This window comes from Kribbella solani, from assembly GCF_014205295.1.
Classification (GTDB): Bacteria; Actinomycetota; Actinomycetes; order Propionibacteriales; family Kribbellaceae; genus Kribbella; species Kribbella solani.
In genome coordinates, this window is sequence record NZ_JACHNF010000001.1 from 3,212,599 (window position 1) to 3,325,717 (window position 113,119).

Annotated in this window: 112 protein-coding genes, 1 tRNA gene and 3 pseudogenes (2 of these 116 running past the window's edge); 47 read left to right on the forward strand and 69 right to left on the reverse strand. The window is 67.9% G+C overall.

Going from position 1 to position 113,119, the window contains the following annotated elements:
- On the reverse strand, positions 1-29 hold the 5' end (the start) of the coding sequence (locus HDA44_RS14350) for a TetR/AcrR family transcriptional regulator (protein ID WP_202887360.1). 553 nt of this gene lie to the left of the window's left edge; only the first 29 of its 582 coding nucleotides appear in the window; its start codon is at positions 27-29; the stop codon falls past the left edge of the window.
- A gap of 119 nt (positions 30-148) precedes the next feature.
- Between HDA44_RS14350 and HDA44_RS14355 the strand changes: the two genes are divergently transcribed.
- Complete coding sequence (locus HDA44_RS14355) at positions 149-1,075, forward strand: SDR family NAD(P)-dependent oxidoreductase (RefSeq protein ID WP_184834600.1); 927 nt, start codon at positions 149-151, stop codon at positions 1,073-1,075.
- Positions 1,076-1,130: 55 nt separating this feature from the next.
- On the opposite strand, the gene HDA44_RS14360 is transcribed toward HDA44_RS14355, so the two are convergent.
- From HDA44_RS14360 to lepA, 3 genes are all read right to left on the reverse strand, one after another.
- Positions 1,131-1,679 (reverse strand): WHG domain-containing protein, encoded by a 549-nt coding sequence (locus HDA44_RS14360; RefSeq protein WP_184834602.1) that lies wholly within the window; start codon positions 1,677-1,679, stop codon positions 1,131-1,133.
- 142 nt (positions 1,680-1,821) lie between these two features.
- A complete protein-coding gene (locus tag HDA44_RS14365; RefSeq protein ID WP_184834604.1) occupies positions 1,822-2,748 on the reverse strand; it encodes an aminoglycoside phosphotransferase family protein in 927 nt (308 codons plus the stop codon).
- A complete protein-coding gene (gene lepA, locus HDA44_RS14370) occupies positions 2,748-4,637 on the reverse strand; it encodes a translation elongation factor 4 (RefSeq protein WP_184834606.1) in 1,890 nt (629 codons plus the stop codon). Before lepA ends, HDA44_RS14365 begins: the two co-directional genes overlap by 1 nt.
- Positions 4,638-4,738: 101 nt before the next feature.
- Here lepA and HDA44_RS14375 point away from each other — a divergent pair, with 101 nt between their 5' ends.
- The 3 genes from HDA44_RS14375 to HDA44_RS14385 are packed head-to-tail and all read left to right on the forward strand — an operon-like array spanning position 4,739 to position 7,385.
- Entirely contained in the window at positions 4,739-5,638 is a 900-nt protein-coding gene (locus HDA44_RS14375) for an aminoglycoside phosphotransferase family protein (protein ID WP_184834608.1), read from the forward strand.
- 41 nt (positions 5,639-5,679) lie between these two features.
- Positions 5,680-6,219 (forward strand): SigE family RNA polymerase sigma factor, encoded by a 540-nt coding sequence (locus HDA44_RS14380; protein WP_337905992.1) that lies wholly within the window; start codon positions 5,680-5,682, stop codon positions 6,217-6,219.
- Positions 6,216-7,385: a TolB-like translocation protein gene (locus tag HDA44_RS14385; RefSeq protein ID WP_184834610.1), complete on the forward strand. Its 1,170-nt coding sequence runs from the start codon at positions 6,216-6,218 to the stop codon at positions 7,383-7,385. Before HDA44_RS14380 ends, HDA44_RS14385 begins: the two co-directional genes overlap by 4 nt.
- A 71-nt stretch (positions 7,386-7,456) precedes the next feature.
- Here HDA44_RS14385 and HDA44_RS14390 read toward each other — a convergent pair whose 3' ends face one another.
- A complete protein-coding gene (locus HDA44_RS14390) occupies positions 7,457-10,453 on the reverse strand; it encodes a S8 family serine peptidase (protein ID WP_337905993.1) in 2,997 nt (998 codons plus the stop codon).
- A gap of 546 nt (positions 10,454-10,999) precedes the next feature.
- Between HDA44_RS14390 and HDA44_RS14395 the strand changes: the two genes are divergently transcribed.
- Complete coding sequence (locus HDA44_RS14395; RefSeq protein ID WP_184834612.1) at positions 11,000-11,323, forward strand: SRPBCC family protein; 324 nt, start codon at positions 11,000-11,002, stop codon at positions 11,321-11,323.
- Between the two features lie 389 nt (positions 11,324-11,712).
- Positions 11,713-11,973, forward strand: coding sequence for a 30S ribosomal protein S20 (rpsT, locus tag HDA44_RS14400; protein WP_184834614.1), 261 nt, complete (start codon positions 11,713-11,715; stop codon positions 11,971-11,973).
- A 423-nt stretch (positions 11,974-12,396) separates the two neighbouring features.
- Here the strand turns inward: rpsT and holA are convergent, their stop codons facing one another.
- Positions 12,397-13,380 (reverse strand): DNA polymerase III subunit delta, encoded by a 984-nt coding sequence (gene holA, locus HDA44_RS14405; protein WP_184834616.1) that lies wholly within the window; start codon positions 13,378-13,380, stop codon positions 12,397-12,399.
- A gap of 299 nt (positions 13,381-13,679) precedes the next feature.
- Here holA and HDA44_RS14410 point away from each other — a divergent pair, with 299 nt between their 5' ends.
- On the forward strand, positions 13,680-14,276 hold the full coding sequence (locus HDA44_RS14410; protein WP_184834618.1) for an isochorismatase family protein: 597 nt from the start codon (positions 13,680-13,682) through the stop codon (positions 14,274-14,276).
- Here HDA44_RS14410 and HDA44_RS14415 read toward each other — a convergent pair.
- The 11 genes from HDA44_RS14415 to HDA44_RS14465 form a co-directional block, all read right to left on the reverse strand.
- A complete protein-coding gene (locus HDA44_RS14415; protein WP_337905995.1) occupies positions 14,263-16,665 on the reverse strand; it encodes a ComEC/Rec2 family competence protein in 2,403 nt (800 codons plus the stop codon). The two genes, HDA44_RS14410 and HDA44_RS14415, sit on opposite strands and share 14 nt — an antisense overlap.
- Before the next feature lie 70 nt (positions 16,666-16,735).
- Positions 16,736-17,965: a ComEA family DNA-binding protein gene (locus HDA44_RS38525; RefSeq protein WP_337905997.1), complete on the reverse strand. Its 1,230-nt coding sequence runs from the start codon at positions 17,963-17,965 to the stop codon at positions 16,736-16,738.
- Positions 17,966-18,114: 149 nt separating this feature from the next.
- Positions 18,115-18,957, reverse strand: a complete 843-nt coding sequence (locus HDA44_RS14425; RefSeq protein ID WP_184834622.1) for a DegV family protein — start codon at positions 18,955-18,957, stop codon at positions 18,115-18,117.
- 858 nt (positions 18,958-19,815) lie between these two features.
- The gene (locus tag HDA44_RS14430; protein WP_184834624.1) at positions 19,816-22,401 is read right to left on the reverse strand and encodes a helix-turn-helix domain-containing protein; all 2,586 of its coding nucleotides are present in this window, start codon (positions 22,399-22,401) and stop codon (positions 19,816-19,818) included.
- A gap of 126 nt (positions 22,402-22,527) precedes the next feature.
- Positions 22,528-22,722, reverse strand: coding sequence for a hypothetical protein (locus HDA44_RS14435; RefSeq protein ID WP_184834626.1), 195 nt, complete (start codon positions 22,720-22,722; stop codon positions 22,528-22,530).
- A 100-nt stretch (positions 22,723-22,822) separates the two neighbouring features.
- Entirely contained in the window at positions 22,823-23,242 is a 420-nt protein-coding gene (locus HDA44_RS14440; RefSeq protein WP_184834628.1) for a YjbQ family protein, read from the reverse strand.
- 21 nt (positions 23,243-23,263) lie between these two features.
- Entirely contained in the window at positions 23,264-25,744 is a 2,481-nt protein-coding gene (gene leuS / locus HDA44_RS14445) for a leucine--tRNA ligase (RefSeq protein WP_337906000.1), read from the reverse strand.
- Between the two features lie 161 nt (positions 25,745-25,905).
- Positions 25,906-26,847, reverse strand: a complete 942-nt coding sequence (locus HDA44_RS14450) for a helix-turn-helix domain-containing protein (RefSeq protein ID WP_184834630.1) — start codon at positions 26,845-26,847, stop codon at positions 25,906-25,908.
- Positions 26,844-27,611 carry a phytanoyl-CoA dioxygenase family protein gene (locus HDA44_RS14455; RefSeq protein WP_184834632.1) on the reverse strand — a complete coding sequence of 256 codons (768 nt, stop codon included), beginning with the start codon at positions 27,609-27,611 and terminating at the stop codon, positions 26,844-26,846. The genes HDA44_RS14450 and HDA44_RS14455 overlap by 4 nt, the downstream gene beginning before the upstream one ends.
- A gap of 114 nt (positions 27,612-27,725) precedes the next feature.
- The gene (locus HDA44_RS14460; RefSeq protein ID WP_184834634.1) at positions 27,726-27,974 is read right to left on the reverse strand and encodes a hypothetical protein; all 249 of its coding nucleotides are present in this window, start codon (positions 27,972-27,974) and stop codon (positions 27,726-27,728) included.
- A 14-nt stretch (positions 27,975-27,988) separates the two neighbouring features.
- Positions 27,989-29,668, reverse strand: coding sequence for a sodium:solute symporter family protein (locus HDA44_RS14465; protein WP_184834636.1), 1,680 nt, complete (start codon positions 29,666-29,668; stop codon positions 27,989-27,991).
- A 155-nt stretch (positions 29,669-29,823) separates the two neighbouring features.
- Here HDA44_RS14465 and HDA44_RS14470 point away from each other — a divergent pair, with 155 nt between their 5' ends.
- Genes HDA44_RS14470 through HDA44_RS14480 form a run of 3 tightly spaced genes read left to right on the forward strand, consistent with a single transcriptional unit; the run spans position 29,824 to position 32,073 of the window.
- Positions 29,824-30,309, forward strand: a complete 486-nt coding sequence (locus HDA44_RS14470) for a hypothetical protein (RefSeq protein ID WP_184834638.1) — start codon at positions 29,824-29,826, stop codon at positions 30,307-30,309.
- A complete protein-coding gene (locus HDA44_RS14475; RefSeq protein WP_202887362.1) occupies positions 30,306-31,430 on the forward strand; it encodes a histidine kinase in 1,125 nt (374 codons plus the stop codon). Before HDA44_RS14470 ends, HDA44_RS14475 begins: the two co-directional genes overlap by 4 nt.
- On the forward strand, positions 31,423-32,073 hold the full coding sequence (locus tag HDA44_RS14480) for a response regulator (RefSeq protein WP_184834640.1): 651 nt from the start codon (positions 31,423-31,425) through the stop codon (positions 32,071-32,073). The genes HDA44_RS14475 and HDA44_RS14480 overlap by 8 nt, the downstream gene beginning before the upstream one ends.
- On the opposite strand, the gene HDA44_RS14485 is transcribed toward HDA44_RS14480, so the two are convergent.
- Positions 32,070-33,071 (reverse strand): endonuclease/exonuclease/phosphatase family protein, encoded by a 1,002-nt coding sequence (locus HDA44_RS14485; protein WP_184834642.1) that lies wholly within the window; start codon positions 33,069-33,071, stop codon positions 32,070-32,072. The genes HDA44_RS14480 and HDA44_RS14485 overlap by 4 nt on opposite strands.
- 152 nt (positions 33,072-33,223) lie before the next feature.
- Here HDA44_RS14485 and HDA44_RS14490 point away from each other — a divergent pair, with 152 nt between their 5' ends.
- Positions 33,224-33,823, forward strand: a complete 600-nt coding sequence (locus HDA44_RS14490) for a hypothetical protein (RefSeq protein WP_184834644.1) — start codon at positions 33,224-33,226, stop codon at positions 33,821-33,823.
- 75 nt (positions 33,824-33,898) lie between these two features.
- Complete coding sequence (locus HDA44_RS14495; protein ID WP_184834646.1) at positions 33,899-34,762, forward strand: phosphotransferase family protein; 864 nt, start codon at positions 33,899-33,901, stop codon at positions 34,760-34,762.
- Here HDA44_RS14495 and HDA44_RS14500 read toward each other — a convergent pair whose 3' ends face one another.
- Both HDA44_RS14500 and HDA44_RS14505 read right to left on the reverse strand, forming a co-directional pair.
- Positions 34,763-35,776, reverse strand: a complete 1,014-nt coding sequence (locus HDA44_RS14500; protein WP_184834648.1) for an ABC transporter substrate-binding protein — start codon at positions 35,774-35,776, stop codon at positions 34,763-34,765. It abuts the gene before it with no gap.
- A 48-nt stretch (positions 35,777-35,824) separates the two neighbouring features.
- On the reverse strand, positions 35,825-36,709 hold the full coding sequence (locus HDA44_RS14505; RefSeq protein WP_184834650.1) for a phosphotransferase enzyme family protein: 885 nt from the start codon (positions 36,707-36,709) through the stop codon (positions 35,825-35,827).
- A gap of 282 nt (positions 36,710-36,991) precedes the next feature.
- Here HDA44_RS14505 and HDA44_RS14510 point away from each other — a divergent pair, with 282 nt between their 5' ends.
- Positions 36,992-38,236 (forward strand): MFS transporter, encoded by a 1,245-nt coding sequence (locus tag HDA44_RS14510; protein WP_184834652.1) that lies wholly within the window; start codon positions 36,992-36,994, stop codon positions 38,234-38,236.
- Positions 38,237-38,342: 106 nt separating this feature from the next.
- Here HDA44_RS14510 and HDA44_RS14515 read toward each other — a convergent pair whose 3' ends face one another.
- From HDA44_RS14515 to HDA44_RS14530, 4 genes are all read right to left on the reverse strand, one after another.
- Positions 38,343-39,329, reverse strand: coding sequence for a TerC/Alx family metal homeostasis membrane protein (locus HDA44_RS14515; RefSeq protein WP_184834661.1), 987 nt, complete (start codon positions 39,327-39,329; stop codon positions 38,343-38,345).
- Between the two features lie 352 nt (positions 39,330-39,681).
- Positions 39,682-40,122, reverse strand: a complete 441-nt coding sequence (locus tag HDA44_RS14520) for an arsenate reductase ArsC (protein WP_184834663.1) — start codon at positions 40,120-40,122, stop codon at positions 39,682-39,684.
- The gene (gene arsB / locus HDA44_RS14525; RefSeq protein WP_184834665.1) at positions 40,103-41,194 is read right to left on the reverse strand and encodes an ACR3 family arsenite efflux transporter; all 1,092 of its coding nucleotides are present in this window, start codon (positions 41,192-41,194) and stop codon (positions 40,103-40,105) included. The genes HDA44_RS14520 and arsB overlap by 20 nt, the downstream gene beginning before the upstream one ends.
- Positions 41,191-41,550, reverse strand: coding sequence for an ArsR/SmtB family transcription factor (locus tag HDA44_RS14530; RefSeq protein WP_184834667.1), 360 nt, complete (start codon positions 41,548-41,550; stop codon positions 41,191-41,193). The genes arsB and HDA44_RS14530 overlap by 4 nt, the downstream gene beginning before the upstream one ends.
- A gap of 54 nt (positions 41,551-41,604) precedes the next feature.
- Between HDA44_RS14530 and HDA44_RS14535 the strand changes: the two genes are divergently transcribed.
- The 7 genes from HDA44_RS14535 to HDA44_RS14565 all read left to right on the forward strand — a co-directional run bounded on the left by HDA44_RS14535 (position 41,605) and on the right by HDA44_RS14565 (position 49,866).
- Complete coding sequence (locus HDA44_RS14535) at positions 41,605-43,155, forward strand: NAD(P)-binding domain-containing protein (RefSeq protein WP_238352446.1); 1,551 nt, start codon at positions 41,605-41,607, stop codon at positions 43,153-43,155.
- A 212-nt stretch (positions 43,156-43,367) separates the two neighbouring features.
- Entirely contained in the window at positions 43,368-43,916 is a 549-nt protein-coding gene (locus HDA44_RS14540) for a TetR/AcrR family transcriptional regulator (RefSeq protein WP_184834670.1), read from the forward strand.
- Positions 43,913-45,532 (forward strand): MFS transporter, encoded by a 1,620-nt coding sequence (locus HDA44_RS14545; RefSeq protein WP_184834672.1) that lies wholly within the window; start codon positions 43,913-43,915, stop codon positions 45,530-45,532. Before HDA44_RS14540 ends, HDA44_RS14545 begins: the two co-directional genes overlap by 4 nt.
- 403 nt (positions 45,533-45,935) lie before the next feature.
- Positions 45,936-46,169, forward strand: a complete 234-nt coding sequence (locus HDA44_RS37220; RefSeq protein WP_238352447.1) for a septal ring lytic transglycosylase RlpA family protein — start codon at positions 45,936-45,938, stop codon at positions 46,167-46,169.
- A gap of 13 nt (positions 46,170-46,182) precedes the next feature.
- Positions 46,183-46,785: a cell wall protein gene (locus HDA44_RS14555; RefSeq protein ID WP_184834676.1), complete on the forward strand. Its 603-nt coding sequence runs from the start codon at positions 46,183-46,185 to the stop codon at positions 46,783-46,785.
- 1 nt (position 46,786) lies between these two features.
- Positions 46,787-47,608 carry a MauE/DoxX family redox-associated membrane protein gene (locus HDA44_RS14560; protein WP_184834678.1) on the forward strand — a complete coding sequence of 274 codons (822 nt, stop codon included), beginning with the start codon at positions 46,787-46,789 and terminating at the stop codon, positions 47,606-47,608.
- Between the two features lie 179 nt (positions 47,609-47,787).
- A complete protein-coding gene (locus tag HDA44_RS14565) occupies positions 47,788-49,866 on the forward strand; it encodes a PQQ-dependent sugar dehydrogenase (protein ID WP_184834680.1) in 2,079 nt (692 codons plus the stop codon).
- Between the two features lie 52 nt (positions 49,867-49,918).
- Here HDA44_RS14565 and HDA44_RS14570 read toward each other — a convergent pair whose 3' ends face one another.
- Genes HDA44_RS14570 through HDA44_RS14585 form a run of 4 tightly spaced genes read right to left on the reverse strand, consistent with a single transcriptional unit; the run spans position 49,919 to position 52,798 of the window.
- Complete coding sequence (locus HDA44_RS14570) at positions 49,919-50,866, reverse strand: zinc-binding dehydrogenase (protein WP_202887365.1); 948 nt, start codon at positions 50,864-50,866, stop codon at positions 49,919-49,921.
- Between the two features lie 57 nt (positions 50,867-50,923).
- Positions 50,924-51,424, reverse strand: a complete 501-nt coding sequence (locus HDA44_RS14575) for a hypothetical protein (RefSeq protein ID WP_184834682.1) — start codon at positions 51,422-51,424, stop codon at positions 50,924-50,926.
- 18 nt (positions 51,425-51,442) lie between these two features.
- The gene (locus HDA44_RS36705) at positions 51,443-52,213 is read right to left on the reverse strand and encodes an NUDIX domain-containing protein (RefSeq protein WP_202887366.1); all 771 of its coding nucleotides are present in this window, start codon (positions 52,211-52,213) and stop codon (positions 51,443-51,445) included.
- A gap of 57 nt (positions 52,214-52,270) precedes the next feature.
- Positions 52,271-52,798, reverse strand: a complete 528-nt coding sequence (locus HDA44_RS14585; protein WP_184834684.1) for a GNAT family N-acetyltransferase — start codon at positions 52,796-52,798, stop codon at positions 52,271-52,273.
- Between the two features lie 109 nt (positions 52,799-52,907).
- On the opposite strand from HDA44_RS14585, the gene HDA44_RS14590 reads away from it, so the two are divergent.
- Entirely contained in the window at positions 52,908-53,327 is a 420-nt protein-coding gene (locus tag HDA44_RS14590; protein ID WP_184834685.1) for an iron chaperone, read from the forward strand.
- Here HDA44_RS14590 and HDA44_RS14595 read toward each other — a convergent pair.
- Positions 53,308-54,015: a helix-turn-helix domain-containing protein gene (locus HDA44_RS14595; protein ID WP_238352448.1), complete on the reverse strand. Its 708-nt coding sequence runs from the start codon at positions 54,013-54,015 to the stop codon at positions 53,308-53,310. The two genes, HDA44_RS14590 and HDA44_RS14595, sit on opposite strands and share 20 nt — an antisense overlap.
- A gap of 258 nt (positions 54,016-54,273) precedes the next feature.
- Between HDA44_RS14595 and HDA44_RS14600 the strand changes: the two genes are divergently transcribed.
- Both HDA44_RS14600 and HDA44_RS14605 read left to right on the forward strand, forming a co-directional pair.
- Positions 54,274-55,413, forward strand: a complete 1,140-nt coding sequence (locus HDA44_RS14600) for an MFS transporter (protein ID WP_337906819.1) — start codon at positions 54,274-54,276, stop codon at positions 55,411-55,413.
- 173 nt (positions 55,414-55,586) lie between these two features.
- Complete coding sequence (locus tag HDA44_RS14605; protein WP_184834688.1) at positions 55,587-58,709, forward strand: BTAD domain-containing putative transcriptional regulator; 3,123 nt, start codon at positions 55,587-55,589, stop codon at positions 58,707-58,709.
- Here HDA44_RS14605 and HDA44_RS14610 read toward each other — a convergent pair.
- From HDA44_RS14610 to HDA44_RS14620, 3 genes are all read right to left on the reverse strand, one after another.
- Positions 58,693-59,436 carry an ABC transporter permease gene (locus HDA44_RS14610; RefSeq protein WP_184834690.1) on the reverse strand — a complete coding sequence of 248 codons (744 nt, stop codon included), beginning with the start codon at positions 59,434-59,436 and terminating at the stop codon, positions 58,693-58,695. The genes HDA44_RS14605 and HDA44_RS14610 overlap by 17 nt on opposite strands.
- Complete coding sequence (locus HDA44_RS14615) at positions 59,433-60,389, reverse strand: ATP-binding cassette domain-containing protein (protein WP_184834692.1); 957 nt, start codon at positions 60,387-60,389, stop codon at positions 59,433-59,435. Before HDA44_RS14615 ends, HDA44_RS14610 begins: the two co-directional genes overlap by 4 nt.
- 101 nt (positions 60,390-60,490) lie before the next feature.
- Positions 60,491-60,667, reverse strand: coding sequence for a hypothetical protein (locus tag HDA44_RS14620; RefSeq protein ID WP_184834694.1), 177 nt, complete (start codon positions 60,665-60,667; stop codon positions 60,491-60,493).
- 4 nt (positions 60,668-60,671) lie between these two features.
- Here HDA44_RS14620 and HDA44_RS14625 point away from each other — a divergent pair, with 4 nt between their 5' ends.
- Positions 60,672-61,346, forward strand: coding sequence for a DUF4097 family beta strand repeat-containing protein (locus HDA44_RS14625; protein WP_184834697.1), 675 nt, complete (start codon positions 60,672-60,674; stop codon positions 61,344-61,346).
- Between the two features lie 170 nt (positions 61,347-61,516).
- On the opposite strand, the gene HDA44_RS14630 is transcribed toward HDA44_RS14625, so the two are convergent.
- The gene (locus HDA44_RS14630; RefSeq protein ID WP_184834699.1) at positions 61,517-62,389 is read right to left on the reverse strand and encodes a helix-turn-helix transcriptional regulator; all 873 of its coding nucleotides are present in this window, start codon (positions 62,387-62,389) and stop codon (positions 61,517-61,519) included.
- 101 nt (positions 62,390-62,490) lie between these two features.
- On the opposite strand from HDA44_RS14630, the gene HDA44_RS14635 reads away from it, so the two are divergent.
- Positions 62,491-63,678, forward strand: a complete 1,188-nt coding sequence (locus tag HDA44_RS14635) for a multidrug effflux MFS transporter (protein ID WP_337906005.1) — start codon at positions 62,491-62,493, stop codon at positions 63,676-63,678.
- Here HDA44_RS14635 and HDA44_RS14640 read toward each other — a convergent pair.
- Entirely contained in the window at positions 63,664-64,227 is a 564-nt protein-coding gene (locus tag HDA44_RS14640; RefSeq protein WP_184834701.1) for a TetR/AcrR family transcriptional regulator, read from the reverse strand. The genes HDA44_RS14635 and HDA44_RS14640 overlap by 15 nt on opposite strands.
- A gap of 79 nt (positions 64,228-64,306) precedes the next feature.
- On the opposite strand from HDA44_RS14640, the gene pdhA reads away from it, so the two are divergent.
- The 4 genes and pseudogenes from pdhA (at position 64,307) to HDA44_RS14660 (ending at position 68,696) form a co-directional block, all read left to right on the forward strand.
- Positions 64,307-65,401 (forward strand): pyruvate dehydrogenase (acetyl-transferring) E1 component subunit alpha, encoded by a 1,095-nt coding sequence (pdhA, locus tag HDA44_RS14645; protein WP_184834703.1) that lies wholly within the window; start codon positions 64,307-64,309, stop codon positions 65,399-65,401.
- Positions 65,398-66,395 (forward strand): annotated as a pseudogene (locus HDA44_RS14650) (alpha-ketoacid dehydrogenase subunit beta). The gene pdhA and the pseudogene HDA44_RS14650 overlap by 4 nt, the downstream one beginning before the upstream one ends.
- Before the next feature lie 97 nt (positions 66,396-66,492).
- Entirely contained in the window at positions 66,493-67,893 is a 1,401-nt protein-coding gene (locus HDA44_RS14655; protein ID WP_184834705.1) for a dihydrolipoamide acetyltransferase family protein, read from the forward strand.
- A gap of 68 nt (positions 67,894-67,961) precedes the next feature.
- Complete coding sequence (locus tag HDA44_RS14660) at positions 67,962-68,696, forward strand: Type 1 glutamine amidotransferase-like domain-containing protein (protein WP_184834707.1); 735 nt, start codon at positions 67,962-67,964, stop codon at positions 68,694-68,696.
- A gap of 10 nt (positions 68,697-68,706) precedes the next feature.
- Here HDA44_RS14660 and HDA44_RS14665 read toward each other — a convergent pair whose 3' ends face one another.
- The 3 genes from HDA44_RS14665 to HDA44_RS14675 all read right to left on the reverse strand — a co-directional run bounded on the left by HDA44_RS14665 (position 68,707) and on the right by HDA44_RS14675 (position 70,961).
- Entirely contained in the window at positions 68,707-69,558 is an 852-nt protein-coding gene (locus HDA44_RS14665; protein ID WP_184834709.1) for a hypothetical protein, read from the reverse strand.
- Between the two features lie 35 nt (positions 69,559-69,593).
- Positions 69,594-70,118 (reverse strand): hypothetical protein, encoded by a 525-nt coding sequence (locus tag HDA44_RS14670; RefSeq protein WP_184834711.1) that lies wholly within the window; start codon positions 70,116-70,118, stop codon positions 69,594-69,596.
- 96 nt (positions 70,119-70,214) lie between these two features.
- Positions 70,215-70,961: an aminoglycoside phosphotransferase family protein gene (locus tag HDA44_RS14675; protein WP_184834713.1), complete on the reverse strand. Its 747-nt coding sequence runs from the start codon at positions 70,959-70,961 to the stop codon at positions 70,215-70,217.
- Positions 70,962-71,104: 143 nt separating this feature from the next.
- Here HDA44_RS14675 and HDA44_RS14680 point away from each other — a divergent pair, with 143 nt between their 5' ends.
- The 3 genes from HDA44_RS14680 to HDA44_RS14690 all read left to right on the forward strand — a co-directional run bounded on the left by HDA44_RS14680 (position 71,105) and on the right by HDA44_RS14690 (position 73,847).
- Entirely contained in the window at positions 71,105-71,548 is a 444-nt protein-coding gene (locus HDA44_RS14680) for an Rrf2 family transcriptional regulator (protein WP_184834715.1), read from the forward strand.
- A 149-nt stretch (positions 71,549-71,697) separates the two neighbouring features.
- Positions 71,698-73,047 carry an MFS transporter gene (locus HDA44_RS14685; protein ID WP_202887370.1) on the forward strand — a complete coding sequence of 450 codons (1,350 nt, stop codon included), beginning with the start codon at positions 71,698-71,700 and terminating at the stop codon, positions 73,045-73,047.
- Positions 73,044-73,847 carry an SDR family NAD(P)-dependent oxidoreductase gene (locus HDA44_RS14690; RefSeq protein WP_184834719.1) on the forward strand — a complete coding sequence of 268 codons (804 nt, stop codon included), beginning with the start codon at positions 73,044-73,046 and terminating at the stop codon, positions 73,845-73,847. Before HDA44_RS14685 ends, HDA44_RS14690 begins: the two co-directional genes overlap by 4 nt.
- 99 nt (positions 73,848-73,946) lie before the next feature.
- Here HDA44_RS14690 and HDA44_RS14695 read toward each other — a convergent pair whose 3' ends face one another.
- Positions 73,947-74,375, reverse strand: a complete 429-nt coding sequence (locus HDA44_RS14695; RefSeq protein ID WP_202887371.1) for an NlpC/P60 family protein — start codon at positions 74,373-74,375, stop codon at positions 73,947-73,949.
- 2 nt (positions 74,376-74,377) lie between these two features.
- Positions 74,378-74,806: an NUDIX domain-containing protein gene (locus HDA44_RS14700; RefSeq protein WP_184834721.1), complete on the reverse strand. Its 429-nt coding sequence runs from the start codon at positions 74,804-74,806 to the stop codon at positions 74,378-74,380.
- Between HDA44_RS14700 and HDA44_RS14705 the strand changes: the two genes are divergently transcribed.
- Complete coding sequence (locus HDA44_RS14705; RefSeq protein WP_184844905.1) at positions 74,687-75,235, forward strand: hypothetical protein; 549 nt, start codon at positions 74,687-74,689, stop codon at positions 75,233-75,235. The genes HDA44_RS14700 and HDA44_RS14705 overlap by 120 nt on opposite strands.
- Positions 75,236-75,512: 277 nt before the next feature.
- A complete protein-coding gene (locus HDA44_RS14710; RefSeq protein WP_184834723.1) occupies positions 75,513-76,451 on the forward strand; it encodes a GNAT family N-acetyltransferase in 939 nt (312 codons plus the stop codon).
- A 501-nt stretch (positions 76,452-76,952) separates the two neighbouring features.
- Here HDA44_RS14710 and HDA44_RS14715 read toward each other — a convergent pair.
- From HDA44_RS14715 to HDA44_RS38050, 7 genes and pseudogenes are all read right to left on the reverse strand, one after another.
- The gene (locus tag HDA44_RS14715) at positions 76,953-77,330 is read right to left on the reverse strand and encodes a nuclear transport factor 2 family protein (protein WP_202887372.1); all 378 of its coding nucleotides are present in this window, start codon (positions 77,328-77,330) and stop codon (positions 76,953-76,955) included.
- 389 nt (positions 77,331-77,719) lie between these two features.
- Positions 77,720-77,792: transfer RNA gene (locus tag HDA44_RS14720), tRNA-Ala, on the reverse strand.
- 460 nt (positions 77,793-78,252) lie between these two features.
- Positions 78,253-78,897 carry a histidine phosphatase family protein gene (locus HDA44_RS14725; protein ID WP_184834725.1) on the reverse strand — a complete coding sequence of 215 codons (645 nt, stop codon included), beginning with the start codon at positions 78,895-78,897 and terminating at the stop codon, positions 78,253-78,255.
- Positions 78,898-79,154: 257 nt separating this feature from the next.
- A pseudogene (rsfS, locus tag HDA44_RS39085) lies at positions 79,155-79,514 on the reverse strand (ribosome silencing factor); the annotation flags it as partial.
- An 8-nt stretch (positions 79,515-79,522) separates the two neighbouring features.
- Positions 79,523-80,125, reverse strand: coding sequence for a nicotinate-nucleotide adenylyltransferase (gene nadD, locus HDA44_RS14735; protein ID WP_408954233.1), 603 nt, complete (start codon positions 80,123-80,125; stop codon positions 79,523-79,525).
- Between the two features lie 29 nt (positions 80,126-80,154).
- The gene (locus HDA44_RS14740) at positions 80,155-80,310 is read right to left on the reverse strand and encodes a hypothetical protein (protein WP_184834729.1); all 156 of its coding nucleotides are present in this window, start codon (positions 80,308-80,310) and stop codon (positions 80,155-80,157) included.
- A gap of 89 nt (positions 80,311-80,399) precedes the next feature.
- The gene (locus tag HDA44_RS38050) at positions 80,400-80,528 is read right to left on the reverse strand and encodes a hypothetical protein (protein ID WP_272956418.1); all 129 of its coding nucleotides are present in this window, start codon (positions 80,526-80,528) and stop codon (positions 80,400-80,402) included.
- 144 nt (positions 80,529-80,672) lie between these two features.
- On the opposite strand from HDA44_RS38050, the gene HDA44_RS14745 reads away from it, so the two are divergent.
- Positions 80,673-81,122 (forward strand): Lrp/AsnC family transcriptional regulator, encoded by a 450-nt coding sequence (locus HDA44_RS14745; RefSeq protein ID WP_184834731.1) that lies wholly within the window; start codon positions 80,673-80,675, stop codon positions 81,120-81,122.
- Here HDA44_RS14745 and HDA44_RS14750 read toward each other — a convergent pair.
- Positions 81,055-82,251 carry an MFS transporter gene (locus HDA44_RS14750; protein ID WP_184834733.1) on the reverse strand — a complete coding sequence of 399 codons (1,197 nt, stop codon included), beginning with the start codon at positions 82,249-82,251 and terminating at the stop codon, positions 81,055-81,057. The genes HDA44_RS14745 and HDA44_RS14750 overlap by 68 nt on opposite strands.
- Positions 82,252-82,340: 89 nt before the next feature.
- Between HDA44_RS14750 and HDA44_RS38535 the strand changes: the two genes are divergently transcribed.
- Positions 82,341-83,201, forward strand: coding sequence for a winged helix-turn-helix transcriptional regulator (locus tag HDA44_RS38535; RefSeq protein WP_184834735.1), 861 nt, complete (start codon positions 82,341-82,343; stop codon positions 83,199-83,201).
- A 122-nt stretch (positions 83,202-83,323) separates the two neighbouring features.
- On the opposite strand, the gene HDA44_RS14760 is transcribed toward HDA44_RS38535, so the two are convergent.
- Positions 83,324-84,250: an alpha/beta fold hydrolase gene (locus HDA44_RS14760; protein WP_184834737.1), complete on the reverse strand. Its 927-nt coding sequence runs from the start codon at positions 84,248-84,250 to the stop codon at positions 83,324-83,326.
- 66 nt (positions 84,251-84,316) lie between these two features.
- Here HDA44_RS14760 and HDA44_RS14765 point away from each other — a divergent pair, with 66 nt between their 5' ends.
- Positions 84,317-84,895 carry a PadR family transcriptional regulator gene (locus HDA44_RS14765; protein ID WP_184834739.1) on the forward strand — a complete coding sequence of 193 codons (579 nt, stop codon included), beginning with the start codon at positions 84,317-84,319 and terminating at the stop codon, positions 84,893-84,895.
- A 319-nt stretch (positions 84,896-85,214) separates the two neighbouring features.
- Complete coding sequence (locus HDA44_RS38540; protein ID WP_184834741.1) at positions 85,215-85,589, forward strand: 4'-phosphopantetheinyl transferase superfamily protein; 375 nt, start codon at positions 85,215-85,217, stop codon at positions 85,587-85,589.
- Between the two features lie 26 nt (positions 85,590-85,615).
- Here HDA44_RS38540 and HDA44_RS14775 read toward each other — a convergent pair whose 3' ends face one another.
- The 10 genes and pseudogenes from HDA44_RS14775 to HDA44_RS14820 form a co-directional block, all read right to left on the reverse strand.
- Complete coding sequence (locus tag HDA44_RS14775; RefSeq protein ID WP_184834743.1) at positions 85,616-86,866, reverse strand: glutamate-5-semialdehyde dehydrogenase; 1,251 nt, start codon at positions 86,864-86,866, stop codon at positions 85,616-85,618.
- Entirely contained in the window at positions 86,863-87,366 is a 504-nt protein-coding gene (locus HDA44_RS14780) for an HXXEE domain-containing protein (protein WP_202887373.1), read from the reverse strand. Before HDA44_RS14780 ends, HDA44_RS14775 begins: the two co-directional genes overlap by 4 nt.
- A 163-nt stretch (positions 87,367-87,529) precedes the next feature.
- The gene (proB, locus tag HDA44_RS14785) at positions 87,530-88,642 is read right to left on the reverse strand and encodes a glutamate 5-kinase (RefSeq protein ID WP_184834745.1); all 1,113 of its coding nucleotides are present in this window, start codon (positions 88,640-88,642) and stop codon (positions 87,530-87,532) included.
- A 4-nt stretch (positions 88,643-88,646) separates the two neighbouring features.
- The gene (gene obgE, locus HDA44_RS14790; RefSeq protein ID WP_184834747.1) at positions 88,647-90,224 is read right to left on the reverse strand and encodes a GTPase ObgE; all 1,578 of its coding nucleotides are present in this window, start codon (positions 90,222-90,224) and stop codon (positions 88,647-88,649) included.
- 257 nt (positions 90,225-90,481) lie between these two features.
- On the reverse strand, positions 90,482-90,742 hold the full coding sequence (gene rpmA, locus HDA44_RS14795) for a 50S ribosomal protein L27 (RefSeq protein ID WP_130381076.1): 261 nt from the start codon (positions 90,740-90,742) through the stop codon (positions 90,482-90,484).
- Between the two features lie 7 nt (positions 90,743-90,749).
- Positions 90,750-91,091 (reverse strand): 50S ribosomal protein L21, encoded by a 342-nt coding sequence (rplU, locus tag HDA44_RS14800; RefSeq protein WP_184834749.1) that lies wholly within the window; start codon positions 91,089-91,091, stop codon positions 90,750-90,752.
- Between the two features lie 171 nt (positions 91,092-91,262).
- Positions 91,263-93,554 (reverse strand): annotated as a pseudogene (locus HDA44_RS38885) (Rne/Rng family ribonuclease); the annotation flags it as partial.
- 1,675 nt (positions 93,555-95,229) lie between these two features.
- Positions 95,230-96,057: a TIGR03936 family radical SAM-associated protein gene (locus tag HDA44_RS14810; RefSeq protein WP_184834753.1), complete on the reverse strand. Its 828-nt coding sequence runs from the start codon at positions 96,055-96,057 to the stop codon at positions 95,230-95,232.
- A 71-nt stretch (positions 96,058-96,128) separates the two neighbouring features.
- Entirely contained in the window at positions 96,129-97,055 is a 927-nt protein-coding gene (locus tag HDA44_RS14815; RefSeq protein WP_184834755.1) for a hypothetical protein, read from the reverse strand.
- Positions 97,056-97,198: 143 nt separating this feature from the next.
- Positions 97,199-97,699, reverse strand: coding sequence for an anthrone oxygenase family protein (locus tag HDA44_RS14820; protein WP_184834757.1), 501 nt, complete (start codon positions 97,697-97,699; stop codon positions 97,199-97,201).
- Positions 97,700-98,052: 353 nt separating this feature from the next.
- Between HDA44_RS14820 and HDA44_RS37230 the strand changes: the two genes are divergently transcribed.
- Positions 98,053-98,199, forward strand: coding sequence for a hypothetical protein (locus tag HDA44_RS37230; RefSeq protein WP_238352451.1), 147 nt, complete (start codon positions 98,053-98,055; stop codon positions 98,197-98,199).
- Between the two features lie 176 nt (positions 98,200-98,375).
- Here HDA44_RS37230 and HDA44_RS14825 read toward each other — a convergent pair whose 3' ends face one another.
- Positions 98,376-100,244, reverse strand: coding sequence for a M64 family metallopeptidase (locus tag HDA44_RS14825; RefSeq protein ID WP_238352452.1), 1,869 nt, complete (start codon positions 100,242-100,244; stop codon positions 98,376-98,378).
- Between the two features lie 150 nt (positions 100,245-100,394).
- On the opposite strand from HDA44_RS14825, the gene HDA44_RS14830 reads away from it, so the two are divergent.
- The 3 genes from HDA44_RS14830 to HDA44_RS14840 all read left to right on the forward strand — a co-directional run bounded on the left by HDA44_RS14830 (position 100,395) and on the right by HDA44_RS14840 (position 103,202).
- A complete protein-coding gene (locus HDA44_RS14830; protein ID WP_184834759.1) occupies positions 100,395-101,192 on the forward strand; it encodes a lysophospholipid acyltransferase family protein in 798 nt (265 codons plus the stop codon).
- A gap of 39 nt (positions 101,193-101,231) precedes the next feature.
- Positions 101,232-102,110: a prephenate dehydratase gene (locus HDA44_RS14835; protein ID WP_184834761.1), complete on the forward strand. Its 879-nt coding sequence runs from the start codon at positions 101,232-101,234 to the stop codon at positions 102,108-102,110.
- 99 nt (positions 102,111-102,209) lie between these two features.
- A complete protein-coding gene (locus tag HDA44_RS14840; protein WP_184834762.1) occupies positions 102,210-103,202 on the forward strand; it encodes a GNAT family N-acetyltransferase in 993 nt (330 codons plus the stop codon).
- A 98-nt stretch (positions 103,203-103,300) separates the two neighbouring features.
- On the opposite strand, the gene HDA44_RS14845 is transcribed toward HDA44_RS14840, so the two are convergent.
- From HDA44_RS14845 to HDA44_RS14855, 3 genes are read right to left on the reverse strand one after another with little or no spacing between them, the layout of a single operon-like run.
- Positions 103,301-103,621, reverse strand: a complete 321-nt coding sequence (locus HDA44_RS14845) for a hypothetical protein (RefSeq protein WP_184834764.1) — start codon at positions 103,619-103,621, stop codon at positions 103,301-103,303.
- Entirely contained in the window at positions 103,618-104,235 is a 618-nt protein-coding gene (locus HDA44_RS14850) for a DedA family protein (RefSeq protein WP_184834766.1), read from the reverse strand. The genes HDA44_RS14845 and HDA44_RS14850 overlap by 4 nt, the downstream gene beginning before the upstream one ends.
- Positions 104,232-104,825 (reverse strand): phosphatase PAP2 family protein, encoded by a 594-nt coding sequence (locus HDA44_RS14855; protein WP_202887375.1) that lies wholly within the window; start codon positions 104,823-104,825, stop codon positions 104,232-104,234. Before HDA44_RS14855 ends, HDA44_RS14850 begins: the two co-directional genes overlap by 4 nt.
- 78 nt (positions 104,826-104,903) lie before the next feature.
- On the opposite strand from HDA44_RS14855, the gene HDA44_RS14860 reads away from it, so the two are divergent.
- The 3 genes from HDA44_RS14860 to HDA44_RS14870 all read left to right on the forward strand — a co-directional run bounded on the left by HDA44_RS14860 (position 104,904) and on the right by HDA44_RS14870 (position 106,690).
- Entirely contained in the window at positions 104,904-105,281 is a 378-nt protein-coding gene (locus HDA44_RS14860; RefSeq protein ID WP_184834770.1) for a BlaI/MecI/CopY family transcriptional regulator, read from the forward strand.
- The gene (locus tag HDA44_RS14865) at positions 105,278-106,216 is read left to right on the forward strand and encodes a M56 family metallopeptidase (protein ID WP_184834772.1); all 939 of its coding nucleotides are present in this window, start codon (positions 105,278-105,280) and stop codon (positions 106,214-106,216) included. Before HDA44_RS14860 ends, HDA44_RS14865 begins: the two co-directional genes overlap by 4 nt.
- Positions 106,217-106,312: 96 nt before the next feature.
- A complete protein-coding gene (locus HDA44_RS14870) occupies positions 106,313-106,690 on the forward strand; it encodes a hypothetical protein (protein WP_184834774.1) in 378 nt (125 codons plus the stop codon).
- Here the strand turns inward: HDA44_RS14870 and HDA44_RS14875 are convergent.
- The 3 genes from HDA44_RS14875 to HDA44_RS14885 form a co-directional block, all read right to left on the reverse strand.
- A complete protein-coding gene (locus HDA44_RS14875) occupies positions 106,687-108,618 on the reverse strand; it encodes a TIGR03960 family B12-binding radical SAM protein (protein WP_184834776.1) in 1,932 nt (643 codons plus the stop codon). The two genes, HDA44_RS14870 and HDA44_RS14875, sit on opposite strands and share 4 nt — an antisense overlap.
- A 72-nt stretch (positions 108,619-108,690) precedes the next feature.
- Entirely contained in the window at positions 108,691-109,434 is a 744-nt protein-coding gene (pcaD, locus tag HDA44_RS14880; protein ID WP_184834778.1) for a 3-oxoadipate enol-lactonase, read from the reverse strand.
- 10 nt (positions 109,435-109,444) lie between these two features.
- A complete protein-coding gene (locus HDA44_RS14885; RefSeq protein ID WP_184834780.1) occupies positions 109,445-109,900 on the reverse strand; it encodes an Lrp/AsnC family transcriptional regulator in 456 nt (151 codons plus the stop codon).
- A 79-nt stretch (positions 109,901-109,979) separates the two neighbouring features.
- On the opposite strand from HDA44_RS14885, the gene HDA44_RS14890 reads away from it, so the two are divergent.
- Positions 109,980-110,390, forward strand: a complete 411-nt coding sequence (locus HDA44_RS14890; RefSeq protein WP_184834782.1) for a DUF2000 family protein — start codon at positions 109,980-109,982, stop codon at positions 110,388-110,390.
- Here HDA44_RS14890 and HDA44_RS14895 read toward each other — a convergent pair.
- The 3 genes from HDA44_RS14895 to HDA44_RS14905 all read right to left on the reverse strand — a co-directional run bounded on the left by HDA44_RS14895 (position 110,373) and on the right by HDA44_RS14905 (position 112,208).
- On the reverse strand, positions 110,373-111,248 hold the full coding sequence (locus tag HDA44_RS14895) for a sigma-70 family RNA polymerase sigma factor (RefSeq protein ID WP_202887376.1): 876 nt from the start codon (positions 111,246-111,248) through the stop codon (positions 110,373-110,375). The two genes, HDA44_RS14890 and HDA44_RS14895, sit on opposite strands and share 18 nt — an antisense overlap.
- On the reverse strand, positions 111,197-111,628 hold the full coding sequence (locus HDA44_RS14900; RefSeq protein ID WP_184834784.1) for a carboxymuconolactone decarboxylase family protein: 432 nt from the start codon (positions 111,626-111,628) through the stop codon (positions 111,197-111,199). The genes HDA44_RS14895 and HDA44_RS14900 overlap by 52 nt, the downstream gene beginning before the upstream one ends.
- A 67-nt stretch (positions 111,629-111,695) precedes the next feature.
- Positions 111,696-112,208 carry a DUF6790 family protein gene (locus HDA44_RS14905; protein WP_184834786.1) on the reverse strand — a complete coding sequence of 171 codons (513 nt, stop codon included), beginning with the start codon at positions 112,206-112,208 and terminating at the stop codon, positions 111,696-111,698.
- Positions 112,209-112,265: 57 nt separating this feature from the next.
- On the opposite strand from HDA44_RS14905, the gene HDA44_RS14910 reads away from it, so the two are divergent.
- Positions 112,266-112,685: a MarR family winged helix-turn-helix transcriptional regulator gene (locus HDA44_RS14910; protein WP_184834788.1), complete on the forward strand. Its 420-nt coding sequence runs from the start codon at positions 112,266-112,268 to the stop codon at positions 112,683-112,685.
- 64 nt (positions 112,686-112,749) lie between these two features.
- Here the strand turns inward: HDA44_RS14910 and HDA44_RS14915 are convergent, their stop codons facing one another.
- Positions 112,750-113,119: the 3' portion of a hypothetical protein gene (locus HDA44_RS14915; protein WP_184834790.1), read on the reverse strand. The gene runs 353 nt beyond the window's last position; only the last 370 of its 723 coding nucleotides appear in the window; its start codon lies off the right edge, out of view; its stop codon occupies positions 112,750-112,752.

Here is a 113,119-nt window from a genome sequence, read left to right on the forward strand (position 1 = left end):
TCCTGCCGAGTCATCCGCACCGATGCCATACATACAAGTTAGTAGTTACTACTCACTAACTACAAACAACTTCTCGGACATCACATTGCCGCTTCTGTGTTTACGTATGTATATTTACAGTCGTAAACACAGATCAGGAGGGGCGAGAATGACCGAGAGTTACAGTCGGCGCCGGATGCTCACTACCAGTGCTGCCGTTGGTGTCGCGGCCGCGGCGGCCGGGGCTGCTGCCGGGGCGGCGTTCGCGCAGGGCGGTGACGCGCCGCCGCCGTTCGAGGCGTCGGCGCGACGGCGGTTCGAGAACAAGGTCGTGCTGATCACCGGCGCGACGAGCGGGATCGGCCGGGCCGCCGCGCTGCTGTTCGCGGCCGAAGGCGGGAAGGTCGGGTTCTGCGGCCGGCGTGAAGAGCTCGGCCGGAAGGTCGAGGCCGAGATCCGGGCAGCCGGCGGCGAGGCGACGTACCTGCGGGCCGATGTCCGCGTCGAGGACGACGTGCGTAAGTTCGTCGACGGCGTCGCGGCGAAGTACGGCGGACTCGATGTCTGCTTCAACAACGCCGGGATCAGCGTGCAGCGACCACTGCACGAGTACACGACGGCGGAGTGGGACGACGTCACCAATACCAACCTGCGCGGGAACTTCCTCGCGCTGAAGTACGAGGTGCCGCAGCTGCTGAAGCGTGGCGGCGGGACGGTCGTCGTCACCTCGTCGTCCAACGCGATCGCGACCACTGAGAAGAAGGCCGCGTACACGGCGACCAAACGTGGTCTGGTCGGGATGGTCCAGTCGGCGGCGCATGACTACGCGGCGCAGGGGATCCGGATCAACACGCTGATCCCCGGGACCACGAACACTGATTTCGTACGCCGGTTGGCCGGCATGATGAACGTTCCGGACGCGGTTTGGAATGCGATGGCTGCCAACTTCGGGAAGACGCACGTACCCGGTCTGCAGCGGATGGCGACCCCGAACGAGATCGCGACGTTCGCACTGGCGCTGGCGTCCGACGACTTCCCGTACCTCACCGCCTCCCAACTGGTCATCGACGGCGGCAAGACCGCTTACGCGGGTTGAACCAGCCGTAGCAGGGCGAGGCGTTGGTGGTGCGGGTTGGATCGGCTGGTGCTGGTCAGGTGGGTTGGGGCAGGAGTTGCCGGACGAGGCGGGTTACATAGCGGGGCTCGTTCGGTAGGTCGAACCAAGGCATGGCGATGGTCAGCTGTGCTCGGCCGTGCAGGGCGAGCCACAGCTCGACAGATGTCTCGCGTACCTCGTCAGTTGAAGCCGCAGGTAGTACGGCGCCGACGGCGTCGACCAGCGGCTCGAACGCGGCCCAGCCGATCTCTACCAGTTCAGGCGCCGGCGTACTCGGGGCGTCGGTACGGCGGTGCGCATGGAACATCACCGCGTACTGTCCGACGTGCTCCCGTGCGTACGCGAGATAGGCGAGTGCCAGCGCCCGGACTCGATCCGACGGGTCCGGGATGTCAGCCGCGGCAGTAGTCAGTGTGTCGCGGAGCTCGGTGAAGAAGCGCTTCTTGACTGCTCGCAGCAACTCCGGCAGGTCGGTGAAGTGCAAGTAGAGCGCTGTCGGGCTGACTCCGGTGGCTGAGGTGACCGTGCGTACGGACAGGCTGTCTAGGTCGTGTGTCTTGAGCAGCTCGGCTGTCGTATCCACCAGAGCCGCACGCAGATCCTCCCCCGACCCACGAGGACTCCGGGCACGACGATTGGCGACAGTCACAGCACCAAGTTTAGTCCCGGACCACGTCAGCCCGAGCCGCGTTCAGTCCTGGGCCGCGTTCAGTCCTGGGCCCTGTTCAGTTCTGGATTGCTTTGACGATGGCGATGTTGCGGGTGAGCCAGTCTTGCGGAAGGGACTCGTCGGTGCCGGCGTCCTCCAGCGTCCAGAGCACGTTCAGCATCTGCCGGACGATCACCCAGTCGCGGGCCCGGTCCTCGTCGAAGCCGGCCGCGTCGACCGTGGTCCAGAACCGCTGCCGGACCACGAACCGTAGATCGTGCGCGGCCGTCATCTCGTCCCAGCGGTTCCAGATCAGGGGTGCGACCTCGAAGTGCGGGTCGCCGGACAGCGGTTTCGGGTCGATCACCAGCCACGGCTCGCGTTCGGCGGCCAGCATGTTCTCGTAGTGCAGGTCGGTGTGGATCAGCCGTCCGTCGGTCGCCGGATCGGCGATGAAGTCCTCGGACAAGGAGATCGCCTGTTCCACATACCGATGCGGCACCGGCGCCGAGGCAGGCAGTTTGCGGAACCGTTCGACCCAGCGCTGCAGCTCCCCCGACAGCGTACGGAACTGGGGACCCGCCTCGACATGCAACCGCTTGTAGGTCGCGCCAACGAGCTCGCAAGCGTCCAGGGCGTCGATCGTGGTCAGGTCCCGCGACTCCAAACGCTCCAGCAGCAGCGCGAACCGCCGCGGGTCCGCACGTAACAGCTGCACCGCACCGTTGCCGCCCCACATCCGCAGAGCAAGATGTTCGGTCTCGGCTTCCCAGTGCGGGAACTGCACCTTCAGTACGGCGCGCTGCCCATCGCCCGTCAGCACCGGTACGACCAGTGCACAGTTCCCGTACGCCGGTGAGCCGTCGACGCGCAACTCCCACTCGCCGAGCAGATCGCGCGTCAGGCGGGGCAGCCGCTCGATCCAGTCCGCCCAGTCCGGCCCGCGCGATGCCACGACAAGCAGCCCGGCCGGCACCTCAACCGGTCCACCGTCGGCCGGCACTACTTCTTGCCTGCCTTCTCCCCGGTGTCCGAGGTGCGGAGCGCGGCGATGAAGGCCTCCTGCGGGACCTCCACCCGGCCGACCATCTTCATCCGCTTCTTGCCTTCCTTCTGCTTCTCCAGCAGCTTCCGCTTCCGGGTGATGTCACCGCCGTAGCACTTGGCCAGGACGTCCTTGCGGATCGCGCGGATGGTCTCGCGGGCGATCACCCGGGACCCGATCGCGGCCTGGATCGGCACCTCGAACTGCTGCCGCGGGATCAGTTCCTTCAGCTTGCCGGCCAGCGCCACCCCGTACCCGTACGCGCTGTCGCGGTGCACGATCGCGGAGAACGCGTCCACCGTCTCGCCATGCAGCAGGATGTCGACCTTGACCAGCTGCGCCGCCTGCTCGCCGGTGGGCTCGTAGTCGAGCGACGCGTACCCCTTGGTCTTCGACTTGAGCTGGTCGAAGAAGTCGAACACGATCTCGGCCAGCGGCAGCGTGTACCGCAGCTCGACACGGTCCTCGGACAGGTAGTCCATGCCCTGCAGCTGACCGCGTTTGGTCTGGCAGAGCTCCATGATCGCGCCGATGTAGTCGCTCGGGCTCAGAATCGTCGCCTTCACGATCGGCTCGAACACCTCGTCGACCTTGCCGTCCGGGAACTCGCTCGGGTTGGTGACGACATGCTCGGTGCCGTCCTCCATCACCAGCCGGTACACCACGTTCGGCGCGGTCGAGATCAGGTCCAGGTTGAACTCGCGCTCGAGCCGCTCGCGGACGATCTCCATGTGCAGCAGCCCGAGGAAGCCACAACGGAAGCCGAAGCCGAGCGCGCCAGAGGTCTCCGGCTCGTACTGCAGGGCGGCGTCGTTGAGCTGCAGCTTGTCCAGTGCGTCGCGCAGCGTCGGGTAGTCGTCGCCGTCGATCGGGTACAGACCGGCGTACACCATCGGCTGCGGGTGCTTGTAGCCGCCGAGCGCCTCGGTCGCGCCGTGCACGTTGGAGGTAACGGTGTCACCGACCCGCGACTGCCGGACGTCCTTCACGCCGGTGATCAGGTAGCCGACCTCGCCGACGCTGATGCTCGGCGTCTTGCTCGGCTCCGGCGAGATCACGCCGACCTCGAGCATCTCGTGGACGGCACCGGTCGACATCATCTTGATCCGGTCCCGGTGGGTCAGCTCGCCGTCGACCACTCGCACGTACGTGACCACGCCCCGGTAGGTGTCGTACACCGAGTCGAAGATCAGCGCCCGCGGCGGCGCGTCCTTGACGCCCTTCGGCGGCTCGATCTGCGCGACGATCTCGCTCAGCAGCTCCTCGACGCCCGCACCCGTCTTCGCGGACACCCGGAGCACGTCGGACGGGCTGCAGCCGATGATGTTCGCGAGCTCCTCGGAGTACTTCTCCGGCTGTGCGCTCGGCAGGTCGATCTTGTTCAGCACCGGAACGATGTGCAGGTCGGCACTGAGCGCCAGGTACAGGTTGGCGAGCGTCTGCGCCTCGATCCCCTGCGCGGCGTCGACCAGCAGCACGGCGCCCTCGCACGCCTCCAGCGACCGCGACACCTCGTAGGTGAAGTCGACGTGGCCGGGCGTGTCGATCATGTTCAGGATGTACGTGGTGCCGTCCGGGGCGAGCAGGCCTCCCGGCGTGTCGGGACCGGGCGTGAACGGGAGCCGGACCGCCTGCGACTTGATCGTGATGCCGCGCTCACGCTCGATGTCCATCCGGTCCAGGTACTGCGCCCGCATCGAGCGGTCGTCGACCACCCCGGTGATCTGCAGCATCCGGTCGGCCAGCGTCGACTTGCCGTGGTCGATGTGGGCGATGATGCAGAAGTTCCGGATCAGCGACGGGTCGGTACGACCCGGCTGCGGCACGTTCGTGGGAACAGCGGGCACGGAGGGGATCCAGTTCGTCTCGGGTGATATCCGGTCAATCATCCCATGCGGGTCCAGCGGATTCGAAAATCAGTGGCGCCGGGCCGCTAGCGTGGTTTGGCATGGCGCATGCTGCTGGGGTCCGGTTGCCGTACGAGAAGCTGCCCGCTGCCCTCCGGGCGTGGGTGGAGCGCGTACTCGGCGCTGCCGTGATCTCCGCCACCACCCAGCAGGGCGGCTTCTCCCCCGGCGTGGCCGCCCGCCTGGTGACCACCAGCGGCCGCCGTGCCTTCGTGAAGGCCGTCGGCGCTTCGCTCAACCCGAAGACGCCCGAGCTGTTCCGGCGCGAGATCACCGCGATGCGGGGCATCGGGCCGCTGCCGGTAGTACCTGTGCTCTACGACGTGTACGACGACGGCGACTGGGTCGGGATGCTCTTCGAGGACATCGACGGCCGACTGCCCGCGCACCCGTGGGTACAGTCCGAGGCTGACCGGGTCCTGGAGGCGGTAGCGGAGCTGACCGACGCCCTGGACCCGTCGCCCTGGCCGGATGCACCTGTGGTCGCGGTGCGGAGCCGTGAGTTCCTGAGCCGGTGGGAGAACGTGCTGGCCGACCAGCTCGCCGTACCCGACTGGATGGCCGGCCGGGTGGAGGAGTTCGTGGCTCTGGCGCGTACTGGGCTCCAGGCGCAGGCGGAGGGCAAGGCGCTGGCGCACTACGACCTGCGCGCGGACAACGTCATCCTGACCGACGACCGGGTGGTGTTCATCGACTGGGCGCACCCAGGACTGGCCGCGCGCTGGACGGACACGGTGATCCTGCACGCGGACATGCGCGAGTCGGTCACCCTGCCGGAGCTACCGGGTGACGAGGCGATCACAGGCTTCATCGCGGCGATCGCCGGCGGTCTGTGGTGGGGCTCCGCTCAGCCTGCGCCACCCGGTCTGCCGACCATCCGTACGTGGCAGCGCCAGTCTGCTCTGACTCATCTGGACTGGGTCCGCGAGAGACTGTCCTGACCAGAACGCAGCATTCCCGGCGGACAGACGTCTCTAAGGGTGTGACGAATCTAGTGGTGAGTATCGAGCGTCCTCACCGGGTAGAGGCCGCCGACGAGGCACGGGATGCCGTCTCGGCGCTCTACGGCCGGGAGTGGCGCGGTCTCGTGCGCCTGGCCGTTCTGGTGATCGACGACAGACAGACAGCCGAGGACATAGTCCAGGAGGCGTTCGCGCAGCTGTACCGGCGCTGGCCACTGAAGGACTCCGACAAGGCGCTCGGGTACCTCCGCACGACCGTGCTCAACGGGAGCCGGTCCACGCTCCGGCGCCGCCGAGTGGCCCGCCTCTACACTCCCCCGCACCAGGCACCACACGACTCCGCGGAGAGCTCCGCGGTGCTCGGGGAAGAACGCCTCCAGGTACGCCAGGCGCTTCAGGCACTGCCCACCCGGTCCCGTGAAGTACTCGTGCTGCGCTACTACCTCGATCTCCCGTTCGAGGAGATCGCCGACATCCTCGGCATCAGTGCATCCACCGCCAGAGCGACCGGTTCGCGCGGTCTCGCGGCTCTGACCAAGAAACTCGAGGAACACCGATGAACGACACCGAGACCCGCCTGCGCGACTACCTGAACGCCAAGGCCGGCACCGTACCGGAGTCCGCCCACGGCCCGGGCCTGGCGGAGCCGACCCGTTCCCGGCACTTGCCAGTACTGCTCTCCGCGGCCGCCGTGGTACTCGTGGTCGGTCTCGCGGCGACCTTGCTCAACCACGTCGGCTCAGGCGGCGCCGAACCGGCGGGAAAGCCGCCCGTCAACCCCTACGGGCCGCCTGGGGCACTGACGTCGGACCTGCCGCGCGTGCCGTACAAGGTCATCAACAAGAACTCGAGCACACTGCTCGACGGCGCCCAGGCCGTCCGGCTGCCGGCCGGCGTCGACACCGTCTTCAGCCGGCGCGTCGAGGGCGGTTGGCTGGCAGACCAGTCGGACGAACCCGGCGACTACAAGTCCGGTGTACTGCTCGCGAACGGAACGTTCCGGCAGGTCGGACCGGAGCTCACCGACATGCCGGTCCTGTCACCGGACCGCACCCAGGTCGCCATGGCCCGCTATGTCAAGGGCGCGAACCAGGGCCAGATCCTGGTGGTGGATCTGGCCACCGGCCGCGAGATCGCACACACGCCCCTCGGGAGCGCCCCGCTGGTGCGCGGCTGGAACAAGGACGGTGTCTGGTTCACGAGCGGCGAGCACGACAGCCCGCCGACCGTCGGCAGCATCCACGTCTGGCAGCCGGGAGATGGCAAGCCGAAGACCGTGGATGTCCCGGGCTACTCCGGCACTCTGGACGTTCCCACCGAGCCGGGCAACGTCGTCATCACCACCGGCACCATGGGCCACGAGTGCATGCTGGCGGGCAGTCTCGATGACGGCAAGTTCGTTCAGCAGCGGAAGTTCTGCTCCACGTCGAAGGGGGCGGTCTACCCGGTCCTGGCACCGGACGGCAAGACAATGCTGGACACCGCCGCGAACCAGGCGGTCAACGTCAGTACCGGCAAGACGGTCCAGTTCCAGTTGCCCGACCCGATCCAGACCTGGCCGGAGCCGGTCTTCGAAGACTCGGCCAACGTGCTCGTGAAGACCGAACGGCAGCCCAAGAACAATCGCGGCAACGGCATCGAGCAACTGTTCCGCTGTGACGTCACCAGTGGCGCCTGCAAGCTGGTGATGAAGGAGGCGAGCAACGTGCGGCTCAGCATGCCCTGACCAACGCACATCGGCAGCAAATCGGCTCAGCACGGGTGATCCGTGCTGAGCCGATGTCGTTCAGGTAAGAGTCAGCTGTCGACTCGGACGATGGTGGAACCAGAGCCGTCGGCTCCGTCGGTGAAGTGCAGCTGGCCCAGGTAGCGCGTACCTGCTGTCAGACCGGACCAGTTGGCGGTCACCGTGACCTGTCCGGCGACCTGCACCGGCTGGCTGGCCGGTGAGGCAGTCAGGTTGCCTTGCGCGTTCTGGATCTGCCAATGGTTCAGTTTGACTTGTTGCTGGCTCGCACCGGCGTACAGGTCGACGTACACATCCACCTGACCACCTGCGGGTTGCGGCAGGTTCACCTCTTCCTCAGCGGAGCCACCGGTGCTGCTGCCGAGCAGAGTGTTCGTACCGGCCTTGTAGACGAACACATCCAGGTCAGTACCGGCCGGGTAGTCCGCGTCGAACGTGGAGAAGCGCGCGTACGTCGTACCGGCCGGGACGTTCACCGTGAACTTCGCGACGTGGTCGTTGGCCTTCGGGCTCGCGGTCGGGAACGCGACGCCGCCCGGGTTCTTCAGCGCGGCTTCGCCGACAGTCGCCGGGTTCAGCCCCAGTGCGGAGGTGTTGAGCGTACCGGCGTATCCAGCGGTGACCGGCACCTGCACCGAGCCGCTCGTACCCGTTCCGTTGACCTGGACCGGAGCCTTCACCGTCAGCGGCTTGATCGCCAACGTGCTGGCGACGGTGTGCTTCGCCGACTTCCACACCAGCCGGCCGAACGAGTACTGCTCCAGCGGGGCGCCGTTGTTCTCGACCGTCACCTTGTACGTGGTGGTGCGGCCGGGCATCGTGATCAGGAGCTTCGGCGTCACGGTGACCTTCAGACCCTTCAGGCCTTCCACCTTCGGGAAGTACACCTCCGGGGTCCTGCCCACGTTCGTCACGGTCCGGGTCACGGTCTGCTTGCCGGCCAGGTCACCGATCGCGATCGTCGGGTAGTTGAGGTCACTCAGGTCGATCTTCCCGTTGGCACACAGCTCATGCGTACTCGGCACCTGCCCCGAACCACAGACGAACTTGGTCCAGTCGGTGTACGTCGAGTCGTACACGAGTCCCGGGTCCATCCCGTACTTCGGCTGGACCTGACCGGCGCCGTACCCGAACGGTGTGGCCGGCGAACCGGAGTCATTCTGGATCGGCTTGCCGCTGGTGTCCTTGTCGGTGGCGGTCGTCATCAGCGCGGACTTGATCGCCATCGGGGACCAAGTCGGGTGCTTGCTCTTCAGTACGGCGGCGATTCCGGCGATGTGCGGCGTCGACATCGACGTACCGCTCATGAACGCGTACTCACCACCGGCGGCGCTGAACGCGGTCGTCGCGGCCAGCACGTTCGTACCCGGCGCCATGATGTCCGGCTTGAGCAGGTCCCCGTTGCCGGCCGGGGACGGGCCGCGGCTGGAAGAGCTCGCCACCTTCGGAGCAGTGACCCGGACCGGCGTACCCGGGCTGATCGTGGCCGTCGGGTTCGCGGTGCCGCCGACGTACGCCTTGACCTCCGGAGCCTTCGTGTCGTCCAGGTGCACGGTCGGGACCGAGTGCAGGTCGCTGTCCAGCGTGCCCGGCGTGATGTTCAGCAGGATCATGCCGACACCGCCCGCGTTCTTCACCTGCAGGCTCTTGTCGACGCGCGCGTTCACCCCGCGGTCGCAGACCACGATCTTTCCCGTGACCTTCGCCGGATCCAGCAGGCCCGCCTGGCAGAGCTCCAGGTTGGCCGGGTCGGCACCGGCAAGGCCGGCGTCCTTCGCGAGGATCACCGGCGCCTGCGGCGTACCGGAACCGACACCTGCGCCGACGTACGACTTGCCGTTGCCCAGCGTCACCGTGGTCTGTACGTCACGGTCATGGGTGCCGTTGGCAACCGACATCACCCACGGGTACGTCTTGCCGACGGTCGCGTCACCGGGACCGGTGTTACCGGCGCTGGTCGCTACGAACACACCCGCCTTGGCCGCGCGCATGAAAGCGAGACCCGTCGCGTTCACGTACGTCGAGCCGCTGCCGGAGATCGAGTAGTTGATCACGTCGACGCCGTCCGACACCGCGGCGTCGATCGCGGCGACGATGTCGGCATCCGTACCGCTGCCGCCGCCGCTCGCGTCAACTGCCCACAGCGCCTTGTAGATCGCCAGCCGGGCGTGCGGCGCCATCCCGGAGCCCTTGCCGTAGTCACGACCCATCACGGTCATGTCGACGCCGTAGTTGCCGGCCGCCGTACTCGCGGTGTGCGTACCGTGGCCGCCGTAGTCACGCGGCGACCTGAACTCCTCGGGGATCGGACGGTTGCCGATGCCCTTGTCGAAGTACCGCGCGCCGATGACCTTGTTGTTGCAGGTCACGGGCGCTTCTTCACCGGCCTGGCAGGTGCCCTTCCACTTCTTCGCCACCAGCGCATCGGACTGCTTACTGGTCTTGATCGGCGCGAAGCTCGGCCGCTCCGGTACGTACCCGGAGTCGATCATGCCGATGATCACGCCGTCACCGGCCTTGTCGACACCACCCGCCTGCTGCCAGGTGCCGCCCTTGCCGGACATGCCGAGGAAGCGCGGCGTGTCGACGGTGTCGGCGTGCTCGATCTCGTTCGGCTCGACGCTCTTCACACCCGACGACTTGGCCAGCTTCACCGCGTCGTCGTACGACATCTCGGCCGAGAAACCGGCGTACGTGTAGCTGTAGTCGTACAGCTTCTTCACGCCCGGGACCTTGGACAGCACCTGGTCACGCTCACCGGCGAGGTGCTTCACGTAGTCGACGACCGGCGCGGCGGTCTTCAGCAGCTTGCCGCCCGGCAGCACCTTCGTGGCCGCCAGACCGGCGATGTCACCGTCGTACTCCGCCACCGGGGAGTCGTCGAGCTGCACGATGTACGAGCCGGTCCCCGAGCGCTTCACCTCGGGGTCGGCCGCCGGCGGCGGGGATGTCTGGCTGGCACTGGCGGCGTTCACCAGCACCGGTACGCCGGCCATGGCGGCGATCAGCGCGGAGGCGACCACGATCGCCTGACGTTTGCGGGACACGGAGTTCCTCCAGGGCTTGGACGGAGCGATGGTGGAGCTGGGGTTCGCTTTCCTGCGCCGGCAGGTGACCGGCGTCACGGGGCCCCGAGTATGCCGTCACGGCGGCGCGGATGTCACGCTCAGCAGACCAGGCGACCGCCGACAGCAAGGGAAAACCCGATGCCCGACCTGACCGAGTCCATCACAGTGCACTCGACCGCTGACGCACTGTATCGATTGGTCAGCGATCTCCCCCGAATGCACGAATGGAGCCCCGAATGCACCCACGTCACCTGGTCCTCCAGGCCACCCGGGTCGAGCGGGTCCGCCGAGTCGGCAGGGTCGCGCGATTCAGCCGGGTCGGGCGGGTCGGCTGGGTCGGGCGGTTCAGCCGGGTCGGGCGGTTCGGGCGGTTCGGGCGGGTTGCACGGCGTTTCCGGGTCAGCCGGGCTCTCCCAGGCTGGCGGGGCAGGCGGCGCCTCCGGGTCAGTAAGCTCGTCCGGAACGGGCGGGGCTTCCGGGTCAGCCGGGGCGTCCGGGGCGGGTGGTGCTCTGGTGGTGGGGCCGGTGCCGGGAACTCGGTTCGTGGGGCACAACCGGGTGGGGATGGTCCGGTGGTTCACTTTCGGCAAGGTGGTGGAGGCCGACCCGGGGCACCGCTTCAGCTTCGACATCACCTTCGGCCCGATCCCGATCTCCCGCTGGGACTACCGGTTCACCGACACCGAATCCGGCTGCCACCTCACCGAATCCTGGACCGACCACCGCCCCCGCGTACTCAAACTCCTCTTCCGCCCGATCTTCGGCAACCGCACCCCACGCAACGCCGACGGCATCCACACCACCCTCCTCCGCCTCAAATCCACCGCCGAAGCCCCGACCACCAACTGACCCGCACCCACAGCCGTACGCCCCAACCCGAACTGAGTTTGAAGCTCGCCCCCAACTGTCCCCCGCACCCCGAGCCGGAGCGAGTCGCCGCCCGGACGGCCTGCCCCTTACACCCCTCAGCCGGAGTGAGCTTGGCGCTCGGGCCGCCTGTCCCCCAACACCCCCAACTCGGAGTGAGCTTGGAGCTCGGGCCGGTGTCCCCCAGCACCCCCGGCTCGGTGTGAGCTTGGAGCTCGGACCGGCTGTCCCCAGCACCCCCGCTCGGAGTGAGTTTGGAGCTCGGGCCGGGTGTTGGTAATCTGGTCCTTCGCGCGCCCACGGATGGTGCTTTGCCGTGCGCCGCAACACCTTCCGTATTGACCGCATACTCCTGATCGAGGCACTGCTCCGTGGCGAACATCAAGTCCCAGATCAAGCGCAACCGCCAGAACGAGGCTGCGCGACTTCGCAACAAGTCGGTGAAGTCGACCCTCAAGACGGCTGTTCGGCGCTTCCACGAGGCCGTCGAAGCCGGCGAGGCCGACAAGGCCCAGGACACCGCCCGTAAGGCCGGCCGCCTGCTCGACAAGGCCGTCAGCAAGGGCGTCATCCACGCCAACCAGGCTGCCAACCGCAAGTCGGCGATCTTCAAGAAGGCCGCCGCGCTCTGATCCACCGGGGCTCCCACCCCGTAGGCGAACTCCACGATCGACCGGCCCCAGGGCTGGTCGATCGTTTTCGCATGCCCACGCACAACCGTCAACCGTCGCCCCGTAGGTCCCAGCTGAGCACAACAACATCCGCGAGACAGGCGACACCCGGCTCCCACCAGCCCACCCCTCACCTGTCTGAACGCAAGGCGAGCGGACACGGGCAGGGCGCAGTGTGCAGTCACCGGTAGCGGTCCAGCGGGCGCGGGCACCGACTGAGGTCAGCGGTCAGCTGACGCGGTCACCGGCCGCGGTTAGCGGGTGCAGCTAGCGACTGGGGTCACCGGATGCGGTTGGCGGATACGGTCACCGGCCGCGCTCAGCAGGTGCGGTTAGCGGCCGCGGTCACCGGCCGCGCTCACCGGCTGCGGTTAGCGGGTGCGGTTAGCGGCGGCCGTGGGAGGCGGTTACTTTGAGGAGCATGCGTTCGAGGGCGTACCCGGCGTCGCCGGAGGCACCTTTGACATCGGCATCCGCCTGAGCAACTGCCTTGATCGCCGCAGCCAACCCACCCGGCGTCCAGCCACGCGACTGCTGCTTCAGTTGCTTGAGCTTCCACGGCGGCACCCCGACCTCACGGGCCAGATCCGCCTCCCGCATCCCGCTCGGCGCGCTCGAATACTTCGCCAGGCCGCGCAATCCACCAGCCATCGCACTCGTCACCAGCACCGGCGCGACACCACAGTCCAGCGCCCAGCGCAGTTGCTCCAACGCAGGCTCAGTACGCCCGGCGATCGCCGCGTCCGCGACCGCGAAACTCGTGACCTCCGCCCGGCCGCCGAAGTACTGCCCGATCAGCGCCGTCGTCACCGCCTGACCGCCCGAATCCGACACGAGCTGGGAACACGCGCCCGCCAGCGCCCGCAGATCGTGCCCGACCGCGTCGACCAGCGCCGACGCCGCCCCTTCGTCGACTGTCCCGCCGAGCAACCGGATCTCCCCCGCCACGAACTGCGGCAGCTCCCACGTCTTCGGCGCCGTCGCGACGACCTCGTTGACCGATGCCTTCCGCAACTTGTCGAGTACGCCCTTGCCCTTCTGTCCGCCGGAGTGCACGAGCACGACGAGTACGTCGTCCGACGACGCGCCCGCGTACTCGATCAGGTGCGGCGCCATCTCGGCCGGAAGGTTCTCCAGCGCCCGCAGCACCAGTACACGCTCGGTGGCGAACAACGACGGCCCGGTCAGCTCGGCGAACACCCCAACGTCCAGCGTCGCCGCGTCGACATCCGTCACCTCGACGTCGGAACTCGCCTTCGAAACCGCCGCGATCGCCGACCGAACAGCCCGATCCGCCAGAAACGACTCGGCCCCGGTCACCAGCAACACGTCACCAAGCTTCGGCGCAGAACCCCTACGAGCAGCCACCCACCCAGCATCCCACGCCACCCCGACATTCCCCGTATCCCCACTCCCCCAGCGCCGGAGGGTTGCCCCTTCCGGTGAAGGGTTGCCCCCTGGAGATTTGAGGGGGCAACCCTCCAGACGCGGGGATACCCCTTCAAACGGAGGGTTCGGCGGCCTGCCGCAGCCGGCTCCGCGTGGTACGCCCGCCGACGTATCCCGGTGTTCGCGGTGATCGCGGTGATCGCGCGAACGGCGGTTCCGGCCGGCTGGTGGGTGTAAAGGGGGTGCGTGGGGTTGGGTCGGGCAGGGAGGATGGGGGTATGGGTCAGTCTTCTGTTGCGGCACCGAATTCGCCGGCCAACCCGACCGCGCCGGTTGACGGGTTGATTGTTGTGGATATGCAGACCGCGTTCGTGTCCGGTGAGGGTGCGGTGCCGGGCGCGGATCGGTTGCTGGAACGGGTCGGGGAACTGCTGGATCGCGCGCGCGACGCCGGTGCGGTTGTCGTGCATCTTCAGAACGACGGTCCGGCGGGCACTGATGACGAACCAGACACGCCTGGGTGGGAGTTGTACCTGCCGGTGAAGTCCGGGCCGCGTGAGCACGTGATCCGGAAGCATCGGGACGACGGCTTTTACGCGACGTCGCTCGGCGAGATTCTGATCGCCGCCGGTGTACGGTCGTTGGCGATCTGCGGCGTGATGTCCGAGATGTGCGTACGCGCGACCTCCGAGACCGCGCTCGACCGCGGGTACCGGGTGGTGCTGCCGCACGACGCGCACGGGACATACGACGTGCCGGCTGTTCCGGGTGTCTCCGAGGTGATTCCGGCGCATGTCGTGTCCCGGGTTGCCGCCTGGTCTCTCGGCGATCAGCCCGAGAACACCGTACCGACCTCGGCGGTCACTTTCTCGTAGGGCTCATGGGCCTCCGTCGGATGAGCGCGAGGCGGTTGTCCGGGTTGGTGATGGTGAGGGCGCCAGACGTGCTCGTGACAGCGGTGCGAACTGCGTTGTGGGACAGAAGGTTCAGCGTCCTCGGCGCCGGGTGACCGTAATCGTTGTTGCGGCCTGCGGAGATCACGGCGAGGCGCGGGTTGACGGCGTTGATGAAAGCCGGGTCCTGTTGCGCTGAGCCGTGATGTGGGACCTTCAAGATGTCGGCTCGTAGATCCGCACCGGAAGCGAGGATGGCGCGCTGGGATTCCGGCTCCAGATCGCCGGTGAGCAGGATGCGGAGACCGGACAGCTCGACCATCATCGCGATACTTGCGTTGTTCTCTGGTGAACCCTCGTCGCTCGATGTTGCTGACGAAGCACCGTCGGCCGGAAGCGCAGGTACGCGGGCCGGCCAGAGCGTCGTCCATTGCAGCGCGCCAACCTGCCGCACCTCGTGGAACGCGACCGAGCGTACGTCGACCTTGTGCTGCGCGGCCAGGTTGCGCACGCGCTCGTACTCGGCGCGCGGTGCAGCGTACGGCGTCACCTCGATCTCGTCGACGCGGCGCCCGTTGAGTACACCGGCAAGTCCGCCGACGTGATCGGCGTGGAAGTGGCTGAGCACCAGTACGGGGATGTGCTTGACGCCGAGATCGCGTAGGCATTTGTCCATCGCTGCCGGATCTGGACCGGTGTCGACGACAACGGCCGTACGGTCGCCGGCGCGGAGTACGAGGCCGTCCCCTTGACCGACGTCACAGACTACGAAGAGCCAGTCATTGGGCGGCCGGCTGAGCGAACCGACTGGGCGCAGGATGACGACCGCGAGGACGACAACGGCGACGATCATCGCGATCGGGCGGGCGAGAATTCGGTGCAGACCTAGCACGAGGGCCAGGCAGAGCACGGTAAGTACGGTGACGCCGAGCACGGTCGCGGGCCAGTCGCCGGATGCTCCTGGTAGATCAGCGCCTTCGTGAGCGATGAGGATGATCCAGCGCGCGGGCCAGCCGGCTGCCCATCCGGCTAGGTGGGCAAGGTCGTTGTTGAGGAGAGCTACGCCGGCCGCGACGAAGCCGAGGATCGTGGCCGGGCCGACTGCTGGTCCAGCCAACAAATTCGCGCCGACCGCGACCAGTGAGACCTGACCGGACAGCCAGGCAACGACCGGCGTACACGCAAGCTGCGCGGCGAGCGGGCAGGAGATCGCGTCGGCCAGCCACCCCGGAAGCCACTTCGCCAACGCGTCCCGCCAGATCGGACCGAGCAAGACGATTCCGGCGGTCGCGAGTACGGACAGAGCGAAACCAGCTGAACGGGCCAGCGAGGTGTCGAGCAGGAGCAACACGATCACGGCGACAGACAGGCTGCGTACGGCGCGGCGCCGCGTACCGCCGTTCGTCATCGCCGCCAACGCGATCAGGCCCATCGCGGCTGCACGCAGGACACTGGGTTGCGGTCGCGCTAGTACGACGAACGCCACAACCGTTAGTACGCCAACGATGGTGAGGCCGCGGGCTCGTACTCCAATCAATCGTGCCAGCGGTAGGAGGAAGGCGAGTAGCAGGGTGAGGTTGGTGCCCGACACCGCGGAGAGATGCGTCAGGCCGGTTGTCTGGAAGTCGGCGTTGAGGTCGGTGGACACGGCGGATACGTCGCCCATGACCAGGGCTGGGACCAGGCCGCGGACGTCTTCGGGTTGACCGGAGACAGCTTCCCGGAGGCCGGCGCGGACATGTTCGGCGGCGCGGAGCCACCACGGCGGTTCGTCAATGGGGCGTGGCGGTGAGCGGACGGAGAGCATCGCGGCAACGTTCGAGCCGGCCTCGACCGGTTCGAGTCGACCGGTCGCCTCGACGTGCTGGCCGTACCTGACGGACTGCCATTTCACGCTGCCGATGACGAGCACCGGGGTGCGTACGCGAGTTGTGTGAGTGCGGGCGCGAACCTCCTCGATGGTTGCTTTCACCACTACGTACGGCGGGCGGCGAGCGGTTGTGCTTTGGCGAAGTGACGGGTCTCCTTCGATCTTCAGGCGGGTGGTGACGGTGGTAGAGCTGGCGGCTAGGTCGTGGACGGGGCCGGCGCGAAGGCTCGCGGACTGGAGCGCGGCGGCGATGGCTAGCGCGGTGATGACAACGAGGGTTCCTGCGGCTGTCCAGGCGGCGGTTGTGCGGCGGTTGGTCCAACGGGGGTGGCGTCGAGGATGGCGGGTGATTTGGCGGAGGAGGACGGCGAGGGCGGTGGCTAGCGTGAGGGCTGTGGTGGCGGCTAACGCTGCTGTCCGTGGGGGTTTGTCGAGCAGAAGAACGGCAGCCAGCCAACCGGCGCCGGCCGGAACAAGCAACCGAGCATCCAGCCGCTCCACCGCGGAGGTGTCAGAGGCAGGCGTGTCAGAGGCGGGCGGGTTAGAGGCGGGCGGGTCAGGGGCGGGTGGGTTAGAGGCGGACATGGGGTTTTAGGGTGGTGAACTTTTTGGGGCCTACGCCGGGGATGTCTTGGAGTTGGTCGATGGTGGTGAACGGGCCGTTCTGGGTTCGGTAGTCGAGGATTCGCTGGGCCAGGACTGGGCCTACGCCGGGGAGGGCGTCCAGTTGGTCGAGGGTGGCGGTGTTGAGGTTTATGACTGTGGTGTTTGCGGTGGATGCGGGGGTGGGGACGCCGGGTGCGGTGGTTGGCGGTGTCGGGGGTGGGGGTTGATTGGGTTGGCCAACGATGATTTGTTCGCCGTCGGTTACCGGGCGGGCGAGGTTGAGGGTGGTCAGGTCTACGGCGGGGAGGGGGCCGCCGGCCAGGGCGAGTACGTCGGCTACCCGAGAACCGGCGGGGGCGCGGATCAGGCCGGGGTGACGGACCTTTCCGGCTACGTGGACGACGACCTGGGGTTGGGATGTGGTGCCCGGGGTTGGTTGCTGGGTGGATGGGTTGGCGGGCTGATTGGGCTGCTGTTGGGTCGAGGCGTTCGCGGGTTGGGTCGGGTTGGTTATCTGGGCGGGGTTGGCTGGCTGGGTCGAGTTGGGCGGTTGGGTGGGGTTCGTCAGTTGGCTGGGGTTGCCTGGTTGGGCGGGGTTTCCTGGTTGAGCTGGGTTGGTGGATTGGGCGGGGTTACCTGGTTGGGCGACTGGAGTGCCGGCGGCGGCGGTCGTGGGGCGGGTTTCTGGGAGCGGCTCGGGGCGGGCTTGGAGGAAGTTCCACGCGGCCCAGGCGAGACCCGCCGCGAGGATGGCGGTCAGGACCAGGATGTGGCGCGGCGTCAGACTCCAGCGGGCGTTGCGGAGACGGGTACGCGTGAGTTGGTCGAGCGGTCGCGTGTCGGGATCCGAGGTGCTCGTAGGTGCGGAGCGGTCGGACGGCGGGTGGACGCCGGGGCGGGTGGGTGCCTGGGTAAAGGTGGGTTGGCCAGGTAGGCGGGTGTCGGGGGCGTTGAGGTGGTCGGGCGTGGTGGAGGGGTCGGGGTAGGTGGGCGCGGCGGCAGCGTCGTGGTGGTGGGTGGACGCGCTTGAGGTGTTGGGGTGGGGTGGGGGGTTTGAGGGGTGGGGTGGGGAGGGGGTGTTGGGGGTCCAGCCGCCTTGGATTTGTTCGTCGGGGTGGGGCTGGGGGGCTAGGCGGGCCAGGGCTTGGGCTCGGGTGGGTGGTTCGGGGGTGGGGGTGCGGCGGAAGGCCTTCACGACAGAGAAAGTACGAGCCTGTGGAGGAGGTTTGACTCGTAAGTTGTCGGCTGTGGAAAACCTCGCGGACCGCAGGAGGCCGGGCGGGCGCGCGCAGGCGAGTGCAGGCGCAGGTGCGGGCCCGGTGGTGCGGGTTGAGCTGGTGAGGGTTAGTGGGGGCTGATTACGACGGCTAGGAGGCCGGGGCCTACGTGGGCGCCTATTACGGCTCCTACTTCGCGGACGGCTATTTCGTCGGCTTTGGGGAGGCGGGTGGCGAGGTTGTCGGCGAGGGTTTGGGCCTTTTCCAGGTTGGAGAGGTGGTGGACGGCCAGTTGTCCGGGGGTGTCGCCGGCGCGTTGGACGGTGATGTCGGCGAGGCGGGCGATGGCTCGGCTGGAGGTGCGGACCTTTTCCAGCGGGACGATGCGGCCGCCGTTGATGGTCAGGAGGGGCTTGACGGCTAAGGCGGTGCCGAAGAGGGCCTGGGCGGCGCCGATGCGGCCGCCTCGGCGGAGGTACTCGAGGGTGTCTACGTAGAAGTACGTCGAGACGGTTTTCATTCGGGCGCGGGCGGCGGCCTCGACGGTTTCGGCGTCGGCGCCGGCGGCGGCCGCGGCTGCCGCGGCCAGGACCGGGAAGCCAAGGCCCATGCCGAGCGAGCGGGAGTCGACGACGCGGACCGGGATCGGGGAATCCTTGGCGCCGATCATGGCGGCCTCGAAAGTGCCGGACATGTCGCCGGAGAGGTGGATGGAGACCACGGCGGTGGCGCCGTTGGCGGCGCAGGTGGCGTACGTGTCGGCGAACGTCTGCGGCGCGGGGCGGCTGGTCGACACCGGGGTGAAGGTCTTGAGTGCTTCCGCGACCGCGTCGGCCGAGGTGGCGCCGTCGTCGTACGAGGTGCCGCCGATCACGACCTGGAGTGGGACGACGGTCAGGCGGTGCCGGAGTACCTCGTGCGTGGACAGGCCGGCCGTGGAGTCGGTGACGACGTGCACGCTGCCGGACATGATGCGAGGTTACCGGACGGTTTAGCGGTCAGTCTGTGCGTCGGAGCTGCCGCTGCTCGCGAGCTGCCACGACCCGGCGACTGCCGCAGCCCACGCCGCGGACTGCGCGAGGCTGGCGGACCGCAGGTGGCGAAGCAGCGTCGCAGGAGCGGTTCGTGAAGCGTGCGTGGCCGAGCGGTGCCCGAGCGGGTTGTGGAGCGTGAGGTAGTGGCGAGGTGAAGGCCTACCCCTCCGGGGCCTTCACCTCGCCTTGGGTGGTTCGGGCCGGGCTAGCGGCGTCCCCTGTGCGTCGGTAGCCCGGCTGGTTCGGCTGACTCCCCCTGGTTGTCAGCTGACGTAGGTGGGGCCTCGGCGAGCTACTCCCCGAATCCGGTCCGCTTGGGACCGGCCTGACCGCGAGCTCGTCGAGGTCCCCGGGAGGTTCCAGCGGCCGGCCCGCCGGTGGGTGACCAAACCCACCGGTCCTCGCGCCGGCCGGGTCGTGACACTCGTCCCCTGTGTCGTGTGCCTGACCCGGTGCTGGAACCCCGCCCCGGAAGCGGTGCCCTGACGGCGCACGGCGTCCGGTACAGGCAGGACAGATCCGCACTCCGCAGCACTCCGGAGCTCTCGGCAGCCGCTCGGCGCCCCCACCAACCAGCCGCCGGATGCCCTCCGCGTCGCCTCCCCCGCGCTCGTCGGCAGGTCAGCGATGTGCCATGGCCTCTTCACGGTCCACCGCCCCTTCGCTGCCGGTACCGCCCGGTGTCGGTCTCTGCTTCGTGGAACCTGCCCTACGGCTGTAATTCTTGGTCCGGCAGCCAGGTCAGGACGAGGCAGAACAACCGGCAGTTACCCGGCAGCTTCGGGAGATCGGCGTCAGGAAAGCGCGACGAGTACGTCGTTCGCCAGCCGCTGTACGGCAGCCGCCGGATCCGTCTCCGGCCAGCCATCAGCCATGGATGCGCGCTCGCACGACTCCTGCAGCACTGCCCAGGCCGTCGGCAGCATCGGCGGGTCCATGGTCCGCTGCCACGCCAGCAGCTGCCCGCACAGCCGGTCCGCCGGTTCAGTACGCCCCAGTGCGTGCAGCACCGCGACAGCCTCGGGCAGTACCTCCAGCAGGTAGACGACCCGCCCTTCGAGCAGCAGGCGGTTCACCGCGTCGCGTACGGCGATCCGCGCCTGCTCTGTTTCACCGGCTGCCCGTGCGAGCCGGGAGCGGTACAGCATCACGAGATAGTCGAAGTACCCACGATGCCCGCGAATGTCCGCGTCGGCCTGGTCGAGCAGCGCCTGCGCCTCGTCGTACTGTCCGGCGTGGAACTCCACCATCGCCAGGCAGCCGGCCACCTTCGTACGCTCCGGATCGTCCGATGCCTGGCTGTCTCGCGCTAGCACGGCCCAGTGCCGGGCGCCGTCTACGTCACCTAGTTCGAGGTCGACGCGGCTGAGTGCCATGTACGCGATCTCGTCGGCGTACACGCCCGGATTGACCAGTGCGGCCTCCCACGCGAGCAGGAGCTCCTTTGCCTCCACCAGACGACCCCACCGAAGCAGCGCGAGACCACAGGTCGCCTGTACGGTCGCAGACCGCTGTACGTCGCCATGCTTGCGTGCGTCGTCCACCAGCGCCGGTACCTCGGCCAGGCTCTGTGTATCGAGCAGATGCGACCCGGACGACACCCAACCGCCACGAGCGACCAGACCCATTTCGGTCTCGCCAGGAATCCGGGTCCGGGCTTCCTCGTAGTGCCGGCGAGCACCACGGATGTCACCGGTCAGACTGGACAGCCGTCCCGCGATCGCCAGCAGTCGCCCGCTGGTCTCCTTGTCCGACACGTTGTCAGCGCACAGCGTCGCCCACCGGATGCCGCTCTCGGCCACACTCGCCTGGTACTGCCACGCGATCCGGAACCCAAGCACAATCCGCGCGGCGGTGTCCCACTCCCCCTGCTCAGCCGACCGCTCCAGCGCCACCTCGAACAGCGCGGAGTTCGCATGCGCGGCCCGGTACCGCCGGTCGCGGTCCGGTGCCGACCAGGCCCCGTCCAGCCCGGACACGTACGTGGAGCACCACGCCACCGCCCGGTCCCTGAACTCAGTGCGGTCGTCCCCCTGCGAGGACAGCCCGGCGTACGCGTGTTCCCTGATCGTCTCCAGCAGCTTGTACCGCGCTCCGTACAACTGCTCGAACTCATGTACCGGCTGGAGCAGTGACTTCTCCACCAGCTCGGACAGCAGCATCGGTACGTCGATCCCGTCGATCGGCGTACCCGTACACACGCCGGCCACCGCTTCGAGAGTGAAGGGCGACCCGAGCACCGAAGCGCGGTAGAGCAGTTGTCGCGCCGGATCGGACAATGCGTCCACACTCCACGCGATCGTGTCCGCCAGCGTGCGCTGATGCGGCGCACCGAAACGCCGTGGACCAGACAGCAACCGGAACCGGTCGTCCAGCGCGGCGAGGATCGTTTCGACCGACAGCGATCCAGCTCGCGCGGCAGCAAGCTCCAGCGCGAGCGGCAGGCCGTCAAGGCGACGGCACAGCCTCGCCACGGTCGGTGCGTTCTCCGGAGTCAGCACGAAGCCAGGACGGACCCGTGCGACCCGCCGTGTGAACATCTCCACGGCTGGACTAGCGGCGATGTCCTCGAAGTTCTCGTCATTGCCGGGTACGCCGAGCACCTGGACCCGCCGCACCACTTCGTCGGGTAGACCGAGCGGGATGCGGGACGTGACCAGTACGCCAACGCCCGGGAAGCTACGGACCATCCGGTTGGCGACTGTGGCCACCCCGTCGAGTACGTGCTCGGCGTTGTCTTCCACAATGACCAGATCGCCCGGCTGGCGACCGGACAGTACGTCGTCGAGGTCAGACGTGCCAGGGGCAGTCCCGAAGGCGTCGAGGATGGCTGACGGTACTGCGGCGTCCCGCTGGACAGTGGTGAGGTCGACAACCACAACTGTGGTGTCGGCGCCTGAGAACCGGTCAGCCGCGGCTAGTGCCAGTTCGGTCTTGCCTACTCCACCTGGACCGACCAGCGTGACCAGCCGGTTCTGCCGGAGCAGTCCCTCGAGCTCGAACAGCTCCTGTTCGCGCCCGACCAGTCCGTCCGGGATCGGTCGCGTACCGCGCCAGCGCAGCCCGGTCGGCGCCGCATCGGCGACCGAAACAACAGGCGGCGACACGGGGCGTACGACCGGACGCACAGTGCCGTGACCGGCTGCAGCGAGGAAATGGTCCGTGTCGCCGTCCCGCAGGCCTAATGCGGCCGCCAGCAACCGGACGGACTCCTTCCGCGGCCGAGCCACCCGCCCGGCCTCCATCTCCCGGATCGAGCGCACACTCAGCCCGGCCCGGTCCGCCAGCTCCTCCTGCGAGAGGCCGGTCTGGACCCTCAAGTCGAGCAACAGATCGGCGAACCCCCGCCGCCCATCCGCCCGGCCATCCGCGTCCGACACAGCCCGTCACCCCTCTGAAGGCCTCACGTTCCTGTCACAACATAACGTGACCGACGTGTCTTCGCGGGGGCGGACCGGCGCGGGAACCGCGGGCCGCCGCACCTGAATAGGCCGCGGAAAGGTGTTTCAAGCAGTTGCGCGAGCTGACGGAGATTCATTATCGGCCGGGTACAGAGAAAGCACCCCGGCCCAATCGTCCAGGCGCGCGCTGGTGTCGGCGCGGCCCGAGTCGGCATTCAGCAGGCTGCCGGCCGAAATTCCCCGGGTGGCGCGAACCAGCAGCTCAGTGGTGACGTCGCGCAGGGTGTCCAGGGCTGCCATGCGGACAATTCAAGCGGCATCGTGTTTCGTGAACGTAACGCGACCGGCAACATCACGATAAGTCACCAAAATACCTTTCGACCAGTTACCCGGTGGTCCGTTAACCCGGCAGCCAGGAAAGCCGGACCTGGCGCCGGGGATTGTCCACATTGGTGTCCACCAGGCAGATCGCCTGCCAGGTGCCGAGCATCATCCGGCCGTCCAGCACCGGGATGCTCGCGTACGGCGGAACCAGCGCGGGCAGGACGTGATCGCGGCCGTGCCCCGGCGTACCGTGCCGGTGCTGCCAGCCGAAGTCGCGCGGCAGCAACTGCTCCAGCGCCGCCAGCAGGTCGGTGTCGCTGCCGGCTCCGGTCTCCAGGATCGCGATCCCGGCGGTCGCGTGGGGCACGAAGACGTGCAGCAGCCCGTCGCCCTGGGCCTGGTGGGCCTCAGCGGCGACGAACCGCTCACACCTGCTGGTCAGGTCGACAACGACCTCGGAACCACCGGTCTCGACGTCGATCAGCTCGGAACGCATCTCTGCAGCGTAGCTTCCGGGTCAGGCCGGAACGATGTTCACCAGCTTCGGCGCCCTGACGATGACCTTGCGGGTACCGCGGCCGTCCAGCGCCTTCTGGATCGCCTCCGACGCCAGCGCCAGCTGCTCCAGCTCGGTGTCGGTGATGTCCGGCGCGACCTCCAGCCGGTCCTTCACCTTGCCGGCCACCTGGACCACGCAGGTCACGGTGTCCTCCACCAGCAGCGCCGGGTCGACCGCCGGCCAGCCCGCCTTGGCGACGGTCGGCTCGTGCCCCAGCTCCTCCCACATCTCCTCGGCCGTGTATGGCGCGACCAGGCTCAGCAGGATCGCCACTGCCTCGGCGGCCTCGCGGACGGCCGGGTCGGCCGCACCGGGTCCGCTGTCGATCGTCTTCCGGGTGGCGTTCACCAGCTCCATGATCCGGGCGACCATCACGTTGAACCGGTGCGAGTCGATCAGCTCGGCCGCGTCGGACACCGTCCGGTGGGTCAGCTTCCGCAGCTCCAGATCACCGGTCGACGGGTCGGTACCGACCGGCGCCTCGACCGCGCCCGCCAGCCGCCAGGCGCGCTGCAGGAACTTCAGCGAACCGCCCGGCGACATGTCCGCCCAGTCGATGTCGTCGGCCGGCGGACCGGCGAACACCATCGTCAACCGGACCGCGTCCACGCCGTACTCGTCGATCATGTCGCCCAGGTTCACGCCGTTGCCCAGGGACTTGCTCATCGACTTGCCCTGGTTGATGACCTGGCCCTGGTTCAGCAGCCGGGTGAACGGCTCGACCACCTTCAGCAGGCCCATGTCGTACAGCGCCTTGACGAAGAACCGCGAGTACAGGAGATGCAGTACGGCGTGCTCCTTGCCACCGACGTACTGGTACACCGACATCCACCGGTCGGCCATGCCCTGGTCGAACGGTCCGTCGGTGTACTCCGGCGACAGGTAACGCAGGAAGTACCAGGACGAGTCGACGAATGTGTCCATCGTGTCGGTGTCGCGCTCGGCCGCGCCACCGCACTTCGGGCAGGCCACCTCTACCCAGTCGCGGGCCGCCGCCAGCGGAGACACGCCCTTCGGCTGCAGGTCCGCGCCGCGCAGGTCCGGCAGCTCCATCGGCAGCTGGTCGTCCGGCACCGGGACCTCGCCGCAGGACGGGCAGTGGATGATCGGGATCGGGCAGCCCCAGTAGCGCTGGCGGCTCAGCAGCCAGTCGCGCAGCCGGTAGTTGATCGTCCGCTCGCCCAGGCCCTTGCTCTCCAGCCAGTCGATGATCCGCGACTTGGCCTCGGCGACCTCCAGCCCGTCCAGGCTGATCTCGTCGTTCGCGCTGTTGATCGCCGGGCCGTCACCGGTGAAAGCCTTGCCGTCGAAGTCCGGCGTCGGCTGCACGGTACGGACGATCGGTAGTTCGAACTTCTCGGCGAACTCCCAGTCCCGGGTGTCCTGACCGGGAACCGCCATGATCGCGCCGGTGCCGTAGTCGGCCAGCACGTAGTCGGCCGCCCAGATCGGGATCCGGGTACCGGTCACCGGGTTGATCGCGTACGAGCCCAGGAAGACACCGGTCTTCTCGCGCTCGGTGCTCTGCCGCTCGATCTCGGTGGTCGCCTTGACCTTCGTCAGGTACTCGTCGAAGGCGGTCTGCTGCTCCGGCGTGACCAGCTCGGCGGCCAGCTTCGCGTCCGGGGCGACCACCATGAAGGTGGCACCGAACAGCGTGTCCGGCCGGGTGGTGAACACCTTGATCGGCTCGTCGCGGCCCTCGACCTGGAAGTTCGTGAAGGCGCCCTCGGACCGGCCGATCCAGTTCCGCTGCATCAGCAGGATCTCTTCCGGCCACTGCAGCAGCTGCATGTCGTCCAGCAGCCGCTGGGCGTACTCAGTGGTCTTGAAGTACCACTGGGTCAGCTCGCGCTTCGTGACCTCCCAGCCACAACGCTCACAACGCCCCTGGACGACCTGCTCGTTGGCCAGCACGGTCTGGTCGTTCGGGCACCAGTTGACGTACGACGCCTTCCGGTACGCCAGGCCGCGCTCGTAGAAGCGCAGGAACAGCCACTGCGTCCACCGGTAGTACTCCGGGTCGGACGTGTGCAGCCGGCGGGACCAGTCGAAGCTCAGCGCGTACCGGCGGATCGACTCCGCCTGCGTCTCGATGTTGGCGTACGTGTACGTCGCCGGGTGCTCGTTCCGCTTGATGGCGGCGTTCTCAGCGGGCAGGCCGAACGAGTCCCAGCCGATCGGGTTCAGTACGTCGTAGCCCTGCTGGAACCAGTAGCGGGCCAGCACGTCGTGCAGCGCGAACACCTCGCCGTGGCCCATGTGCAGGTCACCGGACGGGTACGAGAACATCGTGAGCGCGTAGCGACGCTCCGCCGAGCCGTCGTCCTTCGCCTTGAACGGGTCCAGCTTCTCCCACACCGGGCGCCACTTGGCCTGCATGGTATTGAAGTCGTACCCACCCCGGTCAATCGGAGTGTCGTCCACCTGCTCGCTCACGGTCCTACTCCCGCTCGTGTCTGTGTTGAGCCTAAATCTGCCAGAAACAAAAAATCCCCTCACACAGGAGGGGGTGCCGTACCGACCGGCGCTTCAGATGCGCCTGGAAGCCAGTACGGCTACGTAAGGAGCAGGCTCACTCGCATGCGGTCAGGATAGCACTAGAGGAACTCGGTTCCGCCGGTGCGGCGGTGGTCGCCCGGCGTACGCCCGTAGTGCCGTTTGAACGCGGTGGAGAAGGGGCGTACGTCCGAGTACCCGCATGCCCGTGCAACCGCCGTAACCGACAAGGAGTGGTCCAGTAAGAGCTGCGCGGCCAGCTCGAGCCGTAGCCGGCGCAGTGTGGACATGATCGACGCACCGGTCTGCTGGGTGAACACCCGCTCCGCATGACGTTCAGAGAGGTGCACGACGGCTGCTACGTCGCGGACCGTGATGGGACGAGACAGGTTGTCACGTAGGTGCCGCTGCATCGCTTCTACTACCAGCAAGCCTCTGTCACGGCGCACTGGTTCGACAGCTAGGTCCTCGTCCAGTGCGAACGCCCTGGCCGTCTCCAGCACCAGAGCGGCGCCCAGGCCGCTCAGCACGGTGCTGTAGCCGGAAACCGGCGCGGCCGCCTCGGTGGCGAGTGCGGTGATCAGGGAGGGCAAGGAGCCGGTCCGAGTCGCCATGACCGGGCCGTCGGGCCGAGTCAACCCTGACGACCATCCGGAGGCGTCGGGCCGAGCGGAGGCCGCGTGCCTGTCGCCATCAGGACGGCGGGCGCCGGAATCGACTGGGCGGAAGGTGAAGCCCCAGAAGGCGATTCCCAGTGGCGCAGTGCGTGACGACTCGATTTCGTGCACATCTCCGGGGCGTGCAAGAAACACCGAGCCAGGTAGCACGTCGTACTGCACAGAGCCGTTGTTGAAGCGGCCCTCCCCGGAGTACGCCAGGCAGACCTCGTGGAACGAGTGTGTGTGCCAGTAGTTGCGCCAGTACTCCGGCTGGTAGTGGCCCCAGCTGAGGAAGTCCGCGTGGAAGCCGTCGACCTCGCAGGACTCCAACAGTCCAGCGAGGTCGACGAACCGGTCCGCATCCCCAACGTCGGAGAGGGTCAAACAGCGCTCCTGCCGGTCGGGTCGACTCCTCGCAGCATCATGCCCTGGCCGAGCGACCAGTCGTGGGTCTTCACGGTCGGCGGGTCGGACGGGTCGCGGTACTGGATCAGCCAGGTCGTCCGTGGCTCGTTGCTGGTGTTCACACCGGAGCCGTGCACGGTCAGGTACGTGAAGAACAGGACGTCGCCCGCCTCCGCCGGCTGCGGCGTCGCCGCGTCGAACCCCGGCTCGGTCAGGTGGTACGACCCCTCCGGGCTGTGCTCACGCGGTCCGTCCTTGTGGCTGCCCGGAATGATCCGTACGCAACCCTTCTCCACCGGTGCGTCGTCGAAGTGGAAGATCGCCGCGCCGACCCGGTGGTACGTGTGCGGGAAGAAGGGGTGGTCCTGGTGCAGCGGGAACGGCGAACCGTTCTCCGGCGGCTTGACGAACAGCTTGGTGTGATGCAGCTGGACGTCTTCCACACCCATCACCGCGGCGGCCACGTCGGTGAACCGCGGGTCCACCAGCAGCTTCGAGAACTCGGCGTCATAGAACTGCGCGTCGTGCAGGTGCTGCAGCTTGGTGGGTGCGTCCGCCATGTCGCGGGCAGCTCCCCAGGTGGGGTCGTCGCCACGGTTCAGACGCGCCAGCAGGTCGTGGCCGCGCTGCCGGTAGTACCCGGCTTCTTCCTTGCTGAGCAGGCCTTTCACCAGCACGAAACCGTCGGCCGCGTACTGCTGAGCGAGCGACGACAGCTCGGGCCGCTCGGATGTGATCGTCATCTCGGAGTACCTCCTGATCGGGTACTTCGAGCCTACGAACGCCGGCGTCCGCCCGGGAGGACCCGGCCGGACGCCGATGTTCGTCAAACGGACATGTAGCTGCGCCGCGCAAGGTTACTGGTCGATCGTTTCGTCTTCGGTGGGTACGACGATCGGGCGCAGGCGGGCCCAGAGGATGAAGAGGGCGGCGAACACCAGCATCGCCAGGCCGCCCCAGAGGTTGATGTTGATTCCGGCGGCCTTGTCGATCTCGGGCTGTTTCTCGACGATGCCGAGCACCGTCAGCACCACGCCGTAGATCCCGACCAGGGCCGCGATCACGATCCGGATGTCGAACGCTCCGGCCTTCTTGTTCTCTGCCATGACGGTTCTCCCGGTCAGCCGAAGACGAAGTTCAGGACGACGGTGAGGGCCAGGGAGATCCCGGCCAGCAGCACCGGCTTGCGGTACCAGCCACCGTCACCGGCGACCGCCACCTCGATGCGCTGTTCCTTCGGCGTCAGCGAGTACACCAGGCCGACCAGCTCGGTGTCCCGTTTCGGCGTCGTCACCAGGCTGACCAGCACGCTGATCACGATGTCGACCGCGAACGCCGCGCCGGCGCCGACGAAGCTGGAACCCTGACCCGGCAGGTTGATCACGCCGTTCTTCGAGAGCACGAAGACGGTGATCGCGGTCGCCGTACCGCTGACCAGGCCGATCCAGCCGGCCGTCGCGGTCATCCGCTTCCAGAACATACCGAGGATGAACGTCGCGAACAGCGGTGCGTTGAAGAACGAGAACAGCTGCTGCAGGTAGTCCATCAGATTGCTGTAGCCGGAGGCGATCGCGGCCGTACCGATCGCGATCAGCGTCCCGCCGACGGTCACCCACCGGCCCGTACGCAAGTAGAAGTCGTCCGGCCGGTCCTTGATCAGATATCGCTCGATGATGTCGTACGACATCACCGTGTTGAACGAGCTCAGGTTCGCCGCCATCCCGGCCATGAACGACGCCAGCAGACCGGTGATGGCCAGGCCGAGCATGCCGTTCGGCAGCAGGTCGCGCATCAGCAGCAGGATCGCGTCGTTGTAGTCGACCTCGCCGCCACCGTTCGCCTTGAACTGGGCCAGTTCGGGCGTGACCACGGCCGCGATCATGCCGGGGATGATCACGATGAACGGGATGAACATCTTCGGGAACGAGCCGATGATCGGCGTACGGCGGGCCGCGGACATGTTCTTCGAGGCCATCGCGCGCTGCACCTCGACGAAGTTCGTCGTCCAGTAGCCGAACGAGAGGACGAAGCCGAGGCCGAAGACGATGCCGATCACCGACAGGAAGCTGTTGTGGAAGCCACTCAGCGCGTTGCCCGGCCACGCCGACATCTGGTCGCTGCCGCCGGGTGACGCGCTCACCTTGTCCACCAGGCCCTGCCAGCCGCCGACCTTGTGCAGGCCGACCAGGGTCAGCGGCAGCAGGGCGGCGACGATCACGAAGAACTGCAGCACCTCGTTGTAGATGGCCGCCGACAGCCCGCCGAGGGTGATGTAGCTGAGCACGATCAGCGCGGCGACGACGACCGATACCCAGATCGGCCAGCCGAGCAGTACGTTCACGATGGTCGCCAGCAGGAACAGGTTCACGCCCGCGATCAGCACCTGCGCCAGCGCGAAGCTGACCGCGTTGACCAGATGCGCGGGTTTGCCGAACCGGCGGAGCATGAACTCCGGCACGCTGCGGACCTTCGAACCGTAGTAGAACGGCATCATCACGACACCGAGGAACAGCATCGCCGGGATCGCGCCGACCCAGAAGTAGTGCACGGTCGGCAGGCCGTACTGGGCGCCGTTGGCGGACATGCCCATGATCTCGATCGCGCCGAGGTTCGCCGAGATGAACGCCAGGCCGGTCACCCAGGCCGGCAGCGACCGGCCGGACAGGAAGAAGTCGAGGCTGTTCGACACCGCGCGTCTGGCCAGGTAGCCGATCCCGAGGACGAAGACGAAGTACAGCGCGATGATGAGGTAGTCGATCGCGGTGGCATCCAGTCTGAGGATGGATTGTTGCGGAAGCATCGGCCCTCCGGATCCGTCGATGTGACCCTTCGTGGTGTTACCGGTGAGGAACGTTACTCTCCTTTTCAACCATTGGCGCACAGGCCGGGTCTCCACCCGGATCTCCACCCCTGGTCGGTCCTCGCCGGCAGCCCGCCGGACCTACCGTCCGTGACATGAGCCTCGGAACCGTGCCGAACGCACTTGTCGTGATCGCCATCGTGATCGCCGTACTGGTTCGCCGACTGTCCTGGACCGAGCTGGAGAACTCCGACGCCGACGTCTGGCGCGGTCCGGTGATCGTGATCGGTATCGGCATCTACCAGTTGTACGACCGGCACCTGGGTCTCGGCGGCGCCGAGATCACCCTGCTCGTGGTCGGTGCGGTCGTCGCACTGGTAGCGGGCGTGGCGACCGGCCGGGTCGCGCAGGTAGAGCGGCGCGCCGGGAAGGTGTTCTACCGGCTTGGAATCCCCGGACTGGGCATCATGGTGGCCTACCTGGTCGTCCGGCTCGGTCTGGCAGGCGTCGGCCACCTGCTCGGGGCTTCTGTCACCACCGGCGGCGCGCTGATGGTCTCCATCGGTGCGAACCTGTTGACACAGTCCCTGGTCATCCAGAGCAAGGCCACGCACACAGTCGAGGAGTACACGCCGCAGTGAGTCTCAAGGCGCTACTGCCGACCCGTCCGCACGGAGAGAGCGGCTGGGTCGGCCGTGTACTGACTACTGGCGTGGCGATCGCCGTACTCGCCACTGCGCGACCGGACCCGGCATCGCACTGGGTCTGGCTGGTACTAGGTGCCGGACTGGTCGTTTTCATCATCGGCACGCTCCTGATGACGTCACGCCCGTACACGGCCTTCGTACTGCTCACTGTCGTTGCAGTGGCCAACGGGCTGATCAGTGGAGTGGATTCCTCCAACTCACTCGTACTGGTCCTGGTATCGATCACTGACATCGCCGTACTGCAGTTCCCGCGGCACGGCAACCGACCGATCATTGCCGCAGGCGTCTGCGTCACCGCGGCGTACGTAGTGTCCGCCTGGTGGTTCGACAAGTCGGACAGCTGGTTCTTCACCCAACTGCTCTGGACCGCCGTACTGATCGCGTTCGGACTGAACAGGCGCCAGTACGAGGTGCAGGCACGCCAGACAGAACAGTTGCTGGAGCAGACGCGCTTGGCGCAGAGCGAGCATGCCCGTGCGGCAACACTGGAAGAACGCGGGCGAATCGCACGGGACCTGCATGACGTACTGGCACACTCATTGGGCGCACTGAGCGTCCAGCTCGAAGTTGCTGAGGCGTTACTGGAGGAGCGTGGTGACACGGCCGGTGCGCTCGACCGGGTCCGACGGTCGCGCCGGCTCGCCGTACAAGGACTGACTGAGGCTCGCAACGCAGTGGCTGCGCTACGGGCAGATGCAGTACCGGAACTGCCCCAGGCGATCGCTGCACTGGCTGAGCAGCATGAGAAGGACCATGGCACCGCTGTCCACTTCACCAACACCGGTGCGGTCAAGCAGCTCGACTCAGGTGCGACCGTTGCGCTGCTCAACGCCGCACGCGAGGCACTGACCAATGCGGCCAAGCACGCGCCTGGACAGCCCGTAGCGGTTGAGCTGGATGGCGTAAGGCTGTCAGTACGCAACAAGGGCCCGACGAACGGCGAGGGGTTCGGCCTGGCAGGGATGCGGGAACGGCTGGCCCTGATCGGTGGCACGCTGACAGCAGGTCCGGACGGGGATGACTGGCTGGTGGTCGCGGAGGTGCCTGATGAGTGACGGAATCAGAGTGGTCGTCGCGGACGATCAGCAGGTCGTACGCGAAGGGCTGGTCGCGCTGCTCGGGCTGATCGACGGCGTCGAGGTCACGGGCGCGGCCGCCAACGGCGTCGAGGCGATCGACCTGGTTGCCAAGGGCAACGTGGATGTCGTGCTGATGGATCTCCGGATGCCCGTGCTGGACGGTACGCAGGCTACCGCGCGGATCGCCGCCGATTATCCGGAAGTGGCGGTGCTGGTGCTGACCACGTACGCCGATGACGCGTCGATCGCGAACGCGCTCCGGGCCGGCGCGCGCGGCTACCTGACCAAGGACGCCGGCCGCGCCGAGATCGGCGCCGCGCTCCGCTCCACGGCCGCGGGCCAGTCCACGTTCGACCCCGAGGTGTCCAAGCGCCTGATCGCGGGCCTGTCCCCCGATGCGTCGGATCGCGGTACGGACGGACTGACCGCCCGCGAGACCGAAGTGCTGCGCCTGATCGCCGGCGGCCTGAGCAACCCGGAGATCGCCGAACAACTGTTCATCAGCGAAGCGACCGTGAAAACCCACATCAACAACACCTTCGCCAAAATCGGCGCCCGGCACCGCGCGGAAGCAGTCCGCTACGCGTACCAGAAGGGGATCGTGTCAGACGCCCTTTAAACTCTCAGCTCGGCAATGACCGGGCGGTGGTCACTACCGGTGGAGCTCATCACCCAGGCCTTGGTCGGGGTGAGACCGCGGACCAGGATGTGGTCGATGCGGGCCATCGGGAACGCGGCCGGCCAGGTGAACCCGAAGCCGGTACCGGCCGCGCCCTGCGCCGAACGCAGACCCGAGGTCAGCGGCGCCAGGCTGCGGTCGTTCACCGTGCCGTTGAAGTCACCCATCACGATCACGTGCTGCTCCTTCTCGGCAGCGATCTGCCGGCCGAGCGCCTTGATCGTCTCGTTGCGCTGATCGGACGTGAATCCGCTGGTACCGACCCGGACCGACGCGAGGTGCGCGACGTACACGGCGACCGTGCCCTTCGGCGTCTCCACGTCGGCGCGCAGCGCGCGGGTCCAGGTGAAACCGACATCGACCGACTTCGTCTCGTCCACCGGGAACTTCGACCAGAGCGCGACCGTGTCCCGGGACACCTGGTACGGATACGTCTTGGCGAACTCGGACTTGTAGATCTTCAGGTCCGCCGGCGTGAGCTCCTCCAGCGCCACCACGTCCGCGTCGGCGGCGAGCAACTCCTGCGCCGTCTGCTTCGGGTCCGGGTTGGCGGCATCCACGTTGTGGCTCAGGACGCGCAGGTCGTACGCGCCGCCGGCAGCACGGCCCGGCAGCAACAGGTGGCCGAACATCAGCCCCCAGATGAGCGTCGGGAGCAGCAGCGCGACGCCCGCGGTCGCGGACCGCCGTACCAGCGCCGCCACGCCGAGCACCGGCACGGCCACGCCGACCCAGGGCAGGAAGGTGTCGAGCAGGCTGCCCAGATTGCCCACCGAGTTCGGCACGCTGCGGTGGAACATCAGCACCATCGCGGACAGCACCGCCAGCACCGCGATGAACCAGCCACGCCGCCACATGCCACCCCGCTTCCGCCGCCGCGCGGTGGTCCGCGGCGGCAACGGCTGACGGGTGGCGACTGCGGTCTGGCGGTCGGGCATGAAGCGATTGTTGCGGACACCTGGGCCGCACCAAAGTCCATGCGCGGTCAGGTACGGCGATTTCATCCGTACGGACGACTGGCCAGGACCGGAATGATGAGGAATCCGCAAGAACGCTGGTGCCTTCGAGTGACAGCAACCACAATGCCCCTATGCCGTCAGTGACCACCGAGCCGTTCGTCGTCAAACGCCGCGGCCTGGGTAGTACGCGAACCGCATTGTTCCTTGGTACGGCTCTCTTCGGGCTGATGGTTTTGCTGACGGTCGCGATTGTTGTCGTGCAGGAGATCCGCGGCGCGTCGGTTCGTACACCGCTGGAGGCTGTTTGGCTGGCCTGGGGTGGTACGCCGCTGATCTTCGCCGTGGGTCTTCCGATACTGCTGCTGGTCGGGGCGATCACCGCGCTCGAGGAGGATGCGGAGGACGTACTCCTGACCGTTGATGACGCGGGGATCTCGTTCGGTGGGGAGCCGGCGCGGGTGATCCCGTGGGGCGACGTGCGCGGGGTGTGCCGGGTGGAGCGGCAGGAGGTGGACAACACGGGCGAGGAGAGCTGGCGGCCGCAGCTGGTGGTGATGCTGGTCGAGGAGAACGCGCTTCCACTCAACCCGAAAGCGTGGGGGCCATCGTGCCCTTGGCCCGGGACACATGAGGTGCTCGGGCGGCCCCTTCCGTACGACGCCCTGGCCAGCGCGATTGCCCAGCGAGCACCACAGATCCCGGTCACCAACCGCGGGCGCGTACACGCCTGACTGTCCGGGCCGGCTGCTGTGGGGCGGTGAATTCGGAGGACAGGGTGGGAGTGCCGAGGTAGCGTGACTCGCGCCATGGAGAAGCCAGCTGTCACCCGCGCGATCGCGGCCGCGACCTCGATCGCCACCGAGCTGGGCCTCCCGGTCAGTGACGCAACCGTGCTCCACAACTCGAACAAGCTGGCTCTGCGGCTGGCGCCCGCCGAGGTCTTCGCCCGGGTTGCGCTGGTTGGGGAAGAGGTCGCAGAGTTCGAGATCGAGCTCGCCCAGCAACTCGCCGCGGCCGGCGCACCGGCGGCCGCGCTGGAGCCCCGGGCCGACCCAGTGGTGTACCAACGTGACGGGTTTGCGGTGACGCTGTGGACCTACTACGAGCCCGCGAACCCGGCCGTCCTGCCACGCGACTTCGCTGACGCTCTCGAGCGGCTGCACGTTGGGATGCGCATGGTTTCGGTAACAAGCCCGCGGTTCACGGACCGGGTCGCTGAAGCCTTGGAGATCGTCGCGGATCCGGTACGTTCGCCGGAACTCGCGGATGGGGATCGGACCTTTCTCGGCAACCGATTGAACAGCCTGCGCCAGACAATCGACACCTGCGGTGCCGCCGAGCAATTGCTACACGGCGAACCCCATCCCGGCAACGTACTCAGCACGGTGCGAGGTCCGCTGTTCATCGACTTCGAGACGTGCTGCCGGGGACCGGTCGAATTCGACCTGGCCCATGTGCCCGAGGCGGTTTGCGAGTACTACCCCGGGGTCGACAAGGATCTGTTGGATGATTGCCGGGAGTTGGTAATCGCAATGGTCGCGGCTTGGCGCTGGGACCGCGCCGACGAATTCCCGAACGGACGAAGGTTCGGGCTTGAGCTCGTACGGCTGCTACGCGAAGGGGCGCCGTGGCCAACCCTCGACCAAATCACCACTCGCCTAGGCCTGTAGTCAGCCCTGGTTGGTGAGCAGTTTCTCCAGGTCGGCGAGGACCGACATCGCGCCGATCGGACCGAGCCCCAGGAACCAGACCTCGTCGTCCACCCGGGCCGACTTCCCCGCCTTGACGGCCGGGATCGTCTTCCACAGGGTTCCGTTCACCACCTTTGTCTCATCAGTGGTGCCGGGCTTTCCGTAGCTGGAGTAGAAGATCCGGTCGCCGGCCGCCTGGCCGATGTTCTCCTGTGAAACCTCCACCGCCAGGTCCTGCACATCCTGGATCTTCGGTCGCGGCAGTCCGACGTCCTTCAGGATCACGCCGATGAAGGACAGGTTCCCGTACAGCCGGATTTCCCCCGGCCGGAACCGGACCAGCGAGATCGTCGGCGACCCCTGCACCTTCGACTTCACTTCGTCGGCGCGTTTCTGGTAGTCGTTCAGCACCTCGGTCGCCTTGGTTTCCTCGCCGAGCGCGTCCGCGACCAGCAGGAAGTTCTCTTTCCACGGGAACCCGGGACGGATGCTGAACACGGTCGGCGCGATCGCGCTGAGTTTCGGGTACAGGTCCTTGGCGCGCAGTTTGCTGCCGAGGATCAGGTCCGGCTTGAGCGCGGCGATCGCTTCGAGGTTCAGCTCGCTGATCCCGCCGACGGTCTTGATCCCCTGCGCCTTGTCGGCCAGGTACGAAGGTACGCCGCTCTGCCCCGCCGTCGTCGCCATCCCGACCGGCGTGATTCCCAGCGCGAGCACGTCGTCCAGTTCACCACTGTCCAGTACGACGACCCGCGACGGCTTCTTGTCGAGCTGCACCGGACCGACCGCGTCCTGCACCGTCCGCGGGAACGCCCCGGGCGCGGCGTCCGAGCCGAGTTTCGCGGTTTCGGCGTCGGCGGTCTTGAACAGCCGGCCGCCGGTCGCGACTTCCTTGTCCCCGACTCCGGTGTCGCTACTCTTGGCGTCCCCGCCACCACATCCAGCTACCAAAAGCAAGGCCGACGCCACGGCAATCCCGATCAGCTTCTTCACAATCGCCGACCCTACACAACAAAGGTTAGGCAGCCCTAACCAGCCTCACTACCGGCCGGCCCGGTCGAGCTGGCGGACGATCATCGGCTCGTTGAAAGCGCCGCTCTGCTGGCCGGTCCAGAGCTCCGCCATCACCATCAGCACGCGGAGCACGACCTGAAGCGGCTCGATCGCGGCGAGCTCGTGCTCGGTGAGCGGGTCGGCGGTCGCCGCCTGGTACCCGGCGACCAGCTCCGGCGCGCGATCCACGCGGGCGATCACCAGCTCCCACGCGCGACTGTCCGGGTGACACAGGTCGAAGTCGATCACGCCGGCGAACCGTCCGGTCTCGTCGAAGTGCAGGTTCCAGCTGGCGAAGTCGCCGTGCACGACAGTCCGCGGCAGGTCGAGAAGCGCATGCTCGGCGACAAGGTCCTTCGCGTACGCCATCGCGCGCACCGACCGGTCGGCGAGATCGGGCCGCCGTTCACCGAGCAGTTCGATGCCGCGATCCCAGCCCTGGAACGCCCCCATCGCATCCAGATCCGCCGCCGGAAAGAACCCCGGCCGCGTACCCAGATCGAGCTCAGGTAGATCACCGTGCAAGCGGGCAAGGATCGCACCACGCTCACGCCGCTGCGCCACGGTCTCGTCCCGGTGCGGTTGCCCGGGTACGAAACGCGTGACCGCCCAGAGCCTCCCGTCATACTCAACGGGACCGGCGACCACCACCGGTACACACCAGCCGCGGGCGGCGAGGTGATCGAGCACGGCACGCTCGAACCGTAGGTCTACATCGGTGTGCAACAGGTGGTACCGCCGCAGGATGAAGTGCTCACCGCCGCTCGTCCACAGGTGCCAGTTGCCGTTGCCGACGGACTGGTCGTCACCCGGGCGGGTGGGTTCGAGCCGATCGACGTCGAGACCGAAGCTGTCCAGGGGCGGCGTACGCATCGGATCATCGTCGCAGGCCGCGCTATCACGCGGCGACAGAAAAACCTGACCCGACCATCACGGGGGAACGGCCGGGCCAGGCAGTATCGATGATACCTCCGATCCCCAGTCGCCCGCGCGAAATTGAGCGGCGGACGCGCCGTGGCCTGCCCTATTCTTTCCGGCATGCGTCGTACTTCCTGAAAGCGCACTCGCCGTGCGCAACGTCCAAGCGTTTGACCGCGCTGGTTCCATCCGGTCGCGCTTCGTCCTGCCCGCGCCCGCTTTCAGGAGCACCTTCGCATGTCGTTCTACCGATCCGCCGAGCCAGTCCGGACGTACTACGTCTACAACGCCGCGCTCTCCTTCCTCTTCGCGCTGTCCTTCACCCTCAGCGCCGTGTACTACGTCCGCGACGCCGGACTGAACCCACTCCAGCTGGTGCTGGTCGGCACCGTTCTCGAACTGTCCTGCTTCCTGTTCGAGATCCCGACCGGCATCGTCGCCGACCTGTACAGCCGCCGGCTCTCCCTCGTCATCGGCTTCGTACTGATCGGCGCCGGCTTCCTGCTGCAGGCCCTGGTGCCGGCGTTCCTCGCGATCCTCGCCGCGCAGGTGCTGTGGGGCATCGGCTTCACGTTCACCTCCGGTGCCGATCAGGCCTGGATCACCGACGAGATCGGCACCGAGCGGGCGGCCGGGGTGTTCGTTCGCGCACAGCAGTTCGAGCTCGGCGGCACGATCGTCGGTACGGTCGCGGCCGGCGTACTGGGTCTGATCAGCCTGCCGCTGCCGATGGTGCTGTCCGGTGCGGGGATCATCTTGCTCGGGCTCGTGCTGCACGTGGTGATGCGCGAACAGAACTTCCACCGCACGCCACGCGAGGAGCGGGAGACGTTCCGGCAAATGGCGGACACGTTCCGCGCCGGGCTGCACGCGGCGCGGCGGCGGCCCGTCGTACGCACGCTGGTCATCATCAGCCTGGTCGCGGGCCTGTCCAGCGAGGCGTTCGACCGGTTGTGGTCGGTGAAGCTGCTGACCTTCACCTTCCCGACCGTGTTCGGCACGTCCGATCCGGCGATCTGGTTCACCCTCTTCGCCCTCGCCGGTACGTTGCTGTCGTTGGGCGCATCGCTCACGCTGACCCGCTTCTTTCCGGGCCTGCTGAAGTCGGCGCATCCGACCGGCATCCTCGCGACGCTCGCGCTGCTGCAGGCCGCCGGCGTGATCACGTTCGCGCTGGTCGGCAACCTCTGGCTCGCGCTGGCCGCGCTGTGGTTGCGTACCATCGCCGACACGGTCCGGATGCCGATCGAGTCCGCCTGGCTGAACCGGCACGTCGACTCCCGGTCGCGGGCGACCGTGATCTCGATCGTCTCGCAGGCGAACGCGATCGGCCAGGTCGCCGGCGGCCCACCCCTCGGCGCCCTCGGCCGTACGTCACTGCGCGCTGCCCTGCTCGCCTCCGGCCTGATCCTGGCGCCGATCACCGCGCTCTACCTGCGCCTCCGCGGGAAACGGACCGCGGAGGTGGAGACGGTCGCCTGAGGGGCGGACCTCCTGTACTCACCAACCGCTCGGCGCCGCCGATCCGCGCGCTTCTCCACGCTCGGCGCCGCCGATCCGCGGCCTTGGTGAGTGCCGTGGATCCGGGCTACTCGTCGACCTCGATCCGGATCGCCTCGCGGCGGTTGTCGCGCGCCGACTTCGCCAGGCTGACCACCGTGGTGACGAACAGCGTGCCGACGATGAACCCGAGCGACGTCAGGATGCCGATGTGCGGCAGGTGGATCGCGCCGATGTCGTCGATGTGCGAACCGTGCAGCGCCTCGATGATCAGCTTGACGCCGATGAACGCCAGAATCACCGACAGGCCGACGTTCAGGTAGACGATCCGCTCCAGCAGTCCACCGATCAGGAAGTACAGCTGCCGAAGACCCATCAGCGCGAACGCGTTCGCGGTCAGCACGATGTACGCGTCCTGGGTGAGCCCGAAGATCGCCGGGATCGAGTCGAGCGCGAAGATCACGTTCGCCATCCCGATCGCGCCGATCACGATCACCAGCGGCGTCAGCATCCGGCGCCCGTCGACCCGCGTGGTCAGGTTCGCGCCGTCGTAGTCGTGGGTCAGCGGAAGCACGCGGCGCATCAACCGCAGCCCCGCGTTCTCCTGGAAGTCGGCCTCGTCGTTCTCACCCTCGAGGACGAGCCGCACCGCCGTGTACACGAGGAACGCCCCGAAGATGTAGAACACCCAGCTGGCCGCCGAGATCGCCGCCGCCCCGGCCAGGATGAACACCGCGCGGAGCAGCATCGACACCACGATACCGATGTACAGCACCTTGTCCTGGGCCAGCGACGGCACGGCGAACCGCGCCATGATGATCACGAACACGAACAGGTTGTCGACGCTCAGGCTGTACTCGGTGATGTACCCGGCAACGAACTCGCTCCCGGTCTGTCCCGGACTGAACAGGAACAACCCGACCGCGAACAGCCCCGCGAGCCCGACGTAGAACAGCACCCAGCGGGTCGCGTCCTTGATCGTCACGGTGTGGTTCCGGCGCGCGATCACGACCAGATCGAACGCGACGATCGCGAGCAACCCGACGATCGTGAGCACCCAGACAACTGGGGACATGACGGAAACCATGACAAACCTCCGGACGTCGGCGTACCGCTGCGTGGTCCGGAGGTCTCTTCCACCCCGACTGATCCGCGTACGCGCCCAGCCCGGGCCGGCAGCACCGGTTCGGCCGCCCAGGCCTCCCGTGATGACGACACTGCCACCTGCAACCGCCACCCGAAGGCACGGCCCAGAGGAATACTCCCCTCCTGAAACGCGCCAAGTGTATCCGCTCCCAATAGGACCGCCCACCCAACCCGCTCCACCAGATCGTATACCGCATACAGCCTCCAACACCAGAGGCGATCGACGGACACCCGCACCTCACCACCGCCCCACGTACGAGCCCCCACGTGCTCCGCGGGCCTCAGGGTCCTTCGTCTGGGCGGATTGAGACGGCGTCTTCAGGGAGGAGTTCGGCTAGCAGGGTTTGTACGCGGTGGGCTATTTCGTCGCGGATCGGGCGTACTGCTGCCAGGTCTTGGCCGGCTGGGTCGGTGAGTTGCCAGTCCAGGTAGCGCTTGCCGGGGTAGTACGGGCATTCGTCGCCGCAGCCCATCGTGATCACGACGTCGGCGGCGCGTACGGCATCATCCGTCAGTGGTTTCGGGAACTCCTTCGAGATGTCCAGTCCGAGCTCGGCCATCGCCTCGACGACGGCGGGGTTGAGGTGTTCGGCGGGCTGGGAACCGGCCGACCGCACCACCACGCGACCGGCGCCGTGATGGTCAAGCAGGGCGGCCGCCATCTGGGAGCGGCCGGCGTTGTGGATGCAGACGAACAGCACCTCAGGGACAGCGTCCGACATCAGTTCTCCCGGGGTAGTAGCGGCGCCTCGCCCACAACGCGACATACACGAGCGCGACCAGGACAGGTACTTCGATGAGCGGCCCGACGACGCCGGCGAGGGCTTGCCCCGAGGTCACCCCGTACGTACCGATCGCGACGGCAATCGCCAGTTCGAAGTTGTTGCCCGCGGCGGTGAACGCGAGCGTCGCGGTTTTGGCGTACCCGAGGCGGAGGCGGTGCCCAAGCGCGAACGAGCCGCCGAACATGAGCACAAAGTACGCCAGCAGCGGCAACGCGATCCGTACGGCATCGAGCGGTGCACTGGTGATGGCATCGCCTTGCAGCGCGAAGAGCATGACGATGGTGAACAGCAGCCCGTACAGGGCGACCGGGCCGATCTTGGGCAGGAAGCGATCTTCGTACCAGGAACGTCCCCTGGTCTTTTCGCCGATGGTTCGGGTCAGGTACCCGGCGACGAGCGGGATGCCCAGGAACACCACGACGCTGAGCGCGATCGCGCCGATCGAGAACGCCGCGCCGGCGGTCTGAAGGCCTAGCCAGCCGGGCAGTGTCTGCAGGTAGAACCAGCCCAGCGCGGCGAAGGCGACGATCTGGAACACGGAGTTGATGGCGACCAGAACGGCCGCGGCTTCGCGATCGCCACAGGACAGGTCGTTCCAGATCAGCACCATCGCGATGCAGCGCGCCAGGCCGACAATGACCAGACCGGTGCGGTACTCCGGCAGATCCGGAAGCAACAGCCAGGCGAGAGTGAACATCAGCGCCGGCCCGATGATCCAGTTGAGTACCAGCGAGGCGGCGAGCAACCGGCGATCTCCAGTCACACGGCCGGTTTCCGTGTAGCGGACCTTGGCCAGCACCGGGTACATCATCAGCAGCAACCCGATGGCGATCGGCAGACTGACCGAGCCGACCTTGACCGCGTCGAGCGCGTCGTCGAGCCCAGGCACCACCCGCCCAAGCAGCAGCCCGATCGCCATCGCGGCCACGATCCACACGGCCAGGTACCGGTCGAGAAACGACAACCGCCGAACCACCGCTCCGGCCACAACACGGTCGGTGGTGGTCATGTGACAGCGTTCTCCGGTACGGACAGGAGCTCGGAGATCCACTTCAGTCGTTGCGGGATCGGCCAGTAGTACACCCAGGTGCCGCGGCGCTCGCAGTCGACCAAGCCGGCCTCGCGCAGTACGCGGAGGTGGTGGGAAATCGTCGGCCCGGACACCTCGAAATGCGGGGTGATGTCGCAGACGCATACTTGTTCGCCGGCCGACGCGATGATCGACATCAGCCGCAGCCGGATCGGGTCGGACAGCGCCTTGAACACGGCCGCGCCCTCGCCCGCGGCCTGGGGGTCCAGCGCCGCGACCGAGATGGGCGTACAGCACCCGCCACCGCGCTGGATTTGCACCGACTGTTTCGACATGCGTCTATCTTGACTTCCATCGAATCAGGATGCAAGGTGGGGATCGCTGATTAGATGAACTTCTACATAGCGGAGTCGATCATGAGCGAGCACGACGACACGTCGGTGGTGGGCGCAGGTCCGGTCGAGTACGGCGGTGCGACGGTGGTGGGCACGGGTCCGGTTGCCGGCAGTGCGCCGGTGGTGGTTGTTGGGGCAGGGCCGGTTGGACTGGCGGCGGGGGCGCAGTTGGCTGAGCGGGGTGTGGAGTTCGTTGTACTGGAGTCTGGCCCTTCGGTGGCGTCGGCGATCGAGGAGTGGCGGCACGTACGGCTGTTCAGCCCGTGGCGCTACGACATCGACGCGGCAGCCCGGCGACTGCTGGAGGCCGCCGGCGGCTGGACCGAACCGGACCTGGCCGCACTGCCGACCGGTGGCGAGCTGATCGACGCCTATCTGGAGCCGCTTACCAAGACACCGCAACTGTCGGGACGGGTCCGCTACAACTCCACTGTCACGGCGGTGACCCGACTGGGGTTCGATCGCGTACGAACAACAGGCCGCGAGACCGCGCCGTTCTTGGTCCGGCTAGCCGATGGCTCCGAGCTCCTGGCCAGTGCAGTTGTCGACGCGAGCGGCACCTGGCGGCGCCCCAACGTACTGGGTGGTTCCGGCATCCCCGCACGAGGTGAGACCGACCCGCACGTGGCCGCGCGACTAGTACGGGCCCTTCCGGATGCACTGGGGCGTGACAGGGAGCGGTTCGCTGGACGCCGTACCGCGGTGGTTGGTGCTGGTCACTCGGCAGCGACCACTCTGCTGGAGCTGGGCGAGCTGGTTGAACAGCACCCTGGCACGGAGGTGCTGTGGGTAGTACGCGGCAACAACCAGGCACGTACGTACGGTGGCGGCGACTCTGACGAACTACCGGCCCGTGGCGCACTGGGAACCCGCTTGAAGCACCTTGTGCAGTCCGGTCGCGTCGAACTGGTCAGCAACTTCCGCACCGAGTCCATCGAACTAGCAGATCCCGTTGCCCCCGCCGGGCAGTCCGCTGGGACCGGGCGGCTTGTGTTGGTTGATGGGGAGCGGCGGGTGGTTGTTGACGCGGTGGTGAACTCGACCGGGTTCCGGCCCGACCACGACATGGTCAGCGAACTGCGTCTGGACCTGGACCCGATCCTGGGATCGACCCGGGAGCTAGCACCGCTCATCGACCCGAACAAGCACTCGTGCGGCACCGTACCCCCGCACGGCGTCGACCAGCTGGCGCATCCCGAACCCGGGTACTACGCCATCGGCGCGAAGTCGTACGGCCGAGCCCCGACCTTCCTGCTGGCCACCGGCTACGAGCAGGCCCGCTCGGTCGCCGCCGCACTGGCCGGCGACTGGGAGGCGGCCCGCGACGTCCACCTCATCCTCCCCGAAACCGGCGTCTGCTCCTCCAACCTCGCCTACAGTCCCCCTCACGCCAACCCCGCGTCCACCAACGCCACGTCCGGCACCACCAACGCCGTGGGCCGCACCTCCGCCGACGCCATGGGCCAGACCTCCAGCGACGCGGCCGCTGGCTGCTGCAGGCCAGCACCACAGACCATCGAACTCACCACCCGCCTCACCCACTGACCACACCAAGGCGGCCGGCGTCCGTGGGCGGTCGCTTGTGTACCTAAGGACAGGTAGTCGTGGGTCGCGGCCTAGTGCACCTGAGCGTGGGGATGGCTTTGCGTACGGTGTCTCGCCGGTGTACTACCTGTCGTTCGGCACGGCCTGACGCCGGATGCCCGAGATCCAACTCAAATGAGACATTTATGTCTCAATTGAGGTAGACTTGTCTCATGGCGATGGATCGGGAGCAGGTTCTGCGGGATGCGGCGGGGCTGTTGATGCGGAAGTCGGGGGCCACGCTGGATGAGGTGGCGCGGGCGGCTGGGATCAGTCGGGCGACGTTGAATCGGCACTTTGCCGGGCGGGAGGCGCTGGTTCGGGCGCTGGAGGACCTGGGGATCGCCGAGTGTGAGGGTGCGCTGGCGAAGGCGCAGATCGAGGGTGGTTCGGCGGCGAACGCGGTGCGCCGGATGGTTCGGGAGCTGGAGCCGTCGGCGGGGCTGCTCGCGTTTCTTTACACCGAGAACCAGCTGTTCGAGGGCGACGAGCAGAACGAGGGCTGGGCGCGGCTGGACGCGGATCTGGTCGCGTTGTTCCGGCGTGGGCAGGAGGCCGGGGAGTTCCGGCTGGAGCTCAGTCCGGTCTGGATGGCCGAGGCGCTGTGCGGGCTCGTGGTCTCCGGCGCCTGGGCCGTATCCGAGGGCCGGCTGGCCCGTAACGACTTCACCCCCATGATCGCCGAGCTCCTGCTCGGTGGGGCCGTACGGAGAGACAGATGACGCAACAAACCACCCCCGACAACTCCAGCCCACGCCACACCGCCCCCGGCAACACCGGTCACCAGGACACCCGTACGAACAGCGGTGGCGCGGGCGGCAGCGGGGCGGGCAGCAGCACCGTCGCGCGGCCGGGGCGTTGGCTTGCGTTGGCGGTTCTGGTCCTGGCGGTGTTGCTGATCGCGGTTGACTCGACCGTGCTGGGCTTGGCGACCCCGTTCCTGACCGAGGACCTGAAGCCGTCAGGCACGCAGTTGCTGTGGATCGGTGACGCGTACTCGTTCGTTCTTGCGGGTCTGCTCGTGTCAATGGGCAGTCTCGGTGACCGGATCGGGCGGAAGCGGATTCTGCTGATCGGTGCGACCGCGTTCGGCGCGGTTTCCGTACTGAACGCGTACGCGACCTCCGCCGAGCTGATGATCGCGGCCCGGGCGCTGCTCGGTGTCGCCGGCGCGACGCTGATGCCCGCGACCCTCGCGCTGATCCGGAACATCTTCCACGACGCGCGCGAGCGCAGTCTCGCGATCGGTATCTGGGGCGCCGCCGCGTCAGCCGGCATGGCGGTCGGGCCGATCGTCGGTGGCGTACTACTGGAGCACTTCTGGTGGGGTTCGGTCTTCCTGATCAACCTGCCCGTGATGGCGGTGCTGGTCGTCGTCGGCGCCAAACTGCTCCCCGAGTCGCGCAACCCGAACCCTGGCCCATGGGACCTGCTCAGCGTCGTACTGTCGATGGTCGGCATGATCGGAGTGGTCTACGCGATCAAGGAGTTCGCCGCGCACGGCTTCGGGTGGGTCGCACTGGTTGCCGGTGTGATCGGCGCATTCGGACTGTACGGTTTTGTACGCCGCCAGCTGCGGATGCCGGTCCCACTGCTCGACCTGACGTTGTTCCGCAGCCGTGGGTTCAGCAGTGCGGTCACGGCTGACCTGCTGACGCTGCTCGGTCTGTCCGGGCTGATCTTCTTCCTCTCGCAGTACCTTCAACTCGTACAGGGGCGCGGGCCAATGGAGGCTGGTCTGGCTGAGCTGCCCGCGGCGGTCGGTTCGGTCGTGGCCGGGTTGCTCGCTGGGCGTGCGGCGCGGCGGTTCTCTGTACGCGCCGTGGTGGCCGGCGGCTTGGCGGCTATTGGTCTTGCGCTGGCTGCGTTGACAACGGTCAGCGCAACTACTGGGTACCCGTTGCTCGGTGCGGCGTTGCTGTTGGTCGGTGCGGGTGCTGGGTTCTCGTTCACTGTTACCGCGGACGTGATCCTGACTGCCGTACCGCAAGAGCAAGCAGGTGCGGCGAGTGCGGTGTCCGAGACGGCGTACGAGCTCGGCGCGGCGCTCGGCATCGCGCTGCTCGGGTCGATCGTGACGGGGATCTACCGCAACTTCCCCAGCCCTGCCGGTACGCCGGCTGGAGCACATGAGTCGCTGGGTGGTGCGGTCGAGGCCGCTGCCCAGCTTCCGCCTGAGGCGGGGGCGGCGCTACTCGACGCGGCTCGGCAGTCGTTCGCGAGCGGAGTGGCCACCGCGGCCGGTGTCGGTGCTGTCGTATTGTTGACAACCGCCGTCGCCACCTGGTTCCTGCTCCGCGGCCAAACCCTCAGCGACGACACGGCACCCGAGCACTGACCCACCGATCCATCAGCTGCCCCGGGCCCCACCCGCCCGGGGCGGCCGCACGACCACCGGACGCGCGAGCATCACCCGCGGCGCGAGTACCTCGCGCCGCCCGCCGCGCGAACACAAGGCAAAAAGTTTCCATTTCTTGCCTGAGCTCTGGGAGATTTCGCCGAATCGGAGTACAAACGAATTCTGTAGGTCTTACCGCCCCTAGGCCTAGGAGGAATTTGTCATGGCCGGTATCAATGCCGAAGCCTCATGGTTCTGTTGTGGGAACGCATGGGGACCCTGCGCAAGCACCGGAAAAGGTGCCTGCGGAACGTGCAACTCCGGGAACTTCCAGCACGCGTGGCCGAACACCTCGGACGCGTGCTACGCCATCACCCACCCGGACACCTGCGGGATCACCGGGATGACCCGGCGTACCTGCGGGTTCAAGCACGCCACGACCAACCTGTGCAACGGAAAACGGGTGGTCACGTCGATCGCGGACTGTGGTCCGCAGACCGACCTGTTCTGCGGTGAACGCGCCTGCTGTGGCGGGACGTGCGCCGCCAACCGGGTGATCGACCTGACTCCGGCCGCGTTCTCCGCGATCGCGAGCCTGAGCAACGGCCTGATCCCCGCTTCGATCGACGTCGGCTGAGAGGAGAGCTGAGATGACCACCACGATGAACCGCCGTTCCCTGCTCTCCCGGGCCGCCCTCGGCGCGACCGGTCTGGTCGCCGCCACCGCGATGGGTTCGCTCGCGCCCGAGACCGCGTTCGCCGCCGGTCTGCAGTACCCGGACGCCGGCCAGCCGGACCCGAACTTCGCCGAAGGCCTGATCACCGGCCGGAACCAGGATCTCCTGCGGGTCAAGGGATCTGACGGCCGGATGCACCGGATTCAGCTCACCGGCGTGACCAGCGTCTGGAAGTTGCGTCCGACAACGATCGACCAGGCGAAGATCGGCGACGGGCTGTACGCGCGCGGCGTACTGATGCCGGATGGGATCCTTGCCGCCGAAGCGGTCTGGATCAACATCGTCAACCTGACCGTCGGCATCACGTCGATCGGCCGCGGCAGCGTGCAGCTCGATCACCACGGTCAGCGAGTCGTCGGGCATGTGCAGTCCGGCTTCACCGCGGCCGCGTACAACGGAACGCCCGCGGTCACGGACCTGTCGATGCTCAAAGTCGGCCGGCACGCCCAGGTGATCGGTGCCTGGCGCCCGGGTACGAACGAGATCGACATCGCGACCATCTACACCTCGAACTGACATGGGTGCCGGACAAGTCGCGGCCGCACAGCCGCTGCTGATCGGGTTGCTCCTGCTCTGGTCGTCGTACGGGAAGTTCGCCGATCCCCAGCAGGCGGAGCGTACGGCGCTCCCCCGGCTGGTCGGTGAGTCGCGCGCGACCGGAGCGTACCGAGCCGTCGCGGGGATCGAGGCATTGGTTGCCCTGGCCCTCCTATTTCCACCGGTCTGGACAGTCGAGGCATTCGCCGCGGTGCTGCTGGCGGCCGGGTTCACCGGATTCCTGGTGTACTCGAAGATCGTCGTGCCGGAAGCGTCTTGCGGTTGCATGAAGGCGTCCGCGAAACCCGTTGGTGGCCGTGCGATCGCGCGCGCTTCGTTGCTACTGGCAACAGCCATGGCAGCAGTACCGGCAACGACCGGCTGGTGGTCGGCAGGGCCTGGACTGGTGGTACTTGTCGTCGAAGCGGCAGCCTTCATGATGCTGTCCGCCGAGCTCGACCGGTACTGGCTGCTCCCGCTCCGGAGGTTCCGGATCGGGCTCAGCCACCCACTGGCCGGTACGGCATCCAGCACCGCACCGCTCGCCGCGACCCAACGGCGAGTACTGCTCAGCCCGGCGTACCGCGCGGTCGACGGGCTGCTGCGCTCCGATATCCACGACTACTGGGACGACGAGGACTGGCGCTACCTGAGTTACGTCGCCCGGTACGACGGCCGCGCGGCAACCGCCGTGTTCGCCGTCCCGCACCGCAACACCACGCCGGAGTCGATCCGGGTCGCCGTCGTCGACGAGACGTCGGGACTGACCCTCTACCGGCCGGCGGTGCTCGCCACCGTTTGACGGCCTGGATCTCCAGGCCTTCGCAATCGAAGATCCGCCGCCTCCGCCACGCTCACCGTGGCGGGGGCGGTGGCATTGTGTTGCGCGCAGCTCCGGGACCCATTGACAGACGATTCAATCATTAGGAAGCTTTCCTAATAGTTAGTCCCCTGCCCCGCCCCGGAATTCCAGGAGACCCCATGAGACCCCGTCCGCTCGCGGCGGTGACCGCGTTCGCACTCGCCGCGGTCACCCTCAGCGCCGTACCACCCGCAACCGCTGTACCACCCGCAACCGGCGCATCACCCGCAACCGCCGTGGCCACGGACTACCAGGCCGAGGACGCGACCATCTCCCAAGGAGTGGTCGAGTCGAACCACGCCGGCTACACCGGCAGCGGCTTCGTCAACTACGACAACGTCGCCGGCGGGTACGTCGAATGGACGGTGACCGCCCCGGCCGGTCCGGCCGACGTCGCGTTGCGGTACGCGAACGGTACCGCCGCGACCCGGCCGATCGACTTCACCGTCAACGGCCAACCGGGTGCGGTCGGCATCACGTTCCCGGGTACCGGCGCGTGGACGACGTGGAAGAGCAAGACCGTACGCCTGCAACTCGTTGCCGGTACCAACAAGATCCGCGCCCGCGCGACCAGCGCCGACGGCGGACCGAACGCCGACAAACTGACCGTCACCCCGACCAGCGACGACACCACACCGCCTTCCGCGCCAGGCAATCTGACCGTCAGCGACCTCAAGTCGAACGCCGCCACCTTCCACTGGACCGCCGCCGCCGACAACCTCGGCGTGGTCCGGTACGAGATCAACCGCGGCGGCAACGTACTGAAAGTTGTCGACGGCAACGCTCTCTCCGCGACCGTCGACAGCTTGACCGCGAACACCTCGTACGACATCTCGGTCGGCGCATTCGATGCCGCGGGCAACGCTTCGCAACAGAGCAATGTGGTCACGTTCACCACCCCGGGCAGCGGCGACACGACACCGCCGGCCGTACCCGGAAACCTGCGTTCGACCGGCACGACCGCGAACTCGGTTTCCCTTGCCTGGAACGCGTCCACCGACAACAGCGGCAGCATCGCCGGGTACGACGTGTACCAAGGTTCCGCGAAGGTCGCGTCGACCGGTTCGCTGACCACGACCGTCACCGGGCTGACCGCGAACACCGAGTACACGTTCACCGTCAAGGCCCGTGATCCCGACGGCAATGCATCCGCGGCCAGTAACGCGGTCACGGTACGTACGTCGACCGGAGGCACCGGTGGTATACCGGCGTACGACAAGGACATCGCGAAGGTCGATCTCGGTTGGAGCGTCGCGTTCTTGCCGGACGGATCCGCACTGGTCACCGAGCGGGACCGGTTCGAGGTACTACGGGTGACGGCGAGCGGCCAGAAGACGACGCTCGGGAAGGTGCCGGGCGTCGTCACGACGAGCGGCGAGGGCGGACTGCTCGGGATCGCACTCTCCCCGACTTTCGCGACCGATCATTGGGTGTACCTGTATCACACGGCCGCCAACGACAACCGGATCGTGCGGATGAAGTACGAGAACGGTCAACTCGCGACCACCTCGTCACCAGTACTCACCGGGCTGGCGAAGAACCGGTATCACAACGGTGGACGGATCGCCTTCGGGCCGGACGGGAAGTTGTACGCGACCGTCGGCGACGCGAAGAACTCGGGCAACGCGCAGAACAAGAGCTCGCTCAACGGCAAGATCCTGCGGCTGAACCCGGACGGTACGCCGCCGAGCGACAACCCGTTCTACGGCAGCGGCGGAAACGCCCGGTACGTGTGGAGCTGGGGTCATCGCAACCCGCAAGGGCTGGCGTGGGACTCGCGCGGTCAGTTGTGGGCGGCCGAGTTCGGCGAGAGCAGTCAGGACGAGCTGAACCTGATCCAGAAGGGCGGCAACTACGGCTGGCCGGCGTGTGAAGGCACGATCGGCGACTGTGCCGGGTACATCGCGCCGAAACGTACTTGGCCGACCGCGCAGGCCGGGCCGAGTGGGATCGAGATCGTCAACGACTGGATCTACATCGCCGGTGTCACGGGCGAACAGCTTTGGGTGACGAAGATCAACTCGGCCGGGACTGGCGTGGGCACCCCGCAGGCGGTTTTCTCGGGGCGGTGGGGGCGGCTGCGGAGCGTCACCCGTACGCCTGATGGTGGGCTCTGGTTGACGTCCACCAACAACGACAAGAACGGTGGAACCCCACGCACGATAGACAATGTGATCGTGCGGCTGAGGTTCTCGTAGTGGAACCCCGAGCACGATGGACAATGTGATCGTGCGGCTGAGGTTCTCCTGATCAGGGAAGTAGGAGGGTTTTGCCGAGGGCCTGGCGGTTTTGGATGGTGGTGTGGGCTGCCGCGGCCTCGGCCAGCGGAAACGTCTGACCGATCGTGGGAGTGAGCTTGCCGCGTGCCAGTTCGTCGAGGGCGCGGCGGGTGAGCTCCCGCGACTCGGCCGGGTCCGGGCGGAAGATGCCGACCGTGGTGACGTCGTCCCGGTCCGGCGCGGTGAAGTCGCCGCTGGCCGCGCCGTACCCGAGGAACCGCCCGCCGGACCTGGTCGCCGCGTACGCCGCCTGCCCGATCGCCCCACCGGCACCGTCGAACACCACATCGACCTCGCTGAGCTCATCCGCCCAGCCAGGCAGCGAATAGTCGACGACACGATCCGCGCCAAGCTCCTCGGCGTACCGCAGCTTGCGCTCACCGCGTGCGGCCGCGATCACCGTCGCACCGGTTGCCGACAGCAACGGAATCAACCAGCCGCCGAGACTACCCGCGGCGGCCGTCACCAGCACCCGGTCGCCTGCCTCGACCTGCCCTTGGGTCAGCTGCTCCAACGCGGTCGCGCCGTCATGCAATGCCGCCAGCGCGATCTTGAGATCGAGCCCATCAGGCACCGGAAACACCTCGTCGACCGGTACGACGGCTTGCTCGGCGTAACCACCACCGGCGTACGTGCCGACGCCGCCGGTGCCGGCGATCACCCGTCGGCCGACAAGTGGATTGTCGACAACCTCGCCGACCGCGCGCACCACTCCGGCCACGCCGGCGCCTGGTACGAAGGGCAGGTCGAGCTTGAAGTACTCCTGCCCCCACCCGGCCCGAATCTGCGTGTCGAGGAACAACACCTCCGCGGCCGCGACGTCGATCACCACCTCGCCGGCGCCCGCCTCGCCCGGCGGCACCTCTGCCACCTCAAGCACCTCCGGCCCACCGAACCGCTCCACCCGTACAACCCGCACCACGAACCTCCTCAGTCGGTCAGGTCTCCGAGGCTAGAACCTGAACAATTGTTGAGGTCAAGCGTGGTGGAGCTGGAACTGCCCGCATTCCGGGTGTACGGCGGCCGCGTGCTGCACCGCCTGGTCGAGGGGGATGTCGTACGTGCGCAGGAAGTACAGATTGTTGACAAAGGCGAGCGCGGCGCTGCCGTCCGGGTAGTCGATCGGCGCGACGTACGCCGCGGTGCCTGCTGAACGGAACGCGTCCGGGAGGTCGCCGGCGCCGGTGCGGCAGCCGAGGTTGATGACTGTCTTTCCGTCCAGGTGGGCGTGGTCGCGGACCTCGGCGGGCGTGATCGGCGGCTCGTCCGGGACCAGGATGCCGCGGTCGTCGCCGTGGCAGGACAGGATCACGTCGTTGTCGGTCGGGATCTCGCCGGCCAGCAGTTTGAGCAGCTCGGCGCGGGAGCCGACCCAGTGGGTGGTGGTGCGGTAGTTGAAGCCTTCGAGGGTGGCGCGTACGGCGGACGCTTCGAGGGCGTCGCCGACCGCGACGATGGTGAGGTTTTGTTTCGCCACGTAGGGGACTGTGTGCATCTAGGGCCTGCCGAAGTCGGCGTACACCGGGATGCCGGTGGTCAGCGCCCGCTCGGCCAAGGCGAGGCGACGGGCCATGGACGGGCGCAGCCGCGGCGTGGCTTCGGCCAGCGTGAGGAAATGACAGGCCCGGACCTCGGCCGGATCGAGGCTGAGCACGTGATGAGGCGCGCGGGGGTCGGTGCGGGTGAGGCGGGTGGGGTCGGTGTGGGTGAGGTCGGCGCGGGTGGGGTCGGTGTGGGTGAGGTCGGCGCGGGTGGGGTCGGTGTGGGTGAGGTCGGCGCGGGTGGGGTCGGTGTGGGTGAGGTCGGCGCGGGTGGGGTCGGTGTGGGTGAGGTCGGCGCGGGTGGGGTCGGTGTGGGTGAGGTCGGCGCGGGTGGGGTCGGTGTGGGTGAGGTCGGTGTGGGTGGGGTCGGTGTGGGTTTCGGGGTCGAGGGTGCCGCCGTCGAAGATGAAGGCGAGGGCGTCCGGCCACGGGCCGGCGGCCGGAATCCAGTCGACGACAAGCAGCGGGCCGATCTCCAGTTCGAGGCCGATCTCTTCCTTCACCTCCCGCCGGCACGCCTCGTACGGCGACTCGTTCTCCTCCACGATCCCACCCGGGATGTCCAGCGTCGGTTTGTACGTCGGCTCAAGAAAGAGAATCCGCCCACCCCCATCCCGGATCAGCGCACCACCCGCGGCCGTCTTCCGCGGCAACCGCCCCGCGATCCCCGGATTGAACTCCACCTCCGGCTCCCCCTCAGCCGCCACATCATCCTGTCGGTTCACGCCCCTAGTCTCATACACCAAGGAACGGAGCCCGCCTGCCCTCGCCGTCCCGGAGGTTCAGGTCAGGGTGTGGGTCATCCAGATCGAGTTGCCGCGTGCGGGGTCTTCGGTGACTCGGTCGCTGCGTTCGAAACCTAGCTTTTCCAGCACTCGGAAGGACGGGGCGTTCCATTCGCGTACGGTCGCCCACAACCGCCTCCGGCCCGTACCGGCCGCTGCTTCGACGATCGCGCGGGCGGCCTCGGTCGCGTACCCGTGGCCGTGCGCGCGGCGCGGCAGCTCGTACGCGATCTCGGGCTCGTCGAAGGTCGCCTGCCCGACGGTCAGTCCGCAGTACCCGAGGAACTCGCCGGTCGACCGCAGCTCGATCGGCAGCAGGCCGAGGCCGGGCGCGGCGCTCAACGGGTTCTCGATCAGCCAGCCGCGCATTTCGTCCACCGTCGGCCGCCCGTCGGCGCCGATCCGGCGCAGCGCCCGCGGGTCCCGCTCGAGCCACAGCCCGCGGTACTCCGCCGCGTCCGCCGGCCGCCACGGGCGCAGCCGCAACCGTTCGGTTTCGAGCTCGGTGGGCAGATCGGCGTACATGCACGTCACTGTAGCCGCCGGGATCGATCAGTTTTCAAGAAGCGTCCGGCGGCCGCGGATTCCTAAGGTAGGAGGTGTTCAGCCAAGACCACCGAGAAAGGGCACTTCGATGGCCACCAAGAAGAAGTCGTACGACGGGTTCACCGAGGCCGAGCGGGACGCGATGAAGGAGCGCGCGAAGGAGCTGAAGAGCACCGAGGACCCGGCCGAGGCGCAGCGCGCGAAGATCGCCACCATGGCCGACGCGGACCGGGTGATCGCGGAGCGCCTGAGCGAACTGATCGCCGAGATCGCCCCGGAGCTGACGCCGAAACTCTGGTACGGCATGCCCGGCTGGGTGAAGAACGGGAAGAACGTCTGCTTCTTCCAGGACGCGGCGAAGTTCAAGGCCCGGTACGCGACCCTCGGTTTCAGTGACAAGGCGCTGCTGGACGACGGCGAGATGTGGCCGACCTCGTACGCGCTGCTCAAGCTGACGCCCGCGATCGAGAAGAAGATCGTTGCCCTGGTCAAGAAAGCTGCCGGCTGATCGAGCGGGCGCGGACGCGTACCCGGCGACCCTCGGCGCTGAACAGGCTGAGCACCTCGACCGGCCCGTTGCCGGTGGAACCGAACCAGTGCGGATGCCGGGTATCGAACTCGGCCGCGTCGCCCGGGCGGAGCACGAGATCCTCACCACCCAGAAGCAACCGGAGCCGACCGCTGAGGACATAGAGCCACTCCGAGCCAGGGTGCGTACGCAGGAACGCGTCGGACTCACTACCCGCGATCGTGAGCTTCGTCGCCTCGTTCGCGGACCGACCCGAACTCAACACCAGAAAGCTCCGGCGACCCGCACCTCCGGCTCCGGCTCCAGGCCGGGCTCCGGCTCCAGGCCGGGCTCCGGCTCCAGGCCGGGCTCCGGCTCCAGGCCGGGCTCCGGCTTCAGGTGCGGCGAGGGTGTCTCGGCTAGGGTCAGCGAGCTGGCGGGGTGCGGCGATGATGGTGTCGAGCGGGATCGCGAGCGCGGCCGCGAGCTGGAGCAGTAGGTCGAGAGTCGGGCGGCGTTTGCCTGATTCCAGCCGGGACAGTGTGCTGGTGGAGATCCCGGTCGCGCGGCTGAGGGCGGCCAGCGAGAGGTCCTTCTGCTCGCGGATACGGCGCAACCGCGGACCGAGTCGGTCGAGCGTGGCATCGATGGCGTTCCGCACGTTCTGCATGCTCTGGACGTTCTGCATAACTTCAGCAGATCCCGGCCGTCCCACTCTCGGCAACGAAACTTGCTGATCCAGCACACCGACGCCGACCGTTGCCGTATGCGAACCGAAGAACCGCCATCCCCCACAGGCATCTCCCCCGGCACCGCACGCGCAGGTGCAGCCGCCGGCCCAGAGCAGTCGCGCGGAGAAGAGTCCCACGCGGAACAGCCGCGCGAAGGAGGGTCGCGCGCGGAACAGTCGCGTGCGGCTCGTACGGCCGGGCGGCTTCCGTTCGGCGTGTATCTGCTGGGGTTCAGCTTGTTCGCGATGGGATCCTCGGAGTTCCTGCTCGCCGGGGTACTGCCCGCGGTCGCGGCCGGGCTGCGGGTCGATCTCGCGACGGTGGGTGGGCTGATCACCGCGTTCGCGATCGGTGTGGTGATCGGCGGACCACCCTTCGCGGTCATCAGCCTGCGCTGGCCCCGGCGCACGGCGCTGGTACTCACCCAGCTTGTCTTCGCGGCCTGTATCGCGGTCGGTCTGCTCATCTCCACGTACCCGGCGCTGCTCATCACGCGCTTCCTCGCCGGTCTCGCGTACGCCGGGTTCTTCGCGGTCGCTGCCGTCACCGCGGTGAGTCTGGTACCAGCTGATCGTGCTGCCCGTGCATCCGGCGTCGTGGTCAGCGGACTCAGCCTCGCGATGATCCTCGGCGGGCCGGCCGGGACCGCCCTCGGCTACCGCACCGGGTGGCAGAGCGGTTTCTGGCTGGTCGTCACCCTCACTGTCCTGGCGGCCGGCGCGCTGACCGTCGCGATGCCCCGTCCTCAGTCAGGAATCACATCAGCAGCTACAGATGTCCGTGGCGAGTTGCGTACGCTCCGGCGGCCGCGGTTGTGGACTGTTCTGGTGATCACCTTGCTCACGACCGCTTCGTACATGATCACCTTTAGTTACCTGTCGGAACTGCTCACCCACACGACCGGCATCCCGGCTGGCTGGACCGCCGCCGTGCTGGTGCTCTTCGGCGTCGGCGCCTACCTCGGCCTGGCGATCGGCGGCCGGATCGCCGACCGCCGTCCGCATCTGGCGCTGACTACCGGCGCCCTCGGCATCCTCATCACGTCGGCGTTGATCGCTACCCTCGCCCATCACGCGGCCGCCGTCGTACCCCTGGTCTTTCTCCTCGGCGTCGCCGGGTTCATCCTCAACCCTGCCATCTACGGCCGCATCTTTACTCTCGCCCCGACGGCCCCGACCCTGGCCGGCGCCACCGCGGTCTCGGCTTTCCAGCTAGGCATCAGCTTCGTCCCCGCCCTGGCCGCCCTCGCCCTCCACCTCGGCGCCCCCATCACCACAATCCCCTGGCTAGGCACCCTCCTGGCCACCCTCACCCTCCCCTTCATCCTCCTCGACCACACCACCCACACCCACTGACAGATGCGGTGCGGGGTACGACCCCCTCCCTCCCTTCCTCTTCCTCGACCGCACCACCGCACCCACTGACGGAGGCAGGGCTGGGGTACGACCCTCCATCCCTTCCTCTTCCTCGACCGCACCACCGCACCCACTGACGGAGGCAGGGCTGGGGTACGTGGCAAGATCGTTGGGTGCAGATTGGGATGCTGGGGCCGTTCGAAGTGCGTGGGGTCGACGGGGGTGTTGTCGACGTGCCGGGGGCGCGGTTGCGCGGGTTGTTGATCGCGCTGGCGCTCGAGCCGGGCCGGGTGGTGCCCAAGGCGACCCTGGTGGACTGGATCTGGGGTGAACAGCCGCCGGCGGATGCCGCGAATGCCTTGCAGCGGCTGGTTTCGCGGCTGCGGAAAGTGCTGCCGGTCGAAGGCCACACGGACGGGTACAAATTGCAGGTCGAGCCGGACGCGGTGGATGCGGTTCGCTTCGAGCGACTGGTGGCGCGGGCGCGAACCGATCAGGACCCGCAGGCCGTACGGTTCCTGAGGGAAGCACTCGAACTGTGGCGCGGCGCCGCGATGCAGGATGTCGGACTCACGGAGAGCGGCGCTTTCGACGCCGCGGTCACCCGCTTGGACGGTCTGCGACTGACCGCGATGGAGGACCGGTACGACGCGGAGATCACGCTCGGCCACGGCGCGGACCTCGTCACCGAGTTGACCGATCTCGTCCAGGCACATCCCGTACGCGAACGCCTCGTCGCCGCCTTGATGCGCTCACTGGTCGCATCAGGTCGCGACACCGAAGCGCTCCGCGTGTACGAACGTACCCGCGAGACCCTCGCCGACGAGCTCGGCGTCGACCCCTCTCCCGAACTGTCGGCGCTGCACGTCGCGCTGCTCCGCGGTGAGTTGGTGCGCCGCGAGGAGAAGCGAAACACCAACCTGCGCGAGGAATTGACCACGTACGTCGGCAAGGACGCCGACATCACCGCCGTACGCGAACTCATCGGCGACCACCGCCTGACCACGCTGATCGGTCCGGGCGGTTCGGGCAAGACGCGGCTGTCCGCGGAGACCGCGCGGACGCTGCTCGCCGATCTTCCCGACGGTGCCTGGATGGTCGAGCTCGCGGCCATCCACCCGGACGGCGACGTCGCCCAGGCAACGCTGAGCGCGCTCGCGCTCCGGGACGCGCTGCTCGGCGAGGCGCCGGACGCCGACCCGACGGACCGGGTGATCGCCGCGGTCCGGGAACGCGCGATGCTGCTGATCCTTGACAACTGCGAGCACGTGATCGAGTCCGCGGCGACCTTCGCGCATCGCGTACTCGGCGAGTGCCCGCGATTGCGCATCCTGGCGACCAGTCGTGAACCGCTCGGTATCACCGGCGAAGCGCTGTGGCCGGTCGCACCGCTGGTCCTGCCGCGGGAGACGGCCGATCCGGCCGAGATCGACGCGTCACCGGCGGTCCGGCTGCTGACGGACCGCGCCACCGCCGTACGCAAGGACCTCGTGATCGATCCGCGAACGCTGGCCCGGATCTGCCGCGCGCTCGACGGGATGCCGCTCGCGATCGAGCTCGCCGCGGCCCGGTTGCGCACGATGTCTCTCGAACAGCTCGCGAACCGGCTCGACGACCGCTTCCGGCTGCTGACCAGCGGCAGCCGGACGGCGCTCCCCCGCCATCGCACGCTCCGCGCGGTGATCGACTGGAGCTGGGAGCTGCTCTCGGACGCCGAGCGGTCCGTACTGCGCCGGTTGTCGGTGTTCTCCGGCGGCGCGAGCCTGGAAGCGGCCGAAGAGGTCTGCGCGGGCGGCTCGGTCGAGTCGTGGGAGATGCTCGATCTGCTGACCGCGCTGACCGAGAAGTCTCTGGTGGTGACCAAGGACGAGGGCGCGCCCCGGTACCGGATGCTCGGCACGATCAAGGAGTACGCCCAGCAGCGGCTCGACGAAGCGAACGAGTCGGAGTCGGCGCGGCGTACGCATGTCGCGTACTTCACCGAGCTGACCCAGACCGCGGACCCGCACCTGCGGCGCGCGGAGCAGCTGGAATGGCTCGCCATGCTCGAGCCGGAACACGACAACATCGCCGCCGCGATGCGGTGGGCGCTCGGCGCCGGCGACGGTGAGCTCGCAATGCGGCTCGGGGCGGCGGCCGGCTGGTACTGGTGGTTCGCCGGCCACAAGGTCGAGGGCAACGAGTTCCTGATGGCGGCGCCGGACGTGCCCGGCGAGGTGCCGGACGAGGTCCTGGCCGTCGTGTACGCGTTCGTCACCGGCTTCATGACGTCGGGGCGCGGGCGCGACCAGACCAACGCCGAGGAGTGGATCCGGAAGTCCGCCGAGGTCAGCCGCCGGGTCAAGAACTCCCACCCGGCGGTGACGTTCTCGGAAGCACTCGAGCGGCTGCTGGCCGGGCCGAGCGCGTTCGTGTCGGCCTTCGAGCCGCTGCTGACCGACGACGACCCGTGGGTACGGGCGCTGGCGCGGCTGCAGACCGGGAAGATGCGGATCATGCTCGGCGACGGTGATCGGGAGGCGGATGCCGCGCTCGAAACCGCGCTGGCCGAGTTCCGGGCGATCGGTGAGCGGTGGGGTATCTCGTTCGCGCTGACCGAGCTGGCCGACCGGCTTGCTGTCCGGGGCGAGTTCGCCGCGGCCTCCGAGTACTACCGGCAGGCGGTCGAGGTCGCGACCGAGGTCGGCGCCGCCGAGGACACCGTCCGGCTGCTGTCCCGGCAGGCCCAGCTGTTCTGGCTGGCCGGCGACGAGGAGGCGAGCGCCGCGGCGATGGCGGACGCTCAGCGGCAGGCGGAACGCGTCGCCTGGCCGGAGGCGCTGGTCGAGCTCGCCCGGTCCAAGGCCGAGCTCGCACACTGGCGCGGCGATACCGACGAGGCGCGCCGCCAGCTGAGCCTCGCGATCACGCTGCTGGGCGCCGAGGCCGAGCGGGCGAACCTGCGGGCGATGCGGTTCGACCTGCTCGGGTACTTGACCGATGACGTCGACGAATCGTGGGAGCACCGCAGCGCCGCGGTTCAGGCGGTGAACGAAAGCCCGCATCCGCCGGGGATCGCGCAGGTGCTCGTCGGCGTGGCGGATCTGGCGGTACGGACCGAGCAGTACGAGCAGGCCGCCCGGCTGCTGGCCGCGAGCGCGACGATCCGCGGGCTGCCGGACCGGTCCAACCCGGACCTGACCCGGATCGAGGCCGAGACGCGCCGCCGCCTCGGTGACCCGAAGTTCACCGAGGCGACGGAAGAGGGACGGCAGGCGGACTGGCACGACCTGGTCGCGGTCACGCTCGCTTCTTGAACGTCGCGGTCGCCCAGACGTACCCGATGACCGCGATCCCGATCAGCCAGGCCAGCGCCGCGAGCAGGTCGCCGGTGGCGGCCGAACCGCTGAGCAGGCCGCGCAGGCTCTCGATGATCGGCGTGAACGGCTGGTACTCGGCGAACTGCTTGAGGCCCGGACCCATCTTGTCGGCCGGCACGATCGCGCTGCTGAAGAACGGCAGCATCACCAGCGGTACCGACGCCAGGCCGGCCGTCTCCGGGGACTTGGCCGCGAGGCCGAGCGCGACCGTCAGCCAGCCGGTGGCGAGACCGAGCAGGACGACCAGCCCGATCACGCCGAGCCACTCGACCGCGTTCGCCGACGGGTTGAAGCCGAGCGCGAACGCGACCCCGATGATCGCCGCGATCGCGATCAGGTTGGTCAGCAGGCTGGCGATCACGTGCCCGGTCAGGACCGCGCCGCGCGGTACGTCCATCACCTTGAACCGGTTGATGATGCCCTTGGTCATGTCGGAGTTCACCGAGGTCGCGACCGACCCGAGCCCGTAGCAGACCGCCAGCAGGAGCATGCCGGGCGTTGCGTAGTCGACGTACCGGACACCGACGCTGAACGCGTCGCCGAGCATGTAGACGAACATCAGCATCACCACGACCGGCATCAGCACGGCGTTGAACACCGAGGTGGGGTTGCGGGCGATGTGCTTGAAGTTGCGGCGCAGCATCACCATCGAGGGGTTCTTCATTTTGCTACTACCTCCGCGGTGTCGTGGCCGGTCAGGGCCAGGAAGACGTCATCGAGATCAGGGGTGTGGACGGAGAACTCGTCCGCGTCCAGGCCGGCCGCGTCGAGCCGGTCGAGCAGGGCGCGGACCGACTTGGTGCCGGCGTCGCTCGGCACCCGCAGGGTCAGCGCGTCGTCGTCGCGGGTCGAGCCGGGCAGGATCGCGGCGGCGGCGTCGAGCTCCTCGGCGGTGCCGAACCGGAACCGGACGTGGGTGCCCGGGATCTGCCGCTTCAGCTCGTCCGGGGTGCCCTGGGCAACCAATTGCCCGTTGTTCAGGACCGCGATCCGGTCGGCCAGTTCGTCGGCCTCGTCCAGGTACTGCGTGGTCAGGAAGATGGTGACGCCGTCGGCCACCAGTTCGCGGACGATTGTCCACATGGTTCGCCGGCTGCGCGGGTCCAGGCCGGTGGTCGGCTCGTCCAGGAAGATGATCCGCGGGTCGCCGACCAGCGTCATCGCCAGGTCGAGCTTGCGGCGCATTCCACCCGAGTACGTCGCCGTGTTCTTGTCGGCGGCCTCCACCAGGTCGAACCGTTCCAGCAGATTGTCGACAATCTGCTGGTCGCCAATCCGACTGGTCTTCGACCGGGCCGGGGTCAGGTCCACCATCAGCTGCAGGTTCTCCCGGCCGGTGAGCAGCTCGTCCACCGCGGCGAACTGGCCGGTGACCCCGATCGCGGACCGGACCGCCTTGGCCTCGGCCGCGACGTCGTGCCCGGCCACCCGGACCGTGCCGCCGTCGGCCTTCGTCAGCGTGGTGAGCACGTTGACGGTTGTCGTCTTGCCGGCCCCGTTCGGGCCGAGCAGGGAGAAGACGGTGCCCGCGGGGACCTCGAAGTCGATGCCGTCGAGCACGGTCTTGTCGCCGAATGTCTTGCGCAGTCCAGTGACCGCGATCGCCGAAGTTGTCATGTCATCACCTTCGGCGGAGGTCCTGACACCGGTCTGACACCGCGCCTACACCGTGTCAGGACCCATGTCCGCGCAGGTCAGGCCCAGGTGACGGTGCCGTGTCAGGGCACCTCAGCAGAGTGGTCCCCGTGACCGGGACAACCGGTCACGACACCGACCGCCCGTACCCGCGTCAGCCGGGTCACCACACCGGCGTCCCGTACCCGCGTCAGCCGGGTCACCACACCGGCGTCCCGTACCCGGGTCAGCCGGGTCACCCACCACCGATCGAGGAGCACCGAGATGACCACCTTCAGTACCCCCGCGCCGATCACCGCCGCCGTCGACATCATCTTCGGAGACATCACGATCAGCGCGGGCGACCGTACCGACACGGTGGTCGAGGTACGGCCGACCGACCCGGCCTGGGCGCTGGACGTGAAGGCCGCCGAACAGGTCGTGGTCGAATTCACCGACGGCAAGCTGCAGATCAAGCACCCGAAGCTGCGGACGGTGTTCACGAAGCGGTATGGCTCGGTGCGGATCGCCGTCCAGCTGCCGACCGGGTCGGACATCCAGGGCTACACCGCCAAAGGGGAGTACGTCGTCGAGGGCGAGGTCGGCGCCTGCGAACTGAAAACGGCGAACGGCGACATCCGAATCCACAAGGTCACCGGCGAACTGCGCGCCAAGTCAGCCACCGGCAACATCAGCGTGGACGTGGTCGCCACCACGGCGAAGGCCCGTACCGCCGCCGGAAACATCCGGGTCGGCGAGCTCGGCACCGGAACGGTCGACCTGTACACGCCGACCGGTGAGGTCCAGGTCGGCATCCCGGAAGACACGGCCGCGACCGTGGACGCGCAGACCTCGGTCGGCCGCGTCTTCAACGACCTCGAAGCCCCCGCCAACCCCACCCGCACGGTCACCCTCCGCGCCCGCACCCACGGCGGCAACATCACCCTCCACCGCGCCTGATGCCCACCTGCCCCCCACCCGATGCAGCGCGCACTCTCCCCTCCCCCCGACCTGACAACCCGCATCCGATGCCCCGCGCCTGATCTTCGGCAGCTCGACAGGAGGTGTTCGGCGCCGGCTAGTGCACCTGAGCGTGGCGGGCGCCGCGCGTACGGTGTCTCGCCGGTGCACTACCTGTTGAGCTGCCGATGATCGTCGGCGGCGAGGCTGGCGAGCAGGCCGAGCTTTTCGGCGGACGGGCTGCCTGGTTCGGCGGTGTAGACCAGCAGGACCAGGCCGGGGTCGGCAGTCAGGGCCAGCTCCTCGTAGACCAGCGTGAGTTCGCCGACCTCCGGGTGATGGAAGCGTTTGGTACCGGCGCCATGGGTGCGGACGTCGTGGGCACCCCAGAGCCGACGGAAGGTCTCGCTCTGAGTGGACAGCTCGCCGACGAGGTCCTGGAGGCCACGGTCGTGCGGATCCCGACCGGCCTCGGCGCGCATGATCCCGACACACATCCGCGCGAACAGCTCCCAGTCCGGGTAGAAGTCGCGCGCCGCCGGGTCGAGGAACTGGAACCGGGCCAGGTTCGGCGTCCGCCCGCCGTCGCCGATCACCGGCGAGTAGAAGACGCGGCCGAGCGCGTTCGTGGCGAGCAGGTCCTGCGCCGGGTTGCGAACGAACGCGATCCCGTCGGTGATTGCGTCCAGCGCCCATTGCAGGCTCGTCCGGTTCGCGGTCCGCGGCGTGGACCGGCGCCGCCGGCGCCCCGACGACGGAACGCCGTCGGCCGCACGGGCGAGGTCCAGGAGATGCGCCCGTTCGGTGTCATCGAGCCGCAGGGCCTGCGCGAGCGCTTCCAGTACGGCGGCCGACGCCCCGGCGATCGCGCCCCGCTCGAGCTTCGCGTAGTACTCGATGCTCACTCCGGCCAGGATCGCGACTTCGCTGCGCCGCAGCCCTGGCACCCGCCGCTGGCCCACCGTCGGCAGACCGACCTCGGACGGTGTCAGCTTGGCCCGGCGCGAAACCAGGAACTCGCGGACCTCGGCCTTGTTGTCCATGATCTCGACAGTACCCGCGCCGCACCGCCCAAGGGGTGCCCTGCGGGTACACCTCAGCAGCGTGACTTCCTCCCGGCCGCGTACGGCGGTTGCCTGGAACCGTGACCATCACCCGACCGCAGCAGGCGGTACTCACGACCACGGTGCTCGGAACAGTCGTACTGATCACCGCGATCGCACCGTTGGCCACGGACATGTACGTACCGGCGTTCCCGCTGGTCGCTCGCGATCTCAACGCGAACGCCACCCAAGTGCAGCTCACGCTGACCACCTTCTTCGTCGGCATGGCTTTGGGTCAGCTGTTCGGCGGACCGTTCTCGGATCGCGCCGGGCGTCGGCGTCCGCTGCTGATCGCGCTGCTGGTGCTGACTGCCGCGTCGGCGCTCTGCGGGCTCAGTCCGGCCATCGGTTTGATGATGGTCGCCCGGTTTGTTCAGGGGTTCAGCGGTGGCTGGGCGATGGTGATCGCGCGTTCGCTCGTCGTCGACCTCACCTCGGGACCACGGCTGGTCCGGGCGATGAACCTGGTGGCCGGGGTCGCCGGCGCCGCGCCGATCGTCGGACCGTTGCTCGGCGCAATGATCTTGCAGTTCTCGCAGTGGCGGGTGTCGTTCTGGGTCGTTGCCGGACTGGCCGGAGTGATGGTGATCACGGTCGCGGTCGGCGTACCCGAAACGCTGGCGGTGCGGCATCGTGGCGGCCTTGCCGAGTTGATCACCTCGGCGGGGAAAGTGCTGCGGCAGCGCGAGTTCACCGGCTACCTGGTGATGTTCGCGTTCTCGATGGGGACGATCTTCGCGTACGTTGCCACGTCGGCCTTCGTCCTGCAGTCGATGAACGGGTTGTCGCCGATCGCCTACTCGGTGGACTTTGCGTTCAATGCCGTTGGTCTGACCATCGCTACGCTGGTCGCCGGACGGCTCGCCGGGCGGGTTCCGACCCGGCGCGTGATCGGTGCCGGGTTGGCGGCAACCAGTCTCGCGGGCGTACTGCTGCTGGCCGGCGCGTTGTTCGGGATGCCGTTGGTGATCGCGCTGATCGGGTTCTTCGTACTCATGACCGCCCAAGGACTGATCGGTCCCAACGCCGGTGCGCTCGCTTCCGGCGCCGTACCCGAACATCCCGGTACTGGTTCGGCGCTGCTCGGTTTCCTGCAGTGGTGCATGGCCGGTCTCATCGCGCCGCTCGCGGGCCTCGGCGGCGAGCACACGGCCGTACCGATGGCGGTCATCGTGCTCGTACTCACAGCTTCGTCCCTGATTGCGATTCGCGCTTCAGACCACTGCTAGGACGGCGCGGGCGTGGGCTTTGGCCGCGGCTCGGGTCGGGGCGGGGCGGAGGCCGAGCAGGCGCTGGCGGTGCGGCTCGCCGAGGAGCAGCGCGAAGAGGGCTTCGGCGCGGACGGCGTCGGGCTCGGGCAGGCGCGCGTCGATGGCCGCGATGTACGTTCGCGGGCCGTCCTGATAGAAGCGCACCGCGAGCTCAGGGAACGTACGCGCCTCGGCGATCATCAGCCGGTGCAGGCCGATCGCCTCGTCGGAGTGCAGCGCGAAGACGATCTTCGCGGCGAGCTGTTCGAGCGTGTCGGCGCGCGCGGGCTGTTCGAGGGTACGGTCGCGGAGCCGCTCGACGGCGGCCAGGAAGATCTCGGTGCGATCGCCGAAGTACGCGTAGATGGTGCGTTTGGTCACCCGCGCCTCGGCGACCACGTCGTCGAGCGTGACCTGCGCGTACCCGTCCGCGATCAGCAACCGGACGGCGGCGTCCAGGATGTCGTCCCGGCGCCGCGCGCGCTCGGCCTCGGTCGGGCGGCCGCGTTTGCGGGCCTCGGCGGGCATCTCGTACCTCCGGTTCGGCGACGTCGGTAGCTATTCTATAATGAAACGGATTTCGGTTCATTAGAAGGAGACCCCTGCGATGCCCGCAACCAAGGCCCGCCCGCCGAAGCGCCCGGCCCGCTCCGCGCCTCCGGCCCGCTCCGTACCCAAGGAGCAGTCGTTGGCGTTCTACCGGCAGATGGTGTTCGTCCGCCGGTTCGAAGAACGCGCCGCCCGTGCGTACACGGAAGCGAAGATCGGCGGCTACTGCCATCTGAACCTCGGCGAGGAGGCCACCGTCGCCGGCCTGATCGCGGCGATGGCGCCGGACGACTACCTGTTCACCAACTACCGCGAGCACGGGTACGCCCTGGCCCGCGGCATCGCGCCCGAACGGGTGATGGCCGAGTTGTACGGGCGGTCGGACGGGGTGTCGAAGGGATGGGGCGGGTCGATGCACATGTTCGACCTCGCGTCTCGGTTCATGGGTGGGTACGGCATCGTCGGCGGTCAGTTGCCGCTGGCAACCGGTGCGGCGCTCGCGATCGACTACCGCGACGGCGGCGAGGCGGTCGTTTGCCTGATGGGCGACGGAACCACCAACATCGGCGCGTTCCACGAGTCGCTGAACTTGGCCGCCTTGTGGGGGCTGCCAATTGTTTATGTTGTCGTGAACAACGGTCTCGGGATGGGTACGACGGTCGAGCAGTCCTCGGCGGAACCTGAGCTGTACAAGCGCGCCGGCTCGTACCGGATGGCGTCCGCGCGGGTCGACGGCAACGATCCGGCCGCCGTGTACGACGGCATGCGGACCGCGCTTTTGGCGGCGCGAGCCGGGCGGCCGTACCTGCTGGAGGCTGTTTCGGAACGGCTCAAGGGGCATTCGGTGGTGGACCCGGCTCGGTATCGCAGTCGCGAAGAGGCGGAGGCGCTGAAGGCGGCCGATCCGATCGCCGCGTACGCCGTGAAGCTGCATGAACGTGGGGTGCTCACCGACGAGCTGATTGCCGAGATCGACGGTGAAGCGATTGCCGCGGTCGCCAGGGCGGTGGAGTTTGCGGAGGGCAGTCCGGAGCCGGAGGTGGCGACGTTGTTCGACTACACGTACGCGACGCCGGTGCCGAACGACTCGCGCCGACTGCCTGGGGAAGCGTTGTTTCCGGAGGTTTCGGGGGTTTCGGGGGTTTCGGCATGAGTGTGATCAGTTATCGGCAGGCGTTGCACGACGCGCTCCGGTCGGAGCTGGTACGGGACGAGAACGTGTTCCTGATCGGCGAGGAGATCGGGCGGTTCGAGGGCTCGTACAAGATCACTGCCGGTCTGCTGACCGAGTTCGGCCCGCGGCGGGTCCGGGACACGCCGATCGCCGAAGAAGGGTTCACCGGCGCCGCGATCGGAGCCGCGATGCTCGGGCTACGGCCGGTGGTCGAAATCATGACGATCAACTTCTCACTGCTCGCCCTCGATCAGATTGTCAACAATGCGGCAAAGATCTACGGCATGTTCGGCGGGCAGTCGCGGGTGCCGCTGGTGATTCGTACGCCCGGTGGTGGCGGTCAGCAACTAGGCGCCACGCATTCGCAGAACATCGAGCTGTACTACGCGTTCGTACCCGGGATGAAGGTGGTCGCGCCGTCCAGTCCCGCCGACGCGAAAGCCCTGATGCTGGCCGCGATCCGCGACGACGATCCCGTCCTGGTGCTGGAGAACCTTGCCTTGTACAACAGCACCGGCGAAGTACCCGACGATCTCGAACCGGCCGAGATCGGGCGGGCAACGGTCACCCGGGTGGGCGCTGACATCACCGTCGTCGCGTACTCGCGGATGGCGGCCGTCGCGCTCGAAGTTGCCGAACACCTTGCCGGTGAAGGGATCGACGTCGAGGTGGTCGACCTGCGCAGCCTGCGACCGCTCGACCGGGACACGATCATCGGGTACGAAAGACGAACTGCGCGGTCGTGCTGGAAGACGACTGGCTGACGTACGGCATCGGCGCCGAGGTCGCCGCGACGATCTCGGACGGCGCGTTCGACTGGCTGGACGCCCCGGTCCGCCGGGTCGCGATGGCCGAGGTACCGATGCCGTACGCAAAGTCCCTAGAAGCCGCCGCCCTCCCATCCCCCAACGACGCCATCACCGCCATCACCGCCATCCACCAAACCCTAACCGCCGCAGCCCGCCGCCACTGACCACCGCCGAAACCGCTGGCCCCGCGACCGACTCTCCCACTACTGACCGCACCGCCTGCCGCCGCCGAACCGCTGAACCCCTGCCGAAGAGGACCCCATGACCGACATCCTCATGCCCCGCCTGTCCGACACCATGACCGAAGGCGCGATCGCCACCTGGCACAAACACCCCGGCGACCCAGTCGCCGCCGGCGACGTCCTGGTCGAAATCGAAACCGACAAGGCCCTAATGGAACAAGAGGCCTACGAACCCGGCACCCTCACCGAAATCCTCGTCCCCGAAGGCCAATCCGCCCCCATCGGCACCCCCATAGCCCGCCTAACCCCCACCACCCGACCCAGCCCCACCACCCCGGCCGCCGATCCGACCGGTGCACCGATCCCGTCCGCTACATCGTCCGCACCTGTTGACCGCCGGCCCGCCACCCCGCTCGTACGCCGACTGGCCCGCGAACGCGGCATCGACCTGTCGACAATCCTCGGCTCCGGCCCCAGCGGCCGCATCGTCCGCGCCGACCTGGACACCATCCCCGCACTCCCCGACACCCCCACGTCCCCCGACATCCCGGTGACGCCGACCGGCCGGTCAGCCGACGACGCACGCGAACCACGGGCCATACCCTTCGACGCCATCCGCCAATCGATCGCCGCCCGGCTGACCGAGAGCAGCACCACCATCCCCACCTTCACGGCGACAACCTCAGCCGACGTCGAAGACCTCCTCACCCTCCGCACCCAGATCAACCAGTCCCACACCACCCCCAACACCACACCAGGCACCACACCAGGCGTCCGCGCCACACCAAGCGTCAGCACCACACCGAGCGCCACACCGAGCGCCACACCGAGCACCGGTACTACGCCGGGCACCGGCGCGACGCCGGGCACCGGCGCGACGCCGAGCATCGGTACTACGCCGGGCACCGACCAGGACCCCGCACGCGGCACCGGCTCGATCCCAGGCATGAGAATCAGCCTCAACGACCTGCTCGTCCGAGCCACCGCTCTCGCCCTCCGCGCCCACCCCGGCATCAACGCGTCCTACTCCCCCAAGGATCGTGGCCAAACCCTTCTCCACCACCGCATCCATGTCGGCATCGCGATCGCCGCGCCGGCCGGTCTCGTCGTACCCGTCATCCGCGACGCCGATCGCGCGTCCGTCAGCACGATCTCCACCACCACCCGCGAGTACGTCACCAACGCCGCCGACCGCAGATTGTCAACAATCGACCTCAGCGACGGCACCTTCACCATCAGCAACCTCGGCATGTACGGGATCGAGCACTTCACCGCGATCATCAACCCACCCCAAGGCGCGATCCTCGCCGTCGGCGCGACGTACGACGAACCCACTCTCAGCAACGGCGAATGGCGCACCCGCAAACGCCTCCGGTACACCCTTACCGCCGACCACCGCATCATCGACGGCGCCCTCGCCGCCCAGTTCCTCGCCACCTTGACGGCACTCCTCGAAAACCCACTCAGAATCATCGCCTGACGAGCAACAGGCGGGTAGGTTCGGTTGCCGGTACCGATCGAAGCGCGGGCAGCACAGGAGGCGAAGCGATGAGAGCTCTTCTCACCTCATCCGGCATCAAGAACGCCAGCATTCACGACGCCCTGGTGGACCTGCTCGGCAAACCCATCGCGGAATCCAACGCCCTCTTCATCCCGACCGCGATCTACCCGTTCCCCGGCGGCCCCGGAATGGCCTATCGAGCCCTTACAGGCAAATCAGCTTCGCCCCTCTGCGACCTGGGCTGGAAATCCCTCGGAATCCTGGAACTGACCGCCCTCCCAAGCATCGACAAATCCGCCTGGGAACCAGCCATCCGCGACGCCGACGCGCTCCTGGTCTGGGGCGGCGACCCCTTGTACCTAGCCAACTGGATGCACCGCTCCGGCCTCACCGAACTTATACCGACCCTCCGCCCAGAAGCCGTGTACGTAGGTGTCAGCGCCGGCGCGATAGCCGCAACGACCACCTTTGTCGAAACGTACACGGAACCACCCCGCGGAGAGGACCGCCCGCTCAAATCAGAACCCGCAGTTTTCACCACCCCCGAAGGCGACGTGAACCGAACCTTGGTCACCGGCCGCGGCGCCGGCTTGGTGGATTTCGCCGTCATCCCCCATTTGAATCACCCCGACCACCCCGATGCTTCCCTCGCCAACGCAAAACTCTGGGCGTCCCACATCCCCTGCCCCACTTACGCCCTGGACGACGAATCAGCCCTGAAGATCACCGAAACCACCACCGAAGTTGTCTCCGAAGGCACCTGGCAACTCTTCAACTCGTAACCGAAGCGCGCTAGCAGGTTCCGGCCGCGGTGGTGGTTCCGAAGCCGATCGCGAACCCGGCAAGTACGGGCATCTTCGGCGCGATCAGCACGCCGGCGACGATGAGACCCACGGACAGCCAGCAGGACGCGGTCGTGTCCTCGGCCTCGAACGCCGCCCCCGGAGCGTTGAGCTTCGCGAGCAACATTTCGCGAAGACCACCGTACGAGCCGGACTTCGTACTCAACGCCGCTATCGCCTCGGATGTCGCCCCGCCCGCCGTGAGCCGGTTGATCAAGGTGGCCTGATCGTACGCGGCGAACCGCTCAACCATGGCCGGGATCAAATTCCTGACCTGCGCGCTCAGGGTACGTTGCCCGGGTCCGGTCTGCGCGTACAACTCGGCTGCCGCGGCTTGGCGGACAAGGAGATCGAACATCTCAACGACCGACTTGCCCACCTGCTGCTCGAACTGCTCACCGGCCGGCGCCTCGTCCGTGTCCGACAGCTTCGGTCGGGCACCGGGGCGTGATCTGAGCTTGCCGGCCAGCCCAGCCGCGGAGATCGGCTCGAACGAATCCAGGAAAAGTGCCTCCGCGGCAGGAACCTGGTACTCCATGATCTGCGAGCCGGCGGCGTCGTAGGTGCCCGTTTCGGTGCCCCCGACGGCGTACTGCCGCGGCATCCAGACGATCGTGTTCCCGTGATCGTAGCCATCACACGGGCACGGCTCGGTGACGCAGGCACACGGATTCACCGGGTTCAGACCGCGAGCCACCAGCGGATCATCAACACTCGCGGCGAGAGGTACCGCCTTGAAAGCGACCGTGCCCTGCATCGCGGCATCCACCGCCCGTAGCCGTTGCTCAGCCACGTCTCGCATCGTCCTCACCCCATTCCGATCGGATGCTTGTGGCGCTAGCACAGAGCGAGCGCGAGACCGGCTCCCATTCCGGCCACCAGGCAGCCGGTTCCGACGGTCTTGAAGCACGTCATCAGACCTCCACCCACAACCCCGACGAGCAAGTCGCAGGCCACCACCTCGCGAGAGTAGGACGCCGGTGCGTCGCCGACGACCCGTCGCATCGCGTCGATAACACCTTGCGCGTAATCTTCGTTGCTCCGGGCAAGGACTTGCTCAGCATTGGAACGATCTCCGGGCGCGAGTCCGGTACTCGCCTGTAATTCGCTCCTGAGGTGCTGATTGATCCACGCCTGGTGGTCGGTGAAGATCGCGGTCATCCGCCGGGCATGACGCTCGAGCGGCGCGGCGGCGGCAGCGATCCGCTCGTCCAGGTAATCGCCCGGCCCAGTCGGCCCGCTCGTCGCCGAGTTCGCCAGCTTCTGCGCTTGCAGCAGCAACACGAAGTTCAGCATTTCAGTCGCCGCCAGCGTGATTTCCAGCAGTTCATCGGTGGTCGGCTCGGCACTGCGCACGTCCATGACAATTCCCCCCTGCTCTGGCTCCCCAGCCCCCTGTAACAGTCCAAAACCGGACAGTTTCCGAGAGTAGCGACCCGGGCGGCCAAAGAACAGGGCTCACATTCGCGCGCGGAGTACGTCCACCTCGGCACCTGGTACGAATGGGTCGAAATCGTGTTCGATCAGCCAACGAGTCGCCAACAGGCTTCGTACCGACCACCACGCGTGAATCACGTCGACATCGACGTCCGCGCCGTACCCCTCGACAACATCACCAAGACGGTCTGGATGCGCGAGCGTCAATGTGGCGAGATCGCGTAAACCGTCGCCACTGCCCGCCTCGGACCAATCGATAATGCCGGTCAGCTCGTCGCCCGCCACGAACACATGCGCGACATGCAAATCCCCATGCGTGAACACCGGAGCCCACGGCCGCAGCGCCGCCTCCGCGACCTGCCGGTTACGCGTCACCAGGTCCGCCGGCAAGATCCCGCCCGCCACCAGCCGTTCGCACTCGGCATCAAGGTCCGCCGCCAACTTGTCGACAGCCTGTCCACCCCGACTGGGCCAAGGCGGCACCGGTGCATCATGCAACTTCCGTACCGCCGCCCCGGCCGCGGCCCAAGCCGCCGGCGACGCGACCGACGGCTCACCCAACGTCGCGAGCACCGTCCCCGGCACCGCCGAAATCGCCAGCACCGAAGGCTGCTGCCACAAAACCCGAGGCGTCGGCACCGGCGCCAAGCCGATCGCCTCAACCTCACGATCAATCCGCCCCTGATCCCCATCCACCTTCAAAAACACGTCCCCCACCCGCAACGTAGCCCGCTCCGAGTGCGCCAACACAACCTGCACCTCATCCATGACCACCCAGTATCACCACCCACACCCACCACCGTCGCCACATTTACCACCCACCCCCTCCCGCCGGCCGAACCCGAGCGAGGATTGACCAAGACATTAACTGCAACTACTGTGGTTTCAGTTCTTCGGTCGAGGGAGCGGACATGGGCATCAGCAGCAGAAGCGCGGTGGCGATTCACGCGCTCACCATGTTGGCGCGCTGGCGGGAGCATACGCTGACCTCGGGCGACATCGCGGACAGCCTGGACAGCAACCCTGTCCTCGTCCGACGCATCCTCGGTACGCTGCGCGACGCCGGCTTGGTGCAGTCGACCGAAGGCCGCGGTGGGGGCTGGACGCTTGCGCGCGCTCCTCGGGCCATCACCCTGTACGACGCGTATGCCGCAGTCGAAACCGGCCCGGTACTCGCCGGGCACGCCCATCCGCCGAGTGCCGAATGCGAGGTCGGGCGCAACATTCAGGCGCTTCTCGAAGCCGAGTTCCGCGCGGCCGAGCAGGCACTGGAACATCGACTCGGCCGCACCACGATCGCCCACCTCGTGAGGCAGGTGCTTGCGAAGGAGCGCGAGCTCGGCCTGCAGCGCTGAAGCACAACAAGGCCGGGCCAGCCCCCGGCCTTCCTTTTCACCCAAACTGCAACCATTGCAGTATCAGTTGATTTCGGAGAACCCGATTCATGACGGCAACTACCGCGGCTGAGCACGCTCCCATCCAGAAGTCTCTGCTGGCGTTGCTGATGCCGGCGATGCTGGTCACGGTCGTCGCCAGCGACATGGTCAATCTCATGCTGCCTTCGATCGGAAAACAGTTCGGCGCCTCCGAGGCAGAGCTCGCCTGGGTCGTCACCGGTTTCCTGCTGATGTTCTCGATCGGCATCCCCTGCTACGGCCGCATCTCCGACCGCGTCAGCCTCCGGCGGCTCTTCGGGTTCGCGCTGTCGGTCTACGCCGCGGGCAGTCTGGTCTGCGCGCTGGCCCCGAACCTCCCCGCCCTGGTCGCCGGCCGAATCGTGACCGGTGCGGGCGCCGCCGCGATTCCGGTGCTCGCGATCGTCGCGGTCACGCGCCTGATGCCCGAAGGAAGGCGCGGCACGGGCATCGGCGTACTCTCCGCGGCCGCGGGCATCGGCACGGCTGCCGGGCCGGCACTCGGCGGCGGGATCGGCCAGCACCTCGGCTGGTCCGCGCTCTTCTGGTTCATGTTCGCCATCTCGCTCGTCCTTCTTCCCGCGGCATTGCACGTACTTCCGGACCACCGGCCATCTCACGCCGGCAGGTTCGACTTCGTCGGTGGTGCGCTGCTCGGCCTCGGCGCTGGGCTGCTGCTGTTCGGCATCACACAGTTACAGGTCGCCGGGCTATCGGCGCCGGAGTCCTGGGCGAGCATCTCGGTTGCAGTGCTGGCGCTCATACTCTTCGGATGGCGCACGGTTCGAGTCGCGCATCCGTTCGTGCCGCCAGCACTTTTCGCCAACCGGACCTATCGTGTCTCGGTCTTGATCGCGTTCCTGGCAATGGCCGTGAACCTGGGAGCCTTGGTGTACGTGCCGCTGCTGCTTGTCGAGGTCAACGGCCTCACACCGGGCGAAGGCGCACTGGTCATGATCCCCGCGGGCATCGCCGTCGCCGTGCTCTCACCTCTGATCGGGCGGCTCGCCGACCGGATCGGTACCCGGCCGCTCGTACTGTCCGGCCTCGCGGTTATCGGTGTGTTCGCGCTGTTGCTGTCGACTTTCGCGGGGAACACGTCGGTCCTGCCGGCAGGAGTCGGCGTGCTCGGCCTGAGTATCGGCTTCATTTTCGTGATCACTCCGATCATCAGCGCCGCGGCGGGCTCACTGCCCGCGGCACAGGTCGGCGTGGGCCTCGGACTCCTGCAAGGCGCGCAGTTCCTTGGTGCCGGCGCCGGGCCGGCTGTGTTCGGCGTGCTGGTGACCGCGCTGCGCGAAAGCGGCAGGGCTGCGACGAATCCCTTCCATGCAACCGCCGACGGTGCCGCGTACTCGGATGCGTTCCTGCTCATGTCCTTGGTAGCCGCCGCGGCGCTCCTGACCGCGATCCGGCTGCGCCCGAGGATGACCCGATGAAGACGGTCGTCATTACCGGCGGCACTTCCGGTATCGGCGCGGCCCTCGCCCGTACGTACGTGGAACGAGGCAATCGAGTCGTCGTCATCGGGCCGGACCTCGCGAAAGGACACCGGTTTCTCGAACTGGCCGGGGATCTCGGGCGGTTCATCCAGGCCGACCTCAGCCTGGTCAGCGAGAACCGGCGGGTCATCAACGTACTGGAGGAGGTGACCCCAGTGATCGACGCGCTGGTCCTGTGCGCACGCTTTTTCCGCTCTCACCGGCTGGTGACCACCGAGGGTTTCGAGCACAATTTCGCCCTCTTCTACCTGAGCCGCTTCCTGCTCTCGTACGGCCTGGCCAACCGAATGGAATCTGCCGAGAGTCCCGTGATCATGAACGTCGCAGGCCCCGGCGTCGGCCCACCAACAGTGAACTGGGAGGACCTCGGCCTCGAACACAGCTACGACGGCTGGGCCGCCATGGCTCAAGGCGGCCGCCTGAACGACCTCCTCGGAGTCTCGTTCGCCACGGGACTGCGGCGGGTGCGCTACGTCCTGCACTTCCCCGGCGGCACCAAGACTGGTTTCGCGGGGGAATTCGACCCCGCCACCGCCGCACAAATCGCCGACATGAAACGCACCGCCCAGCCGATCGACCAAGCCATCGCGCCGATCATCAACCTCCTCGAGAACCCACCCCGAGACCCCCTGAGCGCCTTCATGCTCGACACCCAACTCAGCCTCCATCACCCCACCTTCAATCCAGCGGCAGCGGCCCACCTCAACCGACTCACCAGGCGCCTACTACCGGCGTAGCCACCACCCGGAGCCAGTTGAACCAGACGCGAGGTTACGCTCTGTCAGCCTTCGCTGGATCTCGCTCAGCTCGGCGAACTGAGCGGGAGCTGGGTAGTTCTAACTGTCAGGCGGAGAGGTGGCGATGACGCGCTTGATTCCGATGAGGCTCTGGTAGCGCTCGCGTTTCGCGAACTCTGGCATCTCCCAGACGGCCGGGCGTCCTGCCTCCGCGCACAGGTGAAGTACGCGTCCCTCTTCCGCCCAGATCCCCACGTGGGCGCCATATGCATCGTTTGTCGCGTTGAACAGCAACAGATCGAGCGGCCGCGCAACTCGTACGCGAATCGTGGCCTGCGTGTCGCTCCAGAGTTCGCTGGATCGCAGAGCCGGTATCGCTAAGCCGAAGTGCCGGAGAACCTCGTACGCGAACAGCTGACAGTTCGCGCCCAGCGCAAGCCCGGGACGATCGCGTACCGCGCTGGAACCCGGAAACCGCGCGCCCACGTACCGCACGCCCCAGAAAGCGGCCGGCAGTTGGTCGAACAACCTCAATCGTCCGATGCTTCGGGGCGTGGCGTTTGACCCGCCTCGATAGCGCTGAGGATGCTCGGCAGGCCGGCCGGGTGTGCCAGTTTCAAGTCCGCGAGTTCACTCGGCCGGAACCAGCGCAGGTCGTCGTGCTCCTCCGGCTCGGCGTTGACCGGTTCTCCGTCCCAGCGCGTGATGAGGAACGCGTACATGTCGAGGTTCGGGTCACTGATCCTCATCGGGACGGGCACGGGGTCGTGTACCTGAACCCCGAGTTCTTCAAGACACTCCCGCCTAACCGCCTGCCGAGGCGACTCACCCTCCTCAACATGACCACCGACAAGGTCCCAACAGTCCGGATACACCCGCCGCGCCGGATGCCGATGCACCAACAACACAAGGCCGTCCCGCACCAACACACCAACCGCAATCCGCACCCGTTCAACCACAACCCCACCCTAACCGCGAACACCCTCCCCCAACCGCTGGATCGCTGCGGGTGGATCATCTGCAAGGTAGAGGATCCTGAGCGGGGCCGCATAGCGGCTGCCTGGGTCAGGGCGCTGATGCTCCTCATCGCGCGGGATCGGCGTACCCGAATCGATCCACGCCAGCGCTGTTCGAATGCGCTGCTGATCCGCGGACTTGAATTCGACTCGCACGTCCGCGAGCTGAGGAGCGCCCCTCCCAACCTGGACATCCAGAATCACGGAATCCGCTCCTGCATGAACACCCGAGCTCAAGAAGTCCTGGGCCGGGTCAGCCCGGGACGTCAGCTCGATCACCGCGATCCCCCCGTAGCCAGTACACACCGCAGCGACCATCCCGAGCCACGTCATCGGCTGCCTGGCGAACTCACTCCACCGCACGCGCAATGATCGCATCTCACCGACGGATACCTGTCAAGCACACGGCTCATCCCCTTGCACACAACGGCCTTTTAGACCGGGACGGTTCGGAGTCGGCTGCAGAAAAGCCATTGGTGTACAGGCAAGTGCGGCGCCACGCTGAACGATGCACCCGACCTTCCAGCGCGATCATGGTCTGGATGGTGTCTAGTCTGGGGTCGTGCGAAGCCCTCGTGTCGGTGTTGATGTACTGCGGGACGAGATCGACGATCTACACCTTGCGGCTTGGGGCGAGGTGATGCGTACGGTGGGTGCGATCGAGCGCGGCGAGTATGCTCCTGCACCTGCTCAGCCCTCTGAGCGGCTCCGCGAGCAGCTCACCGATCCGAGCACTACTCGGTGGGCTGGGTCTCTCGACGGGGTTGTAGTTGGTTCCGCGGAGGTCCGTCCCGCCGGCGAGCCGAAGACGGCGTTTGCTCGCATCTATGTCCTGCCCGACATGCGTGGCAACGGTGTCGGTCGGTCGCTTCTCACTGAAGTGGTCCGTGATCAGCAGGCAGCAGGTATGGAGATTCTCGCCACTACGGTCCTCGCGGATACACCCGGCGCGAGATTCGCGCTCGATCTCGGCGCCGCGATCGGCGACGAACTCGTCATCAACGTGCTGGACTTCGAAACCCTCGACCGTGCTGCCCTTAGGCGCGTCGTCGATACTGACCACATCGGGTACCGCTTGGTGCATTGGTCTGGCCGTACGCCGGACGCCCTGGTCGACTCCTACGCCTTGGCAAAGCGCGCGATCGCCGATGCGCCGAACAACCATCTCCCGACGGGCGCGGTCGTGAAGTGGGATCGCGGCCTCGTACGCCAGAGTGAGCGCGAACGCGCCGACCGCGGTGCCGAGCTGTGGGTCACCGCCGCTGTCGTTGGTTCGTCCACGGTGGCGGCATTCACCGCGGTGGAGGTTGGCCGCTCAGCCGTCGACGTGGGCCAGGAGGACACAGTCGTCGTGGGTGAACACCGACGACTCGGACTGGCCACCTGGGTGAAGGCCGCAATGGCCCTCCGGCTCGCGGACGAGAGGCCGAGCGTTCGCCGTCTGTCCAGCACCACCGCCATCGCCAACACCGGCATGCGAACCGTCAACGCACGCACAGGGTTCCGCGAGCTGACCCGACGCCTCCTCATCACAGCCAACATCGCCGACCTAGCAAAACGACTCCACCCGCCACTCGGCGCTGCATGAGGCACTCCGAACGCAGCTAGCTCGCCCACGCCGGACTGCAACCGATCAACACCTTCGGCCCCACCGGTCCCGGCTGGCTGACCGTCATGATCGACGCAAACTTCAAGAACCAGCTCTACGCCGGCAAGCTGGCCGACCACGACCCGCTCGACACCTCGTTGGAGTGCTGACGCCTTGCCGACCGGACGCTCCTGCTCATACAGCCGCTTGCCTAGGCACCGGCGATCCGCGGCACAGCCAGATCGCCATCACCGGACACGACCAGCTCGCCAATTTCGACAGCTGCGCAACTCGACCCGAGCCCAACCAAACGAGGAGCCACGCACAGCCGGAGTCATTCAAGTACCAGGCCGGCATCACGACCCCGCGAATCGCGCCAGCGGCCGGAGGGCGTGTACTCAGCGCGGCACCAGCGCCGTTGGACTCACGGTCGCCAGGCGCCGCGCAAGTTGTCGAGGCGCGCCTTGGTCACCTTCAGCAAGACGGCTCCCCTCCGCCGACTCAGAACATGCCGTTCGGAACCTCGACGGGGTCGGGCACCGGCTGCACGACGTCCCAGTGCTCGACGATCATTCCGTCCTCCAGCCGCCAGATGTCGACGACAGCGGTGCCATTCAGGTCACCGTCCTCGGCCATGCGGTAGTGCATGACGACATACTTGTCATCCGCGACCACCCGCTTGAGGTCGAGCTTGGCACGAGAGACGGGCGCCGATCGAACGTAGTCAATGAAAGCGTCCCTACCCGACGGGTTACCGGGACTGTGCTCGACGAAGCCCTCCGCGAGCACGTCAGAGAGCACATCAATGTTTCCTGCCGCGAACTCGGCGAACGCGGCCATCGTCAGCCGACGATTCGCAGCAGCAACAGATTCAGTCATACATCGATCGTGCGACCTCACCACGGCACATGTCGATTACCTCTGATGTCAGTACACGGATACCTACCCGGTCGCAGAACTGCACAGCGGACCACCATGACATCACCGCACTTCCAAGGAAATGGCGACTGCGGCGGCACCTGCATCAACTCGGACTCGCCAGCAGTAGCGGCCTCCTGCGAGCCGAGCAGCTGGTTGGGCACAAGAGCACCCCAGTGGCCAAGAGGGTCTACCGGCATGAACTACGGCCGGTCATCCAGACCGGCGCAGTCAAGATGAACGTGGTCTTCCCGGGGTCGGGAGCGATTCGGACCCACAGCCTCCCTTTAGCCTCCCGGGTCATGCAAGAGGCCGGTTTCCCGAGTGGGGAACCGGCCTCTGATCTGCGGTGGAGCTTAGGGGATTCGAACCCCTGACCTCTTCCATGCCATGGAAGCGCGCTACCAACTGCGCCAAAGCCCCGCGGTGTCCTTGCGACTCGGAAAGCTTAGCGGATGGAGGGCGGCAAAGAAAAATCGGTTCTGTAGTGGGGCTGGTGTGGCGTGGGCCACGGGTGGAGTCGTTGGGGAATCGGGTCATTGGCAGGGCTGTGCTGAGCAGGTCTGCGTGGGCGTTGGTAGGACTCACGGAGCGTACGAACGGTCCATTCAGTGGGTCTCACGGAGGTACGGATCGTCGCTACTCACCTGGTGTCCTTCCGCCCGGTGCAGCGCGTGAGAGGGCTGTCTGCGGGCCGCTGGAGGCGGTGGAGGAACAGTCGTCGCGAGGCGGTGTCGTCGCGAGGCGGTGTCGTCGCCGGGCGCCGTACATGTAATCGCTAAGGACAGTGCGGCGTTGGGCGGTTTGCGGCCTGCCGGAGGCAGTAAGGGGCTGCCGCTGCGGAGCGGTGTCCGGTTGGCGGGCGTGGGGGCGGTGTCGGGTTCTAGCGTTGGGGGTCTTCGGTTAGGGGTGGTTCGGGGAGGGAGCCGGCGTTCCATTCTTCTATTCGCCAGCCTTGGCGGCCTGGGAGTAGGGAGACCCAGTTGCAGTTGGAGAGGGCGCCGAAGGCGGGCCAGTTGGGGTGTGGGATGCCCAGGAAGAGGCAGATGCCTACGCGGGCTGCCAGGCCGTGGGTGGCGATGACGATGGTGTCTTCGGGGGTGCCTTGGTCGGCGATTCTGGCCAGGGCGGCGGCGAAGCGGTCGGCTACTTCTTCTACGGTTTCGCCGTTGCTGCCGCGGCGCTGGGATTCGCCGCTGCGGATGCGGGTGGCGGCTTCGGGGTGCCGGGCGGCGAGTTCGGACATGGTGAGGCCGGCCCAGTCGTCGACGTCGATCTCGCGGAGTGCTTTGTCGTACTCGATCTCGAGGCCGGTCAGGGTGGCGAGCTGGCCGGCGGTGGCGGCGGCGCGTTGCAGGTCGCTCGCGTACAGGCGGGTGGGGGCGAGGGTCGCGAGCCGGGCGGCGGCGGCGCGGGCCTGGTCGACGCCGATCGGGTCGAGGGGGATGTCGGCCTGGCCCTGGATCTTGTCCTGCAGGTTCCACTCGGTCCGGCCGTGACGCCAGACGATCAGCCGGCCTGCGCTCATGCGCGGCCGGCGGTGTCAGCCGGGGAGGCGGAGTCAGTCGCACCAGCTGAGTCAGCCGGCGTGGCGGAGTAGACCGGGGCGGCGGAGGTGGGCGTAGCAGCCGGGTCAGCCGAGGAGGCGGAGGCCGCAGTGGTGACGGCGTCGGCCCCGGAGGTGGAGTCCGGCGCACCAGCCAGGTCGGCCGGGGCGGACGGGGCAGCCGCGTCGGATGAGCCAGCCGGGGCGGCTGAGCCGGCTGAGGCAGCTGGGGTGCCGTCGGGGGTGGGGAGGGGGATGGTGGGGCAGTCGCGCCAGAGGCGTTCCAGGGAGTAGAAGCTGCGCTCTTCGGCGTGCTGGACGTGGATGACGATCTCTAGGTAGTCGAGCAGTACCCAGCGGCCCTCGCGGGCGCCTTCGCGGCGTACTGGTTTGGCGTCGAGGTCCTCGCGGAGTTTGTCCTCGATCGCGTCGACGATGGCGCGGACCTGGCGGTCGTTGGAGGCGGAGGCGACCAGGAACGCGTCGGTGATGGCGAGTTGCTCGGACACGTCGAAGGCGAGGACGTTCTCGGCCTTCTTGTCGTGGGCCGCTTCCGCGGCCGCGGTCAGCAGCTCGATGGCGCGTTCACTGGCAGGCATAAAACGTCCTAACGATTGGTGTAGAGCTCACGCTTGGCGATGTACTGGACGATCCCGTCGGGTACGAGGTACCAGGTGGGGTTGCCCTTGGCGACCCGGGCCCGGCATTCGGTGGACGAGATCGCCAGCGCCGGCACCTCGAGCAGCGTGATCCGGTCCATCGGCAGCTGGTCGAGCGGCAGCTCGAGTGCTTCGGTCCCGGGCCGGGTGCAGCCGACGAACTGGGCGAGTTTGAAGGTCTCGTCCACGTCCCGCCAGGTGAGGATCTGGGCGAGCGCGTCGGCGCCGGTGATGAAGAACAGTTCGGCGTCCGGGTACAGCCTGGACAGATCCCGCAGGGTGTCGATGGTGTACGTCGGGCCGGGCCGGTCGATGTCCACCCGGGAGACCGAGAACCGCGGGTTCGACGCGGTCGCGATAACGGTCATCAGGTAGCGGTCCTCGGCCGGGCTGACTTTGCGGTCCGACTTCTGCCACGGCTGGCCGGTCGGTACGAAGATCACCTCGTCGAGGTCGAAGTACGCCTGTACTTCGCTGGCCGCGACCAGGTGGCCGTGATGGATCGGGTCGAACGTGCCGCCCATCACGCCGATGCGTCGTATCCGCTCCACTGCAGCCACGTCAGCCCATCACCAGCCGGTCAGCTGTGCGGCCGGCCCTTGCCCATGATGACGGTGATGGCCAGCAGCAGGACGAGCACGAACAGAGTGAACCCGCCGAACCACCACTTCGAGATGTGCGACGCCTCGGCGGCCGCCGCCACGGGCGCCACCTGGGGCACGAGGATCGAGAACATGATGCAGAGCCTATCTCGTACCCCCGGGAACGACAGCGACCGGTGGCCCGGAACACTCGACGGGGGCACACCGGTCGCGGAAGGTGAGGTCAGCTGTGGCGGAGGTTACGGGTCAGCAGCCGGCGCCAGGTGGACGGTACGGCGTGCGCGCGGCGCGCCTTGGCGGCCACCCGGTGCCGCTCGTCGATCTGGGCACGGGCAACGTCGGGGGTGATCATGATTCCTTCACTGGGTCGGTGCGGCGTACCCGGGGCGGACCGGCCCCGGTACTTGAAATTGTACGGTATGAACTACTCTCTTACAAACGAATTAAAGGCAGATTTGATTCCCAACCTTGGAATCTGCGGTGAACAGGAGGAATCATGGACGCGATCGACAGACAGCTGATCGAGGCACTGCGGCTGAACGGGCGCTCCAGCTGGGCCGAGCTCGGCCGGGTCGTCGGGCTGTCCGGACCGAGCGTCCAGGAGCGGGTCCGGCGGCTCGAGGAGCGGGGCGTACTGCTCGGCTACCGCGCCGTGGTCGCGCCGGATCAGGTCGGCCTCGGGACCAGCGCGCTGATCGGCCTGTTCCAGCGTGACGACGTGGAGACCGACGACATCGTCGACCAGGTCCGCGAGATCGTCGCGGTCGAGGACTGCTGGTTCGTGGCTGGTGACCAGGAGCTCGTGGTGAAGGTACGCGTCGCGGACGTGACCCAGCTGGAGGCAGTGGTCGGGTCGCTGCGCCGTGTGAACGGAGTAGTCAGGACACGGACGACGGTTGTGCTGTCGACTCGCTGGGAAGGGCGTCCGGCGCCGCTGCCCGAGTAAGTAGCAGTGCGGCGCCCGCTAGTAGTGCGAGACCTGCAGCGACTGGGTAGAGCAGTCGCGGCGCGTGCTCGTACGCCACACCGCCTATCGCTGGGCCGAGGAACATGCCGCTGATCGAGGCAGCCGCGTACAGGCTGGAGTACCGGCCGACCATGCCCTCTGGCGCGGCATCGGCTACGTGGGCGGTGGCAGTCGGCTTGTACAGCATCTCCCCTGCCGTGATCACCACGATCGCCAGCGCCGCACCGGCCAGCGCTGGCCAGACGCCCAGCACCGCGAGTCCGAGGCCGACCAGTCCGAAACCGGTGGCGATCACTCGGGTGGCACGGTGACCACGGAGGCGTACGGCAAGCGGCGCCTCGCACAGGACGATCACTACTGAGCTGACTCCGATCAGTACGCCGTATGCGACTGCTGGCGTACCAGCATCACGCAGTAGTAGTGGCATGGTGGCGAAGATCTGCCGGTACGCCGTGTCCACGACGACGATCGTCGCCAGTACTACCAGCACCTGGCGATCGCGGAGGACGGTTCGCCAGAGTCCGGTGGGCCTGGTCCGCGTACGGCGCGCACTCGGTACCCAGCGCCAGACGATCGCGGCCATCACCAGACTGGTCACGGCGTCGATGACGAAGACCAGCGAGAAGTCGTACGCCGCGAGCAGGCCGCCGAGGGGCGGACCGATCGCGAAGCCCGCGTTGCTCGCGGTGCGGGACAGCGCGATGCCCTCACGGCGGCGTTCGGCCGGAAGGGCGGTGGCGACGAGCGCGCTCAGGTTGGGGCGGGCGGCGCCGCCGAACAGGCCGGCCAGCGCGGCGACGAGAGCGAGCGCCGCGCCGGGGGTGAAGGGCATCGCGACGCAAGTGATCGCCCAGAGGAGCTGGCTGGCGACTGCCGCCGTACGCAGACCGAATCGGTCGCCGAACGAGCCGCCGGTGAGGTTGCCGCCGAGCAGACCCACCCCGTACGCCGCCGCGGCGAAACCGGCTTGCTGCGCGGACATGCCGCGATCCTCGACCAGGTACAGCGTGAGGTAGATCCAGGCCAGGGCGCCGGCCGAGCTGACCAGCTGGCCTAGCATGACGGCTTTCAGCCAGGCGGGCAGGTCCGCGATCCGGCGCCAGTACATCCGCGCTCCCGTCGGATAGAGTGAGTTCCAGTTGGGAACTTACTTGACGGATCGGCCCAGCGGCAACCGGGAAGCGAAGGAGTGACGACGTGCGGCGGAGCAGTTTCGCGCCCGAACCGGATTGTGCGATCGCGCAGTCCCTCGGCGTCATCGGCGACGGCTGGGAGCTGCTGGTCGTACGCGACCTGGCGCGCGGGCTGGAACGGTTCGACCAGTTGGCCGAGTCGTTGCGGATCTCGCGGAAGGTGCTGACCGAGCGGCTGAACGGGCTGATGGACAGCGGGATCGTCGAGCGGTCCGCGTACCAGGAACGGCCGACTCGATACGCGTACGGGCTGACGCCGCGCGGGCGGGCGCTCTTGCCGGTGCTGGTCGCACTTCAGGACTGGGGCGATCGCTGGCTGCTCGGGGACGGATCGCTGACGGGGACGAATGCGGCGGATGAGCCGCCTGCGCTGCGTTTACACGAGTTGATCGGGCAGCGGGTGCCGTACGTTGAGTTGCCGTCGACTGCTGGTACGACGGTGGATGTGGTGGACGCGGACGCGCGGGCGACGGTGATCTTCGGGTATCCGGCGACCGGGCGGCCTACGCCGTTGCCGGACGGGTGGGACGAGATCGCGGGCGCTGCTGGGTGCACATTGGAGAATCGGCTGTTCGCCGGGCGGCGGGATGAGTTCGAGGCGCGTGGGATTGCGGTGCGAGGGGTTAGTACACAGCGGACGGATGAGCAGCAGGCGTTCGCCGTGGCGGAGGAGATTCCGCATCTGCTGCTGTCGGATGTCGAGCTGGAGCTGGCGGCGGCGCTGCGGTTGCCGACATTCCGGGCCGGTGGGTACGAGCGGTTGAAGCGCGTCGTACTCGTCGTCGGCGCGGACCGGGTGATCGAACGAGTCCGCTACCCCGTAACCGACATCGCCGAAGCGGTCGACTGGGCACTCGCTGGCTGAAGCCCGCCAACACCCAGCCGACGGGCGGGGGGCGATCACCGCGCGACGCCAACCCACTCTCGGGTGCGTGGAGGACAGGCGGTGACTGCTTGATCGCCGGCACCTGCTCGGTGTGTGGGTGATCAGCGGTTGAAGAAGGACTTCAGTTCGGTGGCGATTCGGCGTACTGCTTCGGGTTTGCCGGTGGGGTTGAGGCCGCCGGGGTCCGAGGACGAGCCGTGGTCGTAGCCGTCGAACTCGATCCGGGTGCAGTGCGGGAGCACCTTCTCCAGCGCGTCCCGGCCAGGCGTGAGGCCACGGAGACCCTTGCTGCCACCCATCAGCAGAACCTCGGCCTGAACCGCACGAAAAGCATCGAAGGTGCCGGCCAGTTCCGCGACGATCGTGCCTTCCGCGTGGATCGTCGGCGCCAGGCCGCGCATGGTCACCGCACCGGCGGCGGCCTGACGCTCATCCTTCGCCATCATCTTCTCGGTCATCAACCGGAGCAGACCTCGCGGCATCACCTTGAGGAAAGCCGGCGCCATCTCGAACCCGAACATGCTCGTCACCATCGCACCGGCGACATCCCCGCGAGCGATCTCCTCGTCGAACCTGGCCAACCAGGCCCGATGCGGCGCCGCATCCGCGACCAGCGCCGGCTCATAAACCGCAACCCTCCGCAACGCCGGCAGGGTACCGGCGCTGGTGTCGGCGGTGCCGGCGGTGGTGCGGGTGGTTTCCAGGACTACTGCTCCGCCGGCGCTGACGCCGAAGACCAGTTCGGCGCCGGTTGCGGACAGGACGGCTTGTAGGTCTTCGACTTCGGTTCGGACGCCGTGGCCGGGGCGGTGAGGTCCGGAGAGTCCGCGGCCGCGGCGGTCCGGGAGGTACACGGTGAACTCGTCCGCCAGCGCCTCCGCCAGTAGGAGGTGGCTGCGGGCGGACTCCATGCTTCCGTGCAGGACGACGACGGCCGGAGCCTGGTCGTTCGCCCCGGTCCTGTAGTACCCGATCTCGGTGCCGTCGCGTGAGGTGACGGTGCCCTGGGTCAGTTCTGCTGTCCTCATGGATCGATAGTTACATGCGATCTAGTTACATTGCAACTAGTGTCTTTGACCATATACGCTAGGTTCGTGACCTTTCGACGCTCACCGCTCGCGCTCGCGATCCTCGGCCTGCTGGAGAACGGTCCGCTGCATCCGTACGGGCTGCAGCGGCTGCTCAAGCAGTGGGGCAAGGATCAGGTCGTCAACGTCGGGCAGCGGACCACCCTGTACCGGATGATCGTGCGGTTGGAGGAAGGCGGCCTGATCACCGCGGGCGCGACCGAGCGGGACGAGCGGTATCCCGAGCGGACCGTGTACCACCTGACCGACGACGGGCGCGCGACCTGCCGGCAGTGGCTGGGCGAGATCATGACGACGCCGCGGAACGAGTATCCGGAGTTTCCGGCGGCGCTGTCGTTCGTGATGCTGGTGCCGCCGGAGACCGCCGGCGAGCTGCTCACCGAGCGCCGGGAGAAGCTGACCAAGCGCATCTCAGAGCTGCAGTTGGAGCTCCGGACCGAAGTGGAGGGAAAGTCGATCCCCCGGTTCGCGCTCCTGGAGACCGAGTATCAGGTCGCGGTGACGGTGGCGGAGGCGAAGTGGATCGACAGCGTCCTCCACGACCTCAACCGGGGCAAACTCACCTGGACCCCCGGACCGGTATGACCCGGCACGGTGTGACCGGTATGACGCGGCACGGTGTGGTGGAGCGGGTATGAGTGGGACCGCGGTGGAGGTTTGGTGGGCGGAGGTCGGGGCGGTTCGGGCGGAGTACGCAGCGGATCTGGATTCGGTTGAGCGGGGGCGGTTGGCCGCGTACGCGCGCGAAGTGGACCGGGCCAGGTTCTTGCTGGGCGTGACGATTACGCGCCAGGTGCTCGGGGCGCGATTTTCGTTGCCTCCAGCAAATATCAGGTTGGATCGGAGTTGCGCCGAGTGTGGAAGACCGCATGGCAAGGTGCGTACGGACGGGGTGGAGCTGTCCGTGACTCACTCCGGTGAGCTGGTCGGAGTGGCCTTCTCGGATCACGTGGTCGGGCTGGACGTCGAGAAGGTCGACCCGGGAGTGGACGTCGACGCGATCGCACGGCTCGCGTTCCCGGACGCTGAGCAGAAGAACCTCCGCAAGTACGAAGGGCTGGAGAAGGCGCGGGTCTTCACGACGTACTGGACCCGGAAAGAGGCGGTGGTGAAGGCGACCGGCGAGGGGTTGCGCGGCGATCCGCGGGCTGAGGTTCCGGACGGGATTCAGGTACGGGAACTCGACGTCGGCGCGGACCACCGGGCGGCCCTGGCCGTCGTCGCCGACGAGCCGCCGGTGGTGCGAACGTTGAACTTCGGAGCCGACGGTCAGGTCTGAGCGGCTCGTCAGGTTTGAGCGGCTCGTCAGGTTCGGAGCTGGCCCTCGCCGGTGACGATGTACTTCGTCGACGTCATCTCCGGCAGGCCCATCGGGCCGCGGGCGTGCAGTTTCTGCGTGGAGATACCGATCTCGGCACCGAAGCCGTACTCACCGCCGTCGGTGAACCGAGTGCTGGCGTTCACCACCACCGCGGCCGAGTCGACCGCCTGAGTGAAACGACGCGCGGCCGACTGCGACCGGGTGACGATCGCGTCGGTATGACCGGAGCTGTACCGCCGGATGTGCTGAACCGCGGCCTCAAGCGAATCCACCACAGCCGCCGACAGATCAAGCGAGTTGTACTCGGTACCGAAGTCGTCCTCATCAGCCGCCACCACAGCGGAGTCATTGCCAGCAGCAACTACCTTCGGGTCACCATGGACGGTGACACCGGCTTGCGCAAGCGCAGGCAGTGCTCGTGCCAAGAACTCGTCGGCGACCGCAGCGTGAACCAGCAACGACTCGGCAGCATTGCACACGCTCGGCCGCTGGATCTTGGAGTTCAGCAAGATCTCCAACCCGAGCTCAAGATCCGCGTCGGCATCGATGTACACGTGGCAGTTGCCGACCCCGGTCTCGATCACCGGCACCGTCGACTCGCTGACCACCGTCTGAATCAGCCCGGCACCACCACGCGGGATCAGTACGTCGACCAGCCCGCGCGCCTGCATCAGTTCCTTCACCGCGGCACGATCCGTCGGTACGCCCTGCACCACATCCGCCGGCAGCCCACTCGTCTCGGCCGCATCGCGCAGCACGGCGATGATCGCCGAGTTGGACGCGGCAGCCGACGACGAACCGCGCAGCAGCACGGCGTTGCCGGACTTCAGGCAGATCCCCGCCGCGTCGGCCGTCACGTTCGGCCGCGCCTCGTAGATGATCCCGACGACACCGAACGGCACCCGGACCTGACGCAGCTCAAGGCCGTTCGGCAGCGTGTACCCGCGCACCACCTCGCCGACCGGATCATTGAGCCCGGCAAGCTGCTCCAGCCCGGCCGCCATCGCGTCGACCCGCGCCGGGTCGAGGGCCAACCGGTCGACGGTCGATTCCGGCGTACCAGCCTCGCGCGCTGCCGCGACGTCCTTCGCGTTGGCCGCGACGATCGCGTCCGTGTTCGCCCGCAGCGCCGCCGCCATCGCGTGCAGTGCCGCGTCCTTCGCCGCCCGGGAAGCCTCCGCCAGCACGTACGACGCGACCCGCGCCCGCCTGGCCAGCTCGATGATCTCGCTCACCTGTTCATCCTAGAACTCGTCCGTAGCCGGCGTCGCAGCCGAGGCAACCGGGCGACCACGTGCGCGAGCGGTACGACCGCCGCCAGCGCGACGTCCAGCCGCCGGTCACTCGGCGCGATCGGAACCTCAGCCGCCTTCAACCGCCGCCAGGCCCACACGCTGTACGGGATCACAACGAGCGGCGTGGTGACCAGGCCCGGGGTGTAGCGGCGCAGTACGGCGGACTGCGCGAGGTGCGTGCCGGCGTGCCACCCGAAGCCGATCAACGACGCTTGGAAGAACCTGCTCCGCCCACCGGTCGCCGCCCCGGCAGCGGACGCCGCCGCCATCACGACCCCGGTCAGACCGATCGCGGTCGCCGCCTCGCCGCCGGACATCGGCAGGACTTTCGGCAACGGCTGCGGCAGGTCAGGCGACCGTGAGAACGACGGCATCGTCGCAAGCTCCTCGAGATCATGAACGATCCAGGCCGCAAGCAACCCCCAAGCCACCTTCTTCACCCCAGCACCCTCCTCAAACCCAGCACCGCCGTCACCCGCACCGCCGTCACCCGCACCGCCGTCACCCGCACCGCCGTCACCCGCACCGCCGTCACCCGCACCGCCGTCACCCGCACGGCCGGCGCCGCACCGACTTCACCACACTGCCTTCACCACGCCGGCTTCACAGCAGGACCAGGTCGTCGCGGTGCACGACCTCGCGCTCGTACGCGGCTCCGAGCTCCCGTGCCAGGTCCCGCGTCGAACGCCCCAGCAACTCAGGCAGCTCCGTGGCGTCGTAGTTGACCAGCCCGCGCGCGATCGTCACCCCCGACGGCGACACCAGATCAACCGGGTCACCCGCCCCGAAAGTCCCTTCCACACCAGTGATCCCGGCCGGAAGCAGCGACGCCCGCCGCTGCGTGACGGCCCGAACGGCCCCTTCATCCAGCCGAAGTACGCCCTGTCCCGACGTCGCATGCGCCAGCCACAACAGCCGCGACTTACGCCGCCGCCCGGTCGGATGAAACAGCGTCCCGACCGGCTCGCCACGGAGCGCCTCGCCGACCCGCCCGGCCGACGTCAAAATGACCGGAATCCCTGCCTCGGTAGCGATCGCGGCCGCCTCGACCTTGGTCTGCATCCCGCCGGTACCGACACCGGACGCGCCGCTCTTGCCGATCGCCAACGGTTCGAGATCGGCCGCGCCGCGAATCTCGGTCACCATCGACGTACCCGGCTTCCGCGGATCCCCGTCGTACAGCCCGTCCACGTCCGACAGCAGCAACAGCAGATCGGTGTGTACGAGATGACTGGTCAACGCGGCCAGCCGATCGTTGTCACCGAACCGGATCTCGGTGGTGGCAACCGTGTCGTTCTCGTTCACGATCGGTACGACACCGAGCTCGAGCAGCCGCGCGAACGTACGGTACGCATTCCGGTAATGACTGCGCCGCGTCACGTCGTCGACCGTCAGCAACACCTGCCCGACCCGCAAACCATGCGCCGCGAACGCGTCGCTGTACCGGGCCATCAACAAACCCTGCCCGACCGACGCCGCCGCCTGCTGCGTGGCCAGGTCGCGCGGCCGGGTCCGCAGGCCCATCGGCGCCAGCCCGGCCGCGATCGCGCCGGAGGAGACCAGCACCACCTCGGTGCCCTCCACCCGGCGCGCCGCGATCGCGTCGACGAGCAGCCGGAGTCGTTCGTGGTCGATCTTGCCGCGCTGGGTCAGCGACGACGAGCCGACCTTCACGACGATTCGCGTGGCGTTCAACGCCTCCGCGCGCTGGTCCATGACATCAACCGTTTTCTGTGTTCTCCGCCGCTCGCTCACGCGCTTCCTTGCGCGCCAGTTTCGCGGCCGCCTCCGCGGCCCGTTTCGCCTCGGCCGGGGACATGTCCACCTCGTCGGCGTCCCAGTCCTGGCCGTGCTCGGCCCAGTCCTCGGCCCGCTCCCCCGACCGGTACGCGTGGTACTCGCTGTCCTTCGTCCGCCGCCGCTGCGCCGCCGGACGATCCTCCTCCAGCCGGTGGTCCTCACCGCGGCGGGCCAGGATCTCCGCGCCGGCCGCGACATCGGGAGCGAAGTCGAACACGATCGCGTTCGGCCCGTCGCCGATCATCACCGCGTCCCCGGCCTGCGCGCCGAGCTTGATCAGCTGCTCCTCGACGCCGAGCCGGTTCAGCCGGTCCGCCAGGTAGCCGGTCGCCTCCGCGTTCGCGAAGTCGGTCTGCCGTACCCAGCGCTCGGGCTTGTCGCCCTGCACCAGCCAGCCGCCGTCCTCCGGCAGCTGCTTCACCTTGAACTCGGGACCACCCTGCACCTGCGGCCGGATCACGATCCGCGTGGTGTCGGGCTTCTCCTGCTCCGCGCGGCGGCGGACGACGATGTCGGCCATCGCGTACTTGAGCGCTTCCAGACCCTCGTGCGACGCGGTCGAGATCGGGTACACCCGCAACCCGCGCTGCTCCAGCTCGGCCTGCACCATCTCGGCGATCTCGCGCGCGTCCGGGACGTCGATCTTGTTCAGGGCAACGATTCGTGGCCGGTCCTCCAGCCCACCGTGCGCCTTCAGCTCGGCCTCGATCGTGTCCAGGTCGCTCAACGGATCGCGGCCCGGCTCGTACGTCGCGCAGTCGATCACGTGAACAAGGGCGGCGCACCGCTCCACGTGCCGAAGGAAGTCGTGCCCGAGCCCACGGCCCTCGCTCGCACCCTCGATCAGGCCGGGTACGTCCGCGACCGTGAACGTGGTGTCGCCCGCGATGACGACGCCAAGGTTCGGAATCAGGGTGGTGAACGGGTAGTCGGCGATCTTCGGCCGGGCGCGGCTGATCGAGGCGACCAGCGACGACTTGCCGGCGCTCGGGAAACCGACCAGGCCGATGTCCGCGACCACCTTCAGCTCAAGGACGAGCGTACGCTCCTCGCCGTCCTCGCCGAGCAGCGCGAAACCGGGCGCGCGGCGGGAACTGCTGGCCAGGGCCGCGTTGCCCAGACCGCCCTTGCCGCCCTGCGCCGCGATGAACTCCGCGCCCGGCCCGACCAGGTCGGCGAGCACCTCACCGTTCGCCGCGCTGATCACCGTGCCCTCGGGGACACCGAGGACGACGTCGCCGCCGTTGCTGCCGGCCTGGTGATCACCCTTGCCCTGGGCACCATTCGTCGCGGTGCGGTGGCTGGAGCGGTGGTAGTCGACCAGCGTGGTCACGTCCGGGTCGACGCGCAGGATCACGCTGCCGCCGTCACCGCCGTTCCCGCCGTCCGGTCCGCCGAGCGGCTTGAACTTCTCGCGGTGCACCGAGGCGCACCCGTTTCCGCCGCGGCCCGCGGCGACCTGCACCGTGACGCGGTCGACGAAGCTGGGGATGGCCATCGGTCTTCACTTCCTGCCAGTTGTTGCTGATCCGGTTTGCTGCTGATCCCCCACCACATTTGACTGGTTCACCCCTCAGGTTGCCCCTTCACCACCTGCATGCGGCAGGTGAAGGGGCAAGCTCAGCGGTTAACCACTCAAATGGCGAGGAGGGCAACTGCTTACATAGCGCTGTTGCTTACATAGCAAAAGGGCGGGTGCGCGGTATTCCGCGACCCGCCCTTGTGCAGAGCTTGTACTTCGTCCGGGTGGCGGTGTTACTCCGCCGGGGCCGGGACGATGTTGACGACGCGGCGACCGCGCCGGGTGCCGAACTCCACGTGGCCCTCGGCCAGCGCGAACAGCGTGTCGTCGCCGCCACGGCCGACCAGGTTGCCCGGGTGGAAGTGGGTGCCGCGCTGCCGGACGATGATCTCGCCGGCGTTGACCAGCTGGCCACCGTACCGCTTCACGCCGAGCCGCTGCGCGTTGGAGTCACGACCGTTGCGGGTCGAGGCCGCTCCCTTTTTGTGTGCCATGTCTAGATCAGCTCCCACTCTTTGCCGAAGAAGACAGCTTCTTGGCGTCGATCGCGGTGACCTTGACCTGGGTGTAGTGCTGACGGTGCCCCTGGCGCTTGCGGTAACCGGTCTTGTTCTTGTACTTGAGGATGTTGATCTTCGGGCCCTTGGTACGGCCGAGGACCTCGGCCGACACAGCCACGTTGGCCAGCGCCGCAGCGTCGGCCGTCACGGTGTCGCCATCGACGACGAGGACCGCCGGCAGCGCGACGGTGTCGCCCACCTTCTCGGTCAGGCTGTCGATCTCGATGACATCGCCGACGGCGACCTTCTGCTGGGTGCCGCCACTGCGCACGATCGCGTACACCGTGGATCTCACTCTCTGCTGGATCGGAAAACTTACAAGTGTGATGGTGTGGGCGGGACTGCTACGAGCCGAACTCGTTTCCCACACTTACACACCGAGCACAGGTTCGGTGCGCCGGGAGCGCACCGAACCACAAGCTTACAGCCCTGGGCTGGCAAACTCGAAATCGGTTCAACCGTGGGTGCTGACGAGCTCGGCGGCGTCGGTCGAGCCACCTGCCCCATCACCATCGGTAGTTGCCTTGCTACGGCTCCGGCTGCTACGCCGCCGCCGGGTCGACTTACCCGCCCCGTTCTGCGCCGCGTCCGCGGACTCGGTCGAGTCGGCGGCGGGGAAACCGGTGGCTTCGGGGCTGACGTGGGCCTCGGTGCCGGCGATCGGGTAGCCGGTGGGTTCCGGCGTATCCGCGTCCGCGCTTGACGGCGTACCCGGCTCGTCGTCCTTCTTCACCGACGCGGCCGCGATCTGGGCCAGCCTCTGGGCGGCGTCGCCGTTGTGCTGCGGCGCCTCCGCCTCGGCGGCCGGCTCGTCCTCGCCACGGTTCTTCCCGCGACGCCGGCGCGAGCTCTTCCGCCCGCTCTCCTCCGGCTGCGCGGCCTTCCCGTGCTCCTGACCGTTGCCGTTGCCGTTCCCACCGTTCGCGGCGGCACCGTTGTTGCGGCTGTCGCGGCGGCGGGACTCCTTCGGCTCGTCGTGCAGGATCAGCCCGCGGCCACCACAGTGGTCGCAGTTCTCGCTGAACGCCTCGAGCAGACCGGTCCCGATCCGCTTCCGGGTCATCTGGACCAGTCCCAGCGAGGTCACCTCGGCGACCTGATGCTTGGTCCGGTCCCGGCCCAGGCACTCGACCAGCCGGCGCAGCACCAGGTCCCGGTTCGACTCCAGCACCATGTCGATGAAGTCGATCACGATGATGCCGCCGATGTCGCGGAGCCGGAGCTGCCGGACGATCTCCTCGGCCGCCTCCAGGTTGTTCTTGGTGACGGTCTCCTCGAGGTTCCCGCCGGAGCCGGTGAACTTGCCGGTGTTCACGTCGACGACCGTCATCGCCTCGGTCCGGTCGATGATCAGCGAACCACCCGACGGCAGCCAGACCTTGCGGTCCAGCGCCTTCTTGATCTGCTCGTCGATCCGGTAGTTCGCGAACACGTCGTTGTGGGCCTTCTCGACCCGGTCGACCAGGTGCGGCGCGACCCCGGCGACGTACTCCCGGACCTGGTCGTACGCCTGGTCGCCGGAGATCACCAGCTTCGCGAAGTCCTCGGTGAACAGGTCCCGGACGACGCGGATCAGCAGATCCGGCTCGCCGTACAGCAGCTGCGGTGCCTGGCCGTTCTTGGACTTCTTCTCGATGTCCTCCCAGGCAGCCTGCAGGCGGCTGACGTCGGCGGTCAGCTCCTCCTCGGACGCGCCCTCGGCCGCGGTCCGGACGATCACGCCGGCCTCGTCCGGGACGATGTCCTTCAGGATCGTCTTCAGCCGGTTCCGCTCGGTGTCCGGCAGTTTGCGGCTGATACCACCGTTGCCACCGCGCGGTACGTACACGACGTACCGCCCCGGGAGGCTGATCTGGTTGGTCAGCCGGGCGCCCTTGTGACCGATCGGGTCCTTGGTCACCTGTACCAGGACGGACTGGCCGGACTTCAGGACCTGCTCGATCTTGCGCGGACCGTTCGCGCCGCCGAGCGTCGCCCAGTCGACCTCACCGGCGTACAGGACGGCGTTGCGGCCCTTGCCGATGTCGATGAAGGCGGCCTCCATGCTCGGCAGCACGTTCTGTACGCGGCCGAGGTACACGTTGCCGATCAGCGACGTCTGCTCCGCCGTGGTGACGTAGTGCTCGACCAGGACGTTGTCCTCGGAGACCGCGATCTGGGTCAGGTCCTCGCGGGACCGGATCACCATCGTCCGCTCGACCGACTCACGCCGGGCCAGGAACTCGGCCTCGGTCACGATCGGCGCCCGGCGACGGCCGGCGGCGCGGCCCTCCCGGCGGCGCTGCTTCTTCGCCTCGAGACGGGTCGAACCCTCGACCGCGGTGATCTCGTTCGCGGTGTTCTTGCTACGCGGCTCGCGGACGCGGACGACTGTCTCGTCCGGGTCGTCCGGGGACGAACCGGAGTCCTCGCCCTTACGGCGACGCCGACGCCGGCGCCGCCGGGACGAACCACTGCCGCCCTCGTCGTCGTCCGAGTCGTGCTCGTCGTCGGCGGAGTCGCTGTCAGACCCGTCCTGCTTGGCCCCGTCCTTACCGCCGTCCCTTGCGCCGTCCTTGGCGCCGTCACGCCCGTCGCGGCCGCCGTCCTGCTTGGCTCCGCGTCCCGCGCCGTCGCGGTCGGTGTCGTCGTCCTGGTCGTCGTCGGAGTGCTCGTCGGTGCTGTCATCGGCACCGTCGGCGTCTCCGCCCTTGCGGCGACGACGGCCACCCCGGCGCCGGCGCCGGCGGCGAGTCCCCTCGCCACCTTCCTCGCCGTCGTCCCCGTGCCCATCCGCGGGCCCGTCCACCTGCGCGTCGGCCTCAGCCGGCGCGTCGGCCTCGGCATCAACCACGCTGGTCTCAGCACCCCGACGGCTGCGACGCGTACGTGTACGAGTCGAACCGCTCTCCTCAGCATCACCGCTCGCAGCCTGCGTACCGTCGGCAACACCAGCCTGCGAACCGTCAGCCGCCTGCGCGGCGTCAGCAGACGGCGCCCCACGCCGAGTACGACGGGTACGGGTACGCGTCCCACCGTCACCATCAACCTCGCCCGAACCCGAGTCACCAGTGCGCGAGTCACCGGCGGAGGCCCCGTGGGAACCGTCGGTGGAGGCGCCGTGGGAACCGTCGGTGGCGGAGGCGTGCGAACCGTCGGTGGAAGAGCCGCGCGAACGGTTGGTGGAGGAGCCGTGCGAGCCGTCGGTCGCGGCGTCCTGCCCGGCTACCGACTGTGCACCGTCGGCGCCAGAACCACGACGGGCCCGTCGGGTGCTCGTGGTCGAGCCGGTGTCCTCGGCGTCAGCGGACGCGCCACGGCGAGTACGGCGGCGGGTGGTCGGCTGCTCGTCGGCGCCTGGTTCTGCGGCTGCCGCGGCTTCGAGCGGAGTGGCGGCCTGAGCCGGTGCCTGCTGGGCCGGGTTGTCCTGCGTCGGCGCTTGGAACAGCACCGCGGCAGGCGCGGCAGCCCGACGCCGCGTACGCCGAGCACCCGTCTCCTCAACCGACGCGCCACCCGAGGAGCTCCCACTCCCACCAGCAGCACCATCAGCGGCCACCCCGGAGTCCGCGGTGGTTTCGGCAGCGGGTGTGTCGGTGGGGGTCGTGCGGCGGCGGGTGGTGCGCTTGCGTGGGGCGGTTACTTCCCGCGTACCTGAGGTGTCAGCGGAAGCGCCGGGACCGTCGGTGACCGGGGAATCCGTCGTCACCAGGTCACGATCGGCCGAGGCGCTACCAGTTGAGCGGCCCGCTGCCGACGAGCTGCCGGCGGAGGCTGCGTCGGCGGAGGCTGGGTCGGCGGAGGCTGCGTCGGCGGTGGAGGCGGCCTTCTTCGTGGTGCGCTTGCGGGTGGTCTTCTTCGCGGGTGTCTCCACGACCGGGCCCGCGTCCACGGTGGAGGCGGCCTCGGCGGTGACGTCCGGGAGGGTGTCCTGGGCGGCCACCTTCTTGGCGACGCGCTTGGTGGCCTTCTTGGCCGGGGCCTTGGCGGCGGTCTTCTTCGCGGCCGGCGCCTTCTTCGCGGCGGCCTTGGCGGCCGTCTTCGCGGCGGCCTTCTTGACCGGAGCCGGGTCGGCGGACCGGTCGTCGGCCTGGGTCGGGACCGCCTCGGCGGCCTGGGTCGCCTCTGCGGCGGGGCCCGGCTCGGCGGTCTTCTTCACCGTGCGCTTGCGCGTGGTGGTGGTCTTCTTCGCGGCCGGCGCCTTCTTCGCGCCGCGGCGCGCGGAAGGGGCGGGCTGGTCGGTGGCAGTCGTTTCGGCTGCGTCGGTGGTCGGCTCGTTGTCGAGCATGTAGTGCGGTCTCCTCAAGCCCTCCGGCGCATCCTGCGACCCCTGTCACGGGTCCGGGCGCTGCCACAAGGCGGTCACGGTTCGCCGCGCCTGGCCCCCGGACTACTCGGGGCCGCAACGTGGCGGAAGCCTGCTGGATCCGCTCCGCCCGCGCTCAGGGCACAGAGGAAGCGGCGGCGTCGCCCTCCGCTGTGTGCGTCTGGTGGGGATCTGCCTGGCCGGTCGCGGTCGCCTGGTTGGCGTCGCGGTCACGAGCGAGCGGATCTTCCACCGTGCCGGTGTCCGCGGTGAGCGGGCCCTGGGCGAGCCTGGTCAAAAGAGCCGGGCCCGTCACCGGGAGCGTCGCCACCTCGCGCACGCCGGCGAGAACGTCGTCGGGTCTCACGGCCGGGGTTCCGTGCCGTAACACCACTTGCAGTATCGCACACGTCGCAACCGGCCCCGGTTCACTCGCGACGGTGAGTCGGAGAACGGCTGCCCGACAGTCGAACGAGCGAAGTCCGCGTTTGGTCATGCGCTCGACCGGAATTTCCTCCCGGCCGAGGAACGCCTCGACCGCCGCCCCGGCGGTCTCCGGATCGACTCCGGGCAACGCGATCTGCCACTCGCTGGCTTCGAGCCGCTCGGCCAGCCCACCCGGCCCGGCGACCACTACCTCGAGCACGTCCAGCCCCGGCGGCAGCGCTTCGTCCAGTGCCGCCCGGACCTGCTCGGCGTCCCGCTCCTGTGTGAGCGATATCTCCAGGTACTCGGCTTCCGAGGCTGCCCCGGTCGGCGCGGCGCCCGCGTACGAGATCTTCGGGTGCGGGCTGAAGCCGTGCGAGAAGGCCACCGGCAGCCCGGCCCGGCGGACGGCGCGCTCGAACGCCCGCTGGAAGTCGCGGTGTGAGGTGAATCGCAGCCGCCCCCGCTTGGCGAACCGGACCCGGAGCTTCTGGACCGCAGGCAGCTGCTGCGACGGCGGAGCTTGAACTGGTGGCACGCGCACAGTCTCTCAAACAGCGCGCGGCAACGTCCGCCCGGTGACGCGGTCGGGCTCGCGCGCCCCCGCGCTCACTCCGACGGGGTGTACCGCGCTTCCGGCGCCCAGACCGGCCCGGCGGCGCGGTCCAGCTCGACGTGTACGTCGCCGCGCAGGTCGTCGTACACGATCACGCGGCTGCCGTCGGTAGGGACCCGATCAGGTGACGTACGCATCCGTGCCCGGCGCTGGTGATGCCCGGCCGGCGAGTCGTACTCGATGGTGACGTTGAGCTCGGGATTGTTGCCGAGCCAGTAGACGATGTCTCCGAGCCGTACCTGCCCGCCGTACCGGCGTCCGTCCCGCCGGAGCCGGTCGATCGTCGTCTGCCGCTGGTACGCGTGCAGCAGGGCGCCGGGCAGCCGCAGCATCACGGCGACCCACCACAGACCGGCCAGAACCGCGAGGGCCGCCGAGATCGCGATGGCCTCGGTGCCGATCAGGCCCTGGGTGGTCCGCCGGATCGTCTCGGCGGTGTCGATCCGCAGTGCGGTGACGACAGAGATAGCTGCGCCGGCAAACAGTCCGGCGAGCAGCGGCGCCGATCGGAGGAACGACGCGGCCCGGCGCTGCCCGAAGCGTTGCCTTGCTTGTTCGGTGACGTCTGTGGTGACGAAGAGGGTCAGGTACCCCCCGACGACCGCCGCGACGATCGCCCAGACGACCGGGACGTCACCCGGTACGTCGACGGCGCAACTGCCGGCGGGCGCGGACGTGCCGCCGCAGAGCAGTGACGTACCCAGCAGACTCGCGATCCCCCAGCCGATGAAGCACAGCGCCGACGAGATCAACAGGCGTCCGGTCAGCCGCCCGGGCCGCTCGCTCGGGGCCAGGCCGGTGATCCGGCCACCCTTGTCGACGGTGGAGAAGACCGGCCGATGATCCCACCAGTCGCGCGAATCCACGTCCCCCTGAACCCCGTCCCCCGACGCCACCCCACCAACCGCGTCGCCCGCCACCCCTACCTCCCCAGGCTTCCCCGCCTCCCCCGGCTCCACTGCCTATCCGGGTCTAACTCGGGCGAACAGTAGCCGGAAATAAAGTGATACTGCATCCCTCCGAACCCGTTCGCTTGCCGGCGAGTGCGGGGGCCGGGTGGGGTTCAGGGCTGGGCGGCGGATTTGCCGGTCAGGTAGAGCGCCCAGCCGAGGAAGCCGAACGACACGGTCGCCAGGACCGTGCGGACCAGGTTGAAGGTCCGCCACTTCGACTCGTCGAACGCCGCCCGGACCGCCGCGACATCGATCGAGCCCGGGTCACCGGCCGCCTTCAGCGCGTCGTTCATCGGTACGTTCACCGCGACCGTGACGATCATCGACACCAGGTACAGCGCGAACGCGATCGCGATCCACGGCAGCGCCTTCTCCTTCAGACTGACCGCGCCGGCCAGCACCGTGAACAACAGCGCGCCGACGAAGCCGAGTCCGAGGAACAGCGGGTTCACGATCGCCCGGTCGACCGCCTGGAACGCGCTCACGAAAGTCTTGTCGTCGGTCGTCGCCAGACCGGGCATGAACGCGTTCGCGTAGATCCCGTACACCCCGGCCACCAGGCCCGTCGTCATCGTGGCCGCCATCAGTGCCGCCACCCGCAGTCCGTTCATCTCACTCCTCCAGTACGGCGGGAACTCCCCGCACCGGAAAAGCTATGCGCCCCAGCCCCACGACAACATGTCGCCAAAACTCACTTCCATGTCAGCACCACTCATCCCACTCAGCCCGATCGGTCGGCGGCGACCGCTTGGTTGGGTCAGTTGGGGCGGGTCGGGCGGCGCGGGTTGGTTGGTTTGGGTTAGGAGTTGGTGCATTGGGCGGTGCGTGGGCCGGTGACGTGGTTGGGGGCCTCTAGGTTTGTCGGGGCTGGGGTGTTTGCCGAGCAGGTCAGTGGACCGTTGACGGTGTTGCCGGCGAGGGCCGCGGGCTCAGTTGTCTTTGAGTTGGTGACGGAGACTGGGCCTTGGATCGTGCTGCCGACGACGACCAGGCTGCGGCTGGTGCGGTCGGCGCCGACCGGGCCGATGACGGTCGAGCGGAGCAGTTGCAGGTCCGCGGCTCGGTCGGCTCGTACTGGTCCGGCGAGGCGACTGTCTCGCGCGATCAGTGACGCGCCGGCCGCAACGACGGTCGGACCGTTGACAGTGGCGTTGGTCAGGCAAGTGACGCCGGAGCTCAAGTACAGCGGGCCATTGTGCGTACCGGTAAGCGTTTTGGTGCAGGCCGGCGCGGGGCGCAAGAGCGTGACCGCGAACCGCTTGGGCGTACCAATGTTGCCAGTGGCATCTATCGCGCGGTACTCGACCAGATGACGCCCGTACCCGGACGGCACGTTGTCCCACGGAACCACTCGCGGCACGCCGAGTTTGCCGTACACCAGCTGGTCGATCTCGGTGCCCTCGGCCGTGAAGCGGAACGGTGCGGATGCGTCGGTCGGCCAGCCGTAGTAGTTGTACCAACCGTCTCCGTCCACGCGGAACTCCGGTACGACGTAGCCGGGTTGTCGTCCGTTGCCGACAGTCCCATTGTGAACGTGTCGTCGTAGACGTACTCGGGGCCGCTTGCCTTTTGTACGGTCAGCAGCGGCTTCGACATCGTTGGTGTGACTGTCGGTTCGACGCCATCGACCTGCCAGGCCAGGGTGTCGGCGCCGACTTGCGCGGTCAGGATGTGCCGGCCGGTCAGCTTGAGCGGCGCGAGGGCTAGATCCCGATCGTTGCCCGGGTTCGGCACGACGGCGCCATCGAGCCGCCAGGTGATCGCCGGCTGTGCTGTCGCGGACTGGGTGGTTTCCACGTACACGACCTCGTCCGCACTGACCGGATGCTCGGTCGGCGTCGACGCGGCGAACGTCGGCGGGGCTGTCGAGGTTGGCGCGGTGGTCGAGGCGGTCGTGGTCGACTGGCTATTGTCAACAATCCACGCGCGGGTCGCCGTTGGGCGGGCGGCTGGGTCGCGGATGAACGTAGTATTGTCAACAATCGACGCCGTCAGCGTGTGCTTTCCGGGCGCCAAGTCCAGGGCGGCGAGGTCGACGGCGCGGGCGTTGGCGGTGGGCAGGGGCGTACCGTCGAGCGTCCAGGTGACGTCCAGCTCGTGATCGACCGGGTGCAATGTCTGCAACCAAACCACCTGGTCAGCAGCGACCGGGCCGGCCGGCGTACTCCCCTGGAACAGGGTCGCCTTCGCGGACAACCGCTGCGTCATCCGCTCGCGCGACACCTGATCGAAGTAGTACCCGAGGACCTTCATCATCGAGTGCGCGCTGGGCCGCCAGACACCCGAACCGGCGTACATCCCGCCCTCGTACCGCCCGATCGTGCCGCCCGACTCGGACTGCTCCCCCAGCCAGCGGAACCACTTCTTGTGCTGGTCCAGCATCTGTTGCTCGGTCAGCAGACTGTGATGAATCGAGGACGGCTCCGGACCCTGGTACGGCGCTCCGCGATCACCGCGCGCGTAGTAGTCGTACTCATCCTGCAGACCACCGAGCGAATGACCGAGCTCGTGCGGCGTGATCAGAGCCGAAAGCGCGTTGCCACCCGAGGCAGTGGCGTACGAACCACCCGCGCCGCCGTACGTCGCGCTGTTGCCGATAGCAAGGATCTGCCGATTGGCGGAGGTGGTACCGGGAACCAGATCGGCGTACCGCGTCGCCGCCGCCTGGCTGACTGTCAGCAAGCGCTGCACGCTGCCCGGATTACAACCGCCCCAGAACCCCATCTGCAACGGAGTGTCACGTTTCGGCGCATCCAGCCCTGGATCGCAGTCCACGCCGCTCTCCGGAGAGGCGATCTCGACGGCGTACACGTTGACGTAGTTCCGGTACGACTTGAACGGCTCGATGCTCCAGAGGATGTTCAAGTGCTTGTCCAACTGCTCGCGGAACTTCGGCAGCTCGGCCGCGGTGTAGCCGTCACCCATCACCACCAGGTTGAACCGGGACGCGGCCGGCCCGGTGACCTGCACCGGCACCACAGTCGCCTCCGGAACAGCAGCCGCGTCCCGTACCACAGTCGCACCCCGGTCACCCGGCGCGCCCCAAGCACCCGGTGCGCCCCAAGCACCCGGTGCGGCCTGAGCGGTCGGTGCGGCCTGAGCGGTCAGCGGTAGCGTGATCAGCACGACAAGTACGGTCAGGAGCTTCGTACGCATGGTTCCTCCACCAGCTGGGCGACGCTGACGTCAGCAGCTTACGAAGGCGGGCCCGAGTACGTCAGGACCTTCCGCGTGGCGACCTGGCGCCGAACCGGGTCCGCGTGCGGCATCATGAGGGGTCGGGGAAAGTGTGAGGAGAGGACACCGATGACGGAACCGGCGCAGTCGCCGCGGCGCGAGCCGGACCAAGCGGTCGTGGATGCCGGCGACGGCGATGGCAAGGGCATCTACTGGGTGCTGAAGAACCTGGTCGTCGGGCCGCCGGTCAAACGCGTCTTCCGGCCGAACGTGGTCGGTGCCGAGCACATCCCGGCCACCGGCGCCGCGATCATCGCCAGCAACCACCTCTCGTACGCGGACTGGATCTTCATGCCGCTGGCGCTACGCCGCCGGGTGACGTTCGTGGCGAAGTCGGACTACTTCACCGGCGCCGGGATCAAGGGCCGGTTCCAGCGCGGGTTCTTCAAGGGCACCGGGCAGGTCCCGATCGACCGGTCCGGCGGTTCGGCGTCGGAGGGCGCGATGCGGGCCGGGATGAAGGTGCTGGAGCGCGGCGAGCTGTTCGGGATCTACCCGGAGGGCACCCGCTCGCACGACGGCCGGCTGTACAAGGGGCGTACCGGGGTGGCGCGGCTGGCGCTGGAGGCGAAGGTGCCGGTGATCCCGTGCGGCGTGATCGGTACGGACGTGGTCGCCCCGCCGGGCAAGATCGTGGCGTCGTTCGCGTCCCCGACGGTGAAGTTCGGTGAGCCGCTGGACTTCTCCCGGTACGAGGGGATGGAAAGCGACCGGCTGATCCTGCGGGCGGTCACCGACGAGATCATGTACAAGATCATGGAGCTGTCCGGGCAGGAGTACCTGGACATGTACGCCACCAAGGCCAAGGCGCTGGAGGGCCGCGCGGTGACCGGGGCGCCGGATCGGGTCCGCAAGACGGACACCTGATCCGGTTGGTGAGATGCGGTGGGTCTAGTCTGGTAGATCGTGGACGGACCGATCGCATATCAGGGTGAGCCAGGCGCCAACTCGGCGATGGCGTGCACCGACATGTTCCCCGAGCGCGAGCAGTTGCCGTGTACGACGTTCGAGGACGCGCTCGAGGCGGTCAGCAGCGGGCGCGCCGGTCTCGCGATGATCCCGGTGGACAACTCGATCGCCGGGCGGGTCGCGGACATCCACCACCTGCTGCCGGAGTCCGGGCTGCACATCGTCGGTGAGTACTTCCTGCCGATCCACTTCCAGTTGCTCGGTGTGCCCGGGACTTCGCTGGATCGGATCAAGACGGTCCGCAGCCACGTACACGCGCTCGGGCAGTGCCGGAAGATCATCCGCGAGCACGGCTGGTCGACCGTCGTCGCCGACGACACCGCCGGCGCGGCCCGCGAGGTCTCCGAGCTCGGCGACCCGACCGTCGCGTCGCTCTCACCGCGGGCCGCCGCCGGGCTGTACGGCCTGGAGACCCTCGCGTCCGACGTCGAGGACGAGCACCACAACACCACCCGCTTCCTGGTCCTCTCCCGCGAACCCGAGATCCCCCCGGTCGGCTCCGGCCCGATCATCACGTCCTTCGTGTACCGCGTCCGCAACGTGTCCGCCGCGCTGTACAAGGCACTCGGCGGTTTCGCGACGAACAGCGTGAACATGACGAAGCTGGAGTCGTACCAACTGGGCGGCATGTTCTTCGCCACCCAGTTCTACGCCGACATCGAAGGCCACCCCGAAGACCCCAACGTAGCCCTCGCCCTCGAAGAACTCGCCTTCTTCTCCGTCGAGGTCCGCCTCCTCGGCGTCTACCCCGCCCACCCCTTCCGAGCCACCATCGCCGAACCAGCCGCCAACAGAGCCCTCCGCCCTCATCACTAGGGTCCGGGTGACGGGTTGTTGCACCGCTGACCGGCTGTAACAAGTCAGCGGTCAAACAAACCGCCAGCGAGCAGGCCTGGCGGTGGTTAGGGTTCGGGGATGGAGATTGTTGGGGTTGATGGGCGGGATGTGGATGTTTTCGGGCGGTTTTATGGGGTGAAGTTCGGGGTTCGGCGGGAGGAGCTTGAGTTTCCGGTGGGGTTGGGGGTTGAGGAGGCTCGGGTGGTGATGGCTCGGGAGCATGCGGATGTGCGGGCTACTGGGCTTGGGCTGGTGGACGGGGATGTCTGGCTGGGGGTGGCTTGGCTGGACTGGTGGCTGGTGGGGAACACCGACACGGTGGACGTCGAGCTCGCGGTGGTGCCGGAGTATCGGCGGCGTGGGGTGGGCAGCCGGTTGCTGGAGGTTGCGGCGGATCAGGCGAAAGCGGCGGGGCGGCGGATCTTGTCGGGGACGAACACGGCGGGTGATCCGGTGACGGGAGCCAGTCCGGGTACGCGGTTCGCGGCCGCGCGTGGGTTCGTGCAGAAGCACGCCGAGTTGCACCAGGTGGCTGAGCTGCCACTGGATGAGGCCGCGCTGGACCGCCTGGATCAACCAGTTGACGGGTACGAGATCGTGCAATGGCGTGAGCACACGCCGGACGAGTGGATGCCGCAGTTCGTCGAGTTGCTGAGTGGCATGAGCGAGGACGTACCGACCGGCGACCGTACGGACGAGCCGATCCACTGGACGCCTGAGCTGGTACGGAACGCGGAAGCGCGCCGGGTCGCGCAAGGGCGGTTCACGTACACCACCGCCGCCGTACACACCGCGTCCGGCGAGCTCGCCGCGTACACCCAGATGGGCGGCACGCCGGAAACGCCCGATCGGCTGAATCAGTACGACACGTACGTACGCCGATCGCATCGCGGGAACCGGCTCGGCATCGCCGTCAAGGCGCCGAACCTGCGCGCACTACAGGCCGGCGTCGCGCGCAAGGCCGTACTGCACACCTGGAACGCGCCCGAGAACGCCCCGATGATCGCCGTCAACACCAAGCTGGGTTTCCGCCCGGTCGCCCAGCGCACCATCTGGGAACGAACCCTCTGAACCCAAGCACGCTCGAACCCCACGCCGACCCTAGACCCGGAACGCTCGAACCCCACGCCGGACCTTAGACCCGAGCACGCTCGAATCCCACGCCCGCCCTAGACCCGCGCCCGCCGCCGACTGACCAGCTGCCAGCTACCGGCGATGGTGAGCACGATGATGGCCGCGGCCGGGACCTCGTCGCGGAGTTCGCCGCGGACCCGGGTGTTGGCCCGCGCGCACCGGGCCAGGTGATGCAGCACCTGCACCCGGCCGTCGTGATAGTGCTCGGACGCGGCCGTGCAGCGCGCCATTTGGGTGCCTGCGGCATCGATCTGCCCGCGATGGTCGATCGCGTCCGGGAACACCCAGGCCAGCAGCCCGACGAACGCGCCGATGGTCAGCACCAGCCACGCGGTGCGTTTCGGTGCGCCGGTCACTCGGCGGCGACCCGTTCCGCGCGGTGGCGGCGGACGCGCCAGATCACGAAGACCACGATCACGATCGCCGCGACGGCCAGCGCGGCGACCCGCCCGAAGGTCTTCTCGACCTTGGCGTACGAATGGCCGGCCAGGTACCCGAGCAGGACGACGCCCGTGCCCCAGACGATCCCGCCGGCCGCGTTGAAGCTGAGGAACTTCAGGTACCGCATCCCGGACATGCCCGCGAGAGCCGGCATCGTGGCCCGGAAGAACGCGACGAACCGGCCGAGGAACACGGCCGTGCCGCCGCGCTCGGCGAGTTGTTTGCGGGCCGCGTCGAGCCGCCCCGACCGGCCTTTCACCAACCGGCTCGACAGCAGCTTCGGCCCGAAGAAGCGCCCGACCTCGTACCCGACCGTGTCGCCGAGGATCGCGGCGCCGATCACCACCACCAGCACGATCGGCAACGACGCGTGCCCGAGCGCGGCGATCACGCCGCCGAGTACGGCCGCCGTCTCACCGGGTAGTACGAAGCCGACGAACAACGCGTCCTCGGCGAACACCAGCAGCCCGACCACGCCGTACACGGCCGCCCCGTGCAGACCGAGCAGCCAGTCAGTCAGCCCTTTCATGGCAGGCGCGGCCGCCGGACGTCGACCAGCACCGGACGCAACCTGGTCGTCGCGACCGCCTCGACCGCCCAGGTCAGTGGCCGGCGCAGCAACAACCAGGTGCCGAGGGCAACAATCCCGCCCAGCAGCAGGCCGGCCACGACATCGGCCGGGAAGTGCGCCGCGATGTACACCCGGGTGAACGCCATCAGCACCGCGGCGGCGGCCGCGATGATCCCGAGCCGCCGGTTCACGATCCACAGCCCGACCGCGACCGCGCCGGCCATCGTCGCGTGGTCCGACGGGAACGACGGGTCGGTGCTCCGGTTCGCGAGCACCAGGATGTTCGGCAGCGTCGTGTACGGGCGTGCCTCGTGCACCGCGTGCACGATCGGTTGATTCACAGCCACAGCCAACAGGGTCGCACCACCCGCCGCGATCGCCGCGGCCACCCCCTTCACCTGCCCGGATCGCCGCGCCACCCACCAGCCCGCGACCAGGAGCACGCCGAACAGTACGACGCCGTAGTTCGCGTACGCCTGGGCCGGGCCGTGCAGCCACGGCGTGGCCTCCGCGAACTCGTTGATCTGCCCGAACAACCAGCGATTCACCGTAGCCCCCATCTACTACAATTCGGGTAGTAGCTGAAATGCTACTACCTTGTCTGTAGTAGTCGTGAGGAGACGTCGGTGCCGGCATCCCGGAGCCAGAGTCGCGGGCGGGGCGATCTGGAGCAGCAGGTGTTCGCCGCGCTGGCCGCGGGCGGCCGGGCGATGACCACCACCGACGTACGTGACGCGCTCGGCGGTGAGCTGGCGTACACGACCGTGATGACCGTGCTGGCGCGGATGGCCACGAAGGGCCTCGCGACCCGGAAGCGCGTCGGCCGTTCGTACGCGTACACGGCTGTTGTCGACGCGGCGGAGGTCACGGCGCATCAGATCCATCGGCTGCTGGACGAGCGCGGCGATCGCGCGGCGGTGCTGACTCGGTTCGCCCGCGGGCTGTCCCGGGAGGAGTCCCAGCTGCTGGTGGATCTCCTGGCGACCGACGAGCGGGCGTCATGACGACCGCCGCGGCGCTCGGGCTGATCGCGATAGTTGGGTACGCGTTGATCGCGCCGGCCGCGAGCCGGCGGTTGGTGCCGTCGGTCGCGACGGTGCTGCTGGTCGTGGGCAATCTGCTCGCGGCGGCCAGTGGGGTGTTCATCCTTGCCGTGCTGGCGTTCACGTGGATCGGGCAGTTCCCGCTGGTCGCGCAGCAGGGCGCGTGGTCGCCTGCGGCGCTTCGGAGCGACAGTCCGGTGCCGGCTTGGCCTGCCGCGGTGAGCGGTTGTTTGGTGATGATCGCGCTTGGATCGTTCCTGGTCGCTGGGCTGCGTCAGGCGCGGGCGCTGATCGCCGTACATCGCGCGTGCCGCGGGCTTCGGCCGGTTGGCGATCTGGTCGTACTGGACGATGAGCGGCCGGATGCTTTCAGTACGCCGCAACCGGCCGGACGGGTGATCGTGACGAGCGGTTTGCTGCGCGCGCTCGATCATCGCGAGCGGAAGGTACTGCTCGCGCATGAGAACTCGCATCTGGCGCATCATCACGCCTGGTGGAACCTGGCAGCCGGGCTGACCGCCGCCGTCAACCCACTCCTGCGTCCAGCCGCACGCGCCGCCGCGACCGCCGCCGAGCGCTGGGCCGACGAAGACGCCGCGCGAGCAGTAGGCGACCGACGATTGGTCGCCGAGACACTGGTCCGCGTTGTTCAGTTACAAACTCACTTCACCCCCTCGGCGCCGGCCGCCGGTCAGCCTGTTGCCGGGGCGACTGGGGGTGATCTGGAGGCTCGGGTTCGGGGGTTGCTTGCTCCGCCGCCGCGTCGTCGGCCGGTGTTGATTGTGGCCGCGATCGCCGTCTTCGCAATCGGTTCGCTGCCGGCTGCAGCGGTGCAGCACACCGGCGAGAGCCTGTTCGAGCACGCCGAGCGCCCGGCGGCCGTACACCACACCTGATCCGGCTGCTTTCAGTACGGTCGAAGGGGTCGACGGACGTTACTCAATGACCTAATCTGCTGACTCTCTGTAAATTATCAACCGGAGGGTGTGCAGATGAGGAAGCTCGTAAGCGCGGTAGCCGCAACCGCCGCGGCGGCAGCCGGACTGATGGTGGCCGCACCGGCTCAGGCCTCGACAGCGTCGACGGCCGCCTGTGACCTGGTGACGGCCAAGTCGGTCGGCTACTCGGCGTCGATGTTGTTCGTCGCCGTCGGCCTGGAAGGGTGCTCCAACAGCGTCACCGAGGTCCGCGTGGAGCTACAGAAGGGCGCCAGCGCATCCGGTCCGTTCAGCACGGTCGCCGAGACCTACGCGTACTCCGGCGGCGGCGCCTGGTTCGACGGCGGCACCGGCTGCGGGTACTACGTCGGCGTCGCGCACTGGCAGAACCAGACCGAAACGACGCCGACACCGGCGTACTACTGCAACTAGACGACCGACAGAGGTAGGAGCTTCTTGCCGGTGGGGCCGATCTGGATTTCGGTGCCCATCTGGGGGCAGACGCCGCAGTCGAAGCACGGTGTCCACCGGCAGTCCTCCACCTCGATCGCGCCGTCCTCCTCGAGTGAGTCCTGCCAGTCCTCCCACAGCCAGTCGCGGTCCAGCCCGGAGTCCAGGTGGTCCCACGGCAGTACCTCGGCGTACTCGCGCTCCCGCGTGGTGTACCAGGCCAGGTCGACCGGCTCGTCGGCGAGCGCCTTCTCGGTGCTCTCGATCCAGCGGTCGTACGAGAAGTGCTCGCTCCAGCCGTCGAACCGTCCGCCGTCGCGCCAGACCGCCTCGATCACGCGGCCGATGCGACGGTCGCCGCGGGACAGCAGGCCTTCGACGATGCCGGGCTTGCCGTCGTGGTACCGGAAACCGATCGCCTTCGCGTAGTTCTTGTCCGACCGGATCGCCGCGCTGAGCTTCGCCAGCCGGGCGTCGGTCTCCTCCGAGCCGAGCTGCGCGGCCCACTGGAACGGCGTGTGCGGCTTCGGTACGAACCCGCCGATCGACACCGTGCAGCGGATGTCCCGCCGGCCGGACGCCTCCCGCCCGGTCGCGATCACCTTTTTCGCCAGGTCCGCGATCGCCAGTACGTCCTCGTCGGTCTCGGTCGGCAGACCGCACATGAAGTACAGCTTCACCTGCCGCCAGCCGTGGCTGTACGCGGCGGCGACGGTACGGATCAGGTCCTCCTCGGTGACCATCTTGTTGATCACCTTGCGCATCCGGTCCGAGCCGCCCTCGGGCGCGAACGTCAGCCCGCTCCGCCGGCCGTTGCGGGAGAACTCGTTCGCCAGCGTGATGTTGAAGGCATCGACCCGGGTCGACGGCAGCGACAGCGAGACGTTGCTGCCCTCGTACTGGTCGCCGAGGCCCTTCGCGACGTCCGCGATCTCGCTGTGGTCGGCCGACGACAGGCTGAGCAGGCCGACCTCCTCGAACCCGGACTGCTTCAGGCCGTTCTCGACCATCGCACCGATCGTGGTGATGCTGCGCTCGCGCACCGGCCGGGTGATCATGCCCGCCTGGCAGAACCGGCAGCCGCGCGTACACCCGCGGAAGATCTCCACCGAGAACCGCTCGTGCACGGTCTCGGCCAGCGGTACCAGCGGCTTCTTCGGGTACGGCCACGCGTCCAGGTCCATCACCGTGTGCTTCGCGGTCCGGAACGGTACGCCGGGACGGTTCGGCGTGACGCGCTGAATCCGGCCGTCCGGAAGGTAGTCGACGGTGAAGAACTTCGGGATGTACACGCCGCCGGACTTCGCCAGCCGGAGCAGCACCTCGTCCCGGCCACCGGGGCGGCCCTCGTCCTTCCACTCCCGGATCACCTCGGAGATCGCCAGCACGATCTCCTCGCCGTCACCCATCACCGCGGCGTCGACGAAGTCGGCGATCGGCTCCGGGTTGAACGCCGCGTGCCCACCGGCCAGCACGATCGGGTCCTCGTCGGTGCGGTCGACCGCGTGCAGCGGGATGCCGGCCAGGTCCAGCGCGGTCAGCATGTTCGTGTACCCGAGCTCGGTCGAGAACGACAGCCCGAACACGTCGAACGCGCGCACCGGCCGGTGGCTGTCCAGCGTGAACTGCGGGATCGCGTTGTCCCGCATCACCTGCTCCATGTCCGGCCAGACCGAGTAGGTCCGCTCGGCCAGGATGTGATCCCGCTCGTTCAGCACTTCGTACAGGATCTGGACGCCCTGGTTGGGCAGTCCCACCTCGTACGCGTCCGGGTACATCAGGGCCCAGCGGACGCTGACCGCGTCCCACTCCTTGCTGACCGAGTTCAATTCACCACCGACGTACTGAATCGGCTTCTGCACACCCGGCAGCAGCGCCTCCAGGCGGGGGAACAGCGATTCGACAGTCATAAGCACTTCCAGTCAGCGATCAGAGCGTTTACCAGACTAACGCCGTGGGTCGCGCACGCTGGAATCGCCGGCTCAGGCGAGGTGGGCGAGCAACAGCGGGTTGATGACGTCGGGGTGCGAATAGGTGACCAGATGGGCGGCGTTTTCGATGATTTCGAGGTGCGCGCCAGGGATCTGGGCGGCCAGCGGGACGACGGTTTCCGGTGGGACGGACGTGTCGGAGTCGGCCGTGATCAGGAGTACAGGGGCGGTGATGGCGCCGAGGGCGGGGACCAGGTTGGTGGTGCTCAGGGCCTCGCAGCAGGCGGCGTAGCCCTCGGTCGGGCAGGCGAGAAGCATCTCGCGGACGGGCGCGGTCTCGGTGAATTCAGGCCGGAACCAGCGGCCGAGAGTGGCGTCGGCGATCGCCTTGGTGCCCTCGGCCCGTACCTGAGCGGCCCGGTCGATCCACGGTTGCGGGGTTTCGGCCGGGTTCGACGGCGGGCAGATGAGCGCGAACCGGTGGAACCGCTCCGGCGCGTTCTCCGCCAGCCAGAGGCCGACCGCGCCGCCGAGGGAGATCCCGACGTACGAGGCCTGCTCCGCGCCGAGCGTGTCGAGCAGTTCCAGGACGTCACCGCCCAGGTCCTCGATCGTGTACGGGCCATCGGGCGCCTCGGACTCACCGTGCCCGCGATGATCGAACGCCACCACCCGGAAGCGCTTGGACAGTACGTCGAGCTGCGGCGCCCACATCCGGTGGTCGGCGCCGAGCGACGAGCCGAGCAGCACCACGGGCGCCTCGGCCGGACCGGTCTGCACGTAGTTGAGTCGCATGTCCCCCACCCTACGAAGTCAACGGCATGATCGTCGTGCGCCGCTGGTGCTCGAAGACGACCGAACTGCGGATGTCGGCGATCTCCTGCCGTTTCGCCAGCGCGAGGACGAGATCGCGCAGCGCCTCGGTGTCCTTGACCGCGACATGGGCGAGGAAGTCCGCGCCGCCGGACACCATGAACATCGCGAGCGTCTGCGGCAGCTCCATCACGTACGCCTGGAACGCGGTCGCGACCGCCATCGCCTGCGGCCGGAGCTTGATCGAGATGATCGCCTGGGTCGACCGGTCGATCGCCTTCAGGTCGACGGCCGCGTGGTACCCGCTGATCACGCCGCGGTCGCGCAGGCCGCGGATCCGCTCCAGGCAGGTCGACGGCGCGATCCCCAGCTCGGCCGCCATCTCCCGGTTGGTCCGGCGGGCGTCGTTCTGCAGCATCCGCAACAGCGCCGTATCAAGTTCGTCCACAGCTTCTAGTTTCGCAGATTCGCCGAACGATGTTCGGATCAGCCGCCGATATTCCGTGCAGTCGGCTACCTTCACCGGCGTGCTGACGAACAAGATGGTCCTGGTGATCGCGAACGAAGCTCCCCTCGGCGAGGCCCTCAACACCGCCGCGCTGCTCGGCGTCGGCCTCGGTCGCCACCACGACGACAGCGTCGGCCCGGACACTGCCGACGGGTCCGGCGCGACGCATACCGGCATGTCGGCCTACCCGATTCCGGTACTCCGCGCGCCCGCCGCGAAACTCGCGTCCTTGCGCGCCCGCGCCGCGACGTACGCCGAGCTCACGATCCATGACATGCACCAGGTGGCACAGCAGGCCCGTACGTACGACCAGATGTCCGCGACGCTCAGCGGTACGAAGCCGGAGGACATCCAGTACCTGGGTCTCGCCCTGTACGGCCCGCGCGCCGCCGTCGACTCGGTCACCGGTTCGCTACCGCTCTATCGCTGACAGCTTCTCCGGGTTCGCGAGGATCCGGAGGGCGGTGATGCCGTCCGCGTCGCGGTCGACGGTCAGGATGTGCGGCCGGCCGCGGACGACGACATGCAGGGCCGGGCCGGTGACCAGGTCGATCGGGGTCGCGGTGAACTCGGGATGCGCGTAGATGTGCGCGAAGAAGGTCGCCACCCGGTCCCGGCCGGTCACCGGTTTCCGGGCCGTCCGGCGCAGCCCGCCGCCGTCGGTATACGAAGTGGCCGTTGCCTTGAGCATCGATTCGAGCCGGGGCAGGTCGCCGTCCCGGGCAGCGGCGACGAAGTCCAGCAGCAGCCGGCGTTGTTCCGCCGGCGACGGCTGGAATCGCGGCTCGGCGTCGACCGAGCGGAGCGCCCGGCGGTGCAGCTGCCGGCAGTCCTCCGGCGTACGGTCCAGGATCTCGGCGATCTCGTCGTACGGGAGCGTGAACGCGGTACGCAACACGTACACGGCCCGCTGTGGTGGGGTCAGCCGCTCCATCAGGTGCAGCAGCGCCATCGACACGTCATCGAGGTCGAGTACGGTCGCGGGCACCGGCTCCGGGAGCCATTCGCCGACGTAGCTCTCGCGGCGTGCCTTTCGCGTCCGGAGTACGTCGATCGCCAGCCGCGTCACCACCCGGGTCAGGTAGCGGCGCGGCTCGGCGACCTCGGTGCGATCGGCGGCGGACCAGCGTACGTACGCCTCCTGCAGCACGTCCTCGGTGTCGTGCATGCTGCCCAGCAGCCGGTACGCGAGGCCCGCGAGCATGCCGCGCGCCGACTGGTACTCCTCCAGTACGGTCACCCGGCGAGATCCGGTTGCCTCCGGGTCGCGACGTTCAGACGGGTCCACAGGTTGATGGTGCCAATCGCAAGCAAGACGTTCGCGGCACCCTCCTCGCCGAAGTGCTCCACGACTCCGTCCCACGCCTCGTCGGGTACGCCGGTGCGCTCGAGGATCGTGACCGCATCGGTCAGCGCCAGCGCGACGCGTTCGCGCTCGTCGTAGAACGACGACTCCCGCCACGCAGCCAGACCGAACAGGCGCTGGCTGGTCTCGCCTTCCTTCAGGGCATCGGTGGTATGCATGTTCAGGCAGTAGGCGCAGCCGTTGAGCATCGACGCGCGGACCTTGATCAGGTGCAGCAGCGTCTGGTCCAGGACGCTCTGCACGTAGTTCTCCACGCCGTACACCGCTTTGAAACCGCGCGGCGAAACCTGGCTGAAGTTCATCCGTTCTTCCATACCGACACGACGGGCCGCGCCGCGGCGGGCGTGACACTGCCTGGTGTGACAGCGGTCACGCGAGTACCGGCTGCGGTGCCCGTGCACGGGACTGGGCGACGGCCAGCAGGATCATCACCGCGGGGATGCCGACGTCGTACACGAGAATGCCGCCGCCATTGCCGGGCTGGTGGTTGCCGTACGCGAACCACTGGTGGACGTGGCCGATCGTGGCGCCCCAGAGGAAGGCCGCGGCGACCAGGCCGACCGTCAGCCGCTCGCGCGCGGAACCGGACGCGGCCCGGAACGCGGCGACGGCCAGCGCCAGGTTGGCGAAGGCGATCTCGAACTGGAACGGGCTCCTGGTGAAGCCGATCGTGTCCGCCATGTAGTCGCCGATGGTCAGGAACGACAGCGTCATCCACAGGCTGCCGCAGCCGAGGGCGGCGATCGCCCACCAGCGCTGCCAGATCTCCAGTCTGGCGGCCCGACCGTCGATGCCGCGAGACCGGAGCAGCGCTCCGGCGCAGGCGATCACGATCCAGAGCAGCGGCGTACACGTCTTGATCAGGTAGGTCGTGGTGTCCATGACTTCAATCTTGCATAGTTAATATTAACTAGTCAACACTCCTGTACAGTGGCAGCTGTGGACGACGGACTTGGGGATCTGCTGCACCGGGTGGTCGCACTGCTCGGCGACGCGGCGCGCAAACACGGCGGCGAGGAGGGCGGCCTGACGTACAGCCAGCTGCGGCTGCTGGGGTCGGTCGAGGACGTGGAGCCGGCCACGCAGCATCGGCTGGCTCAGGTGCTCGGCGTTTCGGATCCGGCGGTCAGCCGGGCGTTGCGGCCGCTGGAGGAGAAGGGCCTGGTCCGCATCACCCAGGATCCGCGGCATGCTCGCCGGCGCCTGGTCGAACTCACGCCGGCCGGGCGGACGGCGTATCACACGATCGGCAAACCGCTCGCGGAAGCGCTCCGCCGGGCGCTGGCGGCGGAGGACTTCCCGTACGACCGCTATCTGGCCGACACGCTCCGGCTGGCCGAGATCCTCGAATCGTCCTGATCAGGAAAGCTGCAGGGCTGCCGCAGGGCTCGGGAGATCTGCGGCGTCAGGAGGTCTGCAGGGCTCAGGAGATTTGCAGGGTGTGGCGGACCTTGGTCACCGCGGTTTCGGTGGCCGGCTCCAGCTCGGTGCCTTGCCCGGCGAGGATGCTCACCGACACCAGCACATCGCCTACGCCAGTGACGGCCGCCGTGTACTCAAGGCCGCGCTTCGAGCCGCTCGTGCCGGTCAACCGGAACGCGAACGGCTTCGTACCGTACGCGGGCGCGGTGATCTTCTCGACCTTCATCGACGTACTGCCCGCGCCCTTGGTCTTCAGCGACACCTTCGGACACGAGTCGACCGCTTTCGCGTACGACTCGCGCAGGTCGCCGACCTCGCCGGCAGTACCCATCGAGTCCAGGACGTAGTCGATGTACGGACCCTCCTGGCCG

Excerpts from the sequence above, each read along its gene's own strand:
- HDA44_RS14355 (WP_184834600.1), top strand. The coding sequence starts at position 149 with ATGACCGAGAGTTACAGTCGGCGCCGGATGCTCACTACCAGTGCTGCC.
- HDA44_RS14375 (WP_184834608.1), top strand. The coding sequence starts at position 4,739 with ATGGCGCATGCTGCTGGGGTCCGGTTGCCGTACGAGAAGCTGCCCGCT.
- HDA44_RS14385 (WP_184834610.1), top strand. The coding sequence starts at position 6,216 with ATGAACGACACCGAGACCCGCCTGCGCGACTACCTGAACGCCAAGGCC.
- HDA44_RS14410 (WP_184834618.1), top strand. The coding sequence starts at position 13,680 with ATGGGTCAGTCTTCTGTTGCGGCACCGAATTCGCCGGCCAACCCGACC.
- HDA44_RS14425 (WP_184834622.1), bottom strand. The coding sequence starts at position 18,957 with ATGTCCGGCAGCGTGCACGTCGTCACCGACTCCACGGCCGGCCTGTCC.
- HDA44_RS14435 (WP_184834626.1), bottom strand. The coding sequence starts at position 22,722 with ATGGCAGCCCTGGACACCCTGCGCGACGTCACCACTGAGCTGCTGGTT.
- HDA44_RS14440 (WP_184834628.1), bottom strand. The coding sequence starts at position 23,242 with ATGCGTTCCGAGCTGATCGACGTCGAGACCGGTGGTTCCGAGGTCGTT.
- HDA44_RS14455 (WP_184834632.1), bottom strand. The coding sequence starts at position 27,611 with ATGACGATCACATCCGAGCGGCCCGAGCTGTCGTCGCTCGCTCAGCAG.
- HDA44_RS14460 (WP_184834634.1), bottom strand. The coding sequence starts at position 27,974 with ATGGCAGAGAACAAGAAGGCCGGAGCGTTCGACATCCGGATCGTGATC.
- HDA44_RS14465 (WP_184834636.1), bottom strand. The coding sequence starts at position 29,668 with ATGCTTCCGCAACAATCCATCCTCAGACTGGATGCCACCGCGATCGAC.
- HDA44_RS14470 (WP_184834638.1), top strand. The coding sequence starts at position 29,824 with ATGAGCCTCGGAACCGTGCCGAACGCACTTGTCGTGATCGCCATCGTG.
- HDA44_RS14480 (WP_184834640.1), top strand. The coding sequence starts at position 31,423 with ATGAGTGACGGAATCAGAGTGGTCGTCGCGGACGATCAGCAGGTCGTA.
- HDA44_RS14485 (WP_184834642.1), bottom strand. The coding sequence starts at position 33,071 with ATGCCCGACCGCCAGACCGCAGTCGCCACCCGTCAGCCGTTGCCGCCG.
- HDA44_RS14490 (WP_184834644.1), top strand. The coding sequence starts at position 33,224 with ATGCCGTCAGTGACCACCGAGCCGTTCGTCGTCAAACGCCGCGGCCTG.
- HDA44_RS14495 (WP_184834646.1), top strand. The coding sequence starts at position 33,899 with ATGGAGAAGCCAGCTGTCACCCGCGCGATCGCGGCCGCGACCTCGATC.
- HDA44_RS14505 (WP_184834650.1), bottom strand. The coding sequence starts at position 36,709 with ATGCGTACGCCGCCCCTGGACAGCTTCGGTCTCGACGTCGATCGGCTC.
- HDA44_RS14510 (WP_184834652.1), top strand. The coding sequence starts at position 36,992 with ATGTCGTTCTACCGATCCGCCGAGCCAGTCCGGACGTACTACGTCTAC.
- HDA44_RS14515 (WP_184834661.1), bottom strand. The coding sequence starts at position 39,329 with ATGTCCCCAGTTGTCTGGGTGCTCACGATCGTCGGGTTGCTCGCGATC.
- HDA44_RS14520 (WP_184834663.1), bottom strand. The coding sequence starts at position 40,122 with ATGTCGGACGCTGTCCCTGAGGTGCTGTTCGTCTGCATCCACAACGCC.
- arsB (WP_184834665.1), bottom strand. The coding sequence starts at position 41,194 with ATGACCACCACCGACCGTGTTGTGGCCGGAGCGGTGGTTCGGCGGTTG.
- HDA44_RS14530 (WP_184834667.1), bottom strand. The coding sequence starts at position 41,550 with ATGTCGAAACAGTCGGTGCAAATCCAGCGCGGTGGCGGGTGCTGTACG.
- HDA44_RS14535 (WP_238352446.1), top strand. The coding sequence starts at position 41,605 with ATGAACTTCTACATAGCGGAGTCGATCATGAGCGAGCACGACGACACG.
- HDA44_RS14540 (WP_184834670.1), top strand. The coding sequence starts at position 43,368 with ATGGCGATGGATCGGGAGCAGGTTCTGCGGGATGCGGCGGGGCTGTTG.
- HDA44_RS14545 (WP_184834672.1), top strand. The coding sequence starts at position 43,913 with ATGACGCAACAAACCACCCCCGACAACTCCAGCCCACGCCACACCGCC.
- HDA44_RS37220 (WP_238352447.1), top strand. The coding sequence starts at position 45,936 with ATGACCCGGCGTACCTGCGGGTTCAAGCACGCCACGACCAACCTGTGC.
- HDA44_RS14555 (WP_184834676.1), top strand. The coding sequence starts at position 46,183 with ATGACCACCACGATGAACCGCCGTTCCCTGCTCTCCCGGGCCGCCCTC.
- HDA44_RS14560 (WP_184834678.1), top strand. The coding sequence starts at position 46,787 with ATGGGTGCCGGACAAGTCGCGGCCGCACAGCCGCTGCTGATCGGGTTG.
- HDA44_RS14565 (WP_184834680.1), top strand. The coding sequence starts at position 47,788 with ATGAGACCCCGTCCGCTCGCGGCGGTGACCGCGTTCGCACTCGCCGCG.
- HDA44_RS14585 (WP_184834684.1), bottom strand. The coding sequence starts at position 52,798 with ATGTACGCCGATCTGCCCACCGAGCTCGAAACCGAACGGTTGCGGCTG.
- HDA44_RS14590 (WP_184834685.1), top strand. The coding sequence starts at position 52,908 with ATGGCCACCAAGAAGAAGTCGTACGACGGGTTCACCGAGGCCGAGCGG.
- HDA44_RS14595 (WP_238352448.1), bottom strand. The coding sequence starts at position 54,015 with ATGCAGAACGTCCAGAGCATGCAGAACGTGCGGAACGCCATCGATGCC.
- HDA44_RS14610 (WP_184834690.1), bottom strand. The coding sequence starts at position 59,436 with ATGAAGAACCCCTCGATGGTGATGCTGCGCCGCAACTTCAAGCACATC.
- HDA44_RS14615 (WP_184834692.1), bottom strand. The coding sequence starts at position 60,389 with ATGACAACTTCGGCGATCGCGGTCACTGGACTGCGCAAGACATTCGGC.
- HDA44_RS14625 (WP_184834697.1), top strand. The coding sequence starts at position 60,672 with ATGACCACCTTCAGTACCCCCGCGCCGATCACCGCCGCCGTCGACATC.
- HDA44_RS14630 (WP_184834699.1), bottom strand. The coding sequence starts at position 62,389 with ATGGACAACAAGGCCGAGGTCCGCGAGTTCCTGGTTTCGCGCCGGGCC.
- HDA44_RS14640 (WP_184834701.1), bottom strand. The coding sequence starts at position 64,227 with ATGCCCGCCGAGGCCCGCAAACGCGGCCGCCCGACCGAGGCCGAGCGC.
- pdhA (WP_184834703.1), top strand. The coding sequence starts at position 64,307 with ATGCCCGCAACCAAGGCCCGCCCGCCGAAGCGCCCGGCCCGCTCCGCG.
- HDA44_RS14655 (WP_184834705.1), top strand. The coding sequence starts at position 66,493 with ATGACCGACATCCTCATGCCCCGCCTGTCCGACACCATGACCGAAGGC.
- HDA44_RS14660 (WP_184834707.1), top strand. The coding sequence starts at position 67,962 with ATGAGAGCTCTTCTCACCTCATCCGGCATCAAGAACGCCAGCATTCAC.
- HDA44_RS14665 (WP_184834709.1), bottom strand. The coding sequence starts at position 69,558 with ATGCGAGACGTGGCTGAGCAACGGCTACGGGCGGTGGATGCCGCGATG.
- HDA44_RS14670 (WP_184834711.1), bottom strand. The coding sequence starts at position 70,118 with ATGGACGTGCGCAGTGCCGAGCCGACCACCGATGAACTGCTGGAAATC.
- HDA44_RS14675 (WP_184834713.1), bottom strand. The coding sequence starts at position 70,961 with ATGGATGAGGTGCAGGTTGTGTTGGCGCACTCGGAGCGGGCTACGTTG.
- HDA44_RS14680 (WP_184834715.1), top strand. The coding sequence starts at position 71,105 with ATGGGCATCAGCAGCAGAAGCGCGGTGGCGATTCACGCGCTCACCATG.
- HDA44_RS14685 (WP_202887370.1), top strand. The coding sequence starts at position 71,698 with ATGCCGGCGATGCTGGTCACGGTCGTCGCCAGCGACATGGTCAATCTC.
- HDA44_RS14690 (WP_184834719.1), top strand. The coding sequence starts at position 73,044 with ATGAAGACGGTCGTCATTACCGGCGGCACTTCCGGTATCGGCGCGGCC.
- HDA44_RS14705 (WP_184844905.1), top strand. The coding sequence starts at position 74,687 with ATGACCACCGACAAGGTCCCAACAGTCCGGATACACCCGCCGCGCCGG.
- HDA44_RS14715 (WP_202887372.1), bottom strand. The coding sequence starts at position 77,330 with ATGACTGAATCTGTTGCTGCTGCGAATCGTCGGCTGACGATGGCCGCG.
- HDA44_RS14725 (WP_184834725.1), bottom strand. The coding sequence starts at position 78,897 with ATGAGCGCAGGCCGGCTGATCGTCTGGCGTCACGGCCGGACCGAGTGG.
- HDA44_RS14740 (WP_184834729.1), bottom strand. The coding sequence starts at position 80,310 with ATGTTCTCGATCCTCGTGCCCCAGGTGGCGCCCGTGGCGGCGGCCGCC.
- HDA44_RS38050 (WP_272956418.1), bottom strand. The coding sequence starts at position 80,528 with ATGATCACCCCCGACGTTGCCCGTGCCCAGATCGACGAGCGGCACCGG.
- HDA44_RS14745 (WP_184834731.1), top strand. The coding sequence starts at position 80,673 with ATGGACGCGATCGACAGACAGCTGATCGAGGCACTGCGGCTGAACGGG.
- HDA44_RS14750 (WP_184834733.1), bottom strand. The coding sequence starts at position 82,251 with ATGTACTGGCGCCGGATCGCGGACCTGCCCGCCTGGCTGAAAGCCGTC.
- HDA44_RS14760 (WP_184834737.1), bottom strand. The coding sequence starts at position 84,250 with ATGAGGACAGCAGAACTGACCCAGGGCACCGTCACCTCACGCGACGGC.
- proB (WP_184834745.1), bottom strand. The coding sequence starts at position 88,642 with ATGGACCAGCGCGCGGAGGCGTTGAACGCCACGCGAATCGTCGTGAAG.
- obgE (WP_184834747.1), bottom strand. The coding sequence starts at position 90,224 with ATGGCCATCCCCAGCTTCGTCGACCGCGTCACGGTGCAGGTCGCCGCG.
- rpmA (WP_130381076.1), bottom strand. The coding sequence starts at position 90,742 with ATGGCACACAAAAAGGGAGCGGCCTCGACCCGCAACGGTCGTGACTCC.
- HDA44_RS14820 (WP_184834757.1), bottom strand. The coding sequence starts at position 97,699 with ATGAACGGACTGCGGGTGGCGGCACTGATGGCGGCCACGATGACGACG.
- HDA44_RS14825 (WP_238352452.1), bottom strand. The coding sequence starts at position 100,244 with ATGCGTACGAAGCTCCTGACCGTACTTGTCGTGCTGATCACGCTACCG.
- HDA44_RS14830 (WP_184834759.1), top strand. The coding sequence starts at position 100,395 with ATGACGGAACCGGCGCAGTCGCCGCGGCGCGAGCCGGACCAAGCGGTC.
- HDA44_RS14840 (WP_184834762.1), top strand. The coding sequence starts at position 102,210 with ATGGAGATTGTTGGGGTTGATGGGCGGGATGTGGATGTTTTCGGGCGG.
- HDA44_RS14850 (WP_184834766.1), bottom strand. The coding sequence starts at position 104,235 with ATGAAAGGGCTGACTGACTGGCTGCTCGGTCTGCACGGGGCGGCCGTG.
- HDA44_RS14865 (WP_184834772.1), top strand. The coding sequence starts at position 105,278 with ATGACGACCGCCGCGGCGCTCGGGCTGATCGCGATAGTTGGGTACGCG.
- HDA44_RS14870 (WP_184834774.1), top strand. The coding sequence starts at position 106,313 with ATGAGGAAGCTCGTAAGCGCGGTAGCCGCAACCGCCGCGGCGGCAGCC.
- HDA44_RS14875 (WP_184834776.1), bottom strand. The coding sequence starts at position 108,618 with ATGACTGTCGAATCGCTGTTCCCCCGCCTGGAGGCGCTGCTGCCGGGT.
- pcaD (WP_184834778.1), bottom strand. The coding sequence starts at position 109,434 with ATGCGACTCAACTACGTGCAGACCGGTCCGGCCGAGGCGCCCGTGGTG.
- HDA44_RS14900 (WP_184834784.1), bottom strand. The coding sequence starts at position 111,628 with ATGAACTTCAGCCAGGTTTCGCCGCGCGGTTTCAAAGCGGTGTACGGC.
- HDA44_RS14905 (WP_184834786.1), bottom strand. The coding sequence starts at position 112,208 with ATGGACACCACGACCTACCTGATCAAGACGTGTACGCCGCTGCTCTGG.